Source organism: Microbacterium enclense, assembly GCF_001456955.1.
Taxonomy (GTDB): domain Bacteria; phylum Actinomycetota; class Actinomycetes; order Actinomycetales; family Microbacteriaceae; genus Microbacterium; species Microbacterium enclense.
The window spans coordinates 340139-453194 of record NZ_KQ758468.1 but is presented as its reverse complement, the minus strand read 5'-3'; the positions used below and the strand labels follow the sequence as shown (position 1 = coordinate 453194).

At 69.9% G+C, this 113056-nt stretch carries 107 protein-coding genes and 5 tRNA genes (2 of these 112 cut by a window edge); 36 read left to right on the top strand and 76 right to left on the bottom strand.

From position 1 onward, the window contains the following. On the bottom strand, window positions 1–279 hold the 5' portion of the coding sequence (locus AS029_RS05550; RefSeq protein WP_058231574.1) for a hypothetical protein. The gene continues 318 nt to the left of window position 1, outside the view; only the first 279 of its 597 coding nucleotides appear in the window; its start codon is at window positions 277–279; its stop codon lies beyond the left edge, outside the window. A 144-nt stretch (window positions 280–423) separates the two neighbouring features. On the opposite strand from AS029_RS05550, the gene AS029_RS05545 reads away from it, so the two are divergent. Together AS029_RS05545 and AS029_RS05540 are read left to right on the top strand one after the other, a co-directional pair. After that, window positions 424–1098 carry a response regulator transcription factor gene (locus tag AS029_RS05545; protein ID WP_058231573.1) on the top strand — a complete coding sequence of 225 codons (675 nt, stop codon included), beginning with the start codon at window positions 424–426 and terminating at the stop codon, window positions 1096–1098. Continuing rightward, the gene (locus AS029_RS05540) at window positions 1095–2513 is read left to right on the top strand and encodes a sensor histidine kinase (protein WP_058231572.1); all 1419 of its coding nucleotides are present in this window, start codon (window positions 1095–1097) and stop codon (window positions 2511–2513) included. The genes AS029_RS05545 and AS029_RS05540 overlap by 4 nt, the downstream gene beginning before the upstream one ends. Before the next feature lie 134 nt (window positions 2514–2647). Here AS029_RS05540 and AS029_RS05535 read toward each other — a convergent pair whose 3' ends face one another. Further along, window positions 2648–2989: a DUF7882 family protein gene (locus AS029_RS05535; protein WP_074615853.1), complete on the bottom strand. Its 342-nt coding sequence runs from the start codon at window positions 2987–2989 to the stop codon at window positions 2648–2650. Window positions 2990–3327: 338 nt separating this feature from the next. On the opposite strand from AS029_RS05535, the gene AS029_RS05530 reads away from it, so the two are divergent. Continuing rightward, a complete protein-coding gene (locus AS029_RS05530; RefSeq protein WP_058231571.1) occupies window positions 3328–4731 on the top strand; it encodes a hemolysin family protein in 1404 nt (467 codons plus the stop codon). After that, a complete protein-coding gene (locus AS029_RS05525; protein WP_058231570.1) occupies window positions 4728–5750 on the top strand; it encodes a CNNM domain-containing protein in 1023 nt (340 codons plus the stop codon). Before AS029_RS05530 ends, AS029_RS05525 begins: the two co-directional genes overlap by 4 nt. A 199-nt stretch (window positions 5751–5949) precedes the next feature. Here AS029_RS05525 and AS029_RS05520 read toward each other — a convergent pair whose 3' ends face one another. From AS029_RS05520 to AS029_RS05505, 4 genes are all read right to left on the bottom strand, one after another. Continuing rightward, the gene (locus AS029_RS05520) at window positions 5950–7302 is read right to left on the bottom strand and encodes a YncE family protein (protein ID WP_058231569.1); all 1353 of its coding nucleotides are present in this window, start codon (window positions 7300–7302) and stop codon (window positions 5950–5952) included. A 142-nt stretch (window positions 7303–7444) separates the two neighbouring features. Further along, complete coding sequence (locus tag AS029_RS05515) at window positions 7445–8782, bottom strand: beta-propeller fold lactonase family protein (RefSeq protein ID WP_058231568.1); 1338 nt, start codon at window positions 8780–8782, stop codon at window positions 7445–7447. Between the two features lie 475 nt (window positions 8783–9257). Then, window positions 9258–9331, bottom strand: a tRNA-Ile gene (locus AS029_RS05510). 274 nt (window positions 9332–9605) lie between these two features. Beyond that, window positions 9606–10571 (bottom strand): DMT family transporter, encoded by a 966-nt coding sequence (locus tag AS029_RS05505; RefSeq protein ID WP_082642159.1) that lies wholly within the window; start codon window positions 10569–10571, stop codon window positions 9606–9608. 41 nt (window positions 10572–10612) lie between these two features. Between AS029_RS05505 and def the strand changes: the two genes are divergently transcribed. Then, window positions 10613–11179 carry a peptide deformylase gene (def, locus tag AS029_RS05500; RefSeq protein ID WP_074615852.1) on the top strand — a complete coding sequence of 189 codons (567 nt, stop codon included), beginning with the start codon at window positions 10613–10615 and terminating at the stop codon, window positions 11177–11179. A gap of 124 nt (window positions 11180–11303) precedes the next feature. On the opposite strand, the gene AS029_RS05495 is transcribed toward def, so the two are convergent. The 3 genes from AS029_RS05495 to glsA are packed head-to-tail and all read right to left on the bottom strand — an operon-like array spanning window position 11304 to window position 13962. Continuing rightward, window positions 11304–12608 carry a glutathionylspermidine synthase family protein gene (locus AS029_RS05495; protein ID WP_058231567.1) on the bottom strand — a complete coding sequence of 435 codons (1305 nt, stop codon included), beginning with the start codon at window positions 12606–12608 and terminating at the stop codon, window positions 11304–11306. Beyond that, a complete protein-coding gene (locus tag AS029_RS05490) occupies window positions 12608–12982 on the bottom strand; it encodes a hypothetical protein (RefSeq protein WP_058231566.1) in 375 nt (124 codons plus the stop codon). The genes AS029_RS05495 and AS029_RS05490 overlap by 1 nt, the downstream gene beginning before the upstream one ends. Before the next feature lie 35 nt (window positions 12983–13017). Continuing rightward, entirely contained in the window at window positions 13018–13962 is a 945-nt protein-coding gene (gene glsA, locus AS029_RS05485; RefSeq protein ID WP_058231565.1) for a glutaminase A, read from the bottom strand. A 189-nt stretch (window positions 13963–14151) separates the two neighbouring features. On the opposite strand from glsA, the gene AS029_RS05480 reads away from it, so the two are divergent. From AS029_RS05480 to AS029_RS05465, 9 genes are all read left to right on the top strand, one after another. After that, complete coding sequence (locus AS029_RS05480; protein WP_058231564.1) at window positions 14152–15990, top strand: serine/threonine-protein kinase; 1839 nt, start codon at window positions 14152–14154, stop codon at window positions 15988–15990. 52 nt (window positions 15991–16042) lie between these two features. Continuing rightward, window positions 16043–16198, top strand: coding sequence for a hypothetical protein (locus AS029_RS17510; protein ID WP_167345229.1), 156 nt, complete (start codon window positions 16043–16045; stop codon window positions 16196–16198). A 1265-nt stretch (window positions 16199–17463) separates the two neighbouring features. Next, window positions 17464–17646 (top strand): hypothetical protein, encoded by a 183-nt coding sequence (locus tag AS029_RS17215; protein ID WP_139168024.1) that lies wholly within the window; start codon window positions 17464–17466, stop codon window positions 17644–17646. Window positions 17647–17779: 133 nt separating this feature from the next. Then, the gene (locus AS029_RS17210; protein ID WP_139168023.1) at window positions 17780–18031 is read left to right on the top strand and encodes a hypothetical protein; all 252 of its coding nucleotides are present in this window, start codon (window positions 17780–17782) and stop codon (window positions 18029–18031) included. Between the two features lie 215 nt (window positions 18032–18246). Continuing rightward, entirely contained in the window at window positions 18247–18702 is a 456-nt protein-coding gene (locus AS029_RS17205; RefSeq protein WP_139168022.1) for a hypothetical protein, read from the top strand. Beyond that, entirely contained in the window at window positions 18699–18926 is a 228-nt protein-coding gene (locus AS029_RS05470) for a hypothetical protein (protein WP_058231562.1), read from the top strand. Before AS029_RS17205 ends, AS029_RS05470 begins: the two co-directional genes overlap by 4 nt. After that, window positions 18923–19348, top strand: a complete 426-nt coding sequence (locus tag AS029_RS17200; RefSeq protein ID WP_139168021.1) for an endo alpha-1,4 polygalactosaminidase — start codon at window positions 18923–18925, stop codon at window positions 19346–19348. The genes AS029_RS05470 and AS029_RS17200 overlap by 4 nt, the downstream gene beginning before the upstream one ends. 2 nt (window positions 19349–19350) lie before the next feature. Next, window positions 19351–19587, top strand: a complete 237-nt coding sequence (locus AS029_RS17195) for a hypothetical protein (protein ID WP_139168020.1) — start codon at window positions 19351–19353, stop codon at window positions 19585–19587. Between the two features lie 318 nt (window positions 19588–19905). Next, on the top strand, window positions 19906–20478 hold the full coding sequence (locus AS029_RS05465) for a recombinase family protein (RefSeq protein WP_058231561.1): 573 nt from the start codon (window positions 19906–19908) through the stop codon (window positions 20476–20478). 75 nt (window positions 20479–20553) lie between these two features. Here AS029_RS05465 and AS029_RS05460 read toward each other — a convergent pair whose 3' ends face one another. Together AS029_RS05460 and AS029_RS05455 are read right to left on the bottom strand one after the other, a co-directional pair. Further along, the gene (locus AS029_RS05460; protein WP_074615851.1) at window positions 20554–21330 is read right to left on the bottom strand and encodes a toll/interleukin-1 receptor domain-containing protein; all 777 of its coding nucleotides are present in this window, start codon (window positions 21328–21330) and stop codon (window positions 20554–20556) included. 59 nt (window positions 21331–21389) lie between these two features. Then, the gene (locus tag AS029_RS05455) at window positions 21390–22274 is read right to left on the bottom strand and encodes a hypothetical protein (RefSeq protein ID WP_139168019.1); all 885 of its coding nucleotides are present in this window, start codon (window positions 22272–22274) and stop codon (window positions 21390–21392) included. 740 nt (window positions 22275–23014) lie between these two features. Between AS029_RS05455 and AS029_RS05445 the strand changes: the two genes are divergently transcribed. After that, a complete protein-coding gene (locus AS029_RS05445; protein ID WP_058231557.1) occupies window positions 23015–23872 on the top strand; it encodes a hypothetical protein in 858 nt (285 codons plus the stop codon). A gap of 296 nt (window positions 23873–24168) precedes the next feature. On the opposite strand, the gene AS029_RS05440 is transcribed toward AS029_RS05445, so the two are convergent. Further along, on the bottom strand, window positions 24169–24357 hold the full coding sequence (locus AS029_RS05440; RefSeq protein WP_058231556.1) for a helix-turn-helix transcriptional regulator: 189 nt from the start codon (window positions 24355–24357) through the stop codon (window positions 24169–24171). Between the two features lie 81 nt (window positions 24358–24438). Between AS029_RS05440 and AS029_RS05435 the strand changes: the two genes are divergently transcribed. Beyond that, window positions 24439–25665: a tyrosine-type recombinase/integrase gene (locus AS029_RS05435; RefSeq protein ID WP_058231555.1), complete on the top strand. Its 1227-nt coding sequence runs from the start codon at window positions 24439–24441 to the stop codon at window positions 25663–25665. 72 nt (window positions 25666–25737) lie between these two features. On the opposite strand, the gene AS029_RS05430 is transcribed toward AS029_RS05435, so the two are convergent. From AS029_RS05430 to recO, 8 genes are all read right to left on the bottom strand, one after another. Continuing rightward, window positions 25738–25813, bottom strand: a tRNA-Asn gene (locus tag AS029_RS05430). A gap of 62 nt (window positions 25814–25875) precedes the next feature. After that, entirely contained in the window at window positions 25876–26649 is a 774-nt protein-coding gene (locus AS029_RS05425; protein WP_058231554.1) for an ATP-binding cassette domain-containing protein, read from the bottom strand. 210 nt (window positions 26650–26859) lie between these two features. After that, complete coding sequence (dnaG, locus tag AS029_RS05420) at window positions 26860–28698, bottom strand: DNA primase (protein WP_058231553.1); 1839 nt, start codon at window positions 28696–28698, stop codon at window positions 26860–26862. Continuing rightward, window positions 28698–30020 carry a deoxyguanosinetriphosphate triphosphohydrolase gene (locus AS029_RS05415; protein ID WP_372494422.1) on the bottom strand — a complete coding sequence of 441 codons (1323 nt, stop codon included), beginning with the start codon at window positions 30018–30020 and terminating at the stop codon, window positions 28698–28700. Before AS029_RS05415 ends, dnaG begins: the two co-directional genes overlap by 1 nt. 1 nt (window position 30021) lies before the next feature. Continuing rightward, window positions 30022–31188, bottom strand: a complete 1167-nt coding sequence (gene dusB / locus AS029_RS05410; RefSeq protein ID WP_058231551.1) for a tRNA dihydrouridine synthase DusB — start codon at window positions 31186–31188, stop codon at window positions 30022–30024. Window positions 31189–31269: 81 nt separating this feature from the next. After that, entirely contained in the window at window positions 31270–31953 is a 684-nt protein-coding gene (locus AS029_RS05405; protein ID WP_058231550.1) for a DsbA family oxidoreductase, read from the bottom strand. 46 nt (window positions 31954–31999) lie between these two features. Then, a complete protein-coding gene (locus tag AS029_RS05400) occupies window positions 32000–32806 on the bottom strand; it encodes an isoprenyl transferase (protein WP_058231549.1) in 807 nt (268 codons plus the stop codon). Further along, window positions 32803–33531 carry a DNA repair protein RecO gene (recO, locus tag AS029_RS05395; RefSeq protein ID WP_058231548.1) on the bottom strand — a complete coding sequence of 243 codons (729 nt, stop codon included), beginning with the start codon at window positions 33529–33531 and terminating at the stop codon, window positions 32803–32805. The genes AS029_RS05400 and recO overlap by 4 nt, the downstream gene beginning before the upstream one ends. Before the next feature lie 82 nt (window positions 33532–33613). Between recO and AS029_RS05390 the strand changes: the two genes are divergently transcribed. After that, on the top strand, window positions 33614–34312 hold the full coding sequence (locus tag AS029_RS05390) for a trimeric intracellular cation channel family protein (protein ID WP_228375883.1): 699 nt from the start codon (window positions 33614–33616) through the stop codon (window positions 34310–34312). A 91-nt stretch (window positions 34313–34403) separates the two neighbouring features. On the opposite strand, the gene AS029_RS05385 is transcribed toward AS029_RS05390, so the two are convergent. The 16 genes from AS029_RS05385 to lepA all read right to left on the bottom strand — a co-directional run bounded on the left by AS029_RS05385 (window position 34404) and on the right by lepA (window position 51255). Beyond that, on the bottom strand, window positions 34404–35186 hold the full coding sequence (locus AS029_RS05385) for an MOSC domain-containing protein (protein ID WP_058231546.1): 783 nt from the start codon (window positions 35184–35186) through the stop codon (window positions 34404–34406). 34 nt (window positions 35187–35220) lie between these two features. Next, the gene (locus tag AS029_RS05380; protein ID WP_082642179.1) at window positions 35221–36009 is read right to left on the bottom strand and encodes a methyltransferase domain-containing protein; all 789 of its coding nucleotides are present in this window, start codon (window positions 36007–36009) and stop codon (window positions 35221–35223) included. A 10-nt stretch (window positions 36010–36019) separates the two neighbouring features. Next, window positions 36020–37780, bottom strand: coding sequence for a 2-isopropylmalate synthase (leuA, locus tag AS029_RS05375; protein ID WP_058231544.1), 1761 nt, complete (start codon window positions 37778–37780; stop codon window positions 36020–36022). A gap of 150 nt (window positions 37781–37930) precedes the next feature. Then, window positions 37931–38470, bottom strand: coding sequence for a GNAT family N-acetyltransferase (locus AS029_RS05370; protein WP_082642156.1), 540 nt, complete (start codon window positions 38468–38470; stop codon window positions 37931–37933). Window positions 38471–38514: 44 nt separating this feature from the next. Next, complete coding sequence (locus AS029_RS05365; protein ID WP_058231542.1) at window positions 38515–39456, bottom strand: quinone oxidoreductase family protein; 942 nt, start codon at window positions 39454–39456, stop codon at window positions 38515–38517. A 70-nt stretch (window positions 39457–39526) separates the two neighbouring features. After that, window positions 39527–40420, bottom strand: coding sequence for a GTPase Era (era, locus tag AS029_RS05360; protein WP_058231541.1), 894 nt, complete (start codon window positions 40418–40420; stop codon window positions 39527–39529). Then, on the bottom strand, window positions 40417–41727 hold the full coding sequence (locus AS029_RS05355; protein ID WP_058231540.1) for a hemolysin family protein: 1311 nt from the start codon (window positions 41725–41727) through the stop codon (window positions 40417–40419). The genes era and AS029_RS05355 overlap by 4 nt, the downstream gene beginning before the upstream one ends. Further along, window positions 41724–42191 carry an rRNA maturation RNase YbeY gene (ybeY, locus tag AS029_RS05350; protein ID WP_058231539.1) on the bottom strand — a complete coding sequence of 156 codons (468 nt, stop codon included), beginning with the start codon at window positions 42189–42191 and terminating at the stop codon, window positions 41724–41726. Before ybeY ends, AS029_RS05355 begins: the two co-directional genes overlap by 4 nt. Then, window positions 42188–43213, bottom strand: coding sequence for a PhoH family protein (locus AS029_RS05345; protein WP_228375890.1), 1026 nt, complete (start codon window positions 43211–43213; stop codon window positions 42188–42190). The genes ybeY and AS029_RS05345 overlap by 4 nt, the downstream gene beginning before the upstream one ends. Before the next feature lie 49 nt (window positions 43214–43262). Then, on the bottom strand, window positions 43263–43610 hold the full coding sequence (locus AS029_RS05340; protein ID WP_058231537.1) for an HIT domain-containing protein: 348 nt from the start codon (window positions 43608–43610) through the stop codon (window positions 43263–43265). 253 nt (window positions 43611–43863) lie between these two features. Continuing rightward, the gene (locus tag AS029_RS05335) at window positions 43864–44598 is read right to left on the bottom strand and encodes a 16S rRNA (uracil(1498)-N(3))-methyltransferase (protein ID WP_058231536.1); all 735 of its coding nucleotides are present in this window, start codon (window positions 44596–44598) and stop codon (window positions 43864–43866) included. Window positions 44599–44600: 2 nt separating this feature from the next. After that, a complete protein-coding gene (dnaJ, locus tag AS029_RS05330) occupies window positions 44601–45719 on the bottom strand; it encodes a molecular chaperone DnaJ (RefSeq protein WP_058231535.1) in 1119 nt (372 codons plus the stop codon). A 48-nt stretch (window positions 45720–45767) separates the two neighbouring features. Continuing rightward, complete coding sequence (gene hrcA / locus AS029_RS05325; protein WP_058231534.1) at window positions 45768–46808, bottom strand: heat-inducible transcriptional repressor HrcA; 1041 nt, start codon at window positions 46806–46808, stop codon at window positions 45768–45770. 714 nt (window positions 46809–47522) lie between these two features. Continuing rightward, window positions 47523–48740 carry a radical SAM family heme chaperone HemW gene (gene hemW, locus AS029_RS05320; RefSeq protein ID WP_058231533.1) on the bottom strand — a complete coding sequence of 406 codons (1218 nt, stop codon included), beginning with the start codon at window positions 48738–48740 and terminating at the stop codon, window positions 47523–47525. Beyond that, complete coding sequence (locus tag AS029_RS05315) at window positions 48740–49384, bottom strand: DUF1990 family protein (RefSeq protein ID WP_058231532.1); 645 nt, start codon at window positions 49382–49384, stop codon at window positions 48740–48742. The genes hemW and AS029_RS05315 overlap by 1 nt, the downstream gene beginning before the upstream one ends. A 26-nt stretch (window positions 49385–49410) precedes the next feature. Beyond that, complete coding sequence (lepA, locus tag AS029_RS05310) at window positions 49411–51255, bottom strand: translation elongation factor 4 (RefSeq protein ID WP_058231531.1); 1845 nt, start codon at window positions 51253–51255, stop codon at window positions 49411–49413. A gap of 177 nt (window positions 51256–51432) precedes the next feature. On the opposite strand from lepA, the gene AS029_RS05305 reads away from it, so the two are divergent. The 3 genes from AS029_RS05305 to AS029_RS05295 all read left to right on the top strand — a co-directional run bounded on the left by AS029_RS05305 (window position 51433) and on the right by AS029_RS05295 (window position 53223). Beyond that, window positions 51433–52155, top strand: a complete 723-nt coding sequence (locus AS029_RS05305; RefSeq protein WP_058231530.1) for an alpha/beta fold hydrolase — start codon at window positions 51433–51435, stop codon at window positions 52153–52155. 119 nt (window positions 52156–52274) lie between these two features. Then, window positions 52275–52535, top strand: coding sequence for a 30S ribosomal protein S20 (gene rpsT, locus AS029_RS05300; RefSeq protein WP_058231669.1), 261 nt, complete (start codon window positions 52275–52277; stop codon window positions 52533–52535). A gap of 442 nt (window positions 52536–52977) precedes the next feature. Next, window positions 52978–53223 (top strand): hypothetical protein, encoded by a 246-nt coding sequence (locus AS029_RS05295; protein WP_058231529.1) that lies wholly within the window; start codon window positions 52978–52980, stop codon window positions 53221–53223. Between the two features lie 58 nt (window positions 53224–53281). On the opposite strand, the gene holA is transcribed toward AS029_RS05295, so the two are convergent. The 3 genes from holA to AS029_RS05280 are packed head-to-tail and all read right to left on the bottom strand — an operon-like array spanning window position 53282 to window position 57303. After that, window positions 53282–54319, bottom strand: coding sequence for a DNA polymerase III subunit delta (holA, locus tag AS029_RS05290; protein ID WP_058231528.1), 1038 nt, complete (start codon window positions 54317–54319; stop codon window positions 53282–53284). A 9-nt stretch (window positions 54320–54328) separates the two neighbouring features. Further along, entirely contained in the window at window positions 54329–56689 is a 2361-nt protein-coding gene (locus tag AS029_RS05285) for a ComEC/Rec2 family competence protein (RefSeq protein WP_058231527.1), read from the bottom strand. After that, window positions 56686–57303 carry a ComEA family DNA-binding protein gene (locus AS029_RS05280; protein WP_058231526.1) on the bottom strand — a complete coding sequence of 206 codons (618 nt, stop codon included), beginning with the start codon at window positions 57301–57303 and terminating at the stop codon, window positions 56686–56688. The genes AS029_RS05285 and AS029_RS05280 overlap by 4 nt, the downstream gene beginning before the upstream one ends. Window positions 57304–57411: 108 nt before the next feature. On the opposite strand from AS029_RS05280, the gene AS029_RS05275 reads away from it, so the two are divergent. Beyond that, window positions 57412–57909: a DUF2087 domain-containing protein gene (locus tag AS029_RS05275; RefSeq protein ID WP_058231525.1), complete on the top strand. Its 498-nt coding sequence runs from the start codon at window positions 57412–57414 to the stop codon at window positions 57907–57909. A gap of 261 nt (window positions 57910–58170) precedes the next feature. Here the strand turns inward: AS029_RS05275 and leuS are convergent, their stop codons facing one another. Together leuS and AS029_RS05265 are read right to left on the bottom strand one after the other, a co-directional pair. Continuing rightward, on the bottom strand, window positions 58171–60744 hold the full coding sequence (gene leuS / locus AS029_RS05270; protein WP_058231524.1) for a leucine--tRNA ligase: 2574 nt from the start codon (window positions 60742–60744) through the stop codon (window positions 58171–58173). A gap of 65 nt (window positions 60745–60809) precedes the next feature. Then, the gene (locus AS029_RS05265; protein ID WP_058231523.1) at window positions 60810–62048 is read right to left on the bottom strand and encodes an anthranilate synthase component I family protein; all 1239 of its coding nucleotides are present in this window, start codon (window positions 62046–62048) and stop codon (window positions 60810–60812) included. A gap of 42 nt (window positions 62049–62090) precedes the next feature. Between AS029_RS05265 and AS029_RS05260 the strand changes: the two genes are divergently transcribed. The 5 genes from AS029_RS05260 to AS029_RS05240 all read left to right on the top strand — a co-directional run bounded on the left by AS029_RS05260 (window position 62091) and on the right by AS029_RS05240 (window position 65629). Further along, window positions 62091–62771 carry a DedA family protein gene (locus AS029_RS05260; RefSeq protein WP_058231522.1) on the top strand — a complete coding sequence of 227 codons (681 nt, stop codon included), beginning with the start codon at window positions 62091–62093 and terminating at the stop codon, window positions 62769–62771. Between the two features lie 5 nt (window positions 62772–62776). Next, window positions 62777–63817 carry an App1 family protein gene (locus AS029_RS05255; RefSeq protein ID WP_058231521.1) on the top strand — a complete coding sequence of 347 codons (1041 nt, stop codon included), beginning with the start codon at window positions 62777–62779 and terminating at the stop codon, window positions 63815–63817. Between the two features lie 81 nt (window positions 63818–63898). Continuing rightward, a complete protein-coding gene (locus AS029_RS05250) occupies window positions 63899–64609 on the top strand; it encodes an SOS response-associated peptidase (protein WP_058231520.1) in 711 nt (236 codons plus the stop codon). Continuing rightward, window positions 64606–65514, top strand: a complete 909-nt coding sequence (locus AS029_RS05245; protein ID WP_058231519.1) for a hypothetical protein — start codon at window positions 64606–64608, stop codon at window positions 65512–65514. The genes AS029_RS05250 and AS029_RS05245 overlap by 4 nt, the downstream gene beginning before the upstream one ends. A 42-nt stretch (window positions 65515–65556) precedes the next feature. Continuing rightward, window positions 65557–65629 (top strand) — tRNA-Ala (locus AS029_RS05240). Between the two features lie 378 nt (window positions 65630–66007). Here AS029_RS05240 and AS029_RS05235 read toward each other — a convergent pair. Further along, on the bottom strand, window positions 66008–67390 hold the full coding sequence (locus AS029_RS05235) for an MFS transporter (protein ID WP_058231518.1): 1383 nt from the start codon (window positions 67388–67390) through the stop codon (window positions 66008–66010). Window positions 67391–67579: 189 nt separating this feature from the next. On the opposite strand from AS029_RS05235, the gene AS029_RS05230 reads away from it, so the two are divergent. The 3 genes from AS029_RS05230 to AS029_RS05220 are packed head-to-tail and all read left to right on the top strand — an operon-like array spanning window position 67580 to window position 70553. Further along, window positions 67580–68236, top strand: a complete 657-nt coding sequence (locus AS029_RS05230; RefSeq protein WP_058231668.1) for a response regulator transcription factor — start codon at window positions 67580–67582, stop codon at window positions 68234–68236. Further along, entirely contained in the window at window positions 68233–69621 is a 1389-nt protein-coding gene (locus AS029_RS05225; RefSeq protein WP_082642154.1) for a sensor histidine kinase, read from the top strand. The genes AS029_RS05230 and AS029_RS05225 overlap by 4 nt, the downstream gene beginning before the upstream one ends. Continuing rightward, complete coding sequence (locus AS029_RS05220) at window positions 69618–70553, top strand: TAXI family TRAP transporter solute-binding subunit (RefSeq protein WP_058231516.1); 936 nt, start codon at window positions 69618–69620, stop codon at window positions 70551–70553. Before AS029_RS05225 ends, AS029_RS05220 begins: the two co-directional genes overlap by 4 nt. A gap of 120 nt (window positions 70554–70673) precedes the next feature. On the opposite strand, the gene rsfS is transcribed toward AS029_RS05220, so the two are convergent. The 9 genes from rsfS to rplU form a co-directional block, all read right to left on the bottom strand. Further along, a complete protein-coding gene (gene rsfS / locus AS029_RS05215; protein WP_058231515.1) occupies window positions 70674–71051 on the bottom strand; it encodes a ribosome silencing factor in 378 nt (125 codons plus the stop codon). Further along, on the bottom strand, window positions 71048–72145 hold the full coding sequence (locus AS029_RS05210) for a hypothetical protein (protein ID WP_058231514.1): 1098 nt from the start codon (window positions 72143–72145) through the stop codon (window positions 71048–71050). The genes rsfS and AS029_RS05210 overlap by 4 nt, the downstream gene beginning before the upstream one ends. After that, window positions 72142–72738, bottom strand: coding sequence for a nicotinate-nucleotide adenylyltransferase (gene nadD, locus AS029_RS05205; RefSeq protein WP_058231513.1), 597 nt, complete (start codon window positions 72736–72738; stop codon window positions 72142–72144). Before nadD ends, AS029_RS05210 begins: the two co-directional genes overlap by 4 nt. A 10-nt stretch (window positions 72739–72748) precedes the next feature. After that, window positions 72749–72973, bottom strand: coding sequence for a hypothetical protein (locus AS029_RS05200; protein WP_058231512.1), 225 nt, complete (start codon window positions 72971–72973; stop codon window positions 72749–72751). 50 nt (window positions 72974–73023) lie between these two features. Next, on the bottom strand, window positions 73024–74283 hold the full coding sequence (locus AS029_RS05195; RefSeq protein ID WP_058231511.1) for a glutamate-5-semialdehyde dehydrogenase: 1260 nt from the start codon (window positions 74281–74283) through the stop codon (window positions 73024–73026). Between the two features lie 4 nt (window positions 74284–74287). Further along, window positions 74288–75124: a glutamate 5-kinase gene (gene proB / locus AS029_RS05190; protein ID WP_058231510.1), complete on the bottom strand. Its 837-nt coding sequence runs from the start codon at window positions 75122–75124 to the stop codon at window positions 74288–74290. After that, window positions 75121–76665, bottom strand: coding sequence for a GTPase ObgE (obgE, locus tag AS029_RS05185; RefSeq protein ID WP_058231509.1), 1545 nt, complete (start codon window positions 76663–76665; stop codon window positions 75121–75123). The genes proB and obgE overlap by 4 nt, the downstream gene beginning before the upstream one ends. Window positions 76666–76757: 92 nt before the next feature. Next, on the bottom strand, window positions 76758–77018 hold the full coding sequence (gene rpmA, locus AS029_RS05180; protein ID WP_055836932.1) for a 50S ribosomal protein L27: 261 nt from the start codon (window positions 77016–77018) through the stop codon (window positions 76758–76760). An 18-nt stretch (window positions 77019–77036) separates the two neighbouring features. Continuing rightward, window positions 77037–77345, bottom strand: coding sequence for a 50S ribosomal protein L21 (gene rplU / locus AS029_RS05175; RefSeq protein WP_055836929.1), 309 nt, complete (start codon window positions 77343–77345; stop codon window positions 77037–77039). 212 nt (window positions 77346–77557) lie between these two features. Here rplU and AS029_RS05170 point away from each other — a divergent pair, with 212 nt between their 5' ends. Continuing rightward, window positions 77558–77833, top strand: a complete 276-nt coding sequence (locus AS029_RS05170; protein ID WP_058231508.1) for a DUF4031 domain-containing protein — start codon at window positions 77558–77560, stop codon at window positions 77831–77833. A 223-nt stretch (window positions 77834–78056) separates the two neighbouring features. Here AS029_RS05170 and AS029_RS05165 read toward each other — a convergent pair whose 3' ends face one another. Continuing rightward, on the bottom strand, window positions 78057–80846 hold the full coding sequence (locus AS029_RS05165; protein WP_228375882.1) for an Rne/Rng family ribonuclease: 2790 nt from the start codon (window positions 80844–80846) through the stop codon (window positions 78057–78059). Between the two features lie 320 nt (window positions 80847–81166). Here AS029_RS05165 and AS029_RS05160 point away from each other — a divergent pair, with 320 nt between their 5' ends. Next, entirely contained in the window at window positions 81167–81763 is a 597-nt protein-coding gene (locus tag AS029_RS05160) for a vitamin K epoxide reductase family protein (RefSeq protein ID WP_058231507.1), read from the top strand. 463 nt (window positions 81764–82226) lie between these two features. Here the strand turns inward: AS029_RS05160 and ndk are convergent, their stop codons facing one another. The 9 genes from ndk to AS029_RS05115 all read right to left on the bottom strand — a co-directional run bounded on the left by ndk (window position 82227) and on the right by AS029_RS05115 (window position 94720). Then, entirely contained in the window at window positions 82227–82643 is a 417-nt protein-coding gene (gene ndk, locus AS029_RS05155; protein WP_058231506.1) for a nucleoside-diphosphate kinase, read from the bottom strand. 3 nt (window positions 82644–82646) lie between these two features. Next, the gene (locus AS029_RS05150) at window positions 82647–83069 is read right to left on the bottom strand and encodes a DUF4233 domain-containing protein (protein WP_082642152.1); all 423 of its coding nucleotides are present in this window, start codon (window positions 83067–83069) and stop codon (window positions 82647–82649) included. Further along, window positions 83057–84409 (bottom strand): bifunctional folylpolyglutamate synthase/dihydrofolate synthase, encoded by a 1353-nt coding sequence (locus AS029_RS05145; RefSeq protein WP_058231505.1) that lies wholly within the window; start codon window positions 84407–84409, stop codon window positions 83057–83059. The genes AS029_RS05150 and AS029_RS05145 overlap by 13 nt, the downstream gene beginning before the upstream one ends. Continuing rightward, window positions 84406–87933 (bottom strand): isoleucine--tRNA ligase, encoded by a 3528-nt coding sequence (gene ileS, locus AS029_RS05140; protein WP_058231504.1) that lies wholly within the window; start codon window positions 87931–87933, stop codon window positions 84406–84408. The genes AS029_RS05145 and ileS overlap by 4 nt, the downstream gene beginning before the upstream one ends. Window positions 87934–88172: 239 nt before the next feature. Next, window positions 88173–89870 carry a dipeptide ABC transporter ATP-binding protein gene (locus AS029_RS05135; protein WP_082642151.1) on the bottom strand — a complete coding sequence of 566 codons (1698 nt, stop codon included), beginning with the start codon at window positions 89868–89870 and terminating at the stop codon, window positions 88173–88175. After that, window positions 89867–90709, bottom strand: coding sequence for an ABC transporter permease (locus tag AS029_RS05130; protein ID WP_228375881.1), 843 nt, complete (start codon window positions 90707–90709; stop codon window positions 89867–89869). Before AS029_RS05130 ends, AS029_RS05135 begins: the two co-directional genes overlap by 4 nt. Before the next feature lie 76 nt (window positions 90710–90785). Beyond that, window positions 90786–91763, bottom strand: a complete 978-nt coding sequence (locus AS029_RS05125) for an ABC transporter permease (protein WP_058231503.1) — start codon at window positions 91761–91763, stop codon at window positions 90786–90788. Window positions 91764–91777: 14 nt separating this feature from the next. Then, entirely contained in the window at window positions 91778–93391 is a 1614-nt protein-coding gene (locus AS029_RS05120; RefSeq protein ID WP_058231502.1) for an ABC transporter substrate-binding protein, read from the bottom strand. 504 nt (window positions 93392–93895) lie between these two features. Continuing rightward, window positions 93896–94720, bottom strand: coding sequence for an endonuclease domain-containing protein (locus AS029_RS05115; protein ID WP_228375880.1), 825 nt, complete (start codon window positions 94718–94720; stop codon window positions 93896–93898). A gap of 582 nt (window positions 94721–95302) precedes the next feature. Here AS029_RS05115 and valS point away from each other — a divergent pair. Both valS and AS029_RS05105 read left to right on the top strand, forming a co-directional pair. Further along, window positions 95303–97870 carry a valine--tRNA ligase gene (gene valS / locus AS029_RS05110; protein WP_058231501.1) on the top strand — a complete coding sequence of 856 codons (2568 nt, stop codon included), beginning with the start codon at window positions 95303–95305 and terminating at the stop codon, window positions 97868–97870. Continuing rightward, window positions 97870–98118 (top strand): hypothetical protein, encoded by a 249-nt coding sequence (locus AS029_RS05105; protein WP_058231500.1) that lies wholly within the window; start codon window positions 97870–97872, stop codon window positions 98116–98118. The genes valS and AS029_RS05105 overlap by 1 nt, the downstream gene beginning before the upstream one ends. 336 nt (window positions 98119–98454) lie before the next feature. Here the strand turns inward: AS029_RS05105 and AS029_RS05100 are convergent, their stop codons facing one another. Further along, entirely contained in the window at window positions 98455–98667 is a 213-nt protein-coding gene (locus AS029_RS05100) for a hypothetical protein (protein ID WP_058231499.1), read from the bottom strand. After that, entirely contained in the window at window positions 98664–99260 is a 597-nt protein-coding gene (locus AS029_RS05095) for a winged helix-turn-helix domain-containing protein (RefSeq protein WP_058231498.1), read from the bottom strand. Before AS029_RS05095 ends, AS029_RS05100 begins: the two co-directional genes overlap by 4 nt. Window positions 99261–99340: 80 nt before the next feature. On the opposite strand from AS029_RS05095, the gene AS029_RS05090 reads away from it, so the two are divergent. Next, complete coding sequence (locus tag AS029_RS05090) at window positions 99341–101392, top strand: M3 family metallopeptidase (protein WP_058231497.1); 2052 nt, start codon at window positions 99341–99343, stop codon at window positions 101390–101392. Between the two features lie 32 nt (window positions 101393–101424). Here the strand turns inward: AS029_RS05090 and AS029_RS05085 are convergent, their stop codons facing one another. The 7 genes from AS029_RS05085 to AS029_RS05055 all read right to left on the bottom strand — a co-directional run bounded on the left by AS029_RS05085 (window position 101425) and on the right by AS029_RS05055 (window position 107755). Then, window positions 101425–101934, bottom strand: coding sequence for a GNAT family N-acetyltransferase (locus tag AS029_RS05085; RefSeq protein WP_058231496.1), 510 nt, complete (start codon window positions 101932–101934; stop codon window positions 101425–101427). 212 nt (window positions 101935–102146) lie between these two features. Continuing rightward, a complete protein-coding gene (gene clpX, locus AS029_RS05080; protein ID WP_058231495.1) occupies window positions 102147–103415 on the bottom strand; it encodes an ATP-dependent Clp protease ATP-binding subunit ClpX in 1269 nt (422 codons plus the stop codon). Between the two features lie 278 nt (window positions 103416–103693). Beyond that, window positions 103694–104356 carry an ATP-dependent Clp protease proteolytic subunit gene (locus AS029_RS05075; RefSeq protein WP_058231494.1) on the bottom strand — a complete coding sequence of 221 codons (663 nt, stop codon included), beginning with the start codon at window positions 104354–104356 and terminating at the stop codon, window positions 103694–103696. A gap of 23 nt (window positions 104357–104379) precedes the next feature. Next, on the bottom strand, window positions 104380–104964 hold the full coding sequence (locus AS029_RS05070; protein WP_058231493.1) for an ATP-dependent Clp protease proteolytic subunit: 585 nt from the start codon (window positions 104962–104964) through the stop codon (window positions 104380–104382). A gap of 77 nt (window positions 104965–105041) precedes the next feature. Next, entirely contained in the window at window positions 105042–105530 is a 489-nt protein-coding gene (locus AS029_RS05065) for a tetratricopeptide repeat protein (protein ID WP_058231492.1), read from the bottom strand. Window positions 105531–106150: 620 nt separating this feature from the next. Continuing rightward, a complete protein-coding gene (gene tig / locus AS029_RS05060; protein ID WP_058231491.1) occupies window positions 106151–107608 on the bottom strand; it encodes a trigger factor in 1458 nt (485 codons plus the stop codon). 73 nt (window positions 107609–107681) lie between these two features. After that, a tRNA-Pro gene (locus AS029_RS05055) sits at window positions 107682–107755 on the bottom strand. 182 nt (window positions 107756–107937) lie between these two features. Between AS029_RS05055 and AS029_RS05050 the strand changes: the two genes are divergently transcribed. Then, window positions 107938–108011 (top strand) — tRNA-Gly (locus AS029_RS05050). Window positions 108012–108027: 16 nt separating this feature from the next. On the opposite strand, the gene AS029_RS05045 is transcribed toward AS029_RS05050, so the two are convergent. Both AS029_RS05045 and AS029_RS05040 read right to left on the bottom strand, forming a co-directional pair. Next, window positions 108028–108378: an A1S_2505 family phage non-structural protein gene (locus tag AS029_RS05045; RefSeq protein WP_058231490.1), complete on the bottom strand. Its 351-nt coding sequence runs from the start codon at window positions 108376–108378 to the stop codon at window positions 108028–108030. Between the two features lie 41 nt (window positions 108379–108419). After that, complete coding sequence (locus tag AS029_RS05040; protein WP_058231489.1) at window positions 108420–108980, bottom strand: gamma carbonic anhydrase family protein; 561 nt, start codon at window positions 108978–108980, stop codon at window positions 108420–108422. A 159-nt stretch (window positions 108981–109139) separates the two neighbouring features. Between AS029_RS05040 and AS029_RS05035 the strand changes: the two genes are divergently transcribed. Beyond that, window positions 109140–109625 (top strand): Dps family protein, encoded by a 486-nt coding sequence (locus AS029_RS05035; protein ID WP_058231488.1) that lies wholly within the window; start codon window positions 109140–109142, stop codon window positions 109623–109625. A gap of 144 nt (window positions 109626–109769) precedes the next feature. Here the strand turns inward: AS029_RS05035 and AS029_RS05030 are convergent, their stop codons facing one another. From AS029_RS05030 to AS029_RS05015, 4 genes are all read right to left on the bottom strand, one after another. Beyond that, the gene (locus AS029_RS05030) at window positions 109770–111263 is read right to left on the bottom strand and encodes an amidohydrolase (protein ID WP_058231487.1); all 1494 of its coding nucleotides are present in this window, start codon (window positions 111261–111263) and stop codon (window positions 109770–109772) included. Continuing rightward, window positions 111260–111886, bottom strand: coding sequence for an FMN-binding negative transcriptional regulator (locus tag AS029_RS05025; RefSeq protein ID WP_175456632.1), 627 nt, complete (start codon window positions 111884–111886; stop codon window positions 111260–111262). Before AS029_RS05025 ends, AS029_RS05030 begins: the two co-directional genes overlap by 4 nt. A 98-nt stretch (window positions 111887–111984) precedes the next feature. Beyond that, window positions 111985–112977 carry an Fpg/Nei family DNA glycosylase gene (locus AS029_RS05020; RefSeq protein WP_058231486.1) on the bottom strand — a complete coding sequence of 331 codons (993 nt, stop codon included), beginning with the start codon at window positions 112975–112977 and terminating at the stop codon, window positions 111985–111987. Beyond that, on the bottom strand, window positions 112977–113056 hold the final stretch of the coding sequence (locus AS029_RS05015) for a ribose-5-phosphate isomerase (RefSeq protein WP_058231485.1). The gene runs 463 nt beyond the window's last position; 80 of the gene's 543 nt are visible here — the last part of the coding sequence; its start codon lies beyond the right edge, outside the window; it ends in the stop codon at window positions 112977–112979. The genes AS029_RS05020 and AS029_RS05015 overlap by 1 nt, the downstream gene beginning before the upstream one ends.

The window sequence follows — 113056 nt, the reverse complement described above, 5'->3', positions numbered from 1 at the left end:
GGGGGCGCCGGTCGGTGCGGAGCCGGGCGTAGCTGCCGAGCCCGGGGTCGGTGCGGTGCCGGGGCCGACGGACCCGCCGTCGGCGCTCGGCGCCGAGGTGGCCGCGGTGAGGGTCGATCCGCCGTTGGTCTGCGCGGCGAGGGCGGCGCTTCCGCCCGTGAGGCCGGCGGCCACGATGACCGCACCGGCGATCAGCGCGGGGCGTCGCCACGACCGGCGGCGGGGCTCGGTGGTGTCGTCCAGTCGCGGCAGCGGCGTGGTGGGGTTGTCGTCGTTCATGTCTTCCTCTCGGCCGGTGGCGTTCACCGGCTCTGAGACCAGACTTGGAGCCGGGACTGAAGCGAACCTGAAGCCGGATGCCGACGGGCGTGCGCATACGCAAGCCATATCCGCCGTTCAGCAAGCGACCCTATCGTCGGCCGAATGTCCGCTGCCGCCCGTGTGCTCGTCGTCGACGATGACGAGACCATCCGCCTCGCCGTCTCGACGGCTCTGCGCGCCGAGGGGTTCCTCACCGACGCCGCCGCCGACGGCTCCGATCTGGCGGAGCGTCTCGCCGCTTTCCGCCCCGACCTCGTGGTGCTCGACTGGATGATGCCCGGGCCCAGTGGCATCCGGTTGCTCCCCCTCGTACGCGCCGCGGGCGACACCGCGGTCATCATGCTCACCGCACGCGACGAGGTGGACGACCGTCTGCGCGGGTTCGCCGAGGGTGCCGACGACTATGTCGTGAAGCCCTTCACGATGGCCGAGCTCGTCGCGCGGGCGGGTGCCGTGCTGCGCCGGCGGGGGCGGCTCCCCCAGACGATCTCGGTCGGCGATCTCGTGGTCGATCCGGATGCCACGACCGCCCACCGTGCCGGAGTGGCGCTGGATCTGACGGCCACCGAGTTCCGCCTGCTGCACCTGCTCGCCGACGGGCGCGGCCGGACGCTGTCGAAGGCGCAGATCCTCACGCAGGTGTGGGGGTACGAGGACTACGACCCCAATCTCGTCGAGGTGCACCTCAGCGCGCTGCGACGGAAGATGGAGCAGCACGGCCCGCGCCTCATCCACACCGTGCGCGGTCTCGGCTACCGCTTGAGTGCGGCGACATGAGCTCCACGCCTCCGCTGCGGTCGGGGTCGCTGCGTCGCCGCACGATCCTGGCCGTCCTGGCGCTCGTCGCCCTGCTGCTCGTGGTGCTGGCCGTGGTGGTCGACCTCGCGCTGGGCGCCCGGCTGCGGGGACAGATCGAGGAGCGGCTGCGCGATCGCGCCGCGGCCGCTGCGTCGCTCGTCGGCACCGTCGACGACGCCGACCTCGCCGAGCGCCTGTCGTACCAGGGACTGTCGGTGCGCATCGACGGCGCGGGCGGTGACTCCGTCGTCGCGGGGCCGAGCCCCGAGCAGTTGCGAGACTCTCCCCCGGGGCCGGGCGGCGGTCCGGGGCCTGGGGAGCGATCGGCGCCGCAGCCCTCCGCCTCCAGCGGCGTGCAGGTCGTGGCATCCGAGGTGTCGGGCGACGACCAGCTCGTGACGCTGCGCTCGACGCTCAGCGACGGGTCGACGCTGAGCCTCACCGCGTCCGCGGTCGGCGTCGGCGAGACGCTCGGGCAGGTGCGGTTGATCATGGCGGTCGCCTCCGTCGGCGTGCTCGTGCTGGCCGCGGGCGCCGTGACCGTCGTCGTGCGCCGGAGTCTGCGGCCCCTCGATCAGGTGTCGCGGGTCGCGCGCGCGATCGGCTCGGGTGAGCGGGAACGACGTCTGCGTCCGACGCGACCCGATACCGAGATCGGACGCGTCGCCACGGCCCTCGACGACATGCTCGACGACGTGGTGGGGGCGGAGCAGGCGGCGCGCGATGCGGAGGCGCGGCTGCGGGCGTTCCTCTCCGACGCCGCGCACGAGCTGCGCACGCCGGTCGCCGGCATCCGGGCCGCCGCCGACACCCTGGTGCGCGCCGATCTCGACGGACCCGAGCGCGATCGGCTCGCCACGCACGTCGCCCGTGAGGCGACGCGAGCGTCACGGCTCGTCGACGACCTGCTGACGATGGCCCGGGTGGACCGGGGTCTCGAGCTGCACCGGGTGGACGCCGACCTTCGAACCGTCGTCGAGGCGGAGGTGCGTCGCGCGCCGCTCGTGCACCCCTCCCTGCGGATCCGGGCGCAGGTCCCGGATGCCGCCGTGCCCGTGCACATCGACGTCGACCGTATCGCTCAGGTGTTGTCGAACTTGGTCGAGAACGCCGCGCGCGCGACGGCGGGGCGGGGGTCGGTCACGGTATCGGTCCAGGCGGAGGGCCGCACGGCCCGCGTGGTCGTCGACGACGACGGACCGGGGGTTCCGGCCGCCGATCGCGAGCGCATCTTCGAGCGACTCGTGCGGCTCGACGAGGGACGGGCGGCCTCCGGCGGAGTCGGCCTCGGCCTGCCCATCGCCCGCGGCATCGCCCGGGCGCACGGCGGAGACGTGCGCTGCGTTCCCGCGGCGAGCGGCGCGCGGTTCGAGGTGGCGGTGCCGCTCAGCTGATCCGCGCGACGTCGCGGCATCCGTCGTCTTCGAGAAGAGTCGGATGCCGCGTCGACGGCCACTGTGGACGACGCGCTTCGATTCGAGGCGGCCGGCGGCCTCGATCGACTACGCGCCGCGCGTCTCGAGGGCGGTCAGGGGCGCGCGCGGCCGCCGACGGGCTGGCGCGTCGGAGCCGGCTGCGGGGCGATGCCGGCGGCGGTCAGGGTGAGGCCGTCGGCGCCGCTGGCGTCGTGCATCATCTGATCGACGAGGGCACGGTCGATCGCCGGCTCGCGGCCGCCGTAGAACTGCATGACGAGCGCGTTCGAGGCGTGGATCCACAGGCTCGCCTGACGGACGCCCTCGTTGACGGGCAACTGGAGCATGAATCCCTCGTTGCGTCGGAGCTTGTTCATCACGACGATGCGGAGGTGAGCGAGGATGCGGTCGTCGATGTCGAACGATGCGCGGTCTCGGTAGATGAGGCGTCCCACGGCTGGTCCTTTTCTGGCGCGCCAAGGCGTACCGGTTGAGCAAGGGGCGGGACCACGCCGGGAAGCGAGGCAATGCGGGGACTTCAGTATCCCACCTCGACCGGCATATCGGTCGCGTCTCGCCGATATATCGGCGGGCCCGTCGAGAAGAGGCGATCCCCGGCCGAGCGAGGTGTCGAGGCGAATCCCCAGCATCGGCGGCGGCGATCTCGATATCGTCGAAGGGATCTGCGATCACCCGACCCACGAGAGAGAAAACCCGTGAGCCATCACCGCACCTCCCCCGACCAGGAGGGCCGATCTTCGAGCCCCCTCTTTCCGAGAGGGGGTGAAATCTGATGTTGGCTGCGACCCTGACGCTCCTGGTGGGCGTCATCGTGACACTCGCGATCATCGTCGCCTGCGGCTTCTTCGTCGCGCAGGAGTTCGCGTACATGTCGGTCGACCGCTCACGCATGGCGGCGCTGGCCGAGAAGGGCGACGCGCAGGCGAAGCGCGTGCTCGCCATCACCAAGCGCACGTCGTTCATGCTGTCGGGTGCCCAACTGGGCATCACCGTGACCGGACTGCTGATCGGTTATGTGGCCGAACCGCTGATCGGCGAGTCGATCGGCACGCTGCTGGGCGGCGTGGGCATCGACCCCGCCGTGTCGATCCTCATCGGCACCGTCGGCGCGCTGCTGCTGGCGACCGTGGTGACGATGATCTTCGGCGAGCTGTACCCGAAGAACCTCGCGATCGCGAGCCCCGAGCCGCTCGCCCGTGCGCTGGCCGTGCCGACCCGCATCTACCTCATGCTCTTCGGGTGGCTCATCACCGTCTTCGACGTCGCCGCCAACGCCCTGCTGCGCCTTCTGCGTATCGAGCCGCTCGAAGACGTCGACGAGAGTGCCACCGCGCGTGACCTCGAGGCGATCATCGAGGAGTCGCGCCAGAGCGGTGACCTCCCCGACGACCTGTCGATGATCATCGACCGCATCCTCGACTTCCCGCAGCGCGACGTCGAACACGCCATGGTGCCGCGCTCACAGATCGACTCCGTCACCCCCGACACGACCGTCGGCGAGGTGCGCGCGCTCATGGCCACAGGGCACACGCGCTACCCGGTGATCGGCGACGAGGACTCCCCCGTCGGCGTCGTCGAGCTCATCGACCTTCTCCGCGAGCAGCCCGCCGACGACGCGCCCGTGGCATCCGTCATGCGTGCCGCCGTCGTGATCCCCACCTCGATGCTGCTGCCTGTCGCGCTCGACCGCATGCGTCAGTCGCGCAACGAGTTGGCCTGCGTGGTCGACGAGTACGGCAACTTCGACGGCATCCTGACCATCGAGGACCTGACCGAAGAAGTGATCGGTGAACTCTCCGACGAGCACGACGTCGAGATCGCCGAGGCGGCGTCGGTCGGCGAGGACGCCTGGAGCGTTCCCGGCGACCTGCACCTCGACGAGCTCGAGCGCCTCATCGGGCACGACCTCGCCGACAGCGACGTCGAGACCGTGGCGGGCCTCGTGATCGAGACGCACGGCGACCTGCCGCCGGTCGGCGCCGTCGTTCGTATCGACCTGCCCGAGCGGGCGTCCGAGACCGTGCAGGGCCTCGACATCGAGCGCTGGCTCGCTGTGGAGGTCGCCGAGGTCGACCGCCACGTGCCGTCGCAGCTGCGCGTGCAGCTGCACGAGGTCGATCGGGATGCCGAGCTCGCCGACGAAGCGTCCGCGTCGAACGAGGAGGTGGCCCGATGAACGGCTGGGTCGTCGCCCTCGTCACGACCGCGCTCATCGTCGCGAGCGCGTTCTTCGTGATCGTCGAGTTCGCGCTGCTCGCCGCGCGCCGCCACCGCCTGGAGGAGGAGGCGGCGACCAGCGCCTCCGCCCGCGCGGCGCTGCGCGGTGTGAACGAGCTCACCGTCATGCTCGCGTTCGCGCAGCTCGGCATCACCGCCTGCACCTTCCTGCTCGGCGCGATCACCAAGCCCGCCATCGACTACGCCCTCGCGCCGGTGTTGGAGATGTGGGGCCTGCCCTACGTGCTGGCCGACATCATCGCGTTCATGCTGGCGCTGATCGTGGTGACCTTCCTCCACCTCGTCATCGGCGAGATGGCGCCGAAGTCGTGGGCGATCGCGCACCCCGAGACCGCGGCGAAGGCCACCGGCATCCTGGCCCGTGCGCTGACGTGGCCGCTGCGTCCGTTCCTGCTGTGGATCAACCACATCGCCAACCGCCTCGTGAAGGCCTCGGGCGTGGAGCCGGTCGACAAGGCCGCCGCGGGCGGGCAGGACGCCGACACGATCCGCGAGCTCGTCGCGCACTCGCGTCAGGCGGGCACGCTCGAGCAGCAGTACTCCGAGCCGATCGCGCAGGCGATCGCCCTGGGCACGCTGACCGTCGGCGACATCGTGCGCACCGATCGCTCCCCCACTGCGGTGCCGAGGGATGCCACGGTGGCCGACATCCAGGCGGTCGCCGCCTCGTCGACACACCTGCGCATTCTCGTCGGTTCGGGCGCGGCATCCCGCGTGGCGCACGTGCGCGACACCCTTGCCGTCGATCCGGCGACGCCGGCGCTCGACATCGCGCGGGAGCCCCTGCGGCTGGAGCCGGAGGCCTCGGCCTACGACGCCCTCGCGCGCATGCGCCGCGGGCGTGTGCAGCTCGCGACGGTGGTCGAGGGTGAGCGTCTCGTCGGTGTCGTGACGCTGGACGATCTGCTGCGCGAGATCCTGCCCGGGTCGGGCGAGCTGATGGCGACCGGGCGGTAGCGTCCGCATTTCCGCGCGGGCGAGTCGTGCGCGCCCGCACGGGCGCCTCGTGGTTGGGGGTGACCTTGGTTCGACCCGGAAACGCGGAGGGTCCGCGTGCACGCACGCGGACCCTCGTGAGGAATTGGTCAACCGGAGGACGCCCCAGCTCGGCCGTCGTCGCTTTCACGGCTGGCCGTTCGCCGAACGCCCGCACGCTTCATCCCGTGAAGGACGCGCGTCCGCTCACTGCTGTCGCGACGACAGCCGCGGGCACGAGCATCGTCGAAGCGGCCGACGAAGTCGGAGCGGTCGGCGACGGGGAGGGGGTGGGGATTTGCTCGCCGACCGTGATGGTGATCGTCGAGGTGGCCGCGACGCCGTATGCGTTCGTCACCGAGACGGTGAAGGAGAACGTGCCTGCCACGGTGGGCGTCCCCGACAGGATTCCCGCAGCACTCAGTGCCACACCATCAGGCAGGCTCCCCGACGACACGGCGAACGTCAGGCTGGGGCTGCCGGTCGCGTGGAACGCGTAGTCGTAGGTCGACCCCACCGAAGCTGATGTCGGCGGTGTCGCCGCCGTGAAAGCGGGGGTCGCGAACCCGCCGACGACCCAGACGCTGTTGGAGTCCATGGCCGTGACGTAGACGGCCATTCCGTCCGGAGTCGCCACCGGGGTGAAGGGGCCGGAATCGATGGTGATGGGCACGACGCGCTGAGCGAGAGTCGTGGTCGAGAGGATCGAGAGCGCGTTGTCGCCGAAGCTGGTGACGTAGATAGTGCCCCCGTCCGGGCTGACCGACAACCCCAGGGGGTTCGCGGGAACGTCGACCGTCGCCGTCACGGTGTTCGATGTCGTGGAGATGACCGAGACATCGTTCGAGTCGTAGTTGGCGACGTAGACCTTGGATCCATCGGGACTGATCGAGATGCCCAGAGGGCTCGAGCCGACGGGGATGACGGTGGACACCGTCCCCGCGGTCGCCGAGACCGCCAGTACCCTGTTCTCGTAGTACTGGCTCACGTACAACGTCGACCCGTCCGGGCTGACCACGACGTTGTGCGGGCTGGCGGGGAGCGAGATGGAGCCCGTCACGGTTCCCGACGACGCCGAGATGACCGAGATGTTGTTGGATGCGTAGTTCGTCACGTAGACCGTCGAACCATCGGGGCTGACCGCGACGCCATACGGCCCCGTGCCCGCGGTGATCGTCCTGGTGACGGAGCCCGAAGCCGTCGAGATGACGGACACCGTTCCATCGCCCTGGTTGGTGACGTACACCGTGGAGCCGTCGGGACTCGCGGCGATGCCCGTCGGCCGGGTTCCGACGGTGATGGTTCGGGTGACGCTGCCGGTCGCCGTCGAGATCACCGATACCGTGCCCGCGCGGTAGTTGCCGACGTACATGCTCGAGCCGTCCGGAGTCACGGCCATGCCCCACGGTCGTTCACCGACGGCGATAGGACGGTCGGCGACGCCCGGCGCCAGCGCGAGTGCAGCCGTGCTCGGGCTGAGGAGGATAGCGGCGCTGAGCAGTGCGGCGAGGAGGGCCGAGAGAACTCTTCTCATGAGTTTTCCTTCGTGTGAGGGAGCGTGGATAGCGCGGCGACGAATGCGGGCCTCAGACGAGACGGGCGCAGGGTCGCCACCGCGTGGGACGGTTTCGGACGCCGCGTCACGTGGCGACGGCATCCGAAACCGCTCGACCGGATCAACCGGTGAAAGTCGCCGTGGTCTTCACCGGGACTGCTGCGGGGGCGACACCCTGCGGTGAGGCCGATGCCGATGGCGAGGCCGAGGGCGTCGGAGCAGATGCCGACGTCACCGCGATCGTGATCTCCGAGGTGGTGGTGATGCCCACGCTGTTCGTCGCCGACACGACGAAGGTGTACGTGCCCGCGGTGGTGAGGGACCCCGTCAGCACACCGTCCGAATCCAGGGACAGTCCCGGCGGCAGCATGCCGGATGCCACTGCGAAGGTGGGGGCGGGATTGCCGGAGGCTTCGAACCTGTAGGAGTACGGCGCGCCGACGGTACCGGCGGACGGCGACGCCGCCAGGAACGCCGGCAGGATGTAGCCCGAGATCACCGAGACGGTGCCGTCGGCGTTGTCGGTGACGTAGACGCGGGAGCCGTCCGACGTCACCGCCAGGTCCATCGGATGCTTTCCCACCGCGATGGTCTCGATCACCGTGCCGGACGTCGTCGACACGACCGACACGCTGTTCGAGCGGTAGTTCGAGACGTAGAGTGTGCGGCCGTCCGGGCTGACCGTCGCATTCCAGGGGTTCGTTCCCACCCCGATCGTGCCGGTGACGACACCCGATGCTGTCGAGATGACGGAGACGGTGTTGTCACCGCCGTTGATCGCGTACACCGTGGACCCGTCGGGGCTGATGGCGACACCGGCGGAGCCGGCGCCGACCGTGATGGTCTTCGTGACGGCGCCGGACGCCGTGGAGATGACCGACACCGTGCCGCTGGTCTGGTTCGCGACGTAGACCGTGGACCCATCGGGCGAGATGACGATGCCATACGGGCGGGCACCCACGCTGATGGTGTTCGTCACACCGGCGGATGCGGTCGAGACGACCGAGACCGTCCGGGAGACGAGATTGGTGACGTACAGCGTCGACCCGTCAGGGCTGAGCACGGCGGCCGAGGGATCGGAGCCGACCGTGATGGTGTTCGTGACCCTCGCGGACGCCGTCGAGACGACCGATACCGTGACACCGCCTTGATTGGTGACGTACAGCGTCGAGCCATCCGCGGTGAGAGCGAGGCCGGTCGGGAAATCGCCCACGGTGATCGTGTTCGTCACGGCTCCTGACGCGGTGGAGATCACCGACACCGTGTTGGAGTTGTCATTGGCGACGTACAGCGTCGAGCCGTCGGGGCTCAGGACGACGCCCTCAGGACCGAGGGAGGCACCGACCGTGATGGTGTCCGTCACCGTGCCGGGGGTGTCGGCGTGTGCGGCGGCACCGGGGCCGGCGAGGAGCATGCCGCCGACGAGGACGGCGGCGAGAGCGGAAAGCGACTTGCGCAAAGGGTTCCCTGTCTTCCGTGGAGGAGGTCGTGTGGATGACCCGGTTCGGGTGTGCGGCATCTGCGGACAGGCACGCCGGGCTCGGTCAGGCTATGGGTCCGCTCTCGACCCGCTGTGCGCCGCTTCACCACGAGCTGCCGCGGGGGCGCGGGCGAAGCACGAGCCTCGCCGTCGGCTACCGCGATTCCTCACCGGAAACCGGCAGGGGGATGCCGGCCGGCCCCGGACGCGGCGCCACGGAGCGTCTCTTGCCCATGCCGCACGCGTCGGCTGGAAGGGCGCTGGATTCACCCGAGCGCTAACCCGATCCGCACGTGGAGCGATCCCACGTGGTGGGCTCAGTGGTGGCGAGCGGCGGCGGTTCTCCGGCCCACCCCGGTGTCGACTTCCCGCTTCCGCACCCGCTCAGGATGCGGAAGCGGGACAGGCTTGTCGTGGCACAGCCGCGCAAGATGCCCGTCGGTTCAGGGAGGAGTAGGGCGGGTGGGACTTGAACCCACGATCGTCGGGTTATGAGCCCGCTGCCTTGACCAGCTTGGCCACCGCCCCCAGCGACGACGAGCTTACCGGCATCCGTCCTGTCCTACCGACAGCGGTCGCGTCGCCGCCGCGTCGAGCCTTCGCCGCATGCACGGGGTGTGCGCGGCAGCGCTCCGCGGGCCGCCGGTCGTGTGCCTGCTTCGGGGAAGCCGTCGAGGACGCACGCGATCGGCATCCGTCGGGAGCGTCCTCGGCGAACCCATGCGGTCTCGGTGAAAGCGGCGCCCCACCCGGGCCATGCGCCCATCCGCCTCGGCGCGACGACTCGAGCCCCGCAGGCCCGTCAGTGCACGCGCGGCTTGTTGGGCTTGCCGTCGGCGGTGATCTGCGGGTGGTGCTTGGTCAGCTGGATGACGCCCCACGTGGCGATCGCGCCGGCGATGACGAAGCCGATGAGGGCCCAGGCGGGGGCGGTCGAGGCCTCGCCGAGCACGAGCAGTCCGATCAGCACGGCGACGATCGGGTCGATCACGGTGAGGCCGGCGATGACGAGATCGGGCGGGCCGACCGAGTAGGCGGTCTGCACGAAGTAGGCGCCGACGGCGACGGCGGCCAGCAGCGCCACGAGGCAGAGCAGGGTCAGCCACTCGAAGTTTCCGGCCTGGGCGCGGCTGATCACGACCTTGGCGAGCGTCGCGACGAAGCCGTAGATCACACCCGCGGCCATGATGTAGAACAGCGCCTGCGCCCGGCGGCGCACGAGCACCCAGAAGACGCCGAACACGATGACCACCACGGCCAGGATGCCGAGGATGATCAGCAGCTCCCGCTCGGTGATGAGCTTCTCGGTCGCGAAGAACGCCGCGATCGTGACGAAGATGAAGATGCCCCCCACGCACAGCGCGATGGCGATGAGCGACTGCCGCGTCGGCTTGTGCCGTGAGACACGCGCGTTGAGGACGGTGGTGATCACGAGGGCGATCGCGCCGAGGGGCTGCACGAGGATCAGCGGGGCGACCGAGAGCGCCGCGAGCTGGCACACGATCGCCAACCCCAGCATCACGGTGCCGGCCACCCACGACGGGCGGGTGAGCAGAGACGTCAGCTGCGACCGAGAGAGGCCGCCGGTGGTCTTACCGCCCGAGAGGCGCTCGACCTTCTGCACGCCGCGGTGCTGGTACTGCGCCCCGAACGACATGAACACCGCGCCGAGCAGGGCGAGCGGGATGCCGAGCAGGATGCGCGGGTCGCGGAAGACACCGACGAGCTGGTCGATTCCATCGGTGAGGGTGGTATCGAGCGGAATCACCCCTCGACAGTAGCCGCCGCTCCGCTGGTTAGGCTGGAGGCGTGGCCGTACTCCCGATTCGCATCATGGGCGACCCCGTGCTGCACGCTCCCGCCGCCCGCGTCGACGAGATCGACGACGAGGTGCGTCAGCTCGTCGCCGACATGTTCGAGACCATGGACGCCGCACCGGGCGTCGGCCTCGCCGCGCCGCAGGTGGGCGTGGGGCTTCGCATCTTCACCTACACCTACGAAGACGACGAGGGCCTGCCCTGGCGGGGTGTCGTGATCAACCCCGAGCTGTGGATCCGTCCGCTCGAGCCCGGCTATCCCGACCCCGACGAAGAGAGCGAGGGGTGCCTGTCGTTCCCCGGCGAGCGCTTCCCGCTGCGTCGCTCCGATGCGGCGCTGCTGACGGGCGTCGACCTCGACGGACAGCCCGTGCGCATCGAGGTGACGGGGTGGCGTGCCCGCATCTTGCAGCACGAGTTCGACCACCTCGACGGCGTCCTCTATATCGACCGTCTCGACGACGAAGACAGCCGGGTCGTCGCGAAGATCGCGAAGAAGCGCAAGTGGGGCAAGCCCGGGGCGCAGTGGATGCCGGGAGTCGACGACATCGACGCGTGAGCGTATACGGTGCGGGATCGGGGCATCCTGCGACGGCGCGAGAGCGCGAGCGCCGAGGCGGTCAGAACGGGTCGGCGACGCGGCTGCGTGCGTTTGCGCGGTACCGCGTCCGTGGCATCCGGGGTCAGCGTTCGATGATGTTCGGCACGAACCGGCAGAAGTAGTCGGTGATGGGGCCGTCGGATTCGCGGATGCCGACGCCGTACGCCTCGTCGTTCACGACCCACGAGCCGAGCACCGGGTGATTGCTGCCGTTGGAGCCGCGGAAGTCGGGCAGCTCGTGGTACTGCTGCCAGACCCGTTCGCGGCCGGTGCCCTCGCGGCGGTACTCCTTGCCGTTCGAGGTGACCGTGCCGTCGGCGCGGTGGACGTGGATGCCGTCGCCCTCGCGGCCGAAGACCGGCTTGACGACGTAGTCGGTCAAGCCGTTCGGGCCGTCGGCGTACGCCGGCAGCAGGTTGGGGTGGCCGGGGAAGAGTCGCCAGAGGGCGACGAGCAGCAGCTTGTTGGAGAGGAACATCTTCCACGCCGGCTCGTACCACCGGCCGAACAGTCCACGCCCGGCGATCAGCAGTGCGCCGAACTCCTGGTCGCCGACGACGCGGTCGTCGCCCGAGACGAGGTCTTCCCACGGGTACAGCTTGAAGAGGTTCCGGATGACGGGATACTGCGTGCCCGGCTCGTCGCCCGGCAGCGCGGCGATGCTGCGCGAGGATCCCCACGGTTCGGGGACGCCGACGAACTGGCGGGCGCCGTGGTGCCAGCCGATGTCCTTCATCTCGATGCCGGTGTGCTCCCACCCGGCTTCGCCCGCGAGGTCGCGCATGTAGGCGACGGTGTCCCAGTCTTCGCCGTAGATGTCGGCATCCGAGTGGGCGACGAAGAGGCGTCCGCCCTCGCCCTCGCTGAGCGAGCGGTGCAGGAGCGCGCGCCAGCGATCGACGAGCGCTTCGTGCAGGCCGTTCCACTGGTCGGTGTCGGCGGCGACGGCGCCGGACTTCAGCCGATCCTGCAGCCAGAACCACTGGGTGACCGAGGCCTCGATGAGGCCCGTGGGGGTGTCGGCGTTGTACTCCAACATCTTCGCGGGGCTGCCGTCGCCGGCGTAGGCGAGGTCGAAGCGCGCGTACACGTCGGGTTCGTCCTGCTCGAGCGACCATTGCGCGAACTCGAACGCCTTCGGGTCGAGCCCCAGATGACCGAGCTCTCCGGATGCCAGATAGCGTGCGGCCTCGCGGCTCATGCGGTGCAGCTCTTCGGTCTGCTGCTCGAGCTGCTCCACCTCGGGCAGCGTGAAGACGTAGGCGGCGCCGTCGTTCCAGTAGTCGACCTCGGAGCCGTCGTCGCGCACGGAATGCGAGTAGATGAGGCCGGACTGCTTGATCGTGCGTTCCCAGGCGGGGCGCGGGGCCAGTTCGATGCGGTGCATCAGCTGCCGTGGCTGCCGTCGGAGCCGGAACCGCCGAAGCCGCCGCGCGAGACGCTCGCTCCATCGCCGGAGATCCCGCGCGCGGCGGTCTTGCCCGCGGGCAGCGTGTCGGTGCCGCCGGTGGCCGTCTGCCCCACGGCGGGGACCGTGCGGCTGTTCGAGCCGAGCGCGTAGTAGTACCAGCCGGCGCTGCCGCCGTGGTTGTTGCAGTCGTCGTCGGGCAGGCGTTTCTCGGTGGCGTTGTCGCGGCAGATCTGGGCGTAGTCCTCCGACACGTTGCTGCCCTGTCCGCACCCGGTGAGGGAGGCGGCGAGCGCGGCGACCACGCCGACGGTGACGGTTCGCGAGGCGCGGCGGCGCGCGACGGGATGCATGCGCCGATGCTCTCACACCCGTGGGTGGCGGGGCGTCAGCGCGCGGCGAAGCTGTGCAGGTGCAGGTCTTCGCTGAGCGCTTCGCTCGCCCGTCGACCGCGGACGCTGGTGCCCTGGGCGTCGAGGGGCGGGCTCACCACCGCCGCGCCGAGGCGCCCGGGCGCGGCGAGCACGATCGCGCCCGACACGCTCGACTTCGCCGGGATGCCGACCGCCCGCATCCACCGCCCCGAGCCGTCGTACACCCCGCACGTCGCCATGACCGACACCACATCGCGGGCCACGCGCTCCGGCACCACGCGTCGACCCGTGCGCGGGTTCACGCCGCCGCACGCGAGCGTCGCGCCCATGACGGCGAGGGTCTCGGCATCCACCAGGGTCGCGCAGGCGCGCGCGTAGACGGCCACGGCGTCGTCGGCGCCGACCCGCATCGTCCCCTCGGCGCGCATGAGGTGCGCGAGGGCGTGATTGCGGTCGCCGAGCAGGTGCTCGTTGTGCGCGACGTCTTCGTCGACGGAGAGGTCGCGTCCGGCGAAGGCGGCGAGCCCCTCGGCGATGCGCGCGTCGCGCTCGGCCGTGTCGGATCCCCTGACGAGGGATGCCGTGAGCAGGGCGCCCGCGTTGACCATCGGGTTGGGCGGCCGGCCCGTGCCGCTCTCGAGCTTGATGGCGTCGAAGGACTCCCCCGTCGGTTCGATCCCGACCCGGTCGAGGGCGGCGCCGTCGGTGTCGAGCAGCGCGAGGGCGAAGAGGAACGGTTTGACGGCGGACTGCACACTGAACGCGACCTGGGCATCGATGCTGGTTCGCGTCGTGCCGTCGGGAAGCACGAGGGCGATCGCGCACAAAGCGGGGTCGGCGTCGGCGAGCTGGGGGATGCTGTCGTCGACCTCGCCTTCGCCCTTGTCGGCGTCTTCGCCGTGGTCGAGGAGGCGCGAGCGCAGCGCGTCGAGGTCGTAACGATGGGGATCGGGGGTCACTTCCCCACCTTCGTCCACCGGCGCTGCCACTCCGACCGGGTTGCACGCGTCGACGTCGTGCGGCAAGGCCGGCATTATGCGTGCCGCGTCGAACCGCCGCCAGCCCCCTCCGGCATCCCTCCGACCGCGCATAGTGTGCGTGCAGACGGCGATCCCGCGCCGTTCTCCCGCTGCCTCGCGAAGGATCCGATGAGTCACGCTCCTGACCTCTCGCTGGCGCACACGGGCGACATCCTCGGTGGGCGCTACATCCTGCGCGAGCGCCTCGGTGCCGGCGGAATGGGGCGCGTCTTCCGCGCCCGCGACGAGGTGCTGGCCCGAGACGTGGCGATCAAGATCTTCCACGCCGACGGCACCGACGGCCCCGAGCCGCTGCGGCGCATGTCGGAGGCGCGGGCGCTGGCGGCCCTCGATCACCCCTCGCTGGTCACCCTGTACGACGCGCGCCTGGTGGGCGAGGACCACGTCTATCTCGTGATGGAGCTGATCGCCGGTCCGTCGCTGCAGCGTCGGATCGAACAGCAGGCCATTCCGCCGCGGGAGCTGGCCGGCATCCTGGCCGATCTCGCCGGGGCACTCGCGGTCGTGCACGACGCGGGGATCGTCCACCGTGACGTCAAACCCTCCAACGTGCTGATGCGTCCGCTCCACGGGGCACCCCGGGACGCTGAGGCCGTGCTCGCCGACTTCGGTGTCGCCCACCTCATCGATGCCACGCGGCTGACCACCCCCGGCACCGTCATCGGCACCGCCGCGTACCTCGCGCCCGAGCAGGTGCGGGGCGAGGCGCCGCAGGCGGCGTCCGACATCTACGCTCTGGGGCTGCTCGCCATCGAGGCGCTCACGCGTCTGCACCCGTTCGGCGCCGGATCTCTGCAAGAGACCCTGCTCGCGCGCCTGGCCCGTCAGCCCGACGTCCCGGGGTCGCTGAGCCCCCAGTGGCGTGCGTTGTTGGTCGCTATGCGGGTTGCGGATGCCACGGCGCGGCCGTCGGCGGCGGAGGTCGCGCGGCGCGCGGAGGCGCTCGCGGAGGAGGAACCGACGCGCGTTCCGGATGCCACGGCGCGGCCGTCGGCGGCGGAGGTCGCGCGGCGCGCGGAGGCGCTCGCGGAGGAGGAACCGACGCTCGTTCCGGATGCCACGGCGCGGCCGTCGGCGGCGGAGGTCGCGCGGCGCGCGGAGGCGCTCGCGGAAGAAGAACCGACGCTCGTCCCGGATGCCACGCAGCAGCTCGCGGGGTGGATGACGCCGACCGCGCCGATCGCGGCGTCCACGGCGGCCGCGGCGTCTCCGGCGGCCGCGGGGACCGTGCCTGCGGGCGCGTCGACGGGCGCCGCCGGTGCCGTGTCTGCGGGCGCGTCGACGCTCGCTGCCGAGGCCCTCCTCGCGGGCGCGACGGACGGGACCGCGTCCGGGCAGAGCGGTCCTGTTCGCGACGATCAGGCTGCCGCGCTGTCCCAGGACGCCGCGACCCCGCGCCGCCCCTCCGACCGCCGGCCGCGCCGCCGCGGCTGGGCATGGGTGGCCGCGAGCGCCGGTGCGGCGCTCATCGTCGGCGGACATCTCGCGGCCTTCTCGCTCGGGGCGGCGCAGGATGTGACGACGGATCGCGCACCGGCGTCGACCCCTGCTCCGGCGCGCAACGATTCGCCGCCGGTCGCCGACGACACCGCCGTCGCCACGCCGGCCCCCGTCGCGACGTCGGCACCGGTTTCATCGCCGTCGCCCGTGGTCGAGACCGACGCCACGGCACAGCCGAGCCCCGATGCGTCGACGCCGGCGCAACCAGCGCAGCCCGCGCCCGTCGTGGTCGAGCCGGTCGTCTCCCGGGCGACCGGTCCGAGCGGTGGCGGCGAGACGACCAGCGCCGGTGGCTCTGCCGCGAACCCGGCGCCGCCCGTTCCCTCCGCGGAAGCGACCCGCTCTCCCGGCCGGGGAGCGCCGGAGGGCACAGGACGGCCCGACTCGCCGGGTAAGTCGGACGACGCCGGCCCTGGCCGCGGCGTCGGCCCTTCGGGCAAGAACTGACCGCTGTCAACGGTGCTGACCGACGCGGCGCCGGCATGGTGGCATCCCGTGCATGAGCGATCCTGACCGTCTCCCCGTGCCCGACCCCGCCGCCCAGAAGACCGACCGCGACGACACCTCGATCGTGCCCGACATGGAGGCCGATCCCGTCGAGCGCGAGCGCCAGCGAACCGAACGGGGCGACGAAGGCGACGACGTTCCCGCCTGAGGCCGTCAGCGAGGTGCGCCGCGACGGGAGTACATGCCCTGCCACCGCGGTCGTCGACGCTCAGCAGGTGAAAAGCATGGTGGCGCGTCCGCCGCGGTCCGACCGGCAGCTTCCCGTCGCGATCGGTTGACCCGCGAACGACGAAGGCCCGCCTCTGACGAGACGGGCCTTTCGCTGGCTCCCCGGCTTGGACTCGAACCAAGAACCTATCGTTCCGTCACCGGCGTAATCATGCGGAACGTCGCGATATCGTCAGTAGCGCTCACCGGCAAGTAATCCCAGTTCAAAGGCTGTTTCTGGAAAATCAACCGCTACGGACGTTCACGAGCGCATCCGTTGCCGTCCTGAATAAATCCTGACCGGCGCGCGCGTTCTACAAACTCCACGGTGCGGCGTATGAGAGACCATGCAACTCCTCCAGGCTCCTTCCGCCCCGCTCCCTCTCGCCCCACGTGCGTGGGGTGCCGACCGCGCGACGGTAGAGGGTATGAACATCCAGCACGCCGCCCGCGAACTCCGCTCCCTCATGCTCCCCGAACTCCGCCAACGGCAGCTTGTTGCAGAAGCCGCTCACAGCCCCTCAGACGCGGCAAGGGCACTCCTGGTGTCCCGCGCACGTTACGAGGCTCAGCAGGCCGTACAAGCCTCGGCGGAGGCGTTTGATGCCCTTCAGACGGCCCGGGCGGCGTGGGCGGTACGCAACCCCCACGAAGTCAGGAGGGGATGCCCAGACGACCACCCCCACGGCACCACGGGTACGTGCTTCCGCAAGCACGACTGCCGCTGTGATTCCTGCGTGGGTGCGCAGCGTGCTCGCATGGAAACCCAAAAGCGCAAACAGCGAGACGCTACTCAACGGCCAGTGCAGGTCAAGTATGTGGTGCCGACAAAGCCGGATGCCGTGCGTGTACAGAAGCGTCCCGAGAAGGTGAACTCCAAACCGGTTGCGCCGACTCGTAAATCGCCAGGCCGCCCCCTGCCCGGTAGGCCTCCGGTGACCCTCCCCCCTGGAAAGGAACACGGCCTGCCGAAAGTGTACTGGCATTTCAAATGCAGATGTGATGCTTGCACGCTCGCAGTTCGTGCCTATAACCGCGCGCTCAACGAGAGGAAGAAAGCGCAAAAAGAAGAAGACTCAAAGTAGAATAGAGTGGACACCCTCCGCGGGGTTCTTTCCTCAAATCTGCCCCGCGGAGGGTGTCTCGTTTTGCGCGACTGTAAGTAAGAGGCGTAAAAGAGATACGTCCAGACGATTTGAGGAAATCATGGCGAAGAAAATCGACCCGCAGCAGTTGTCCGCACCGGAATTTCGTAACACAGGTAAGACCCTCGCGCCTGAAGTCGCTCTCCCGCCTGACGGCGCGAGCGACGGCGCGAACAGGGTTGATGACTTGATTGACGAATCCTGGACGGATTCCGAAGTTGCCGCTCTCGTAGCCGGGATTTGACCAATGTCTCGACTTGAGGGATTTGACGATGTACTGAGCCGCATGTCGCTCCGCGACGACCGGCTGGACGAAGCAGTAAAGCAACTTGAGCTTCTTCTTGAAAATAGCTCCAAAGACACGTATAGGAATCATCATGAACACTGAGCCAGCTACACCAGGGCAAATTCGTTTGGGCCGTGGCATGGAGAAGCGCCTTGAAGTAGCACTCTCCCCCTGGGATTTCATGACACGCTCACAAGCGACAGACCGCATCAAAATGCTCAAGGCGTTGAGTTCCTGTGTGTGGGACGCCGACAAGACTGTGCTAAAGGAATGGAACCCGGGTCAATGGAGTTGGGTTTACGACCCGAATCGCGAGGTCGATATCTCAGGTCTATTGTCCTGAATTCGTCCCACAGAACACATGCGTGTCTCGCTCTGTGAGCGATAGTAGATAGAGAAGAAAAGCGGGAGGAACTGGCGGGGTCTCCTTCCTTTCCCCGAAATGTAGGTACCAGCCTCCTGCCTTTCTTCCTCTAGACACCAGGGATTACAGGGATTATGGCTTCAGGCAGAACCTCAACGGTGGTGAATCACCCACAGAGAAACCGCATCGACCAAATGTTGGACGACGGCGTTTCATACCGTGCAATCAGCACGGAAATGGGCGTGACAGTTTCCAGCATCGGCAGATACGCGATTTCTCGGAAGTCGCAGTTGGCGTGTGTCATGGACGATGAACCGAACACCGTCGATATCGGCCTGCGACTCCGGGAAGCCGCCGACAATGCACGCGACCTCCGCAGGCGCGTCGCTAGTGCAGGAACCCCTCTCGCACAGGCACGAGCTATCAAAGTGGAGACCGACAGCCTCGCCGCTCTGCGCTCACACGTGGGCGGGGATGACCTCACAGCGCTCGACATTCTCGAAGAAGCGCAGGATGTCGTGAACGCCGTTACCGACCTCGCGAAGTCCCACCCCGCAGCCGCTTCCGCCCTTGCTGACCATATGGCTGAGCGGAAAAGCCTTCGCGACCTCACCGCAAGCCTCCGAACCCGAATCGAGAAATACAAATGAGCATCAAGAACTATCCCCGACGAATCAAGGCCTTGAGCCACTTCACTGCGCCGGACGGTGGCTGGAGTGGGTTCCTTGCCAGCCCCGGTGACGTACTCGACATCAGCGAGCACATGTACAAGCAGACGGTCGGAACAGATGGGCGGTCTTGGCTCGACCTCACCCCTGAACAACAAATTTCACAGTACGGCGAGCAACGCTTCGCCGTGGAGGAGACATCATGAGCACAAGCATCTACCCCCGCGTTATTCACGCCTTGTCCACATTCACCTTGCCCGACGAGAACCTAAACTCCGCATGGGCATCATCCGGTACTCTGCTTCACCGGGGACAGACGGTGACCGTTACTGCCAACCACTACGAAGCAACCAAGGACCGCTTTGGAGAGTCGTGGTTGGACTACTCGGAGGAAGAGCAGGAAGCCCGCTGGGGTGAGGTTCGTTTCCGTGACGGTGCTGCACCCGACGACGTAAACGCCTGGGATAACGACCCCGGCCTAGCTCGACTCCTTCGTGAGACAGCCTTGAAAGACGCCCGAGGGCTACAGAACACCGCTGAGCGCGCCGACGCCGTAGCCGCCGTCTTCCGGAAGTACGGTCGTGGCCAGACCTCCCAGTCTCTCGGCTACGTTCCAGAGCACAGGTAATCATGATGTTCGCAGAAGCAGACGACGAGCGGGCCAAGAAGTTGGCTGACGCTCTCACCGCCCGCCTCACGCAGCGCAAGGTAGACGAAGAGACTGCCACGCGCGCCTGGATTGCCGATGCGCGAGCTAACGCCGGAGCGGCAGCAGCAGCACGCCGTTACGAGAACGTCGAAGCGCGATTCGGCGCTGACCGTACAGCCCGAGAAGCCGAATACATCGAGCGAATCGCGAACCTGTAACTAGAAATGCTTGGGGCTAGGCGTGAGTGGAACCCGCCGAACCTCAAACCGTCGCCCGAGACTCCTAACTGACGAGGGGCGACGAAGGGCAGACGCCGACCGGGTTCTAGTTCCCCCGGAGAGCAGACGCCAGAGACACCCCCGCCCTCGGGACAGCAATCATCAGAGGGCGGGGGTGTCTTGCTGTCTCTCAGAAACGATGCTCCAGTGAGAACCGGCGAAGTGGCCGGAACGGCCCCAGAACCGCGATTTCGGGCGCGTCAAAACCCGTTGCAAATTGAGTTGCACAAACGGTCGGATAGATGAGAGAGTTGACGCATGTCAACCTCCACAGGTACCCGTCTCGGCTATGTCCGTTACAGCACGAGCAAGCAAGACGGCTCCCTCCAGCATGAAGCGCTCGACAAAGCGGGGGTGCTCAAGCGCAATCGCTACTCCGACGAAGGTGTCAGCGGCGCGAAGACCGAGCGTGAAGGCCTGAAGGCCCTCCTTGCAGATGTCGAACCGGGAGACACAATCGTGGTCTTTAAGCTCGACCGCATCGGGCGCTCCACGGCCCACGTCGCGCAGTTGATTGCCGACCTGACAGCACGAGGCGTGTTCATCGAGTCGATTAGCGACGGCCTGAACTCCTCCACTCCGACCGGTAGGGCCATGCTCCAGATGCTCGCAATCTTCGCCGAAATGGAGCGGTCCTTCATCCAGGAGCGCACGACAGCGGGACTCGCAGCAGCGAAGGCCCAGGGCCGGTTAGGTGGCCGACCGAAGACGGAGAACGCAAAGGCCCGCAAGGCTCAAGCCCTCCGCGATTCTGGCGAGAGCGTGCCAGAGATTGCTCGTACCCTGGGAATCAGCATCGCAACCGTGTATCGCGTCACCAAGGCGGCGTGACGGCCACGCTGTACCCCCTAAAGGCCGCACCAGTGTCTACCCGTTCTCTAAATGACTGGCGCGTCCCCGTGACAGTTAGAACGGCGTTATTTCACCTTCTGATATAGCGACCCACAGTAGGCCACCAGGGCGCGCCAGGTTGTTGATGAGCACAGCCTCAGTGGCCGGGTTGTAGTCGATGACACCGTGGTAAGCATCCCCGTAGTGGAATGTCGAGCTACCGAACCTTTCTGCCAGCAGGTCTACTCGGAACAAACGTTGTGCATCCTCATCTATCGAGGCCCCTAGCGGCATCTTCGCCAAGGCTCGGACATGCTCCAACACCTCCTCCAACATGGACTCGGCGGTCCTGGTCGTCTTCGGACTAGCAGCAACGACTCCCGCACTCGCGACGGCGCTGTCCAGCTCGTCCCACTTCGCGCCAAACATGGTGTCGATGGTGGCCTCAGGTAGGCCGGGTACGAGGAGGGCGAGGTCGCGCACGAACTGACGCATGTCATCCCTCTCGGTGAGAAGCGTGCTCTGAAATTGCGCTATCGGGCCTTCCACGTCCGCCCGAGACACGTCCACAAGCAGGGGCGCCACCTTGCCCAACCCCAGCGACTTCCCCAACGCGCCCGCTTCAAAGTTCACCCACGGGGAGTTCAGGTTGTCGCGCGTGAGAACGACGATGCCGTAATCCCTATCTTGGAGCTCACCGGCTATCACCTCCATGCCACGTTCGCCGCGACGTATGTCCTGGCTCGACACGAAGCACTCGACTCGACCAGCCAGAACCGTAGGCAACCAAGTGCGGAGAGCCTCCGCCACGAGACGAGATGCGTTGCCGGACCAGCTGATGAAAATCTTCACGTTGCCAGGCTAGCGACCGGGCGCGCGCCCCGGAATTAGCCCACTCCCGGTGGCGGGTACTACTCGTTGTTGTACTCCTCGTAGTCCTCGTAGTCGGCGGGGTCACCCTCAGCTTCGAACTCCAGGGGCACGCCCTCAACGATTTGAAGCAGTTCGTAGTCGTCAATCACCAGGTGGCAGTTTGCGCACTGGAACGCCGCCGTCGCCACCGTGAGGGTGACACTGACGCTGGTCCAGAAGTCGTCGTCATCGACGTAATGCTCGGTTCGACTGTCGAGGACTTCCTCTCCACCGAACTCACCCAACTCGCTTTCGCAAGCGGGGCATTCGGTGGGTTGGGAGTACTCCCACTGTTGGAGGGTGAAGAGATTCCATTCAGCCAGCCGTCGCCCGGACATGTTGTCGGTCCGGAAGAGTCGCAATCCGACCCTCGCAGACTCAAGGGCGGCTTCGAGCCGCTTCTGCCGGTGCTCCCGGTTCGCAGCTAGGTAGGTCTCGACCGCCCCCTCTCGCGAGGGGCCGACGAAATCACCCACGGTGCGTTCCACGTGGCTCAAAAGGATTTCCGCTTGCGCCCAGTATCGCGGCCACCAGGCGGATTCCGGAATGGCGTCGAAACCAACGCGCGCGCCGTGGATGTACTCGTTCCGGCCCTCGGCGATAAGGCCGGCCTCCTTGCCGTTGAAGGGCCGGAACGCACGTGCGCACCTTGACCACACGGTTTTTGCCTGGACCGTCACGAACCGCTTGGAGGCATCGATGAGTCCGCTCGCAACAAGCAAGCTGGCACCATCGTCGTCTACCGCATTCGCGATGAGCGCCGGATTTACGCGAGACAGGGCAGACTTTCCCAGCATCTCCAAGGCGCTTGCAGCCCAAAACGCTGACTCCTCGAAGTCACGGTCCGCATCAAGCGCACGGTTTATGAACAGGCGCGCCTTCATCCAAAGCCCCTCGGTGTCCCAGGGCGTGACTGCACTCAACTCTTCTCCAATCGAAACGTCAGCCTTTCGAGCCGCCTCGTTTCGTCGCCCTCCGCTACCGCAGACCGGGCGTGGAGGCAGCGTCGGTTGTCTATGAGAAGCACCAGGTTGGGTGAGTCCCAGTGGTGCTCTTCCGCGCTAGCCCTGAGAGACGTGAAATATCCGACAGCCTCCCTCGCCATACCGTCGCTGGGACTCATGCAAACCGGGTCGTAGCGGATGCGTCCGCCGTCGACCGCAGAAGTCAGGAAGCTTCCCTGCTTCGTGCGCACCGTGAAAATTCCCGACCGCGCGTAAGCCGGGACCGTAGGGTAGGTCGAGCTTCCCGCCCACACGATGGTCGGCGTGGCGCTCGGTTCGCTGGCACACAGGGCGATGACATCGGGAGGTCTGTGGAGGTGCGCTCCGTCCGTGTGCAGGGGTTGTTCTTCCAGCCCGTAGACGGCGCTCATCGTATTCGGCGGTGCCTCTTGCTCGGTGTAGGGCCGCAAGAACGAATGGGACCGCCCCCGTTGGGTAGCAGTGGGTTGCGCACCCGCCACAGCTAACGTGCGCCGCAGGTCGCCCGCAGTCCCAGAAGCGACAACCCAACCGCGCCGGTTCAATTCTTGGAGCAACCTCGCGCCATCCATGCCAAGAGGCTATCGCGGCCCCCTCTCGTTAGAAGACGTCGCTAGAATTGGTTAGCTAAGTTGAGTGACATGGCCTTCACCGCAACCGTTCTCAGCGTCATGATTGCATCTCCCTCAGACACCGCCGACGCTCGTGACTCCGTGGAGAAGGCACTTCAGTCGTGGAACGACACCAACTCTCGGAACCGGGGTGTTGTCCTGTTGCCCTGGCGATGGGAGACTAACGCGGTTCCTGTGCTGGGTGGCCCACCGCAGGCGCTCATTAATTCTCAGGGTCTCGACAGTGCGGACATCGTGTTTGCGCTCTTCGGCAGTCGCCTTGGGTCTCCCACGACGGAATCTGTCTCCGGAACGGTCGAGGAGATTGAGGGCGCGACTAGCCGAGATGTCCCTGTGCACTTGTACTTCTCCACCGCGCCTCTCCCTCACGATGTGGAAGTGCGGCAGATTGAGGGGTTGCGTGACTTCAAGGCCGAGATTCAGGCCCGTGGCTTGTATGGGGAGTACGCGAACCCCACGGAGCTAACGGTCAAAGTTTGGCAGTCCGTGGAGCACGACTTGGCGTCGCTGCATCTCCTCTCTCCGTCCACCGAGGTTGATACTCCCGGCGGTATCACCTGGTTAGTGCAGCCACGGCGCGAGTCATATGTGAACTACAACCTCAGAGGCGTGCCCAGCAGCGGCACTCGCAATTGGCTTGAAATTACGAACCGGCATGCCACGAAGGATGCCGAGGAGGTCCGCTTCTCGATGAACGAAGAGGACGCGGGCGTTCTGCTCAGCGCCCCAGAGGAAGCAGTCACCGTTCATTCGGGTCAGACCAAGCAGCTAGGCCTCCAGTACATGCTTGGCGGGGCTGGCTCACCCAAGGTGACCATTCGATGGGTCGAGAGCGGCAAGCAGAAAGAACAGACGTTCTTCATCTAGGCCATGTCGTGTTGCCCTCCCCAGGCGGTGTTCTCTCCCGTGTCCGGGTGAACCGCGTAAGCGAAGTAGAACGGGTTGCGCGCGCCGCTCAGGCGCTTTGTCTCGACCCGGCCTATGAGCTTCCCGTAGAGCCTCACCGCATAACGCGGTAGTTCCGTTCGTCGTCTCGGGTTCGCCCGCGGAAGAAGCGAGACAGCGACTCCGGGGGCGTGCATGGCGAGGACGCTACACAGGAGGTCCGACATCGTGGCACGTGATGACTCGGGTGCTGTTAACCTCTGCGCATGCAAAAGCCGTCAGGTGGCATCACGCTCCCCCGCGAGCAACCACGCATCCACGTCGCTCTGTCTGTAACGGATGCGACTGCCCGCGTGGATGAAGCGGGGTCCAGTGCCGCGATAGCGCATCTGCGCGAGGGCGGGCACGGAGCGACCCAGGTAGGCCGCAACGGCAGAAGGAGTGAGGAGCGTGTCTGTATTCGTCATGGGCACCTATACGCCCCACTCCGCCGATTGTCGAACGGTCACAGAAGTTCACAACTGAGCACGAGAGGCGTACGAGCAATCATGGACACCCGCGTATGGATTGCCGACAGATGGATGAAGCGCAACCCCGCCGACGCCAGCAAGAAGGTGAAGAGTGCCGCCTACGGCAAGGGCGACCGCTGGCGTGTGGTGTGGACCGACCCCGACACGAAGAAGGAAACGTCTAAGAGCTTCAGTAAGCGGGCCGACGCTGACGCCTTCCGCGCGAAGACCGAGGATTCGTTACGGGGTGGCGTGTATGTAACGGCTCAGGTTGCAGCGCTCACTGTGGGCGATGCTGTCTCGGCATGGCTGGCGTCCAAGAAGCGCCCCAAAGGGTCCAGCATGGCCAGGTACAAGGAAGCGATGGAGAACTATGTCCTTCCCCGCTGGCAGGGGACACTCCTCACTGCCGTCAAGCGTCAGGACATCGACGCATGGATTTCGGCTCTTATAGACGGCTCAGCGCCCCGTAGAGACGATATGAGGGCACACCGGGGCGGCTTGTCCCCCGCGAGCGTCCAGGCGGTCTACGGGCGGCTCAACTCCGCTCTCGTCTTCGCCGTGGGGCAGGGGTGGATTCGAAAGAATCCGGCGACCGGCGTCGAGATTCCCAAGGTGAAGGGCGAGCCGGTCGTCTTCCTCACTCACGCAGAACTGGAAGCCCTCATCAGTGCCACTCGGGAGCACGGGAGCGCATCAGACGCGGCTCTCGTCGCCGTTCTCGGGAATGTCGGCATCCGTCCAGGCGAAGCCGCAGCGCTGACGGTAGATGACGTGAAGCTGACCGCACGGCGTATCGAGATTTCCAAGACGGTGACGATTGACGAGAACCGGCATCCCATCGTCGGGGACTCCCCCAAGACGTACGCCGGGATTCGGGCGGTACCCATCCCCCCGCACCTTCTCGCGGACCTCGAATCGCTTACCAAGCACAAGCAGCCGACCGCGCCCCTGTTCACGAGCAAGAACGGCGAAGCCCTCAACATGTCCAACTGGCGTAACAGGGTGTGGAGCAAGGTCACGGATGCCGCAGGAGTGCCTGAGGGGCTGACGCCGAAGGGATTGCGACACACTGCCGCATCCCTGGCCATTGGTGCAGGCGCTGACGTTCTCGTGGTTCAGCGGATGCTGGGACATGCGACAGCAACCGAGACGCTGAACACCTACGCCAAGCTCTGGCCCGACCGGCTGGACGAAGTAACCGCGGCGATGTCGAGGGCGCGGGCCGCAGCCCTGAACGGGAAGAGTGCGCAATCCCGGTCCTGACGAAATCCTGAATGGCCCCGAAAATGAGAACCGCCCCTTCCCTAGGACTTCCCAGGTGAGGGGCGGTTTTCTTGGCTCCCCGGCTTGGACTCGAACCAAGAACCTATCGGTTAACAGCCGATTGCTCTGCCAATTGAGCTACCGAGGATCATGCCCGCCTTGCGGTGGGCAACCCCACGATACTAACAGCACGCGGGGGCGACGAGAAAATCAGGGGGCCGAAAGACGTCGCTCGGGCGTGCCGTCGGGGGTCCACTGCACGGCGTGGTCGCCGTGCCCGAGGCCGACCGCGTGCCCGGCGTGCAGGACGAGCACGTCGGCATCCAATTCACGCGGGGCCTCGGCGTCGTTCGTGACGATCAGCGATGCCATCCCCCGCTCGTCACGCCGGCGGGTGATCGCCGAGCGCGCCGCGGCCCGGACTTCGAGGTCGAGATTGGCGTAGAGGTCGTCGGCGACGAACAGGCGGGGCTCGAGCACGAGGGCGCGGGCGAGGGCGACGCGCTGTCGCATCCCCGCGCTCAGTTCGTACGGGTACTTGGGCGCGGTGCCGAGCGGCAACTCCATCTCGTCGAGGAGCGTGGCGACCCGCACCGCGAGCGCGCGCGTGTTGACACGACGGTCGCGGCTCGTGATCGGCTCCGAGATGACGTCGTGCACGGTCAGGCGCGACGGGAGCGCCGCGCCCGCGCCCTGCGGCAGGTACCCCGTGTGGAAGACCCACTCGCGGCGCGCCCGCCCGGGGTGGCGTGCGGAGATTCCGTGCACCCGCGCGTCGCCGCCGACCACGCCGAGGCCGTCATCGGGGTCGCCCGACAGAAGTGACACGAGCGACGTCTTGCCGGAGCCCGTCGCTCCTCGCACAACGAGCGTCCGCCCCGGCAAGAGGGTGAAGGTGATGCCGTCGATGACCCGCACGCCGTTGCGGGCGAGGGAGAGATCGTCAGCGCGCAGAACGACGTCGGTGTCGAGAGTCCGGGGCATTCCCTCATCCTCGCCCACCCGGAGAACGGATGCCAGCGGCGCGCGCGGGCGAGCCGGTTCGGTGCGGTCGTGGACGCGGCGCCGAATCCATCCGCGCCGCCCTGACCGCGCCCCGCGTCGAGCCCCTCAGGGGCCCCGCCTTCGCGCGCGATGCCCACAAGGGTCCCGGCGAGCCGTCCCGGCGGACGCCCCGCCGAGTCCGCGTCGAGGCTACGACGCGATCAACCTCTGCCGGTCGGCATCCAACTCCCGCAGGCGCAGGCGCAGGCGCCGGCCCTCTTCCGAATCGGCGGGCACGCGCTGGATCCCTCGCAGCAGCTCGTCCTTCTCGCGCTGCAGCTCGCGCACCAGCAGGCCGCGGGCGAGGTCGTTCGCCGAGGCCACCGCGCCCTCTTCGGTGCGGGCGGGGAACTCCGCCGTGAGAAGCTCCGCCGCGAGCGACCGGAACGGCTCCCGCACCGCTTCCACCGCAGCCACCGCCCAGCCCGGCTGCGACAGATCGGTGGATGCCAGGGAGCTGCGCACGGCCTCGAGTGCGGGGTGGCCGAAGGGCAGCTGCAGCGCGCGCAAGAACACGTCGGGGTCGATCCGGTGACCGTACTGCAGGAACGCCATCATCGCGCCTCGCTCGAGCGCGACGTCGCGGGTGTTGGGCAGGGACGCCATCGTGACCGAGATCGCGATCGGGGCGGGCTCGGCGACGCGGGCGTTCTCGCGCTGCTCGGCACGGTCGGCTCCGCGGGCGGCGCGCTCCACCGCGGCCTGCACCTCGGGCATGTCGAGACCGAGACGGCGGGCGAGCACGCGCACGTAGCCGGGACGCAGCGAGGGATCCCGGATGTCGGCGACGATGGGCGCCGCCGCGCGCAACGCCCCCGCGCGGCCCTCCACACTCCCCAGGTCGAAGTCTTTCAGCCGCTGGTCGATGACGAACTCGAACATGGGGTTCTTGTTCTCCATCAACGCGCGCACGGCCCCGTCACCGCGCTGCAGCCGCAGGTCGCAGGGATCGAGTCCTTCGGGGGCGACGGCGACATACGTCTGGGCGGCGAAGCGCTTCTCATCGGCGAAGGCGCGCAGTGCCGCCTTCTGCCCCGCGGCATCCGGGTCGAAGGTGAAGACGACCTCGCCCGACGAGCTATCGTCGCCCATCACGCGGCGGAGCACGGTGATGTGGTCGCTGCCGAACGCCGTTCCGCAGGAGGCGATCGCGGTGGTGACACCGGCGAGGTGGCAGGCCATCACGTCGGTGTAGCCCTCGACGACGACCACCCGGTGCGAGCGCGAGATGTCGCGCTTGGCCAGGTCGAGGCCGTAGAGCACCTGCGCCTTCTTGTAGATCGGCGTCTCGGGGGTGTTGAGGTATTTGGGGCCCTGGTCGTCGTCGAAGAGCTTGCGCGCGCCGAACCCGATGACCTGACCGGTGACGTCGCGGATCGGCCACACCAGCCGCCCGCGGAAGCGGTCGTAGACGCCTCGCTGGCCCTGCGACACCAGCCCCGCCTGCACGAGCTCGTCGCGGCTGAACTTCTGCGCCGACAGGTGGTCGAGCAGGTTCGACCACCCCTTCGGGGCATAGCCCACGCCGAAGTGCGCCGCCGCCCCGGCGTCGAAACCGCGATCGCCGAGGAACCGGCGTCCGGTCTCGGCCTCGGGACTCATCAGCTGCGCGCGGAAGAACTCCGCCGCCGCCGCGTTGGCGGCGTACAGCCGTGAACGGCCGGTCGTCTCGGGGGCCGCTCCCCCGTCTTCGTAGTGCAGGGTGTAGCCGACGCGCGCGGCCATGCGTTCGACCGCCTCGGTGAACGACACGTGGTCCATCGCGCGCAGGAACGAGTAGACGTCGCCCGATTCGCCGCAGCCGAAGCAGTGGTAGTACCCGACCTGGGGTCGCACGTTGAAGCTCGGCGAGCGTTCGTCGTGGAAGGGGCAGAGTCCCTTCATCGACCCGACGCCGGCGGGCTTCAAGGCGACGCGTTCCCCGATGACGTCGGCGATGTTGACCCGCGCCTTCACCTCATCGACGTCGGCTTGGCGGATGCGGGCCATCAGGCATCCGCTCCCCGGGCGGCGCGAGCGCCGGGCGCCCAGACGCCGAGCTCGGCGGCATCCACTTCTCCGACGAGTCGGCCGTGCCACGCGATGGCGAGCTGGTCGGTGAGGCTCGCGACCTGGTCGACGACCACGCGGCGCCGCGCGGTGTCGTCGGTGGCCGCGGCGAAGTCGGGGGCGTGCAGGGCATCGAGCGCGCCGGGGTTCTCCCACAGGGCGGATGCCAGGCGCTTGAGCACGTTGCGCTGCTCGCGGTAGAGGACCTTGCGGCCGTCGATCGAGACCACGGTGGCGCCGATGATGCCCTTGAGCACCGCCATCTCGACCTCGACGTCGGCCGGGACGACGACGTGCGCCCGGTAGCGCGTGAGCTGGTCGGTCGGGTACGCCTCGCGGGTGGCCGAGGTCGCGGCGCGGGCGAAGCGGCCGATGAGGTCGGACGTGAGGTTCTTGAGGCGCGCGAGGGCGGGACGCGTGCCGTCGAACGAGGGGATCCACTCCGGCATCGCCATCAGCCGCTCGAGGCCGGCGTCGAGGTCGTCGCGCACGAAGTCGTAGCCCACCCAGCGCTGGATCGCGTCGAGCAGACCCTCCCGGCCGACCCGGGATGCCAGGCGCGCGGGGTCGACGTAGCGGTTGACGACCGCGTCTTCGAAGTCGTGCACCGAGTAGGCGATGTCGTCGGAGAGGTCCATGACCTCGGCCTCGATGCAGCGCCGGCGGGCCGGGGCTCCCCCGCGCATCCAGTGGAAGACCGGCTCGTCGTCGGGGTACACGCCGAACTTTAGGCGCCCGCCCGGGTCGGGGACCGGCTCGTCGGCGGTCCACGGGTACTTGCACGTGGCGTCGAGGCTCGAGCGCGTCAGGTTCAGCCCGAACGGCTCGCCCTCGGCTCCGAACACCTTCGGCTCGAGGCGGGTCAGGATGCGCAGCGTCTGCGCATTGCCCTCGAAGCCGCCGATGCCCTCGGCCCACTCGTTCAGCGCCCGCTCGCCGTTATGGCCGAACGGGGGGTGGCCCAGGTCGTGGCTGAGACACGCGGTGTCGACGACGTCGGGCGACAGCTGGAGCGCCGTCGCCAGCTCGCGCCCCACCTGCGCGACCTCGAGCGAGTGCGTCAGACGGTTGCGGGCGAAGTCGGCGGGGCTCGCCGGGCTCAGCACCTGCGTCTTGGCGGCCAGACGGCGCAGCGCCGCCGAGTGCAGCACGCGGGCGCGGTCGCGGGCGAAGTCGTCGCGCTGCGAGCGGTGCTTCTCGACGTGGAACCGCGCGGCATCCGCGTCGTCGTACCCGAGGGGGCGGGCGGCGGTCACCGCCACCTCACCCGCCACTGTGGTGCAGTTCTGCTGCGGCGAGCTCGCGGCCGGCCTCGTCGCCGATCTCGTGCGAGTCGAGCCAGCGATCGGGAAGCGCCGGACGCTTCGGCGTGCCCGCGCGACCACGTTGGCCCTCGGCCGCGGCCCCGGGGTAGGGCGCGTCGAGCTGCATCGTGGCGAGCAGCTCGTCGATCTCGTCGAGGGTCGAGGCGGTCGCGAGAGCGGCACGCAGCTCTCCGCCGACGGGGTACCCCTTGAAGTACCAGGCGACGTGCTTGCGGATGTCGCGGCATCCGCGCCCCTCGTCGTCGAAGAACTCCACGAGCAGCTCGGCGTGCCGGCGGAACGCGCGCGCCACGAAGCCGAGGGTCGCATCGACGGGTTCGCCGTGCGCGGCACCGGGCCCGCCCAGGGCCCGCGCCAGATCGCCGAAGAGCCAGGGGCGGCCGAGGCAGCCGCGACCGACGACCACGCCGTCGCAGCCCGTCTCGTGCATCATGCGCACGGCATCGTCGGCCGACCAGATGTCGCCGTTGCCGAGCACGGGCACGCTCGTGACCGTCTCTTTGAGCTTCGCGATCGCCGACCAGTCGGCGTGGCCCGAGTAGAACTCGCTCGCCGTGCGCGCGTGCAGGGCGATGGATGCCACCCCCGCCCCCTCGGCGATACGGCCGGCCTCGAGGTAGGTGAGGTGATCGGCGTCGATGCCCTTGCGCATCTTGATCGTCAGCGGCTTCTCGCCCGCAGCCCGCACCGCCCGCTCGACGATCTCGCGGAACAGCGAGGTCTTCCACGGCAGTGCCGCGCCGCCGCCGCGGCGCGTGACCTTGGGCACCGGGCAGCCGAAGTTGAGGTCGATGTGGTCGGCATGGTCTTCGTCGACGATCATCGTCACCGCGGCCTCGACCGTGGCCGGATCGACGCCGTAGAGCTGGATCGAGCGCGGCGTCTCGGACTCGTGATGGCGGATGAGGCGCATCGTGGTGTCGTTGCGTTCCACGAGCGCGCGCGTCGTGATCATCTCGCTGACGTAGAGACCGGCACCGTACTCGCGGCACAGCCGGCGGAACGCGGTGTTCGTGATGCCGGCCATGGGCGCGAGCACGACCGGAGCGTCGAGCTCGATGTTGCCGATGCGGAGCGTCCGCGCCGGAGCCGTTGCCGTGGTCATCGTTCCATTCTCCCAGACGTCGTGCGACAGCGGTGCCCGCCTCGACCGGGATCGGAGGCGGACACCGCTGTGGAGGAAGGGTCAGGCGTCGGCGGTCGCGGATGCCTCGCGACGCTCGCCCCACACCTGGCGGGCGATCTGCGTGAACGCCTCGACCGGCTGCGCGCCGCTCACGCCGTACTTGCCGTCGATGACGAAGAAGGGCACGCCCTGGATGCCGTATTCCTGCGCCTGCGCCTGGTCGGCGCGCACCGCGGCGCGGTAACGCTGCGAGGACAGCGCATCGCGCGCCGCGTCGCCGTCGAGACCCGCCTCGACGGCGAGCTGCACGAGGTCGTCGTCGCGACCGACGTGGCGCCCCTCGAGGAAGTACGCCGACATCAGCAGCTCGGCGAGCTCCAGCTGGCGGCCGTTCTCCTTGGCGAAGTGCAGCAGCTCGTGCGCCTTGACGGTGTTGGTGTGCTGAAGGATGTCGAAGCGGTAGGCGAGCCCGGCCTCGGCGGCGACGCCGGTCACGCGGTCGAGCATCTCCCGCGCCTGCTCGGGCGAGATGCCCTTGTGCTGCGAGAGGTAATCGACCTCACCGCCGTGGAAATCCTCGGGGGTGTCGGGTGAGAGCTCGAACGAGTGGTACTCGATCTCGACGACCGGGGCGTCGTCGTCGGCGGCCGTGGCGGCCAGGCCGTTCTCGAGGTTTCGCTTGCCGATGTAGCACCAGGGGCAGGCGATGTCGGTCCACACGTCGATCTTGATGGCATCCGTCATATCGCGTGCAACCTTTCGCGTGATCGATCTATTCCGCTTCCGGCATTCACTGCGCGGTGGGGGTGTCCACCGCTCCACCGAACCGCCGGTCGCGCGAGAGGTAGCGCCCGATCGCGTCCCACAGGTGCGTGCGGCGGAAGTCGGGCCACAGCGTGTCGAGGAACACCATCTCGGCGTACGCCGACTCCCACAGCAGGAAGTTCGAGGTGCGCTGCTCGCCGCTCGAGCGTACGAAGAGATCGACGTCGGGCATGTCGGGCTGGTAGAGGTTCTTGCGGATCAGCTTCTCGGTCACGGCCGACGGCTTGAGCCTTCCGGCGGCGATGTCGTCGCCGATGCGGCGCATGGCATCCACGATCTCCACGCGCCCGCCGTAGTTCACGCACATCGTCAGGGTGAGGGTGGAGTTGCCCTCGGTGAGACGCTCGGCGTGTTGCAGTTCTTTGATGACCGAGCCCCACAGGCGCGGCTTACGACCCGACCAGCGGATGCGCACGCCCCACTCGTTGAGCTGGTCGCGCCGGCGGTGCAGCACCTCGCGGTTGAAGCCCATGAGGAAGCGCACCTCGTCGGGCGAGCGCGACCAGTTCTCGGTCGAGAAGGCGTACACCGACAGATGCTTCACGCCCGCCTGGATGGCCCCCGCGACGACGTCGAGCAGTGCGGCCTCGCCCGCGCGGTGCCCCTCGACGCGAGTGAGGCCCTGGCGGTTCGCCCAGCGACCGTTGCCGTCCATGACGATCGCGACGTGCTCGGGGACCGCCCCCTTCGGGTAGGCCGGCGGGTACTCCCCCGTCCAGTCCAGCGGGCGGTACGGCACGGCGTCGCGGTGCGTGAACGGCTTCGGTGTCATCGATGCGACTCCAGGTGCGTCAGGGAACGGATGCCGCGTTCCAGGTGGAACTGCGCGTACGCGGCGACGAGGCCCGAGGCGGCCGCGACCGTGCGGCCCGGGGCGTCGTCGATGGTCTCCCACTCCCCCGCCATGAGGGCGCGGAGCATGTCGACCGTGTCGCGGGCCACCCGCGGCGAACCCGCCGGCGCGCAGGCCGAGCAGACCACGCCGCCCAGTTGGGCGAGGAAGTACGGGTGATCGCCGACCGTGCCGCACCGCGCGCACTCGGTGAGTCCCGGCGCCCAGCCCGAGAGAGCCATGGCGCGCAGCAGATACGAGTCGAGCACGCTGCGCTCGGAGTGATCACCGCGGGCCAGCGAGCGCAGCCCGCCGACGAGCAGCAGGTACTGCTGGGGCGTCGCCTCGGCCTCGTTCAGCCGATCGGCGGTCTCGACCATGGCGCTGGCGGTCGTGTACCGGTCGTAGTTCACGACGATGTCGGCGCCGTACGATCCGAGCGACTCGGCCTGCTGAACGATGTCGAGGTTGCGTCCCTTGAACAGCTGCACGTCGGCGACCATGAACGGCTCCAGCCGCGAGCCGAATTTCGACGAGGTGCGCCGCACGCCCTTCGCGACGGCGCGGATCTTGCCGTTGCGCCGGCTGAGGAGAGTGAGGATGCGGTCCGCCTCCCCGAGCTTGTGGGTACGCAGGACCACGACTTCGTCGCGGTAGGTGGGCACAGTCCATTATCGACCTCGCCCGCTGCGAGGGGCCTGCGCGGCGCACCGCACGGTACGCCGCGTGAACGGAACAATGGATGCCGTGGACACGCCGACCTTCGTCATCCCCCTGTGGGCGGATCTCACCGCCGTCGCCCTCGGCGGCGTGCAGGGCGCGCTGTTCGCCTCCGGCTTCCAGGGTCAGCGGCGCCTCGACCTGCTCGGGGTGGCGATCATCGGCATCCTGCTGGGAATGGGCGGCGGCCTCATCCGCGACCTGTTGCTGGGGCTGACCCCGGCGACGCTGCAGAGCAACTGGTACCTCATCACCGCGACCCTGGCATCCCTCGTCGGCATGCTGCTGTCGGGCATCTTCCAGCGCCTCAACCGCGCGATCGTGATGCTGGATGCCGTCGTCATCGGCCTCTTCGGCGCGTTCGGCACGTCGAAGGCCCTGGCCCTGGGCATGCCCGCGGTACCCGCCGTCTTCGTGGGCGTGCTCGCCGCAGTGGGCGGCAGCGTGCTGCGCGACGTGCTGATGGGGCTGCCGGTCGCGATCATGCACGTCGGTTCGCTCTACGCGGTGGCGGCCGGCGGCGGGTGCGCCGTGCTCGCTCTGACGGCGTCGTTCGGCGTGCCGCTTCCGATCGCGGCGGTGGTCGGGCTCGCCGTGACCACCATCGTGCGCGTGCTGGCGGTGCTGTTCGACCTGTCGCTCCCCGAGCAGCGCAAGCTCTACCGTCGCAAGGTCGCCGTCGAGACCACCGGCATCCCGATCATCCGCCCCGACGCGCCGGAGTGACCCGGCTCTTCCCGCGTGAGTCGCCAATATTCGTCGCTTGAGCGCCTGTGGAAGCGACAAACATCGGCGACTCGCGCGGGGCTATGCGGGCTCAGCCGAGCGGAGCGACCTCGTCGCCGACGCGGATCGTGCCGCCGCCGTCGGCCGGGAGGAGCAGGATGCCGAGGGTCGGCTCGTCCTGGCCGAACGCGGTCGTGAGCACGCGCAGCAGCCGCGCATCGCGGACGCCCGTATCGGGGTTGGCGGTGATCGCGGCGCATCGCTCGATGGGCTTCTGCACCTCGAACTCCACCTCGCCGATCCGCACGCGTCCGCGCCAGTCGAGCTCGGCCCACGGCGCGGTGCCGTTCACCACGATGTTCGAGCGGAAGCGGCGATCGTCGACGGGCGCGGGCACCGCGGCATCCAGTGCGTCGACCGAGGCCGCGCCGTGCAGTGAGATGAAACCGCGCGGCCGGTCCTGGAAACGCGCTGTCACGCCGTCGCCGATGAGACCGAGGGGCAGGATGCCGTCGGCGTCGAGGAGCTTCGCGTCGCTGGTCGTGCGCAGGTACGCCGTGACGGCGTCGGAGAGGCGTGCGCGGCCGGACTCGCTCAGGTCGGCGGTGACGTCGATGTCGTCGACGCGGAGGCGAAGCGTCCCCGCCGTGTCGTCGAAGGTCAGGTCGATACGCGCGAGCGTCGGAAAGGTCATCAGCGCGAGCCCGCGGCTCTTCGGGTAGGTGGCATCCTCGGGTTCGAGGGCGTCGGCGAAACGGAACACGAGCGCGCGGTCGCCCTGCACGCGACCGTCGGACTGGATGACGAGACTCTCACGCCTCTCGGGCGTGAAGCCCTTCACGGGGTAACGGAAGAGGGCGTCGACGCGGATCACGGCTTCATCCTCGCATCGACGCCCTCGCGCGCCCTTATCTACGGGCGAGCACCTCGCCGTGGGGCAACAGGATCCAGCCGTCGGGGTCTGCGGCCCACTCGCGCCATGCGTCGGAGATGCGCTGCAGCAGCGCATCGTCGGCGAGACCGAGCCGCTTCGCGTGTCCGGCGAACGCCGACGCCAACACTCGGTCGGCCCACATGCCGCCCCACCACGCCCGCTTCTCAGCGGTGTCGAAGAGCCACACGCTCGCGCTCGCCTCGATGCGCGAGAATCCCGCCTCGCGCGTCCAGGCCTTCAGCAGGCGACCCGCATTCGGCTCGCCCGAGATTCCCCGGTGCACCGCGTCGTACAAGACGATCCACTCGTCGAGCGCCGGGATCCTCGGATGCCAGATCACCCCGCCGTAGTCCACGTCGCGCACCGCGACGAGCCCCTCGGGCCCGGCGACCCGTCCGAACTCGCGCAACGCATCGACCGGACGAGCCAGGTGCTGCAGCGTCTGGTGGGCGTGCACGATGTCGAACGAGGCGTCCGGCGCGTCGAGGGCGTAGGCGTCGTCGACGCGGAACGTCACGTTGGTGCGGTCGCCGACCACGGCGCGGGCGACCTCCACGACGTCGGGGGCGGCATCCACCCCGACGACCTCCCCCGGGAAGACCCGATCGGCGAGGTCGACGGTGATGGAGCCGGGGCCGGCGCCCACATCGAGGATGCGGGCGCCGGCCGACAGCGAAGACACCAGGTACGCCGCCGAATCGGCGACGGTGCGCGCGGCGTGGGAACGCAGCACGCTTTCGTGGTGTCCGTGGGCGTAAGCCACGGCGATGTCCTCAGACGGCGGCGAAAGTGCCGGCGGTCTGACGGGTGCGGATGGCGCGGTTGACGCCCGACACGATGGCCTTCAGCGACGCCGTCGAGATGTCGTTGTCGATGCCGACGCCCCACAGGCGCTGATCGTCGACCTGCAACTCAACGTAGGCCGCGGCCTGCGCGTCGCCGCCCGAGCTGAGGGCGTGCTCGACGTAGTCGTACAGCGTCACGTCGAAGCCCTGCGACCGGACGATCTCGAGGAACGCGGCCACGGGCCCGTTGCCCACGGCCGAGGCCGGGTGCACCGACTCGCCGTCGCGCAGCGAGACGTCGAGGTGCACGTCGCCCGACATGTCGCTCGACGAACGCGTCGAGAGCAGTTCGAAGCGGCCCCAGCGCTGGTCGTCGTCTTTCGACGGCAGGTACTCGTCGGTGAAGATGTCCCAGATCTGGCTGCTCGAGACCTCGCCGCCCTCGGCGTCGGTGCGGGTCTGCACGACACCCGAGAACTCGATCTGGAGCTTGCGTGGCAGATCGATCGCGTGGTCGGCCTTCAGCAGGTAGGCGACGCCGCCCTTGCCCGACTGCGAGTTGACGCGGATGACCGCCTCGTACGAACGGCCCAGGTCTTTCGGGTCGATCGGCAGGTACGGCACCGCCCACTCGATGTCGTCGATGCTCTTGCCCTCGGCCTGCGCACGGGCCTCCATCGCCTCGAAGCCCTTCTTGATGGCATCCTGATGCGAACCGCTGAACGCGGTGAAGACCAGGTCGCCGGCCCACGGGCTGCGCTCGGGCACGGGCAGCTGGTTGCAGTACTCGACCGTGCGCTTGACCTGGTCGATGTCGCTGAAGTCGATCTGCGGGTCGATGCCCTGGGTCAGCAGGTTGATGCCCAGCGCGACGAGATCGACGTTGCCGGTGCGCTCGCCGTTGCCGAACAGGCACCCCTCGATGCGGTCGGCGCCGGCCATGTAGCCCAGCTCCGCCGCGGCCACGGCGGTGCCGCGGTCGTTGTGCGGGTGCAGCGACAAAATGACGTTCTCGCGGTGGTTCAGGTGACGCGACATCCACTCGATCGAGTCGGCGTAGACGTTGGGCGTCGCCATCTCGACGGTGGCGGGGAGGTTCAGGATGACCTTGCGCTCGGGCGTCGGCTGGAAGACCTCGAGCACCTCGTTGCAGATGCGCAGCGCGAACTCCAGCTCGGTGCCGGTGTAGCTCTCGGGCGAGTACTCGTAGTAGACCTCGGTCTGCGGGATCGTCGCCTCGTACTGCTTGCACAGGCGCGCCCCCTCGAGGGCGATGTCGACGATGCCCTGCTGGTCGGTGCGGAAGACGACCTCGCGCTGCAGCACGCTCGTCGAGTTGTAGAGGTGCACGATCGCCTGCTTCGCGCCGGCGATGGCCTCGTACGTGCGGGCGATCAGGTGCTCGCGCGCCTGCGTCAGCACCTGGATGGTGACGTCGTCGGGGATCAGGTTCTCGTCGATGAGCTGGCGGACGAAGTCGAAATCGGTCTGACTCGCGCTCGGGAACCCGACCTCGATCTCCTTGTAGCCCATCTTCACGAGCAGGTCGAACATGACGCGCTTGCGCTCGGGGCTCATCGGGTCGATGAGGGCCTGGTTGCCGTCGCGCAGGTCGACGGCGCACCAGCGCGGCGCCACCTCGATGCGCTTCGACGGCCACGTGCGGTCGGGCAGGTCGACCCGGATCTGCTCGTGGAAAGGACGGTACTTGTGCACCGGAGCGGACGTGGGCTTCTGGGTGTTCTTCATGATGTGTCGCTTCTTTTGATTCGTTCGGTGGGGCCGACGACGATCTCCGCGACGAGGAAGGCCCTTAGATCGAGGACTCGTCGCGGCAGCTAAGAAGAAGCAGGCCACCGAAGCGCATCCTGCGATCGTAGCAGTGTCGCGGCCGACGGTTCACGCCCGCGGCGTCCACTCCCGTGACAGGAGCGCGTAGACCAGCTCGTCGCTCCAGCGTCCCTTGAACCACGCGTTCTCGACGTGGTGGGCCTCGCGGCGCATGCCGACCCGCTCGGCGAGGGCGAGGGAGCGGGCGTTCTCGGCGTCGATCCGCGCCGTCAATCGGCGGAGGCCGTAGACGCCGAAGGCCGTGTCGATGAGTGCCCGTACCGCCTCGGTGGCCAGGCCCTGGCCGGCGACCGCGGGGCTGACGACCCACCCGATCTCAGCGGAGCCGGCCTGGGGGTCGAGATGGAAGAGAACGAGGTCGCCGACCACCCGCCCGTCGCTCACCCGCTCGATCACGAGGATGAGCCCCGCGCGCTCCCCCTCGAGCGACGTGCGCCCGAAGAGCTGGCCGATGCGGCCGCGGATGTCGTCCGGCGTCTGCGGCTCGAACGGCAGATAGCGGCACACCTCGGCGTCGCCGCGGTAGGCGGCCATGGCGTCGAGATCGCGCTCCTCGAACGGGCGCAAACGCAGCCGATCGCGCGTCACCTCAAGAGCCCGGGGCGCCGGTGGAAGGACGAACGGCGACTCGCTCACGGCAGCAGCGCCACTTTGCCGCCGGGGTGCCCGTCCATCACGAACCGCACGGCCGCGACCGCGTCGGCGAGCGGATAAGTGCGCGCGACCGGCACCTCGAGAGCACCGGACGCCGCGAGCTCGAGCACCCGCGCGCGGGCGATGTCGCGGAACCGTGCACTCTCGGGACGGGCGCCGGCGATCCACAGGAAGCCGTCGGCCTTCGCCCGGTCGGGGCTGACGATGGTCACGATGCGGTCGCGCTCTCCGACGAGCGCGAGCGAGACGTCGATGGCCTCGTCGGTGCCCGCCGCGTCCCACGCCGCCGCGATGGGCGCGCCCTTGGCCGCCTCTTCGACGCGCGCACGGAGCCCGTCGCCGTAGGCCACCGGGATGCCTCCATAGCGACGCACGCGCTCGGCCGAGGCCTCGGCATCCGGGCCCACCGTGCCGATCACGCGCACACCGAGCTCGCGCGCCTGCTGGAGCAGGCTCACCCCGACGGCGCCGGAGGCGGCGTGCAGCAGGACGGTCTCGCCCCTCTCGACACGCGTCACCTGGATCATCTCGGCAGCGGTCGTGCCGGCGAGCAGCAGATTCGCCGCCTCGGGGTGCGTGAGGTTCGCAGGCTTGGCGAAGACGTCGCGGGCGGCCACCGTCAGCTCGGTCGCATAAGCGCCCTGCACGCGGAACGCCACGACCTCGGCTCCGACCCGGAGGTCGCCCGAGCCGCCGACCGCATCGGGGCCGACGGCGGTGATCTCGCCCGACAGCTCGTAGCCGATCGGCACGGGGAAGTTCGCGCCGGGGCGAGCGACGTGTTTGGCGTCGGCGGGGTTGACGCCCGCCGCGCGGATGCGCACGGTCACCTCGCCCGGGCCGGGAGGCGCGACCTCGACCTCGTCGAAGCGCCAGTCCTCGATCGGGCCCGGAGCGGGGGCCGTCCACCTCATCGCCATGGTCACGCCTTTCGTTTCGGGTCGTCGGCGCCGAGCGTAGCCCCGCGTCGGGAGAGTCGGGTGGGGCTGGTCAGAAGCCGAGACGCCCCAGCTGCTTCGGGTCGCGCTGCCATTCCTTCGCCACGCGCACGTGCAGCGAGAGGTACACCCGACCGCCCACGAGCGGCTCGATACCGGCGCGCGCCCGCGCGCCCACGTCGGCCAGGCGGGAGCCCTTCTTGCCGATGATGATGGCCTTCTGGCTGTCGCGTTCGACGACGATGTTCGCCCACACATCGGTCAGGTCGCTGTCTTCGCGGGGTGCGACGTCGTCGACGGTCACGGCGATGGAGTGCGGCAGCTCGTCGCGCACGCCGTGCAGCGCGGCCTCGCGGATGATCTCGGCGATGCGATCCTCGACCGTCTCGTCGGTCACGACGTCGTCTTCGTACAGCGCGGGACCCACCGGCATGAGCGCGAGCAGTTCGTCGCTCAGCACGTCGAGCTGATCGTTGGTGACGGCCGAGAGCGGGATGACCGCCGCCCAGTCCTCGCGCAGCGCGTCGACCTCGACGAGGCGCTCGGTGACCTGGTCGCGCGTGGCGGCGTCGGTCTTGGTGACCAAAGCGACCTTCTTGGCGCGCGGATAGCCCGAGAGCGACTCGGCGATGCGGCGGTCGCCGGGACCGACCTTCTCGGTCGCCGGGGCGCAGAACGCGATCACGTCGACATCGCCCAGCACCTGCTCGACGAGGTCGTTGAGGCGCTGACCGAGCAGGGTACGCGGGCGATGGATGCCGGGGGTGTCGACGACGACGAGCTGTCCGCCGGGCCGGTTGACGATCCCGCGGATGGCCCGGCGGGTCGTCTGCGGCTTCTCGCTCGTGATGGCGACCTTCTCGCCGACGAGGGCGTTGGTCAGCGTCGACTTGCCGACGTTCGGTCGGCCCACGAAGGTCACGAAGCCGGATCGGGTGTCGCTCATCTGTCGTTCCTCTCACGCGCCGGGGCAGCGGCCTCGGCGTCTTCGTCTGCGGGGATCTCGGCGCGTTCCACGATGACCGTCGCGATGCCGCGGTTGCGACCGCGCGAGGCGCCGCCGGTGAGCACGAGACCGGAGTGCTCGGCCGTGGCCCCGGGCTGGGGGATGCGGCCGAGCGCCTTGCCGAGCAGCCCGCCGACCGAGTCGACGTCTTCGTCGTCGAGTTCGAGGCCGAACAGGTCGCCCACCTCGTCGAGGCTCAGCCGGGCATTGACCCGGTAGCGCCCGTCGCCCAGCTCGACAACCTCGGTCGAGGGCGCGTCGTACTCGTCGGCGATCTCGCCCACGAGTTCTTCGATGAGGTCCTCCATCGTGACCAGGCCCGCCACGCCGCCGTACTCGTCGACGACGAGGCATACGTGCACGGCATCCTTCTTCATCTGCTGCAGCAGGGTCTCGGCCTTCATCGACTCGGGCACGAAGACCGCCGGACGGGCGATGCGGCGGATGGGGGCATCGCGCCAGCCCGCCTCGTCGCGGAAGCCGTATTGGACGAGGTCTTTCAGGTACAGCATGCCGACGATGTCGTCGGCCTCGTCGTCGGCCAGCGGAACGCGCGAGACGCCCTTCTCGAGGAACAGCGACAGGGCCTCGCGGGAGGTGGCCGCGGCATCCACGCTCACCATGTCGGTGCGCGGCACCATGACCTCGCGCACGTACCGGTCGGTGAAGTCGAAGACGGAGTGGATCAGCTCGCGGTCGTCTTCTTCGATGAGCTCGTTCTCGGCGGCCTCGTCGATGATGCTGAGCAGCTGCTCCTCCGACGCGAACGACGTCGAGTGCGAGACGCCGGGGGTGACGCGATTGCCGACGGCGACGAGGCCGTGCGCGAGCGGGCCGAGCAGGATGCGCATGCCGCGCACGATCGGCGCACCGCCGGTGAGCAGGCCGCGCGCGTGCTGGCGGCCCACCGAGCGGGGGCTGGCGCCGACGGCGACGAACGAGATGCCGGTCATCAGCACGGCCGCGGCGACCACCGCGAGCAGGATGTTGTCGAACATCAGCATGAACGCCGCCGCCACGAGGACCGCGGCCGTCGTCTCGGAGAGCACGCGGATGAACGACACCGCCGTGATGTGCGCGTTCGTGTCGTCGGCGATGCGGTGCAGCGCCCGGGCGTTGCGGCCCGCGACGCCGAGGTCGAGCAGATCGGCTCGGGAGGTGACCCCGAGTGCTGCCTCAAACGCCGCCATCAGGCCGCCGAAGGCGACGAGCAGGAAGGCGACGACGAGGAGCAGCGCCTCGGTCATGCGCGACGCTGGCGCTCGACGGCCTGGAAGCCGGCGATCAGTTCGCGCTGCAGCCCGAACATCTCGCGCTCCTCGTCGGGCTCGGCGTGGTCGAAACCGAGCAGGTGCAGCAGACCGTGGGTCGTGAGGAGGATGAGCTCGTCTTGCGTGGAGTGCTTCGCGGCGACGGCCTGGGTCTCGGCCACGGCGGGGCAGAGCACGATGTCTCCGAGCAGGCCCGCGGGCGTCGGCGCGTCTTCGGAGCCGGGACGCAGCTCGTCCATGGGGAAGCTGAGCACATCGGTGGGACCGGGCTCGTCCATCCACTGCACGTGGAGCGACTCCATGGCGCCCTCGTCGACGAGCACGATGGCGACGTCGGCGTCGGCGCTGACGTGCAGCTCGGCCAGGTTGTACTCCATCAGACGCAGTAGCACCTGCTCGTCGATCTGGTGGTCGGATTCGTTGTTGATCTCGATCGTCATGAGCGGCTTCGTCTCGGGAGGTGATCGCGGGGACCGGCGGCGCTCTGGCCGCGTCGCTCCGCACGGGTGGCGAATTCGGAGGCTTCGTCGCGCTCGCGACGAGCGGCGAGGCGCTTCTCGTCGTACTCGCTGTAGGCGTCGACGATGCGGCCGACGAGCGAGTGGCGTACGACGTCGTCGCTGGTCAGGCGCGAGAAGTGGATGTCGTCGATGTCGCTCAGCACCCGGGTGACGAGCCGCAGGCCCGAGGCGCCCTGGGGCAGGTCGACCTGGGTGATGTCGCCGGTCACGACCATGCGCGTGCCGAACCCGAGGCGGGTGAGGAACATCTTCATCTGCTCGGGCGTCGTGTTCTGCGCTTCGTCGAGCACGACGAAGGAGTCGTTGAGCGTGCGTCCGCGCATGTACGCCAGCGGCGCGACCTCGATCGTGCCCGTGGCCATGAGCTTGGGGACGATGTCGGGGTCCATCATCTCGTTGAGCGCGTCGTAGAGCGGCCGCAGATACGGGTCGATCTTGTCGGTGAGGGTGCCGGGGAGGAACCCGAGCCGCTCGCCCGCCTCGACCGCGGGGCGCGTGAGGATGATGCGGTTGACCTCTTTGCGCTGCAGCGCCTGCACGGCCTTCGCCATGGCGAGGTAGGTCTTGCCGGTACCGGCGGGACCGATGCCGAACACGATGGTGTTCTCATCGATCGCGTCGACGTACTCTTTCTGACCCGCGGTCTTGGGGCGGATGACCTTACCGCGCGACGACAGGATCGCCTCGCCCATGACTTCGGACGGGCGGGGGCCGCCGTCGGAGCGCAGCATGCGATTGGAGCTCGACACGTCGGACGGGTCGAGACCCTGACCGGAACGGGTCATCGACAGCAGTTCGTCGACGAGGCCACGGGCCGCTCGAACGGCGTCGGGCGCTCCCGACAGGGTGATCTCGTTGCCCCGTACGTGCACGTCGACATCGGGATGCTCCTTCTCGACGACGCGGAGCAGGCGGTCCTGCGGGCCGAGCAGTTGCACCATGGCCACGCCGTCGACCTCGATGCGGTCGGAGACGGTCTCTTCGGGGGAATCAGCCACCCAGGCTCTTTTCGTTCAGGCCACCCGCGAGGACGTGGGCGTGCACGTGGAAGACGGTCTGACCGGCGCCCTCGCCGGTGTTGAAGATCAGGCGGAAGTCGCCGTCGGCATGCTCGGCCGCGACGGCGTTGGCGAGACCGATGACCTCGGTGAGCAGGTCGGGATCGCCCGCGGCCAGCTCGACGACGTTGCGGTAGTGCGACGTCTTGGGGATGACGAGCAGGTGCACCGGCGCCTGCGGTGCGATGTCGCGGATCGCGAAGGCGTTCTCGGTCTCGGCGACGATCTCGGCGGGGATCTCGCCCTGCAGGATGCGCTTGAAGATCGACGGTTCGCTCATGGCATCCAGTCTAGTGAGGGCCTCCGACACCCGGGGCGGGTGCGCACGCGCGGCGGCAGGCAGGGGCGAGGGGTGCCGGCTGCATCTCTCGGTTCGGGGCGGCTTTCGTCGTTCGGGGCAGGATTCGCCCGCCCCGAGGCGCAGATTCCGCCCCGAACCCGAAAAAGGTCTTCGCTCGGCGATCCGCAGACGCGCCGACGGGTCGCGCCGACCCCCGAGCCGCTTCCTCCCGGAGCGCGTGGAGCCGTGCGCGTTACCAGCGCCCGTACGCCGCCGACAGCACCGAGAGAGCCGCAGCGCCCGCGGTGGAGGTGCGCAGCACCGTGTCGCCGAGGCGCACGAGCCGGGCGCCCGCGTCGGCCAGCGCCGACAGCTCGTCCGGCGCGATGCCGCCTTCGGGTCCGACGACCAGCACCACGTCGCGCCCGTCCGACGGGTCGGTCGCGACGGCGGTCAGGCGAGCGGATGCCGAGGGCTCCAGCACGAGCACGAGGGCGGTCTGCGCGAGGGAGACCAGGTCTGCCGTGCGGGCGACACCCTCGACCTCGGGGATCCAGGCGCGGTGCGCTTGCTTCGCTGCCTCGCGCACGATCGTCTGCCAGCGGGCGATCCCCTTCTCGGCCTTGGCATCCCAGCGCGAGACGCTGCGCGCCGCCTGCCACGGCACGATCGCGTCGACGCCGAGCTCGGTCGCCGCTTGCACGGCGAGCTCGTCGCGATCGCCCTTCGCCAGGGCCTGCACGAGCACGAAGCGCGGCGACGGGGTCGGGCGCTCGTCGCGCGCCGTCACGACGACCTCGACCTGCTTCGGGCCGGCCGCGCTCACCGTACCGTCGAGCCAGACGCCGCGACCGTCGCCGAGCGTCACCGCCTCGTCGACTCGCACGCGCCGCACGGCCGCGGCGTGATGCGCCTCGGAGCCGGTGAGCACGACGACGTCGCCCGGCTGCGCGGTGCCGGCGTCGTCGGTGACGAAGTGCAGCGCCACGGTCAGTGCCGGAAGCGGTCGCGGAACTTGCTGAACATGCCCTGCTGGTGTTCGGCGAGACGCGGCTTGGGCGCCTTCGTGCGCTTGGCGAACTCCTCGATGAGGGCGCGCTCCTTGTGATCGAGACGCGTGGGCGTGACCACGTGTACACCGACCTTCAGGTCGCCGCGCTGGCTGCCGCGCAGCGGCGTGATACCGCGGCCCTTGATGGTCAGCACGTCGCCGGACTGCACGCCGGGACGCACCTCGAGGTCGACGCTGCCGTCGAGCGACTGGATGGTCGTGGTGGCGCCGAGGATGGCATCCGGCATCGAGACCTCGAGGGTCGCGACGAGGTCGTCTCCCTCGCGGCTGAACGCGTCGTGCGCCTCGACGGTGATCTCGAGGTACAGGTCGCCGTTGGGGCCGCCGGCGGGTCCGACCTCACCCGAGCCGGGCAGCTGCAGGCGCAGCCCCGACTCGACGCCGGCGGGGATGTCGACCGACACCGTGCGGCGGGCGCGTACGCGGCCCTGCCCCTGGCAGGTGCCGCAGGGGTACGGGATGGTCGTGCCGTGACCCTGGCAGACGGTGCAGGGGGCGCTGGTGACGACGTTGCCGAGGAGGCTGCGCACGGTGCGCTGCACGTGACCGGAGCCGTGGCAGATGTCGCAGGTGACCTCGCTCGTGCCGGGCTGGGTGCACGCCCCCTGGCAGGTCTCGCACAGCACGGCCGTGTCGACCTCGAGATCGCGGTGCGTGCCGAACACGACGTCACCGAGCTGCAGGGTGACGCGCACGAGGGCGTCCTGTCCGCGCTCCCGACGCGACCGCGGACGCGGGCCGCGACCTCCGCCGCCCTGGGCGCCGCCGAAGAACGTCTCGAAGATGTCGCTGAAGCCGCCGAAGCCGCCCGCTCCCCCGCCGAAGGGGCTCTGATCGCCACCCATGTCGTAGCGGCGTCGCTGCTCGGGATCGCTGAGCACGTCGTAGGCGTGCGTGACGAGCTTGAAGCGCTCGGACGCGTCGTCGCCGGGGTTCACGTCGGGGTGCAGTTGGCGCGCCAGGCGTCGGTACGCCTTCTTGATGTCTTCCGGGCTGGCGTCGCGTTCGACGCCCAGGACCTCGTAGTGGTCAGCCACAATCGCCTTCCTGCCCGCTCGCGCGGGGTCGTTCGGGTGTGATGCTCGTCAGCGTGCGCTGTCGTCGTCTTCGAGCATGCGGGTCAGATAGTGCGCGACGGCGCGGACCGCCGCGAGATTCGAGGAGTAGTCCATGCGCATCGGGCCGAGCAGGCCCACGCGGGCACCGCCGGTCGACCCGTCGTACCGGCTGGCGAGCACGGAGGCTTCGACCAGACCGAAAGGTTCGTTCTCGCGGCCGATGCTCGCCGACAATCCCTTCTCGTCGGCCACCATCTCGCTCATGAGCCGCAGCAGGGTGACCTGCTCTTCGATGGCCTCGAGCAGGGGATAGATGCTGCCGCGGAAGTCTTGCTCGCGCTTGGCGAGCGTCGCCGCCCCCGCCATGACGAGGCGGTCTTGACGGAACTCTTCGAGCTCCTCGCCCACGATGCGCAGCACGGCGTCGGCGATGGCGTCGAGCGCGACGCCCGGCCGCGGTCCGTCGGCGAGCGCGTCGGCCACCCGCTGCACGCAGTCGGCGACGCTGCGCCCCACCAGCACGGCGCCCACGCGGGCGCGGAGCTGGACGATATCGGCTTCGGTCGGCTCGGCGGGCACGAGGGCGATGCGCTGCGAGACCCGGCCGGTATCGGTGACCAGGATGACGAGCACACGGGGCCCACCGAGGGCGACGAGCTCGACGTGGGTGAGGTTGGCGCGTGCGAACGACGGGTACTGCACGATCGCGACCTGGCCGGTCAGCTGCGTGAGGGCGCGGACGGTGCGGGCGAGGAGGTCGTCGAGATCGCCGGCTTCGTCGAGGAACGAGGTGATGGCGCTGCGCTGCGCGCTCGAGAGAGGGCGGAGCTCGGCGAGGTGGTCGACGAAGACGCGATAGCCCTTGTCGGTGGGCACGCGCCCCGACGAGGTGTGCGGGGCGACGATGAGCTCTTCGTCTTCGAGCAGCGCCATGTCGTTGCGGATGGTCGCGGCAGACACCCCGAAGGCGTGCCGGTCGACGATGGCCTTGCTGCCGACGGGCTCGCGCGTGTCGACGTAGTCCTGCACGATCGCGCGGAGCACCTGAAGGCCGCGTTCCGACACCATGCGCTGCTCCTCCCGTTTGGCACTCGGCTCGATTGAGTGCCAATTCTACGCGATGGGTGCGACACCGCGTCGGGGGCTCGCTGTGCGCTCTCTCCCCCTCGGCGGCGGGCGGGCGCGGGTTCTGGGTGCGGCCGCGGGGCGGGGGCTTCGCGAGGGACGCCGCGCTCGGCGTGGCGCGTGCGCGAAACGCCTCGACGCGGAGGAAACGCCGCGCTCGGCGCGGCGCTTCCACGAGAAACGCCCTGCCGCGGAGGAAACGGCGCGACGAGGCGTTTCGTCCGCGCGATGCCGTTTCTCGGCGTCCGTCTGAGCGTGTTGCCGCCGGCGACTGCACGCGCGGCCGCCCCGCCTGAAGAAGCCGCACCCCGGACATGTGCTCTCGCGAGAAACGCCCTGCCGAGCGCGGCGCTTCCGCGAGAAACGCCTTGCCGCGGAGGAAACGGCGCGACGAGGCGTTTCGTCCGCGCGATGCCGTTTCTCGGCGTCCGTCTGAGCGTGTTGCCGCCGGCGACTGCGCGCGCGGCCGCCCCGCCTGAAGAAGCCGCACCCCGGACATGTGCTCTCGCGAGAAACGCCCTGCCGAGCGCGGCGCTTCCGCGAGAAACGCCTTGACGCGGAGGAAACGGCGCGACGAGGCGTTTCATCCGCGCGATGCCGTTTCTCGGCGACCCGCCGGCGCCCGCGACGCCGACGCCACCGGACCGCGCGAACGTTCTACTCCGTGAGCGCCCGCACCACGGCATCCGCCAGCAGGCGTCCGCGGCGCGTGAGCACGATGCGCCCGCGCACGGCATCCGCCCCATCTACGAGCCCGTCGGCGATGAGGGATGCCACGGCCTTGCGCCCCTCGCCCAGGATCTCCGACACCGCCAGGCCTTCGCGGATCCGGCTGCGCAACAGCACCGACTCGAGGCGACGCGCCGTCTCGTCGGGCCGTTCGCGCGCGGCGGCGGGCGATTCACCCGCCGCGAGTCGCTGGGCGTATGCGGCGGGGTGCTTGACGTTCCACCAGCGGAGCCCTGCGACGTGGCTGTGGGCGCCGGGGCCGAAGCCCCACCAGTCGGTTCCCCGCCAGTACGCGAGGTTGTGTCGCGAGCGGTGCGTCGCGCCCCGCGACCAGTTCGACACCTCGTACCAGTCGTACCCGGCGGCGGCTAGCAGATCGTCGGCCAGCTCGTACATGTCGGCCTGCAGGTCGTCGGAGGGCTGCGCCACGGCACCCGAGCGGATCTGCCGGGCGAGCTTCGTGCCGTCTTCGACGATCAGCGCGTACGCCGAGATGTGGTCGGGATCGAGCTGGGTCGCCGCCTCGAGCGACGCGCGCCAGTCGTCGAGGGACTCCCCCGGTGCGCCGTAGATGAGGTCGAGCGAGACGTCGAGGCCCGCCCGGCGCGCGGCGGCGACGGCGGTCGCGACATTGGCGGGGTCGTGCGTGCGATCCAGCGCGGCGAGCACGTGCGGCCGGGCCGACTGCATGCCGATCGACACGCGGGTCACCCCGGCCGCGGCGAGCGTCGCCATGACCGCGTCGTCGACGGTGTCGGGGTTGGCCTCGACCGTGACCTCCGCGCCGTCGGTAATGCCGAACTCGGTACGCACGGCATCCAGCATCTTCGCCAGGTCACCGGGCGGCAGCAGCGTGGGCGTCCCACCCCCGAAGAAGACGGTGGATGCCGAGCGCCGACCGCCCGCGGCATCCATGACCGCGCCCGCCATGCGCACCTCGGCGACAAGCGTGTCGGCGAAGTCGTCTTGCCGCGCGCCGCGCAGTTCGCTCGCGGTGTAGGTGTTGAAGTCGCAGTAGCCGCACCGCACCCGGCAGAACGGGACGTGCAGGTAGACACCGAAATCGGCGGCGACGTCGATCGGCAGGTCGCCCGGGAGGCGGCCGTCGGCGGGGGCGGGATCCCCGAGGGGAAGGGGCCCGCCCATCAGGAGGTGTACAGCGGCGAGATCGCGCGCAAATACCGCGCGAACAGCGCCTTGCGGCGTCGGCGCACGCGGCTGGTGAAGAGCTTGTACGTGGGCGCGGTCGGACGATCGAACGCGCGCACGACGAACCAGACCTCGTCGGTGTCGCGCCATTCGAGCGAGAACAGCTCTTCGCCGCTGACGATCGAGTGACCGACGGTACCGAGGATGAAGCCCACGCGGCGGGGCTCTTCGAAGACGGAGATGACCCGCAGCTCGGCGTCGGCGCGGTGACCGTCGACCTTGCCGTGCAGCCGCACGCCCGTGCCGGGGCTGACGAACGGGGTGCCGTCGGCGGCGAAGCGCTGCTCGGCCTCGAGGCGGCTCGGGGCGACGGGTGCGCCCTCGGCGTCGAAACCGACGCCCGCGTAGCCCTCGCCGGACGCCGGACGCACGTCGGTGATGCTGAGCTCCTCGACGCGCAGCGGCGCCCACGACAGCAACAGTTCGCTGGCCGCGGCGAAGCGGTCCTCGCCGCTGCCGATGCGCCAGGCGTCTTCGGCGGGCACGGAATGCTCCGGCGGATACTGCATCAGGTCGGGCGCCTGTGTCGCACCGACCGCCGCATAGTCGACCGTGTCATCGGTGAAGTTCTGCCGTCGCATGGTCCACCCCTCTCGGTTCTCGTGCGTTACTTCTTGGCCTCGACGTCGCCCGACAGCGCCGCGATGAACGCCTCTTGCGGCACCTCGACGCGACCCACCATCTTCATGCGCTTCTTGCCCTCTTTCTGCTTCTCGAGCAGCTTGCGCTTGCGGGTGATGTCACCGCCGTAGCACTTGGCGAGCACGTCTTTGCGGATCGCACGGATGGTCTCGCGCGCGATGATGCGGGCGCCGATGGCGGCCTGGATGGGCACCTCGAACTGCTGACGCGGTATGAGCTTGCGCAGGCGCTCGGCCATGAGCGTGCCGTACGCGTAGGCCTTCTCGCGGTGCACGATCGAGCTGAACGCGTCGACCTTCTCGCCCTGCAGCAGGATGTCGACCTTGACCAGGTCGGCGGTCTGCGATCCGGCCGGTTCGTAGTCGAGGCTCGCGTAGCCCTGGGTGCGGCTCTTGAGGTGGTCGAAGAAGTCGAACACGATCTCGCCGAGGGGCATGTGGTAGCGAAGCTCGACACGGTCTTCGCTGAGGTATTCCATGCCGAGCAGCGTGCCGCGGCGCGACTGGCAGAGCTCCATGACGGTGCCGACGTAGTCCTTCGGGAGAAGGATGCCGACCTTGACGATCGGCTCCGACACCGAGGCCACGCGCCCGTCGGGGTATTCGCTGGGGTTCGTGACCGACACCGTCTCGCCGGTGTCGGTGGTGACCTCGTACGTCACCGACGGGGCGGTCGTGATGAGGTCGAGTCCGAACTCGCGCGAGAGCCGCTCGGTGATGATCTCGAGGTGCAGCAGGCCGAGGAAGCCGGCGCGAAAGCCGAAGCCGAGCGCGACGGAGGTCTCGGGCTCGTACTGCAGCGACGCGTCGGAGAGCTTGAGCTTGTCGAGCGCCTCGCGCAGTTCGGCGTAGTCGCTGCCGTCGATCGGGTAGATGCCCGAGAAGACCATGGGCTTCGGGTCGGTGTACCCGGCGAGGGCCTCGGTGGCGGGCTTGCGCTGGTTGGTGATCGTGTCGCCGACCTTGGACTGGCGCACGTCTTTCACGCCGGTGATGAGGTAGCCCACCTCGCCGACGCCGAGACCCTTGGTGGGGATCGGCTCGGGGCTCGAGACGCCGATCTCGAGCAGCTCGTGCGTGGCGGTCGTCGACATCATCTGAATGCGCTCGCGCGGCGACAGGGAGCCGTCGACCATGCGGACGTAGGTGACGACGCCGCGGTAGGCGTCGTAGACGGAGTCGAAGATCATCGCGCGCGCCGGGGCGTCGGCCGCGCCGACGGGGGCGGGGATCTTGTCGACGATGAGGTCGAGCAGGTCTTCGACGCCCATGCCCGTCTTGCCGCTGACGCGCAGCACATCGGCGGGGTCTCCGCCGATGAGACCGGCGAGCTCGGCCGCGTACTTCTCGGGGTCGGCCGCGGGCAGGTCGATCTTGTTGAGCACGGGGATGATCGTCAGATCGTTCTCGAGCGCGAGATAGAGGTTGGCCAGCGTCTGGGCCTCGATGCCCTGAGCCGCGTCGACCAGAAGGATCGCGCCCTCGCACGCGGCGAGCGATCGGCTGACCTCGTAGGTGAAGTCGACGTGGCCGGGCGTGTCGATCATGTTGAGGGCGAACGTGCCGTCGGCGGTGGACCACGGCATCCGCACCGCCTGCGACTTGATCGTGATGCCGCGCTCGCGCTCGATGTCCATGCGGTCGAGGTACTGCGCGCGCATGTCGCGGTCGGCGACGACGCCGGTGATCTGCAGCATGCGGTCGGCCAACGTCGACTTGCCGTGGTCGATGTGAGCGATGATGCAGAAGTTGCGGATCTGCTCCGGCGGAGTGGCAGACGGCTCGAGGGGCTTCAGGGCGCGCGGTGACATGTTCCGTCGATTCTACGGTGGTGCGCCGACATCGCCGTCCGCGGATGCTCAGGAAGCTCGCGTCCGAAACTGATCTGGAAAGCCGTGAGCGCGCGCGACGTTGCGAGACCCCGCGCTCGTGCCTCCCCGCGTGATCTCGAGCCCGCCGCCCGCGCCACGGCTTCTACAGTGGATGCCATGGCGGTTCAGGTCGTGTTCGTGCACGGCATCCGCACCTCCGCCACCATGTGGCGCGCGCAACTCGCCTTCCTCGCCGAGCGCGGAACGGCGGCGGTCGCGGTGGACCTTCCGGGACACGGGACGCGCCGCGGCGAGGAGTTCACCCTCGACGAGGCGTTCGCCACGATCGACCGAGCGGTCCAGGATGCCGCGACCCGCGGTCCCGTCCTCCTCGTCGGGCACTCGATGGGCGGGCTGCTGTGCATCGAGTACGTCGGCCGGGAGGAGGCGCCGCCGGTGGCTGCCCTCGTGGCGGCGTCGTGCACGTCGATCCCGCGCGGTGCGGGGCTTGCGGCCTACCGGTTCTTCACGCGGCGCTTCGACAGCCTCCCCGACCGCGGTCTGGGGCTCACCAACCGTGTGCTGGATCGCACGCTGCCGCCGGAGACGCGTCCCGACTTCGGAGCCGGCGGGTACGCCTTCGACGCGCAGGACACGGCGCTCGCCTCGCTCTCGGTGCTCGACCTGCTGGCATCCCTTCGCCGGATCGAGATCCCGCTGTGGTTCGTCAACGGCCAGTGGGATCAGCTGCGGATGAACGAGAAGCTGTTCCTGTCTGTGGCCCGCCACGCGGAGCTCGTCGTGGTGCCGCGCACCACCCATCTCGTGACTGCGATGCGGCCCGGGGTGTTCAACGCGGTGCTGAACGTGGCGCTCGCCACGGTGGAAGCGTCTAACTGATAGACTCGGCTCTTGGCTTGCGTGTGGGGTTTTTCCCGACCTCCACGATCGCCGGTGCAGCGCCCCTCTACCGCTCGCCCGGCACATCCAACACCCATTTCAAACGAAAGACCGTCGACGTGGCGAACATCAAGTCGCAGATCAAGCGCAACAAGACCAACGAGAAGGCGCACGAGCGCAACAAGGCCGTCAAGAGCGAGCTGAAGACGCACGTGCGTCGCACCCGCGAGGCCATCCTGGCCGGTGACAAGGAGGCCGCCGAGAAGGCCCTTCTGTCGGCGACCCGCAAGCTCGACAAGGCCGTGAGCAAGGGTGTCATCCACCAGAACCAGGCCGCGAACCGCAAGTCGGCCATCGCGAAGGCGGTCGCCGCTCTCTGAGCCGTCTCCCTTCTTCGACAGCCCGTCCCGCCTCGGCGGGGCGGGCTTCGTCGTTTCTGCGGCGATGGTGCGTGATCGTCGAAGGCGGAGGCACTCCGCCTGTTGCGCGACGCGCCGCGGCTGAGCGGGACGGCGGTGGCGCGACGCGCCCTCAGCGCGCACCGAGTGTCCGGGGGCGCTCAGCGGGCGCTGTGCGGCGGAGCGGAGGAGATGGGGCGAGCGGAGGATGCTCGGGCGCCTCTTGGTCCTCCCGTGACCGAATCTCCTCCCTTGGGCACCATCGGTCCTCTCGCGGTGCGGTGCCACCATCGATCCCGTTCGTCAGCGCAGGCGGGGGGACGACCCGACGTATGCGGATGCGTCTGGGGTCGCATCGACTCATCCCTCAGGCGGATGCGTTCCACCCAACGGCGTTCGTAGCGTGGATGCCAGGAGGTGCGACATGCAGAGCGAACGCGCGGCGAAGATGTTCGGTGACCGGGAAGACCCCCGTCACCGACTCGTGGAGCTGTTCGGCGGTCAGGTTCCGGAGGGTGGGCAGCCGCCCGAGCCGGCCATGCGGTGGGCGGCCGCGGTATCGACGCCCGAGCACGGCGAGGTCGCTGTCGTGAGAGACCTTCGGCGGGCGGAGCCGCGGCTGACGTTGATGGCGGCGACGTTCCTCGCGCGGCACCTCGCGCGGCCCTGACGACCGGCGAGGGTGCCCGGCGGCCTGCCGGGCAGAGCTCTCTCCGCCCCGTCGCCTGTCAGTCGCCGTAGGGCGCGCGGGTGGCGATGATCGTGATCATGCGTTCGAGCGCGAACACGGGGTCGCGCGATGCGCCCTTGACCTCGGCGTCGGCGCGGGCGGTGGCGTGGATGGCCATGCCGAGCGTGTTGCCCGTCCAGCCGACCAGGTCGCGGCGGGCGCGATCGACCTGCCAGTCCTTCATGCCAAGCCGCTGGGCGAGCATCGAAGACGACTCACGGGTGCCGGCGACGCGTGCCATCGTGCGCAGCTTCATGGCGACGGCGGCGACGAGGGGCACGGGGTCGGCTCCGGATGCCAGGGCGTGCCGCAACGCGAGCAGCGCGGGCCCGTACTGACCGGCGATGGCGGTGTCGGCCACGGTGAAGGCGGACGTCTCGACGCGACCGCCGTAGTACCGCTCGACCGTACGCTCGTCGATGTCGCCGGGCACATCGGCGATGAGCTGCTGGCAGGCGGCGGCGAGCTCGGTGAGGTCATCGGCGAAGGCGGAGACGAGCGACCGCAGGGCGACGGGCGCGATGCGCTTCTGCGCCGCCTTGAACTCGCCGACGGCGAAGTCGAACCGGTCGGAGTCGCGCTTGACGGCGGGACAGGCGATCTCGATGCCGCCACCCTGGCCGGATCGGATGCCGTCGAGCAGCTTCTTGCCGCGCACGCTCGCTCCGGTGTGCCGCAGAACGACGGTCGCGCCGTCTTGCGGGTGGGCCAGGTACGACACCGCCTCGGTGAGGAAGGTGTCGCTGCACTTCTCGACCCCGGTCACCCGGACGAGCCGGGGCTCGCCGAACAATGACGGCGAGGTGACGCTCAGCAGGGTGCCGGCGGCGTAGTCGTCGGCGCGGATGTCGGTGACCTCGAGGCTCGGGTCTTCGCTCTTCAGCATGGCCCGGATGCCGGCCGTCGCGCGCTCGGCGCAGACTTCTTCAGGACCCGAGACGAGCACGATCGGCGCCGGCTGCGGGCTGCGCCACGACACCTGCGGGATGGCCGACTTCGCCTTCGCAGGGGCTGCGCGTCGAGGGGCCGGAGTCACTCCCCCAGCCTACCGACCGGCTCCGACATCCCGTCTCGGAGGCTCACGAGCGGGCGAGGCGGCGACAGCTCCGACGCTTGCCCGTTCCCGCCACAGCGCGAGGCCGCCGTCGCCGTCGACCCACACGGCCAGCGCGCCGTCCTGGTCCGTCCGGCCGACCGTCGCGCCGAGGGCGGTCACCATCGCCAGCAGCTTCTCCGTCGGGTGCCCGTACCGGTTGTCGGCGCCGACACCGATCAGGCTGACCGCGGGGTGCAGCGCCCGGTACAGTGCGGCATCCTGATCCGCGCTGCCGTGGTGCGAGACCTTGACGACCTGCACGCGGGGGACGTCGACGCGCGTGCGCAACGCCGCTTGCGAACGTTCGCCGAGGTCTCCGAGCATCACGGTGCGGGGGAAGCCCATACCGGCGATGTCGATCGCGACGCTCGCATCGTTGCCGGGCGCTGCACGGGGAGGCGGTCCGAGAGCCTGCCAGCGGGTCGCGCCGAGCGTTCCGCTCGTGCCGGTCGTCGCCTCCTGCAGCCGTGCGCCCGCGGCCTCGAAGCGATCGAGCAACCGCCGGTCGGCGTCGCCGTCGGTGGGACCGTGCACGACGAGCGCAGCGTACCCGATCACGGCGGGCGAACCGCCGACGTGGTCGAGGTCGAAGTGGGTCAGCACGAGGAGGTCGAGTCGCTCGATGCCGAACTGCGTCAGACAGCGAGCGAGAGCCTCGGGCGCGGGACCCGTGTCGACCAGGGCGACAGCGGTCCCGGAGCGCCAGAGCGTCGCGTCTCCTTGCCCGACGTCGCACATCGCGACCTGCCAGGCCGACGGCACCGTCAGCGGGCCCGCCACCGTGCGCACGGCGGCGCCGCCCAGCACGAGACCCACGACGACCGCCATCGCCGCGGTGGCGACGCCCACCAGGCGGGGCAGACGTCTCGGCCGGACGATCACGAGACAGACGGCCACCCCGACGAGGGCGAGCAACGCCGCACCGATGAGCCCGTCCGGCCATGGCAGGTTCTGCGCGGCGACCGATGCGCTCGTGTGCGCCACCGCGGCGATCCACGCCGCCGGGACCCACGCCAGCGCGGTCAGCCCGTCGCGCAGCCACGGGAAGGGGGCGATGCAGGCCAGCGCTCCGGCGATGGTGGCCGGAGCGGCCGCCGGATCGGCGACGAGGTTCGCCGCAATGCCGAGGAGCGGCACGTGCGGGTCGATCAGCACGATCAGGGGCCCGCAGACGAGCTGCGCCGACGTCGGCACGGCGATCGCGAGAGCGAGGGCGCGTGGCATCCATCGCTCGAGTCCGCCGGCCAGCGGGCGAGCGAGCAGGAGCAGAGCGCCCGTCGCCGCGGCGGAGAGCGCGAAGCCGAGGGATCGCGCCAGCCACGGGTCGATCACCAGCAGAACGGTGACCGCGAGCGACAGCACCGCGATTCCGATGGCGGGGCGCCCCAGGGCGAGCGCGAGCATGGCGACGGATGCCATGGCCGCGGCCCGCACCACGCTCGGCTCCGGCGTGACGAGGGCGACGAAGGCGGCGAGCACGGTGAACGCTCCGACGACGCGGAGCCCCCGTGACGCGCCGCACAGTGCGAGGAGCGCGAAGGCCGCGCCGACGACGATCGCGCAGTTGGCACCCGAGACGGCGGTCAGGTGCGAGAGCGACGAGGCGTTCATGGCGCTCTCGGTCGCCGCATCCAGACCCGACGTATCGCCGACGGCGAGCCCCGGGACGAGCCCGGCGCCGGGCTGCGGCAGTCCTCTCGTCGAGGCGACGAGTTCGTCGCGCAGGTTCTCGAACCACGCCCAGACGCCGGCCGGCTCCGTGGCCGAGACGACGGCGCCCGCGCGCACGACCAGCGCCGCCCGCTCACCCGGCTCGGCCGGGATCGCTCTGCCGGTCACGGCCACGACGCTTCCCATGCTGGCCCGTGTCAGGGCGGATCTGCCCTCGGCGTCGACGAGCACGCGGGCGGGGATGGCGCCGGCCACGGCCGCGTCGCCCGCGCGCACCGTCGAGGCCACCGCGTCGAACCACGCTCCCCCGTCCGCCGACCCGTCGATGCGCCCGGTGACCGTCACCTCGAGCTCGAGGTGGCGACCGCCCTCAGCCTGCAGCGCAGCGATCTGCGGCCGGACGGGAGCGAGGGATGCCACCGTCCCCGCCGTAGCGGCGGCGCACGCCAACGCGACGGCGGCGACCACGACCGCCGGATGACGCCAGCGCACGAGGACGGCGGTGATCAGGCAGGACAGGACAGCGCAGGAGACAGCGAGGAGGATGGCATCCGGAATCGACGTCGCCACGCCCGCGCCGACCCACGTCGCCGCCGCGACCGAGACCGCGCGGAGCGTCCGGCGTCGCAGCGCCTTCACACCCGCACCAGGTCGCGGAGAGCCGCGAGCATCTTGTCACCGAAGCCCGGCACGGACTGCAGATCGTCCACATTCGTGAAGCGGCCGTTCGCCTCGCGCCACGCGATGATGCGGTCGGCCATCGCGGGACCCACGCGGGGCAGGGTGTCGAGCTGCTCACGGGTCGCCGTGTTCAGATCGATCAATCCATCGCCGGCGCCACCGTCCGGCGTGCTGCCGGACGGCTCCGCGCCGACCACCGGCACGACGATCTGCTCACCGTCGGCAACCTGTCGCGCCAGGTTCACGGCATCGCGGGCCGCGTCGTCGGCGAAGCCGCCCGCCCGCGCGATGGCGTCTGCCACGCGATCGCCGGCGTCGAGGCGGTAAAGTCCCGCGTCCCGCACGGCCCCCGCGACGTGGACGTAAAGGCCGACCTGGGCGGGGAGCTGCGGCGTCGACGAGGTCGTCGACACGGGCTCGACGACCTGCGTCCCCGTCGTACCGCGCAGCATCCCGATGCCGATCGTGACCGCGAACGCCAGCAGCACCAACACGATGACCGCACCGATGCCGAGCCGCGTGCGCGGCGGCAGGCGCTCGCTCGCTCCGTCGGTCGGGGGTGTCTCGGTCACGGCACGAAGCTAGACAGCCGAGCCCGCGCGCCGTCGTCGACATCGCCCGATCCGTGGATGCGCCCGGGAATCCGTGACCCGGGGAGAAGCCGCGCCTAGCCTGGACGGATGTCCGAGAACTCCTGGCGCGGCATCGTCGCAGCCCTCGCCGATGACCGGGCGCGCGAGGTCTACGCGCACCTCGTGCTCGGCGACTCCATCGACATGGCCCTGGCCCCGCTGTCTCCCGGCCGGCGCCGCCGCGTGCTCGACACTCTGCAGTCGGCGCGTCTCGTCGCGCCGATCGACGGTGGCTGGCGCGTGGAAGCGGAGGTCTTCCGCAGCGCTCTCGCGGCGGTGCCGTCGGCGGTGCGACCCGCCGGCGTCGACCGCTTCTTCGCGAACGGACGGTTGACGGTCTATCCATCGCGCGCGGCTGACCGCGAGGCGGTGCTCGCGCATATCGCCGAGCGCCTGATGACGCCCGGTCGGACGGTCACCGAGACCGAGGTGACGGAGAAGCTCGCTGTCATGGTCGACGACCCCGTGTCGATGCGCCGCCACCTCGTCGACGCCGGACTCCTCGTGCGCAGCCGCGACGGCCGCGTCTATCGGCTCGCGCCATGAGCACGCCGCGTTCTGCACGCGGGGAGCGGCACGACGCCGGTTGCCACGACCCCGTGAACCGCACAGCGCCGGGGGACGTGGCATTCGTCACACCGGATTCCGCGACCCCGCGAGACGCACAGCGCCGGGGGACGTGGCATTCGTGTGAGAAGCCCGTGAGGCTCCGACAGCCCCCTCATGGCACCGTCACACAAACACCGGATGCCACGCCGCCCGACCCTCCGCAGAGAGCCGGCCGACGTGGCATCCGGCTATCGACGCTTACTTCGTCGAGAAGCTGACCACCTTCGGCGGGCGCACCACCGCGCGCACGATCTCGCGCTCGCCCAGCGCCCGGCGCACCTTCTCGTCGGCGCGGGCGAGCTTCTCCAGCTCGTCGGCGCCGATCTTGGCCGAGACCTCGAGCGTGCCGCGCACCTTGCCGTCGATCTGCACGACGGCCACGACGTTGTCTTCGACGAGCAGGGTCGGGTCGGCCTGACGCCAGGTCGTAAGACCCACGAAGCCGTCGTAGCCGAGCGTCTGCCACATCTCTTCGGCCGTGTGCGGCGCGAACAGGTCGAGGGTCATCGCGATGACCTCGGCGGCCTCGCGCACGGCGGGGTCGCTCGCGCCGGCCGCGCCGTCGATGGTCTTGCGGGTGACGTTGACCAGCTCCATCAGGCGCGCAACGACGACGTTGAACTTCGTCTGCTCGACGAGGTTCGACGCCTCGGCCAGCAGACGGTGCGTCGCGCGGCGGAGCGCCTTGTCGCCCTCGGCCCACACGACGTCGGTCTCGCTGTCGACGTCGTGCGCGATGCGCAGGGCGCGGGCGAGGAACTTCGCCGCCCCCGTGGTCGAGACGTCGTTCCAGTCTTTATCGTCTTCCACCGGGCCCGCGAAGGCGAGGGCGACGCGCAGGGCGTCGGCGCCGTGGGCGTCGAGCTCCTCCTGGAACAGCACGAGGTTGCCCTTGCTCTTCGACATCTTGGCGCCGTCGAGGATGACCATGCCCTGGTTGATGAGGCTCGAGAACGGCTCGGTGAACTCCACCAGGCCCATGTCGAACAGCGCCTTGGTGATGAAGCGCGCGTACAGCAGGTGCAGGATCGCGTGCTCGACACCGCCGATGTAGAAGTCGACCGGACCCCACTTCGCCGCCTCGCGACCCGAGAACGCCTCGGTCTCGCTGTTCGGCGACAGGAAGCGCAGGTAGTACCACGAGCTGTCGACGAAGGTGTCCATCGTGTCGGGGTCGCGCAGCAGCGTCTGACCCGTCTCGGGGTCGGTGACCTGCACCCACTCGGTCGCAGCTCCCAGCGGCGAGGTGCCCTTGGGCTTCAGGTCGAGACCCTCGACAGAGGGCAGCACGACCGGCAGCTGGTCGGCCGGCACGGGCGTGATCGACCCGTCTTCGCCGTGCAGCATCGGAATGGGCGTGCCCCAGTAGCGCTGGCGCGAGATCAGCCAGTCGCGCAAGCGGTAGGTCTTGGCCGCACGGCCGACGCCCTTGGCCTCGAGCTCCTCGATCATGCGGGCGATCGCGTGACGCTTGGACAGTCCGTTCAGCGAGCCCGAGTTCATCATGCGACCGTCACCGGTCAGCGCGATGCCGGTCTTCACCGGGTCGAGGTCGTCGATGTCGCCCAGCGGGTCGATCGGCACGCCGTCGTCGTTCAGCTCGATGACCGGGATCGCCCCCGTGATCGGGGCGTTCGTGTCGACGACCACCTTGACGGGCAGGTCGAACGCGCGGGCGAAGTCGAGGTCGCGCTGGTCGTGCGCGGGCACGGCCATGACGGCGCCGTGACCGTAGTCGGCCAGCACGTAGTCCGCAGCCCAGATCGGCAGCTTCTCGCCGTTGACGGGGTTGATCGCGTAGTGGCCGAGGAACACGCCGGTCTTGGGGCGGTCGGTGGCCTGACGCTCGATGTCTGTCGCTCGTTGCACCTGCGCCAGGTACGCCTCGAACGTCTCGCGCACGCCCTGATCAGCGGATGCCGCGAGCTCGGCCGCGAGGTCGGACTCGGGCGCCACGACGAAGAACGTCGCGCCGTGCAGCGTGTCGGGGCGCGTGGAGAAGACCGTGATCTTCTCGTCGCGGCCCTCGATCTCGAACTCGATGTCGGCGCCGACCGAGCGGCCGATCCAGTTGCGCTGCATCTGGATGACCTTGCTCGGCCAGAAGCCCTCGAGCTGGTTCAGGTCGTCGAGCAGGCGGTCGGCGTAGTCGGTGATGCGCAGGAACCACTGCGTCAGCTTCTTCTTGACCACGACGGCGCCGCTGCGCTCCGAGGTGCCGTCGGGCAGCACCTGCTCGTTGGCGAGCACGGTCTGGTCTACCGGGTCCCAGTTGACCAGTGCGTCCTTGCGGTACGCCAGGCCCTTCTCGTACAGCTTCTGGAACAGCCACTGATTCCAGCGGTAGTACTCGGGGTCGCTGGTGTGCAGCACCCGGCTCCAGTCGAACGAGACGCCGTAGTCCTTCAGGCTCGCCTTCTGCTGGGCGATGTTGGCGTAGGTCCACTCGACGGGGTCGGCGCCGCGCTTGATGGCGGCGTTCTCGGCGGGCAGGCCGAACGAGTCCCACCCGATCGGGTTGAGCACGTTGTAGCCGCGGTGACGCCAGAACCGGGCCACGATGTCGGAGTAGAGGTAGTTCTCGGCGTGCCCCATGTGCAGGTCGCCCGAGGGGTACGGGAACATCGCGAGCACGTACTTGCGGGGACGGGTGTCGTCGTCGCCGCCGGCGCGGAACGGGTCTTTCTCGGCCCACGCCTGCTGCCACTTCGCCTGGATGGCGTGGGTGTCGAAGCCACCGTCGCGGGCGTCGGGTGCGGAGTTCTGAGACACGGGGAAAGCCAATCGTGTGAGTCGGGAGGCCGCGAGGCCAGCGTCCAGGCTATCGGAACCGCGCGTCACCACCCGGGCGGCACCTCGGCCCCGAGGGCCGCGAGCGGGGCGCGCGCCTTGATCCCGACCTCGGCGACCTCGGATGCCGCGACCGACCGCCACGTGATCCCTCCCCCGGCGCCGACCCAGGCGGCATCCGGGTGTACGACGATGCTGCGGATCACCATGGCGAGATCCGCGGCACCGTCGTCGCCGATCCACCCGAACGCCCCCGAGTACAGTCCCCGCGGGGCGGCCTCGAGGTCGGCGAGGATGTGCATCGCCGACTCCTTCGGCGCACCGGTCATGCTGCCGGCCGGAAACGTGGCGTCGAGCAGCGCGCCGATCGTCGTGCCGACCGTCAGCCGGCCCGACACCTCGCTGACGAGCTGGTGCACGTGCGGGTAGCTCTCGACCTCGAGCAGCCGGTCGACGCCCACCGTCGACGGCTCGCACACGCGCGAGAGGTCGTTGCGCATCAGGTCGACGATCATGACGTTCTCGGCGCGCTCCTTGGCATCCGTCCGCAGGTCGTCGGCGAGGGCCGCATCGCGCGCCGGATCGGCCGCGCGAGGACGGGTGCCCTTGATCGGGTGCGTGTGCACGGCGCCGCCGCGCACCTCGAGGAAGCGCTCGGGCGACGCGCTCACCAACGTCGTCTCCGCGATGCGCACGAAGCCGGCGTGGTGCGAGGTCGACGCGCGGCGGAGCCGCCGGAATACGGCGAGCGCATCCGTGGGCCCGGCGACGGTGAAGCGCGTGGTGAGGCACAGCTGGTAGGCGTCGCCCTCGCGGATGCGGTCGCGGCACGCGGCGATGAGCTCGGCGTAGCGTTCGGGGGTGACGCGGGCGGATGCCACGCCGCGATCGTCGGCGGGGGCGACGTCTCGGGGCGCCGGGGCGTCGGCGGTGCGCTCGGCGAGCGCCGGGTCGCCGATGGCGAACACCTGCCGCGACGCGTGGTCGAAGGCGAGCATCGCGTCGACGCGCAGCCACGCCCCCTCGCCCTCGTACGTGCGCCAGCCGACCCATCCGCCGCGGAACGGACCGGCTTCGCCGGCGAGGGCACCGGATGCCGCGGCATCCTGCTCCATCGGGTGGGACGACGCGTCGAGGTGCCCCGTGCCCATCCAGCTCCATCCGGCGGTGGCGGCCGGACCCGCGTCGAGCCAGAAGGCGTGCGGGGCGTCGGCGAACAGGTGCAGGAATGCCGCCTCGGGGTCGACCCACGCGGCGCGGGCGAACGAGGGGGCGGAGTGCGGCACGCTCCCAGGCTAGGGGTGAGCGACGGCTCTAGGCTGACGGGGGTGAACGAGATCCTCACGTGGCTGCTCGACGTCGTCCAGAACGTCGACCCCGTGCTGCGCACCGTCATCGCCGGCATCGCGGTCATGCTCGAGACGAGCGTGCTGGTCGGTCTCATCGTCCCCGGCGACACGATGGTGATCGTCGCGGGCACGGCCGTCGGGTCGCCGCTCGAAGGAGTCGTGCTGGCGGCGGCCGTGGTGGTGGGCGCGCTTCTCGGCGAGAGCTTCGGGTTCTGGCTCGGACGCTACTTCGGTCCGCGCATCCGGGCGTCGCGGCTCGGTCGCAAGCTGGGCGAGCGCAATTGGAACCGCGCCGATCGGTACCTCCGCCGCCGCGGCGGGCTGGCGATCTTCCTGTCGCGGTTCCTGCCCGTCCTGCACTCGCTCGTGCCGCTCACGGTGGGCATGAGCGGTTACAGCTACCGGCGCTTCCTCGCCTGGACGACCCCGGCGTGCGTGATCTGGGCGGGGCTGTACATTTCGGTGGCGGCGACCGCGGCCGGCACCTACCGCGAACTCGCGGACCAGCTGCACTACGCCGGGTACATCTTCGTCGGCATCCTGGTCGTCTTCCTCGTGCTCGTCTTCGTGGGCAAGAAGCTCATCGAGCGCGCGGAGCGCCGACACCTCGCTGATGACGATCAGATCCTCGAACAGGCGGACGGCGACGTGAAAGACTGAGGCCGATGCCTCGATCTCCACGCTCCACCCGCGTCAAGGTGCTCTGGTTCGCCCGCCTCGAGCGCCGCTTCCACCGATGGCGCGAGAAGCGGGCCCGCGCCCGCGGCCTGCGGCCCTCCGTTGTGGGCTTCCCCGGCTACGGCACCGAGGAATGGGTCCGCGTCCTCGGGCGGGTGCTCATCGCCCCGCCGCAGAAGCGCACGTCCACCGGCGAGTTCGCCAGCCTCCGCGGGTGGCGCAGTTTCGCTGCCGTGCCGGTCGGCATGGCCAAGGTCGACGTGGTCATCGACGGTGTCACCCATCGCCTTGCGGCCGACCGCGGCGGCGTCATCGACGCGAAGCTCCCCGCGACGCTTGCGCCCGGGTGGCAGACCGTGACGATGTCGGTGGAGGGCAGCGAGCCGACCGAGACGCGCGTGTTCATCGTGGGCGCCGACGTGCGCTTCGGCGTCGTCAGCGACATCGACGACACCGTCATGGTCACCGCCCTCCCCCGCCCGCTGCTCGCGGCCTGGAACTCGTTCGTCGTCGACGAGCACGCGCGTCAGCCCGTGCCCGGCATGGCCGTGATGCTCGAGCGCCTCACGCGCGAGCATCCGGGGACGCCGGTCATCTACCTCTCCACCGGAGCCTGGAACGTCGCGCCGACGCTGACGCGCTTCATGCGCCGGCACCTGTTCCCCTCGGGGTCGTTCCTGCTCACCGACTGGGGACCGACGCACGACCGCTGGTTCCGCAGCGGCCGCGACCACAAAGAAGTGAGCCTCCGCCGCATCGCGCAGGAGTTCCCGCACGTGAAGTGGCTGCTCGTCGGCGACGACGGCCAGCACGACGATGCGATCTACACCGGTTTCGCGATCGAACGGCCGCAGAGCGTCGCGGCCGTCGCCATCCGCCGCCTGCTGCCCGCCGAGGCCGTGCTCGCCGGTGGGCGCACGGTGGTCGACGACCACTCCGCCGCAGAGGTGCCGTGGGTGACCGGCTCCGACGGCGCGGCGCTGCTCGACCGCCTGCAGGACGTCGGGGTCATTTCGCGCGACGCCTGACCCGCCCGCGGTCGGCGTTGCCGGATGCCGCCGGCGCACCCGGCCGGACGCGATGTCGGAGGGTGCGCGTACGGTGGAAGCATGTGCGGTCGATTCGTCGTGGCCAATGTGGCATCCGAGCTCGTGGGGGTGCTGCGCGTCGACGTCGAGGCCGACGAGCTGCCCCCGCCGTCGTACAACATCGCACCGACCTCGCGCGTCGGCATCGTGCTCGACTCGATCAAGAGCGAGCCGCCCGTGCGGCGGCTCGAGGTCGCGCGGTGGGGTCTCGTACCCGGATGGGCGAAAGACGTCAAGATCGGCGCGCGGGCGTTCAACGCCCGGTCCGAAGAGGTCGAAGAAAAGCCGATGTTCCGCAACGCCCTCATCAAGCGCCGCGCGGTGATCCCGGCGTCCGGGTACTACGAGTGGAAGACCACCGACGCGGGCAAGACGCCCCACTACATCCACCCGGCCGACGGCTCGCCGCTGTTCTTCGCCGGGCTCTACGAGTGGTGGAAAGACCCCGCGCTCGCCGACGACGACCCGGCCCGATGGGTGCTGAGCTGCACGATCCTCACGCGCGACTCCATCGGACGGCTCGGGTCGATCCACGACCGCATGCCCCTGTTCATGGATCCCGACTTCGCCGACGCGTGGCTCGATCCCACCACCGAGAACGTCGGCGACATCTTGGATGCCGCGATCGACGCCGCCCCCGATGTCGCCGAGACCCTCGACGACCATGTCGTCTCGCCCGCGGTCGGCAACGTGCGCAACGATTCCCCCGACCTCATCGAAGCGGTCGAGTGAGCACGCTGGTCGACACCCCCACGCTGACCCGCGCGGAGTGGACCGCCGCCGCGGCCGCGCACGCGGAGCGCGCCGACGCGCTCACGGCCGACCATCGTGCGCGCGCGAGCCGCGCCGAGAAGCATCCGGTCGAGGACTTCCTGTTCACGTACTACTCGTACAAGCCCGCCGTCCTCCGGCGCTGGCATCCCGGGCCCGGCGTCGTGCTCGCCGACGCGCCGGAGCGCGCCGGGTGGCGGTGGTACCTCTCGCACGGTGACGGCGTCGAGGTGGATGCCGCGCGCTTCCGCGTCGAACGCGGGTCGCTGTACCGCGGGGTCGTGAACCTGCTGCGGGCGACGCGCGACCGTCCGGCGCAGTTCGGCTGCTTCGGTCTGCACGAGTGGGCGATGGCCTACCGTGCCGACGAGGTGCGGCACGCCGTTCCCCTGCGTCTGGGCCGTGACGGCACCGACGCGGTCGTCGAGACGCACGACCTCAAGTGCACGCACTTCGACGCGTTCCGCTTCTTCACCCCTGACGCGGTGCCGCGCAACCGCCGGCTCCTTTCGCGCGACGGCCAGGCCGAGCACGAGCAGCCCGGGTGCCTCCACGCCGGCATGGACGTGTACAAGTGGGCGGTCAAACTCGGACCGCTCGTCCCGGGCACGCTGCTGCTCGACGCGTTCGCCCTCGCACGCGACATCCGCACGCTCGACATGGAGGCGTCGCCCTACGATCTGACCGTCTGGGGGTACCGCCCCGTGGCCATCGAGACCGCCGACGGCAAGGCCGAGTACGTCATCCGTCAGCGGGCTCTGAGCGAGCGCGGGCAGCTGCTCCGCCGGGCCGTCATCGACGCCGTCACGGGCATCGGCGACACGCCCGGCGGCGCGGATTTCTTGCCGTCGCGAACTGTGTTGTAAGCTCATGGAGTTGCCTCGAACGGGGCGGAAAACAAAAAACACGGGCCTGTGGCGCAGCTGGTAGCGCACCTGCATGGCATGCAGGGGGTCAGGGGTTCGAGTCCCCTCAGGTCCACCCAGAGAGAAAGCCCCCGCTTCGGCGGGGGCTTTCCTCGTTTCGGGATCGCGGCGGTCCGCTCCCTTCCCTTCGACGGGCTCCCGGTCCCTTCGACAGGCTCAGGGACCTCACGGCGCGGCGCGTCGGGGACCTCGCGGCGCGACGAGAACGTCGAGCCGCACGCCATCCTCACCCTTACGGAACGCCCGTGGCTGCCGGTCCCTTCGACAGGCTCAGGGACCTCACGGCGCGGCGCGTCGGGGTCCCGGCGCACCGAGAGATCGAGCCGCCGGGGCGTTGGACGCCGCGTGGGCGTGGGTGACATGGCATCCCTCCCCCGTCTCGCGCGGACGCGCGGACGCCCCTCGACGGAAGAGGGACGCCCGCGCGGTCGGGTCAGCGCGACGAGACCGGCACGCGGGTCTTCGTCTGCTGCGCCTCGCGCATGACGAGTTCGTCGTCGAGCCAGTTGGGCGCCTTGTTGCGCAGCGCGAAGACGTACACCGCGAGCGAGGCGGCGATGATGACCGTCACGTACACGATGAACAACGGCACCTGCTCGGTGGTCTGCGCTCCGGCGTACAGCAGCGGCGCCGTGCCGCCGAACAGCGAATTGGCCAGCGCGTACCCGAGGCCGACGCCGAGCGCCCGCACGTGGGTCGGGAACAGCTGCGCCTTCACGAGCGCGTTGATCGACGTGTATCCGGTGAGGATGACGAAACCGCCCAGCAGGATCGCGAACGCCGCGAACTCGTTGGTCTGCTGCGGGAGCATCGTGATGAGGAACCAGGTGTAGAGCACTCCGCCGACGCCGAAGAAGACCAGCAGCGACTTGCGGCCGACCTTGTCGCTCAGCCACCCGCCGAGCGGCTGCATGAGCATGAGCGCCGTGAGGGCGATGAGGTTGATGACGGTGCCGGTGACGACGTCGCCGCCCGAGAAGGCCGTCTTGACGATGTTCGGGCCCGTGACCGAGTAGGTGTAGAACGCGACCGTGCCGCCCGCGGTGACCGCGAAGCACAGCAGCAGCGGACGCCAGTTGTTCACGAGCAGGTCGCGCATCGAGCCCGAGTCCTTCGACCGGCCCGACTTCGTGTCGGCGATGACGCTCTTCTCCAGCGACTCGTCCATGGTGCGCCGCATCCAGAAGACCGCGACCGCCGCGACGCCGCCGATGGCGAAGGCGACGCGCCAGCCCCATGACGTGATCGCCTCCTCGTCGAGGGTCAGCACCATGATCAGCAGCGTCGTCTGCGCCAGCACGTGCCCGCCGACGAGGGTGACGTAGTGGAACGACGAGAGGAAGCCGCGACGGCCCGGCATGGCGGCCTCGGACATGTAGGTCGCGCTCGTGCCGTACTCGCCGCCGGTCGCGAATCCCTGCACGAGTCGGGCGAAGACGAGGATGACGACCGCCCCGACGCCGATCATCTCCGCCGTGGGAGCGAAAGCGATCACCAGCGAGCAGAACGCCATCAGCGAGACCGACACGGTGAGCGAGAGGCGGCGGCCGTATCGGTCGGCGAAGCGTCCGAAGAACCACGAGCCGATCGGACGCATGAGGAAGGTCACGGCGAAGATCGCCCACACGTAGATCGTGGAGTTCTTGTCGTCGGAGCTGAAGAACTGCGACTCGAAGTAGACCGCGAACACCGAGTAGACGTACACGTCGTACCACTCGACGAGATTGCCCGCCGAGCCCTTCAGGGTGTTCGAGATCGAGCGTCGCAGGCTCGTCGGAATCGTGGTCGTGGTGGCCGGTGTCGTCGTCGTTGACATGGAGGATCCGATCGGTCGATGGACTCGTTCTCGTCTCGCGCACCGCTGCACGATCCCGGCGGCGACGACGAGACGTATGCAGACATCCTGGTGCGGCTGCTCCGGTTCCGCCCGGATCCTTACATGCGCCTTACATTCGCATCCGGCCGGGCGCCCGGCTCGACGCACCGGCATGCCTACGATGAAGGCATGCACGTACTCGTCGCAGAGGACGACGGCTCCGTCGCCGCAGCCCTCGTGTCGGCGCTGCAGCGCGCCGGGCACAGCTGCACGCGCGTCGCCCGTGGCAGCGACGTACTGCTGCGCCATCGCGACGCGCAGGTCGTGCTGCTCGACCTGGGCCTGGAAGACATGGACGGCCTCGACGCCCTGCGCCGGCTGCGGGCGGTGAGTGAGGTGCCCGTGATCGTCGTCACCGCCCGGGGCGACGAGCACTCCACCGTGAAAGCCCTGTCCCTCGGCGCCGACGACTACCTCGTCAAGCCCGTGCGCCTGCACGAGCTGCTGGCGCGTCTGGTGGCCGTCACCCGGCGGTACACCCCGCCCGAGGAGCCGACCCATGTGCGCGTGGGCACGGTCGACATCGACATCGAGGCCCGGCGCGTGAGCACGGGCGAGCGCGACGTCTCGCTCACCCCCAACGAGTTCGGCATCCTGGTCTCGCTCGCCCGTCGCGCGGGGCAGATCGTCACGCGCCGACAGGTGCTCGACGAGGTGTGGGGAGACGCCTACGCCACCTCATCGCGGTCGTTCGACGTGCACCTGGGTCAGCTGCGCCAGAAGCTTCCCGAGATCACGATCACGACGGTGCGGGGCGTCGGGTATCGCTGCGAGGGCGCCGGATGAGATTGCGCGTGCTGCTGCCGCTGCTCGTGTTCGGGTTGATCGCGGTGGTCGCGGTCCTCATTCCGGTCGCGCAATCGATCGCCGACTCGCGCACGCAGCAACTCGCCCTGCAACGCACCGCCGCCCTCGACCAGGTGGTGCAGCGCGCCCGCACCGCGCTGGTCCAGGGCGACGCCGACGGACTGCAGTCCTACCTCGAGCGTTTCCACGCCGTGTACGCCGAATCCGTGCTGGTGCTCGATGAGAGCGCGGATGCCGTGGCCTCGGCCGGCGACCTGGTTCGCGACGCGGAGGTCGATGAGCTCGTCACCGCGGCATCCCGAGCCCTTCCGCAGCTCTCGCTCCCCCGCGTCGTCCCCTGGGGACCGAGCACGGCCCTCGTGGCCGTACCGGTGATCGCCGCGGGCGACCTGTCGACCGGCGTCGTCGTGCTGCGCGTCGACCTCCGGGGCGCGCAGACGGATGTGGCCCGCGCCTGGGCTCTCATCGTCGTCATCGGCCTGCTGCTGCTCAGCGCGCTGATGGGGGCGTCATTGCTGTGGACGCGCTGGATCCTCCGCCCCGTGCGCGCGCTGGACGCCGCCGTCGCCGCCGTCACGGCTCATCGCGACCCCGCTCCGCTGCGGCCCACGGGTCCGCCGGAGCTGCGGCGACTGAGCCGCGCGTTCGTCACCATGGCCGCCGAGGTCGAGAACAGCCTCGAGCAGCAACGCGGTTTCGTCGCCGACGCGTCGCATCAGCTGCGAACGCCCCTGGCCGCCATCCGGCTCCGCATCGACGGTCTGCCGCGTGAGGGCGAAGCCGCCGACGATCTCGCGGCGGTCGACGACGACCTCGACCGCCTCGAGTACACGGTGGAGCGGATGCTGACGCTCGCCAACGCCGAGCACCGGGCATCGGCGCAGTCGCAGGGCCGTGACGTCGCCCGCGACGAGGGGGCGCTCCGCGAGTGCACCCTCACCGCCCGGGAGCTGGTCTCGCGGCATCTCGATCGTCTGACAGCGGCGGGCCTTCGACTCGTAATCGATGCCGGAACGGCGGTGACGATTCCCTGCGGACGCGCCGACCTCGACGAGATGATCGATGTGCTGCTCGACAACGCGGCGAAGTACGCCGGCGCCGGGGCCAGCGTGCAGGTGAGCCTCACACAGGATGCCGATGGCATCCGCCTCATCGTCGAGGACTCCGGGACGCGGCTCGCCGACGACGACCTCGCGCGCATGGGCACCCGGTTCTGGCGGGCGGGGCGCGACGCGACGCAGACCGGCTCGGGCCTCGGATTGGCGATCGTCGCTCAGCTGATGCGTGCGGCGGGCGGGCGGCTCGAACTCGACCGCGCCCTTCGCGGGGGCCTTGCGGCGCGACTCGTCTGGGATCGACCGTGACGGGGCTCACCCGACGCGGGTTCCTGCACGTCGGTCTGGTCGCGGCCGCGCTCGGTCTGGCGGGCTGCGCTCCCGTCCGGCCTCGCGACCTCGTTCTCGGCTGCGGCGAGCCCGGCGGCAGCTACTTGCAGTTTGGCGAGCTGCTGAGCGCCGTCGCCGCCGATGACGGCGGCGTGGGCATCACCGCACTGGCCACCGAGGGCAGCGTCGAGAACCTCGCACTGCTCGATGCCGGACGAGTCGACCTGGCGCTCTCGCTCGCCGACTCGGCTGCGGCGGCGAGCACGCGCGCCGACCTCGTCGCCATCGGTCGCGTGTACCAGAACTACCTGCAGTGCATCGTGCGTTCAGCCGATGGGATGACCTCGCTCAGCGATCTGGCGGGCCGGACCGTCTCGCTGGGCGCGTCCGGATCGGGGGCCGCGGCCACCGCCCGACGGCTCCTGGATGCCGCGGGCCTGACCTCGGGGCAGGGGGTCCCCCTCACCATCGAACGGCCCTTCCGCGACGCGATCGACGACCTCGAGCGGGGGCGGATCGACGCCGTCTTCTGGTCGGGCGGGGTGCCGACGCCCCAGATCGCCGAGCTCGCCGGCCGTGCCGCGATCCGCGTGCTCGACACGACGCCGGCGCTGCCGGAGCTCCTGCGCCGCTACCCCGATGCCTACGTCGCGACCACCATTCCCGCGGGCGTGTACGGCGCGGACGCCCCCGTTCCCGCGATCGGCGTCGCCAACCTGCTGCTCGCCCACCCCGACCTCGACGACGACCTCGCCCGGCGGTTGGTCGACGTGCTCATCGACGACGCCTCGCGTCTCGTGCCGCCCGGCTCCCTCGGCATCCAATATCTGACGCCGGCGAGTCTGATCGACACCCTTCCGGTGGCGCTGCACCCCGCCGCCGAGCGACGCTACCGCGAGCGGTACGGCTGACGGCGCGGGCTCATCCCGCGTGCCCGCGCGGGTGCCCCCGCGAGAGACCGCCCTCGCCGGGGCGGCCGGGACGACGAACGCCCCCGGTTGAAAGAGCCGAGGGCGTGCGCAGCGGAGGGGTCAGTCGGCCGTCGCCGGCGTCGGGATCTCGAGGGGCACGACGGGGCAGTCCTTCCACAGCCGCTCCAGGCCGTAGTAGACGCGCTCCTCCTCGTGGAACACGTGCACCACGAGGTCGCCGAAGTCGAGCAGCACCCAGCGGGACTCCTGACGGCCCTCGCGGCGCAGACGCTTGTGGCCCGCCTCCAGCAGCTTCTCTTCGACCTCGTCGGCGATCGCGGCGACGTTGCGCTCGTTGCGGCCGGTGACGAGGAGGAAGACGTCGACGAGGGGAAGCGGCTCCGACACGTCGAGGGCGACGAGGTCGTCGCCACCCTTCGCGTCGGCGGCGAGAGCGGCGATCTGCGCCATCTCTTTGCCGTTGGTGGTGGCGGTCATCGGAAGACTCCTGTCGTGAAGGCGAGGCCGAGGGTGACGGCCACCCCCAGTGCGAGAACGCCCGTCGTGATGATGAGGGCGATGAGGAGCTTGCTCCCCTTCTCGGGTGCCGGGGGGCGAATGATCTCGCCGGGTTGCTTGACGGTGCTGATCGCGGCGCTGGCGGCGATCGGGGTGGGCGACGAGGCGGCGGGGAGTTCGCCGTCGAGGAGGACGGCGTCGGCATCGCGTCCGTCGGTGGTGCCGGGGGCGTGCCCGACCGAGCCGAGTCCGGCGGGCAGATCGAACGTGCCCGTGATCATGATCTCGCCGGTCGCGTTGACCGGGCCGACGAGAGGGACCCCCGCCGGCGTCTGCGAAAGGATCAGCGAGTTCGGAGTCGAGACGGTTCCCGTCGCCCCCGTGGTGCGGGACAGGAGCTGATCGAACGACGCGGGCAGAGTGACGTCGGGCGTCTCACCCTGCAGCAGCTCGGAACCGAGGGCCGGGTTCACGACCGACGGAGCGGGCGTCTCGGCGGGCGCGGCTTCATCGGCCGCCGCCGGACGGAAGATGGCGGGCCGAGCCGACTCGTCCGGCGTCGGCGCGGCGCCGACGAGCGGGCGCGACGGCTCGAGGTCGGGGCTGATGACGGGGACGGACGCGGTGCGGATCTTCTCCTGGGCGCGCGCCTGCCGGCGCGTGAGACCGGCGACACCGAGATCGGCGGAGGCATCGGAGTACGCGCCGAAGGCGGCGGCCGGCGCGGACTCGTCGATCGGGGCCGGGCGATCGGCGGAAGCGGCGCTGTCGGGGCGCTTCTCGGCGACCGGCGTCTCGGCGGCCGCGCTCTCGGCGTCGCCTCCCGGCACCGCCTCGATGACGGACGGCGCCTCGGGCTCGGAGGCGGGCGCCGCCTGAGGCTCTGATGCGGGCGCCGCGTCGGGCTCGAACGCGGGCGCCGCCTCGGGCTCGACGGTCGGGGCCTCAAGCTCGACGGGCGCCTCGGCTGCCTGCATCTGCGGCGTGATGATCGGCGTCGCGCCGGTCTGACGCAACTCGCGCAGCTGACGGCGGGTCAGGGCGGGCGTCTCGGGGGTGTCGGGAGTGCTCATGCTTTACTCCGGTAGAGATGGTGCTTCGCGATGTACTGCACGACGCCGTCGGGCACGAGGTACCACACCGGGTGTCCTCGGCGCACGCGGGCGCGGCAGTCTGTGGACGAGATCGACAGGGCGGGGATCTCCAGCTGGCTCACGTTCTCGGAGGGAAGGCCCTCGGTGTTCAAGACGTGCCCGGGGCGGGACACGGCGACGAAGTGCGCCAGATCCCACAACTGCTGGTGGTTGCGCCAGCTGAGGATCTGCGCGACGGCGTCGGCCCCGGTGATGAAGAACAGCTCGGCGCCCGGACGTTGCTGCTTGAGGTCGCGCAGCGTGTCGATCGTGTAGGTCGGGCCGGCGCGGTCCACGTCGACCCTGCTGACGGTGAACTGCGGATTGGATGCCGTCGCGATCACCGTCATGAGGTAGCGGTGCTCGCTCTCGGTGACGTCGTCTTTCTGCCACGGGCGGCCCGTGGGGACGAACACCACCTCGTCGAGGTCGAACGACTGCGCGACCTCGGACGCGGCGACGAGGTGACCGTGATGGATGGGATCGAACGTCCCACCCATGACCCCGATGCGAGGGGCGCGCGTCACCGACATACGGTGGGCCTCAGTGGCCGTGCGCCTCGGGGACGGGCGTGCCGTGCTTCTGCGTGTAGGCCTCGGCCTTGTGCGCGTGACGGTTGGCCACGTTGCGATACGACAGCGTGACCAGGCTCAGGCACACGAAGACCACGAACGCCACGGCACCGATCCAGAAGGTCTCGGCCTGCACGTTGCCGCCGTGGTGACCGCCCTCTTCGGCTGCGTGGGCGAGAAGCGTGGCGAAAGTCATCAGTACTCCGTTCGAGTGGTCTGCGCAGCGCGCAAAGCCATTTTAGGCGGTCAGGCGCGGACCTGGCCGTCGCCGCGCCCGAGCCACTTGGTGCTCGTGAGCTCGGCGAGACCCATGGGGCCGCGGGCGTGCAGTTTCTGGGTCGAGATGCCGACCTCGGCGCCGAAGCCGAACTCGCCCCCGTCGGTGAAGCGCGTCGACGCGTTGACGAGTACCACGGCCGAGTCGACCTCGGCGAGGAAGCGGTCGGCCGCGGCCTGGTCGGCGGTGACGATCGACTCGGTGTGGTGGGTCGAGAAGCGGCGGATGTGGGCGAGGGCGTCGTCGAGGTCGTCGACGACGCGTACGGCGAGGTCGAGCGTGCCGTACTCGCGGGCCCAGTCGTCGTCGGTGGCGGCGACGACGCGCTCGTCGTGCGCGCGGGTGGCCTCATCGCCGTGCACGGTGACGCCGGCGTCCGACAGGGATGCCAGCAGCTCCGGCAGCAGACGGTCGGCGGCCCCGCGGTGCACGAGGACGGTCTCGACGGCGTTGCATACGCTCGGGCGCTGCGTCTTGGCGTTCAGGACGATGTCGCGGGCCCAGTCGTCGCGGGCTGTCGCGTCGAGGAAGACGTGCACGACGCCCGCGCCCGTCTCGATGACCGGAACCGAGGACTCGGTGACGACGGTCTCGATGAGTCCGGCGCTGCCGCGGGGAACGAGCACGTCGACGAGTCCGCGGGCGTTCATGAGGGCGCGGGCGCCGTCGCGACCGAAGTCGTCGACGCTCTGCACGGCCTCGGGCGAGACCCCCTGGGTCTGCAGCGCGTCGCGCATGACGGCGACGAGCACCGCGTTGGTGCTCTGCGCCGCGGATCCCCCACGCAGCACCACGGCGTTGCCGGAGCGCAGTGCGAGCGAGGCGATGTCGACCGTGACGTTGGGTCGCGCCTCGTAGATCGAGCCCACCACGCCGAAGGGCACCGCGACCTTCTGCAGGCGCAGCCCATTCGGCAGGGTGCGCTCATCGAGCACGCGCCCGACCGGGTCGGGCAGCACGGCGACGTCGCGCACGGCGGCGGCCAGTGCAGCCACGCGCTTGTCGTCGAGACGAAGACGGTCGAGCAGCGCCTCGCCGATGGCATCCGCCCGCCCGCGCGCGAGATCGTCGGAGTTGGCAGCGACGATGTCGTCGGAGGCGGCGATCAGCGCGTCGGCGACGGCGATCAGCAGCGCGCTCTTCTGCGCGGAATCGAGCAGGGCGATCTCGCGCGCCGCGTCTTTCGCCAGACGCAGGCGCTCGTCGACGGAGGCGGCGATGACGGTCATGCGCTCAGTGTACCGGCGCGCTCACGGCACCCACGGGACCGGTGGCGAGGGTGACGGGATCGGGGTTGGGGGCGAACCACGTGCCGACGGACTCGCCGGCGAGGGCGGATGCCACCAGATCGGCGCTCGTGACGAGTACGCCCACACCGGCGGTGGAGGCGAGCTTCGCGGCGGAGGCCTTGGTGGCCGCTCCCCCGGTGCCCACGCCGTTGACGACACCCGCGCCGAACTCGAACTCCGAGAGGTCGTGGCCCCACTCCACGTCGGTGATGGGGCGGGCGCCCGGCTCGCTCGGAGGGCGCGTGAAGAGCGTCTCGATGTCGCTCAGGAGCACCAGGGCGTCGGCGCCGATGAGCTGGGCGACGAGGGCCGCGAGGCGGTCGTTGTCGCCGAAGCGGATCTCGTGGGTCGCGACGGTGTCGTTCTCGTTGACGATCGGGAGGATGCCGAGACCCAGCAGTCGCTCCATGGCGCGTCGGGCGTTGGAGCGGTGCGTGGCGTTCTCGAGGTCGCCGGCGGTCAGCAGCACTTGACCCGCGAGCAGACCGAAGCGGTCGAGCGAGGTTTGATACCGCCACATGAGCACGTTCTGGCCCACGGCGGCCGCGGCCTGCTGCGTGGCCAGGTCGTTCGGGCGTCCCCCGAGATCGAGCAGCGGCAGGGCGGTCGCGATCGCACCCGACGACACCAGCACCACCTCGGTGCCGGCACCGTGCGCGCGCGAGAGCGCCTCGACGATGGTGTCGATGCGGTGCGCGCCGTCGCCGCTGATCGACGACGAGCCCACCTTGACCACGACGCGGGCCGCGCCGGGGATGTCGGCGCGGGTCTCGGCGGTCACCGGGCGTCGTCCTCGTCGGCGAGCACCGTCGAGTCGCCGTCGGGGGTGATGCCGGCAGCGCGCGCGGCCCGGCGCTCGGCCTCGAGCTCGGCGCGGGCCTCCGCCTTGGCATCCATCCGCTCGTGGTACTGCTCGCGGCGCTCCGACGAGGTGCGGCGAGAGTTCTGCACGAGGCGCGGGTCGGTGCCGCGCGGGGCGGTCATGAGCTCGGCCGCCGAGGTGAGCGTGGGTTCCCAGTCGAAGACGATGCCGTCGCCCGGGCCGATGACCACGGTGGCGCCGGCGACCGCACCGGCCTTGAACAGGCCGTCCTCGACGCCGAGACGTGCGAGACGGTCGGCGAGGTAGCCCACCGCCTCCTCGTTCTGGAAGTCGGTCTGCTGCACCCACTTGACGGGCTTCTCGCCGAGGATCCGATAGACCGGGCCGTACGTGCCGCCCTCGACCTTGATCTCGAAGTCCTTCTCTGCACCCTTCGGGCGGATGACGATGCGCTCGGTCGGAGCGTCGTCGATCGTCGCGGTGCGGTGCTGCTCGACCACGTCGGCCAGCGCGAACGTCAGCTCGCGCAGACCGGAACGGCTGACCGTGGAGATCTCGAACACGCGGAAGCCGCGCGCCTCGAGATCGGGGCGCACGAAGTCGGCGAGCTCGCGCGCCTCGGGGACGTCGACCTTGTTGAGCGCGACGATCTGCGGGCGCTCGAGCAGCGGCGTCTGCCCCTCGGGCACCGGGTAGGCGCCGAGTTCGGCGAGGATGACGTCGAGGTCGCTCAGCGGGTCGCGTCCCGGGTCGAGGGTGGCGCAGTCGAGAACGTGCACGAGGGCCGTGCAGCGCTCGACGTGGCGCAGGAACTCCAGGCCCAGACCCTTGCCCTCGCTCGCGCCCTCGATCAGGCCGGGCACGTCGGCGATGGTGAAGCGCACGTCGCCGGACTGGACGACGCCCAGGTTGGGGTGCAGCGTTGTGAAGGGGTAGTCGGCGATCTTGGGACGCGCCGCCGACACGGCGGCGATGAGGCTCGACTTGCCCGCCGAGGGGAAGCCCACCAGCGCGACATCGGCGACGGTCTTGAGCTCGAGGACGACGTCGCCCTCCCAGCCGGGGGTGCCCAGCAGCGCAAAGCCGGGGGCCTTGCGCTTGGGTGACGCCAGCGACGCGTTGCCCAGGCCGCCGAGGCCGCCCTGCGCGGCGACGAAGCGCATGCCGGGGGTGAGCATGTCGACGAGCACGGTGCCGTCGGGGTCTTTCACGACGGTGCCGAGCGGGACGGGCAGCTCCTGGTCTTCACCGAGGGCGCCCGAGCGGTGGTCGCCCATGCCGAAGCCGCCGTTGCCCGCCGAGCGGTGCGGCGAGTGGTGGTACGACAGCAGCGTTGTGACCTGCGGGTCGGCGACGAGCACGACGTCGCCGCCGCTGCCGCCGTTGCCGCCGTCGGGACCGGCCAGCGGCTTGAACTTCTCGCGGCGCACCGAGACGCAGCCGTTGCCGCCCTTGCCCGCACGCAGGTGCAGGGTGACGCGGTCGACGAAGGTGACCATGGCGGGTCCTTCCGGGTGGGGCCGGCGAGGCCGACGAGAAAAAGAAGAGGGGGTGGGCAGCGCCCACCCCCTCGTGCGCCGAAGCGCGGGAATTACTCCGCTGCGGCGGTGACGATGTTGACGACCTTGCGGCCGCCCTTCGCGCCGAACTGGACCGCACCGGGGGCCAGGGCGAACAGCGTGTCGTCGCCACCACGGCCGACGTTGGCGCCGGGGTGGAAGTGCGTGCCGCGCTGGCGGACGATGATCTCGCCGGCGAGGACGACCTGACCGCCGAAGCGCTTCACGCCGAGGCGCTGTGCGTTGGAGTCACGACCGTTACGGGTGGAGCTTGCGCCCTTTTTGTGTGCCATCTCTGCGTCTCCTGGCTCTTACTTGATGCCGGTGATCTTGACGCGCGTGAGGTCCTGGCGGTGGCCCTGGCGCTTCTTGTAGCCGGTCTTGTTCTTGAACTTCTGGATCACGATCTTCGGACCGCGCTCCTCGCCGAGCACCTCGGCCGTGACCGAGACCTTCGCGAGCTTGTCGGCGTCGGTCGTGACCGCGTCGCCGTCGACGAACAGAACGGCGGGCAGCTGGATGCTCTCGCCGATCTTCGCCTTCTGGCGGTCGAGCACGACGACCGTGCCGACCTGGACCTTCTCCTGGCGGCCGCCGGCGCGCACAACTGCGTAAACCACTTCACACCTGTTTCATTCGGGAGCGCGGGGCTCCGGTTGTCTGATGACGTTGGGAGGGTCTGATGACCCAAGTCTCGGTGCGATCCGGCCGACGAAAGTCAGCGGGGTCACGCTCCCGTAGGGCGGACGCGACGCACCAAGGGTCAAGTTTAGCTCACCGGACGGCATCCGGCAAAAGCATCCGACCCGCGTGTCGACCGTAGGATCGCGGGATGGCGATCCTCATCGACGACCCGCAGTGGCCCGCGCACGGACGCCTGTGGGCGCACCTCGTGAGCGACAGCGACCTCGATGAACTGCACGCCTTCGCCGCCGCGGCGGGAATCCCTCGCCGCGCGTTCGACCGCGACCACTACGACGTCCCCGACGAGCGCCACGCCGATCTGGTCGCGGCCGGCGCCGAGCACATCGGCGGCAAGGAGCTCGTGCGCCGCCTGCGCGCCTCCGGCCTCCGCATCACCGCGCGCGAGCGGCGGTACGGCGCCTGAGGGGATGCCGCGGTGGTTGCTCGCCGGGCACGGTGTCGCCGCCGACTGCGAGAAACGCGATCCGCACGGGGAAACGCCCAGACAATGCGTTTCAGCGTGCAGATGGCGTTTCTCGGCAGACGGAAGCCGCGCTGCGGCATCCGACTCCACCCGGAACGGCTGAGGTGCCGGCATCCGGCGTCCCATCGGAGGGGACGCCGGACCCCGGCACCTCGAGCGACTCCTACGCCTCGGCGGGCGGCTGCGCGCTGACGGGGGTGCCGGTGAGGGCGGCCGTCGTCACGCGGCGGCGGGAGCGCCCCTGACCGGGGGCTTTCGGCTCGGGAAGCGCCTCGAGCACCGACTCCAGCAGCGCGTCCTTCTCGGTGCGCGGCGCCTTCGGCTCGCGCTTCTTGCGCGGACGCTTCTCGCGCGCCGGGGCCGGCGCCTCGTTCTCGGTCTTGGCTTCGAGCACGGCCTCGACGGATGCCACGACGGCCGCCTCGACGACGGCGGGGTCGTCGATGCTCGGCTTGACGGTGGATGCCGCGATCTGCGCGAGCGCGGACTTCACGCCCTCGGTGATGACGTGGGTGCCACCGTTCGCGGCCGCCGCGGCACCGTTCTGGCCGCCGTTCGCGGTGGACGCCGGTGTGCTGTTGGACGAGCCGCCGTTGCCTCCGCGTCCACGACGGTTCGAGGAGCCGTTGCCGTTTCCGCCGCTGTTCGGGGAGCCCGCGGGCCGGTGCTTGACCACCGGGTCATGGTGCACGATGACGCCGCGACCGGCGCACACCTCGCACGCCTCGCTGAAGGTCTCGAGCAGACCGAGACCGAGCTTCTTGCGGGTCATCTGCACGAGACCCAGCGAGGTCACCTCGGCGACCTGGTGCTTCGTGCGGTCGCGGCTGAGGCACTCGATGAGGCGGCGCAGCACGAGGTCGCGGTTGGACTCGAGGACCATGTCGATGAAGTCGACGACGATGATGCCGCCGATGTCGCGCAGGCGCAGCTGGCGCACGATCTCTTCAGCCGCCTCGAGGTTGTTCTTGGTGACCGTCTCTTCGAGGTTGCCGCCCGAGCCGACGAACTTGCCGGTGTTGACGTCGACGACGGTCATGGCCTCGGTGCGGTCGATGACGAGCGATCCGCCGGAGGGCAGCCAGACCTTGCGGTCGAGGGCCTTCTCGATCTGCTCGGTCACGCGGAAGGCGTCGAACGGGTCCTGCTCGCCCTCGTACTTCTCGACCCGCTCGAGCAGGTCGGGCGCGACGCCCTGGAGGTAGCTCGAGATCGTCTGCAGCGCTTCGTCGCCCTGGATGAGCATGCGCGTGAAGTCCTCGTTGAAGACGTCGCGCACGATCTTGACCAGCAGATCGGGCTCGGAGTGCAGCAGCGACGGGGCCTGGATCGTCTTGACCTGGCTGGAGACGTGCTCCCACTGCGAGGTGAGGCGCTGCACGTCGAGCGTCAGTTGCTCCTCTGTCGCGCCCTCTGCCGCCGTGCGGACGATGACGCCCGACGACTCGGGCAGCACCTCTTTGAGGATCTTCTTCAGGCGGGCGCGCTCGGTGTCGGGGAGCTTGCGCGAGATGCCGTTCATCGTGCCGTTGGGCACGTAGACGAGGTAGCGGCCGGGCAGCGAGATCTGGCTCGTCAGACGAGCGCCCTTGTGGCCCACGGGGTCTTTCGTGACCTGCACGAGCACGCGGTCGCCCGACTTGAGCGCGAGCTCGATGCGTCGCGGCTGGTTGTTGGTCTCGACGCCGTCCCAGTCGACCTCGCCGGAGTAGAGCACCGCGTTACGACCGCGGCCGATGTCGACGAACGCCGCCTCCATGCTGGGCAGCACGTTCTGCACACGGCCGAGGTAGACGTTGCCGATGAGCGAGGCGTCCTGGTTGCGGGCGACGTAGTGCTCGACAAGCACGTTGTCTTCGAGCACGGCGATCTGGATGCGACCGGCCTTGGAGCGTACGACCATGACGCGGTCGACGGCCTCGCGGCGTGCGAGGAACTCGGCCTCGGTGACGACGGGGCGACGGCGTCCGGCTTCGCGGCCGTCACGGCGACGCTGCTTCTTGGCCTCGAGACGCGTCGAGCCTTTGATGCGCTGCGGCTCGGTGATGACCTCGACGGCGCGCTGGCGCACGGGCGCGGCGGGCGCGTCGTTCTGCTCGACGGGGGTCGCATCGCTGCCGCCGCGGCGGCGGTTGCGGCGGCGGGCATTGGCGGACCCGCGCTCGGCGGGGCCGTCGTCGTCGCGGTCGTCGCGGTCGAAGAACGTCTCGCGCGCGGGCAGGGGCGGCAGCTCGGGCGCGTAGAAGTGAAGCGCGGTCGTCACGGCCGAGACGAAGTTCTCCGGCAGCAGTCCGAGCGACACCGCCGTGGGGCGCGCCGGCTTCTGCGGCTCGGCGGGGGTTTCGGGCTCGGCGGGCGCCGCGGGCTCGGCGGGGGTTCCGGGCTCGGCGGGCGCCGCGGGCTCGGAGGGAGCCTCGGTTGCGGCGGGAGCATTCGTGTCAGTGGTCGACGCCGGCTCGGCCGAGGCCTCGGTGTCTGACGCCGCGGCGGCCGTCGACTCGCTCGCCGCCGCGTCGTCGGCACCGGATGCCGCAGGGGTGGCCTCGCTGTCGACGGCGGTCGCGGAGTCGGCGGCGTCGCCCGCGGGCAGGTCATCGGCCTCGGCCGCCGGTGCGCCAGCGGCTTCGGACGCCGCGTCGGACGACGGAGCATCCGTCGCCGCCTCGGCGTCAGGGGATGCGGGGGCGTCACTCTCTGCGGGCGTCGTCGCGTCGTCGGCGGCGGGCGTCTCGTCGCCGCCGGCCGGTGCGGCATCGGCCGCGAGCACCGCGGGTTCCTGGGTGTCGTCGGCAGCGGCCTCGACGGCATCCTGAACCGCCGCCTCTTCCTCGTCGACGGAGCCGGCATCGTTGGCCGGAGCCTCCGTGGGAGCCGTGGTGTCGGGCGACTGTGCGTCGGGGGTGTCGGGCGTCGTCTCGTCGGCGGGGGTCTGATCGTCGGTCACATCGGCCATATCGGGGTTTCTCCCTGGCGGGCGACACCGCGCGTCGCCCGACGAAATCTCATGCGGCGCCGCACCCGGCGGGGCCGCGAACTCATTCGGTCTGCAGCAGGCCTGTGGCGCGTGCTGCGAAGGGCGGTCATCGCCCGAAGTCTTCTGGTGATGTTCCTGCAGCGCGGCCGCGGTCACATCAGCCTTCATTATCGCACGGACCGGCGTCACGACCAGCGGACGCGTCCGTTCGCCGTCCGCGGAACGCCCTCGGCGCTGCCGTACGGTGCGGATGCCGCGCCCTCAGCGACCCCGAAACTGCGCGGTGGCAGGATTGCGGCATGAGCGAAATCGTCACCCCTCGTCGCCCGATCGTCGTCGCGGTCTGGCTGATCTTCGCCGGCGTGATCGGCTGGTGGGCGGCGTTCTCCCTGACGATGGAGCGCTTCCACCAGCTGCAGAACCCGGGCGAGGCGGCATCCTGCGACTTCAGTGTGCTCGTGCAGTGCTCCACCAACCTGCAGTCCGCGCAAGGAGCGGTCTTCGGTTTCCCCAACCCGATAATCGGCCTCGGCGCGTGGATCGCGCCGATCGTCGTCGGAGCCGCGCTCCTGGCCGGCGCCCGATTCGCGCGGTGGTTCTGGGCCCTGTTCTGGTTCGGCTTCGCCTTCGCCCTGACCTTCGTGATCTGGCTCATCGCGCAGAGCCTGTTCGTGCTGTCGACGCTGTGCCCATGGTGCATGGTGACCTGGTCGGTGGTGATCCCGTCGTTCTTCGTCGTGACGCTGCACGTTCTGCGCGAAGGCGTCATCCCCTCGGTGCGGGTCCGAGAGGTGGCGGACCGCCTCTTCGTGTGGGTGCCGCTGATGACGATCGTCGCGTTCGCCGTCGTCGCGATGCTGGCGCAGGTGCGCCTGAACGTGCTCGCGCAGTTCTGATCCCGCGGGTTCGACGGCCGAGGTCCCTGAGCCTGTCGAAGGGACCGGTCTCACGCGCCGGGCCCGAATCCGGCGGTCTGCGCGAGCGCCGCCCGCCCCGGATGCGACTGCCCTGACACCGACTTCGTACCCTCAGCGCCCCCGCGACATCGGAGGCCGTGCACAACCTCAGCGATGTGCACAAACTCCGCCCGACGGCCCCGGATGCCACTGACGTGACGCGCATCACTGACTCTGTGCCCTCAGCCCCCGCGACGTCCGGCGCCGTGCATAACCTCAGCGATGTGCACAAACTCCGCCCGACGGCCCCGGATGCCACTGACGTGACGCACATCACTGACTTTGTGCACGGACTCCTGGAGCGTCGGCCTCCGCTCACGGCCTCAGCGATTCCCGCCGGCCACCCTGCGCATCGACGAAGGCCGCCACCCTCACGGGGTGACGGCCTTCGTGGCATCCGGGATCAGGCGAACCAGATCGCGAGCTCGCGCTCGGCGGACTCGACGCTGTCGCTGCCGTGGACGAGGTTCTGCTGCACCTTCAGGCCCCAGTCGCGGCCGAAGTCGCCGCGGATCGTGCCGGGGGCGGCGGTGGTCGGGTCGGTGGTGCCCGCCAGCGAGCGGAAGCCCTCGATGACGCGGTTGCCGGCGAGGCGGATCGCGACGGAGGGGCCGGAGAGCATGAACTCCAGCAGCGGCTCGTAGAAGGGCTTCCCCTCGTGTTCGGCGTAGTGCCGGGCGAGGGTCTCGCGGTCGGGCTCGACGAGGCGGATGTCGACGAGGGCGTAGCCCTTCGCCTCGATGCGCGCCAGGATCGCGCCGGTCAGTCCGCGGGCGACGCCGTCGGGCTTGACCAGGACGAGGGTCTCTTCGGTGGCCATGGGTCATTCTCCGTTCGAGAGGTCGGGGTCGGCGGCGAACCGGGCGTTGCGTCGGTCGAGCGCCGCTCCCTTGATCGTCGCATACGCCCACATGCCGCCGAAAATGACGGCGACGACCGCGAGTGCCGGCACGAGCAGGCCGCCCAGGAGGAGAAGGATCTGCAGGCCCCACCCGGCGAACAGCGCCCAGCGGTGCTGAAGCATGCCCGAGACCGCGACCATCGCCACGGCCATCACGACACCGCCGACGATCCCCCACCACGGCTCGATGCCGAACGGCAGCACTTTCAGCCCGTAGACCACCAGGCCGCCGAGGAAGACGACGACCGACTCGAAGCCGAGCACGACGGCACCGAGCGACTCCTGCGCGCCGCGCCGGCGGCGCGGTCGGGGGGTGCGGGGCTCCCGCGGGCTCACGGCTGCCACCCCGCCTTCCAGTCCTCGAGTTCCGACAGGCGCAGCGCCTCCCCGGCGAGCACGACGCTGCCGGCGATGACCACGGCGCGGCGGTCCGACTCCGCGGCCCACGAGCGCGCGGCGTCCGCGGCGTCTTCGAGGGTGGGGTGCACGGTGACGGGCAGATCCGCGGCCTCGGCGACGTCGGCGATCGCGTCGGGATCGGTCGCGCGGTCGCTGTCGGGCGCGGTGGCGAAGACGCGCGCGACGGCCGGGACGAGCGCCGACACGATGCCGGTGGCATCCTTACCGTCGAGGATGCCGAGCACGGCGCCCCACTCGTCGATGTCGAACGACTCGTCGAGGGCGGCGACCAGCGCGCGAGCACCGTGCGGGTTGTGGGCGGCGTCGACGAGCACCGTCGGTGCGGTGCCGACGAGCTGCAGGCGACCGGGCGAGGTGGCGTTGCCGAGACCGTCGGCGACCACGTCGGCGGCGAGGGGCTGCGTGCCACCGCCGACGAGCGACTCGACCGCGGCGACGGCGAGGGCGGCGTTGTGTCCCTGGTGGGCGCCGTACTGCGGCAGGTAGACCTCGGGGTAGCTTCCGGCCACACCGCGGACGGTGAGCTGCTGCCCGCCCACGGCGAGGGTCTGTGCCTCGAGACCGAACGCGGAACCCTCGACGGCGAGCGTCGCGCCCTCCTTCTCGGCCCGGGTACGGATGACGCGAAGCGCCTCGTCAGGCTGCTCGGCGGATACGACTGCGGCGCCCGGCTTGATGATCCCGGCCTTGACGGTGGCGATCTCGGTGACGGTCGAGCCGAGCCGGTCGACGTGGTCGATGTCGATGGGGGTGAACACCGCGACGTCGCCGTCGGCGGTGTTCGTGGAGTCCCACTCCCCGCCCATGCCGACCTCGAGCACGAGCACGTCGATCGGCGCGTCCGCGCACGCGACGAAGGCCAGCACGGTGAGCAGCTCGAAGAAGGTCAGCGGAGCGTCTCCGGATGCCGCGAGCTCGGCATCCACCATGTCGACGAACGGCTGGATCTCGTCCCATGCGTCGGCGACCGCGGCGTCCGACACGGGCTCGCCGTCGATGAGGATGCGCTCGGTGAAACGCTCGAGGTGCGGGCTGGTGAACAGCCCGGTGCGCAGGCCCATCGCGCGCAGCAGGCTCTCGATCATGCGGCTGGTCGAGGTCTTGCCGTTCGTGCCGGTCACGTGGATGACGCGGTACGTGCGTTGCGGGTCGGCGAGAAGTTCGAGCACGCGGCGTGTGCGCTCGACGCGCGGCTGCACCCACTGCTCGCCCTGGCGTTCGAGCAGAGCGCTGTAGACGGCGTCGGCCCGGGAGCGGTCGCTCATGCGAAGGCTCCGATCCGGGCGACGGCGACGGTGACGGCGCCGACGTTCGCGTAGGTCTTGGCGGCGATGACGGTCTCGTACTCCGCGGGGACCGGGGCGCCGCGTTCGATGAGCCGGTCAGTGCGGCTGGCGAGCACGACCGCCTCGGCGAGGGTCTCGGATGCCACGCCGGCCACCTCGAACGCCTGAGCGACGGCCTGCGCGTCGGCGTGCTCGACGAACGTCAGCGACAAGAAGATGCGGTCGCTCACGTCGAAGCCGGCGGCCTTGCGGGTGTCCTGGATGCCGCGGATCATGTCGCGGGCCAGGCCCTCGGCCTCGAGCTCGGGCGTGGTGACCGTGTCGAGCAGCACGAACCCCCCCGACGACAGCACCGCCAGCGCCTCGCCGTCGGGGCGCCCCGCGGTCTCGACGACGAGGTCGTACTCGGCGGGCTCGAGCGGGATGCCGCCCGCGACGACCTGCCCGTCGACCTCGCTCCAGTCGCCCTCGCGAGCGGCCTTGATGGCCTGCTGCACCTGCTTGCCCAGTCGCGGGCCCGCGGCGCGCGCGTTGACCGAGAGGCGGTGCGTGATGCCGTAATCCCCCGCCGTGCCCTCCCGCAGAGCGACCTGCTCGACGGTCTTCACGTTGAGCTCCTCGCGCAGGATGTCGTCGAATTGCGCCAGGCCCGCGGCATCCGGGGTCACCACCGTCAGACGCGGCAGGGGCAGGCGCACGCGCTTGCCCTCGCGCTTGCGCAGCGCGTTGGCGACGCTCGAGACGTCGCGGACCGTGTCCATCGCGGTGCGGATGTCCTCTGCCGCGGGGAACGCCGAGGCGTCGGGCCAGTCCTCCAGGTGCACGCTGCGGCCGCCCGTGAGGCCCTGCCACACGCGCTCGGAGACGAGCGGGATGAGCGGGGCGGCCACCCGGGTCAGCGTCTCGAGCACCGTGTACAGGGTGTCGAAGGCCTCGCGGCTGCGCGGGTCGTCGGTCACGCCCACCCAGAACCGGTCGCGCGAGCGCCGGATGTACCAGTTGGTCAGCACCTCGGCGAAGTCGCGCAGGCGCTCGGCCGCGGTCGTGGAGTCGAGGCCCTCGAGGTCGGCGGCGACATCGCGCACCAGGTCGCTGGTCAGCGCGAGGATGTACCGGTCGAGCACGTCGGTCGAGTCGGTGCGCCACTGAGCTTCGTACCCGCCAACCGAGGTCTCTGAGCCTGTCGAAGGGTCTGGGACCCCCTCGGGCCGGGGGCCGGAGGCTTCGACGGGCTCAGCCACCGGCGCGGGCTCAGCCACCGGCGCCGAAGCGTTGGCGTAGGTCGCGAAGAAGTACCACGCGTTCCACAGCGGCAGCAGGAACTCGCGCACGCCCGAGCGGATGCCCTCCTCGGTCACGACGAGGTTGCCGCCGCGCAGCACGCTCGACGACATGAGGAACCAGCGCATGGCATCCGACCCGTCGCGGTCGAAGACCTCGCGCACGTCGGGGTAGTTGCGCAGCGACTTCGACATCTTCTGTCCGTCGTTGCCGAGCACGATGCCGTGGCACGAGACGCCGGTGTACGCCGGGCGGTCGAAGAGCGCGGTCGAGAGCACGTGCATCACGTAGAACCAGCCGCGGGTCTGCCCGATGTACTCGACGATGAAGTCGGCCGGGGCGTGCTCGTCGAACCACTCGTGGTTCTCGAACGGGTAGTGCACCTGCGCGAAGGGCATCGAGCCCGAGTCGAACCACACGTCGAGCACGTCGTCGATGCGGCGCATCGTCGACTGCCCCGTCGGATCGTCGGGGTTCGGGCGCGTGAGGTCGTCGATGTACGGACGGTGCAGGTCGACCTCGCCGTCGGCGTTCATCGGGAGCCGGCCGAAATCCGCCTCCATCTCGGCGAGCGAGCCGTACACGTCAACGCGCGGGTGGTTCGGGTCGTCGCTCTTCCACACCGGGATCGGCGAGCCCCAGTAGCGGTTGCGGCTGATCGACCAGTCGCGCGCGCCCTCGAGCCACTTGCCGAACTGGCCCTCCTTGACGTTCTCGGGCACCCAGGTGATCTGCTGGTTGTTCGCCAGCAGGTCGTCCTTGATGTCGGTCACGCGCACGAACCAGCTCGACACGGCCTTGTAGATGAGGGGGTTCCGGCAGCGCCAGCAGTGCGGGTACGAGTGCTCGTACGACGCTTCACGCAGCAGCCGGCCCTCCTGCTTGAGCAGGCGGATGAGCGGGCGGTTGGCATCCAGCCACAGCTCCCCCGCGACGTCGGTCACGGCCGAGAGGAACCGGCCGCCGTCGTCGAGCGAGATGATCGTCGGCAGGCCCGCGGCATCCGCGAGGCGCTTGTCGTCCTCACCGTAGGCGGGAGCCTGGTGCACGATGCCCGTGCCGTCCGAGACGGTGACGTAGTCGTCGACGAGGATCTTCCAGGCGTCCTGCGTGCCCCACACGGAGGCATCGGCGTAGTAGTCGAAGAGGCGGTCGTACGAGACGCCCTCGAGCTCGGCGCCCGAGATGGTCGTCTGCACGGCCGCGCGGGCGGCATCCGCGCTCTCGTACCCGAGATCCTTGGCGTAGTTCGCCAGCAGATCTTCGGCGAGCAGGTAGCGGTGCGCGACGGCTTCGAACGCCTCGTCGGGCGTGCCGTCGGGGGTCGTGTGCACGTCGGCGGCGCCGTTCGGCCCGCCCTCGATGACGGCATAACGGATGCCGGGACCCACCGCGAGAGCGAGGTTCGTCGGCAGGGTCCACGGCGTCGTCGTCCACGCCAGCGCCCGCACGCCGGTGAGGCCGAGCGCCTCGGCCTTGGCGCCGACGAGCGGGAAGGTGACCGTGACCGAGGGGTCCTGCCGCATCTTGTAGACGTCGTCGTCCATGCGCAACTCGTGCGTCGACAGCGGCGTCTCGTCGCGCCAGCAGTACGGCAGCACGCGGTACCCCTCGTAGGCGAGGCCCTTGTCGTGCAGGGTCTTGAACGCCCAGAGGACGCTTTCCATGTAGGTCGTGTCGAGCGTCTTGTAGCCGCGCTCGAAGTCGACCCAGCGTGCCTGACGGGTGACGTAGTCCTGCCACTCGCGCGTGTACTCGAGCACCGACTCGCGGGCCTTGGCGTTGAAGGTCGCCACGCCCATGGCCTCGATCTCGTCTTTCTCGGTGATCCCGAGCTGCTTCATCGCCTCGAGCTCGGCCGGCAGGCCGTGCGTGTCCCACCCGAAGACGCGGTCGACCTTCTTGCCGCGCATCGTCTGGAAGCGCGGGAAGACGTCCTTGGCGTACCCGGTCAGCAGGTGCCCGTAGTGCGGCAGGCCGTTGGCGAACGGCGGGCCGTCGTAGAAGACCCACTCCTCGGCGCCCTCGCGGTTCGCGATCGAGGCCCGGAAGGTGTCGTCGCTCTTCCAGAACGCGAGTGTGTCGTTCTCGATCTGGGGGAAGCGGGGGCTGGGGACGACGGATGCCGTCGCGGCGGCGCCCTGCGCGGTCGCCGGGGCCGTGGCATCCGAGGAAGACGCGTCGGCGGCGGGGCCGAAGGATGAGGGGCGTGGGTAGGTCATGTCACTCCGCGGGTCGAGGTCTGCTCGCCGGGACGATCCATGCGGACCGCGGTACCACCCTGCATTGCACCGGACCCTTCGACGAGCTCAGGGGCCGATGCCGCTCTCACTGCGGCTGTGACGGGCCTGCCCCGCGCGGTTCTAGTGATTCGGTCCTCGAGCGTGTCGAAGGGCCGGACGTTCTTCCGCGAGCTCCCCGGTGATGGCCGGATCGGTGCTGATCACTCCAGTCTACGCGGTCAGGGCGACGCGCCGGGGCCGAGGCCGGCGGCGTCCAGCAGCTCACGGGTGAACGGATGCCGCGGCGCGGAGAACACGGATGCAACCGGGCCCGCGTCGACGACCCGCCCGTCCTTCATCACCAGCACGTCGTCGGCGATCGCGGCCACCACGTCGAGGTCGTGCGTGACGAAGACCATCGCGAGGTCGCGCTCGGCCTGCAGCGCCCGCAGCCGCTCGAGGATCCGCGCGCGCACGGTCGCATCCAGCGCCGACACCGGCTCGTCGAGCACGAGCAGGTCGGGCGAGACGGCGAGGGCGCGCGCGATGGCGACGCGCTGGCGCTGACCGCCGGACAGCTGGGCGGGGCGCCGTCCGGCGAAGGCGGCTGCGAGCCCCACCTCGTCGAGCAGCGCCAAGACGGTCTGCCGCCGGTCGAAGCGTGCCACCCCCGCCGCGGCCACGGCCTCGGTGAGGGTGCGGCCGACGCTCCATCGCGGGTCGAGCGCGCCCCACGGGTTCTGCTGTACGAGCTGCACACGGCGCCGGTCGGCCCCGCGGGCGATCGACACGCCCCACCGGCGTCCGTCGAAGACGAGCTGCCCCGCGTCGGCCGGGGTCACCCCCACCACCATGCGCGCGAGGGTCGTCTTGCCCGACCCCGACTCCCCGACGACGGCGAGCGTGCGACCGCGACGCACCTCGAACGACACGTCGTCGACGGCGACCCGATCGCCGAACCGCTTGCTCACCCGCGTGGCGGTGAACAGCGCCGCATCGGTGCGCGGGGCCCGAGCGAGCGGCTCGTGCGACACGGCCGTGACGAGTTCGCGGGTCACCGGATGCCGGGGGGATGCCAGCACCTCGGCCGTGACGCCCGTCTCGACCACACGCCCGTCATGCATGACCACGATGCGATCGGCCACCCGCGCGACGGCGCCGAGGTCGTGACTGATGAAGACCACGGCCACGCCGTCGTCGGCGATGCGGCGCACGAGGTCGAGCACGCGAGCCTGCACCGTGGCATCCAGGGCCGTCGTCGGTTCGTCGGCTACGAGCACCGACGGCGTCGCCGCGAGCGCCGAGGCGATGAGCGCGCGCTGGCGCAGTCCCCCGGAGAGCTCGTGCGGGTACTGCCGGGCGCGCAGGTCGGGCTCGGGCAGCGAGACGCGTTCGAGGTTCTCGCGCACGCGTGCGGCGAGGGCTGCGCCGCGGACGGCGGGGTCGTGGATGCGGATGGGCTCGGCGACCTCGGCGCCGATGCGGCGCAGCGGGTCGAGCGAGACGAGCGCGTCCTGCGAGACCAGGGCGATGCGGCGGCCGCGCAGAGCACGCCACTGCCTCTCGGTGGCCGCGCGGGCGTCGACCCCGTCGACCGAGAGGGCGTCGACGGCGCTCGTGAGGCCGTCGGGCACGATGCCGAGCAGAGCCCGTGCGCTGAGCGACTTGCCGGCGCCGGACTCGCCCACGATGGCCACGCACTCCCCCGGCGCGACGTCGAGGTCGAGGCCGTCGACGATGGCACCTGCGGGGCTGGCGATCCGCAGGCCGCGGAGGTGAAGACCCGACGCGGGCGGTGCGTTACGGCGGGCGGCAGCGGCTCCCCCGGCGCGCGGCGGGGTGGCATCCGCGGCCCCCGCCGTCGCACCGGCATCCCTTCCGCTCACGCGCCGTGCGGCGTCGCCGCCGTCGGGCACCCCGGCATCCCGCCCGCTCATGCCCCGCGCTCCTCGGTCCGCGCGCGCAAGGTCCGCCCGACCACGCTCACGCTGACCACCGTCGCGGTGATCGCCAGCCCCGGGAATACGGCGACCCAGGGCGCCTGCAGCAGCAGGTTGCGCCCGGCCGACAGCATGAGCCCCCACTCGGGCGTGGGCTCGGTGGGGCCGAGGCCGAGGAAGCTGAGACCGGCGGCGGCCAGGATGCTGGTGCCCACCCCGATCGTCGCGAGCACGCTCACGGCCCCGAGAACGCCGGGCAGCACATGCCGCACGTGCACGAGTGCCGCGGGCACGCCGCTGATGCGCGCGGCCTCGACGTACTCGGCGGCGGCGAGCGTGCGGGTCTGCGCCCGCGCCAGGCGGATGTACACGGGCACGGCGGCGATCGTCACCGCGAGGGCGACGTTCGTCGGCCCCGGTCCGAGCACCGCCACGACGAGCAGCGCGACGAGGAACTCGGGGAACGCCAGCAGCACGTCGACGATGCGCATCGCGACGGTGTCGACAAGACGGGGGGCGACAGCGGTGAGCGAGCCGGCGACGACCCCGATGACGAGGGCGAGTCCGGTGGCCAGCAGGCCGATCCCGACCGAGCGCCCGGCGCCGAAGACGACGCGCGAGTACACGTCGCGTCCGCTCTGGTCGGTGCCGAACCAGTGCGCCGCGCTCGGCGGCTGCAGCGCCGCGCGCACGTCGGTGAGAAGCGGATCGTGCGTCGCCACCAGCCCCGGAGCGACAGCGGCGAGGGCGATGATCGCGAGCACCGCGCCGGCGACAGAGAGGGCGACCGTGCGGCCGCGTCGGCGCGTCAGGCTGCGCCCGGGGGCGACGCTCACGAGGCCACCGCCGACCGCACCGCAACGTCGTCGACGTCGCCGCAGCCCCGCGTCGCCGCACCCGCCCCGACGACGCTCACGCCGGCACCCCCGCGCGCACGCGCAGCGCCGCCGACGTGCTGCGCAATCGCGGATCGATGAGCGGCACGACGAGGTCGACCAGCGTGTTGACGAGCACGAAGACGAGTGCGCTCAGCATGATCACGCCCGTGATGACCGGCAGGTCGCGGTCGGTGATCGCCGTCAGAGTCACGCGCCCGATCCCGGGTCGCGCGAAGACCGTCTCCACCAGCACTGCGCCGCCCAGCAACGACCCCACCAGGTATGCCGCCAGGGTCACTCCCCCCACGCTGGCGTGGCGCAGCGAGTGGTGCAGGCTCTCGCGCAGCGGTCCCGCCCCGCGGGCGCGCACCGTCAGCAGGAACGGCTCGCGCTCCGCCGCCTCGACCCCGTCGCGCAGCACCTGCGACAGCAGCGCCGCGACCGGCAGGGCGAGGGTCACCGCCGGCAGCACGATCGCGGCGGCATCCCGTGCCCCCGACACCGGGAACCACCCGAGCTGGAACGAGAACACGCTCAGCAGCACCAGGCCCGTCCAGAACACCGGCGACGACAGCACGACGAGTTCGACCCCGGATGCCGCGGCCCGCCCGGTGCGCCCCCGCACGAGCAGAGCGGACGCCAGGGCCAGCAGCACCGCGATCACCAGCGCGAGGGCCGAGAGCTGCAGCGTCGGTCCGAGCTGACGGCCGATGACCTCGGCCACAGGAAGCCGCAGCTGATACGACTCCCCCAGGTCGCCACGTAGCAGCCGCCCGAGGAACGCGCCGTACTGCTCGATCACCGGTCGGTCGAGCCCGAGGTCGGCCCGCATCCCGTCCTTGACCGCGTCGCTCACCTGGGCCTGCGGTCCGAGCATCACCTCGACCGGATCGCCCGGGATGATCCGGAACGCCACGAACGCCAGCGTCGCCGCCCCCCACAGCACCAGGACGACGGATGCCACGACCTGGCCGAGGCGACTCAGCAGAGCGCGAGGGCGGGGTCGTGGCATCCGAGGGTCCGTGCTCAGCCGACCGAGGCGGTGGCGAACAGCGGGCGACCGTACAGGTCGAACGTCAGGCCGGTGACATCGGGGCGCACGGCGCTGATGAGCGAGGGGCTGTACAGCGGCACGATGGCGGCGTGCTCGGCGTTCCACTGCTGCACCTGGGCGTACACGGCGTTGCGCGCGGCCTGGTCGGTGGTCGACGCGCCCTCTTCGAGCAGCGCGTCGACGGCGGGGTCGCTCACCTGCGAGGCGTTCTGGAAGCCGTCGGTCTCGAGGTGACTGCGCAGCAGGTCGGCGTCGACGCCCGAGAAGCCCCAATCGGTGACGTCGAACGTCTTCGGACCGTACTGCTCGTTGTATGCACCGGGCTCGAGCACCTCGCGCTGCAGGTCGAAGCCGACCGCCTTCAGGTCGCTCTGCACGGCGTTGGCGAGGGCGGCGCGGTCGTCGGGCACCGGGGTCCAGGCGATCCAGCGAGCCGTGAGGCGCTGGCCGTCCTTGGTGCGGATGCCGTCGGCATCCCGTCCCGTCCAGCCGGCCTCGTCGAGCAGGGCGTTGGCGGCGGCCGGGTCGACGGGCCACGAGTTCTCGAGGCTCGCGTCGTAGCCGGGGGTGGTGGAACCGAGGATGCTCCACGCGCGGGGGTACTGGCCGAAGAAGATCTCCTGCACCGCGGTGTCGACGTCGATTGCGCGGGTGAACGCCTGGCGCACCTTCTCGTCGGCGAAGACGCCGTACTTCTCGTTGAGGAAGAGCGAGTAGGGCAGGCCCGGGTACTCGAGCGACTCGACCGTGGCGTCGGCGGGCACCTGGCTGACGAGGTTCGGCGGGAGGTTCGTCACGACGTCGGCCTGGCCGCTCGACAGCGCGCCCACGCGCACTGACGCCTCGGGCAGGATGTCGACGCGCAGCGTCTGGAAGCTCGGCTTGCCGGTGCCGTCGGGGCCCCAGGTGTAGTCGTCGTTGCGGGTGTAGACGATGTCCTGGTCGGGCGTGTACTCGGTCAGCTCGAACGGGCCGGTGCCCACGGTGACGCCGGGTCCGCCCGCGGCGAGCTGGTCGGGCGACGACGACAGCACGGCGGGTGAGTAGAAGCCGAGCAGCGCCGTGCTGGCCGCCTGCAGGAACGGTGCGTACGGCTGCGTGAAACGCACGCGCACGGTGTGGTCGTCGACCACGTCGGTGCCGGCGTAGAGCTCGCCGCCGAGCATGGATGCCGCCTGCGCCGACGCCGTCTCGGGGTCGGCGATGCGGTCGAAGTTCGCCTTCACGGCCGCCGCGTTGAACGGCATGTCGTCGTGGAAGGTGACGTCGTCACGAAGCGTGAACAGGTAGCTCGCCCCGCCGTCCTCGACCTCCCACGAGCTCGCGAGCCAGGGCGAGAACGAGCCGTCGGCCTCCTGGAAGACGAGCGAGTCGAGCACGGCGCGCTGCACCATCGCGGTGACGTCGAGCTGACTGGTCTGGGGGTCCATCTTGCCGGCCGAGAGGTTCGCGCCCTCGATCGCCCAGACGATCTCGCCGTCGCCCGCGGCTTCGGGGTCGGAGCCGGCGCACGCCGACAGCGACAGGGCGGCGACCGCGGCGACGGCCACCGTGGAGAGCACGCGGCGGGAAAGCTGTGAAGGCATGACGAAACCTCGAAGTGTTCGGTGGGGAAGCTTCAGCCTACCCGCGTTCCTGGACCGCGTGCGGAAAGTCGGGATTCCCGCGCGCACACGAGCGCCGCCCACCCGTGCACAACCTCCGCGATGTGCACGAACTCCGTTGACATCCGCACCCTGCCGCTGACTTTGTGCACACCACCGACCTTGCGCACGGCGCGGGCTGTGCGCGCCGCAAGCGCCGCACCACCCGTGCACAACCTCCGCGATGTGCACGAACTCCGTTGGCATCCGCACTCTGCCGCTGATTTTGTGCACATCTCTGAACTTGCGCACAGCGCGGTGTGCGCGCGCCGCGAGCGCCGCCCCACCCGTGCACAATCTCCGCGATGTGCACGAACTCCGTCGCCATCCCGCGCCTCCCGCTGACTTCGCGCACACCACCGACCTTGCGCACACCACCGACCTTGCGCGCACCACCGACCTTGCGCACGTCGCCGCACCTCGAAACCCCCGGCTCACCCGTGCGGTTCACGCGCGATGAAGACCTTGCGCCACCGCCTGCATGATCTGCTCCTGCACCTCTGGCCACCGATGCATCACCTGCTCGTAACTCACGCGCATGACGCGGAAACCCAGCAGCATGAGCGCTGCATCGTGTCGGTTGTCCTCCGACCGCTGTCGGCCGACATGGTGACCGCCGTCGATCTGCACCACGAGTCGTTCCCCGATAAGAAAGTCCACGCGGTGCCCCTCGATCCATATCTGCGTCCGAATCGGCAGGCGGAGCCAGCCCAGGCGCGTCACGAAATAGGTCTCCAGCCCGGAGTCCGCCCAGGGCGTCACCTCCTGCGCGAGGCGTCGCGCGACGCCGACCCAGGGAAGTCGCTCCAGCCCGGGCAGGTCGACGAGTCGCTTGTTGAGCGCCGATTCCCACACCGCGCGGGCTTGTTCGTAGGGGCGGCACGCGGCGACGGTCATCAGCACGTTCTCGATGCCGTCTTCGAGAAGATCAGGATGCCGAGGAACGATCGCGCGCTGCCAATGCACGACCGCGGCCGTCGCGGCGATCTTTCCCCGCCCGGGATGGGCGACGTGCGGCTGGGGTGGACGCTCGTGCACCCAGAGTCCGAGTCGTTCCGCGGCCGTGACGCAGGACAGAACGGTTCCGGTCCTCGCCGCCGCGACCAGGTACTCGTCGGCGCCGGGGCTCGCGATCCAGTCGCGCCGCACCCGTGTCACCAGACCGCGTGAAACGGCCTCCGAGACCTGGCGACGCCCGTGGCCTTCCCGTACGAGTCGGGTGGGTCGGGCCACGCCGCCCAGGTCGGCGACACGGTCGGCGACGGCGCGCACGCGATCGATCTGCATGACCACATGCTCCGCGACGGCCGCGCGCGCGAGGACGCATCCCGTCACTTTCGGGGACAAGGTCGGCCTGTGGAGGACGGGTGAGGTCGTGGGCGCACCCGCGCACAACCTCCGCGATGTGCACAGACTCCGTCGGCATCCTGTCCCTCCGGCTGACTTTGTGCACATCACTGACCTTGCGCACGCTCCTCGCCGTGCTCACCGTCCACGCCTTGCGCACGCGGCCCGCTCGCGCCGGCACACAACCTCCGCGATGTCACCGACCTTGCGCACGCTCCTCGTCGTGCTCTCCCTCCACGCCGTGCGCACGCTGCCCGTGCGCGCCCCTGCACCCGCGCACAACCTCCGCGATGTGCACGAACTCCGTCGGCATCCCGCCCCTCCGACTGACTTTGTGCACATCACCGACCTTGCGCACACCCGGGACGCGCCGAACACGACACGCGCGGCGCCCCGCACACACACCCCCCGTGCCCCGGACGCGACGAGCCCGGCCCGATACGATGGATGCCATACCCATCAGGCACGCTCACACAGTGCCGCCCATATCGCTCGAGGAGTACCCCCATGGCCACGATCCCTGACAAGCCCGCCCTGGAAGGCCTCGAGCAGAAGTGGGATGCCGCGTGGAACGAGCGCGGCACGTACGTGTTCGACCGTCTCCGCGCCGCCGAGGCCGGTCGTCAGGGCGTCTACTCGGTCGACACGCCGCCGCCGACGGCATCCGGGAGCCTGCACATCGGACACGTGTTCTCGTTCACGCACACCGACGTGAAGGTGCGCTTCGAGCGCATGCGCGGCAAGACGGTGTTCTACCCGATGGGGTGGGACGACAACGGCCTGCCCACCGAGCGCCGCGTGCAGAACTACTACGGCGTGCGCTGCGACCCCTCGCTCCCGTACGACGCCGACTTCACCCCGCCGTTCGCGGGCGGCGATAACAAGAGCAGCAAGGCCGCCGACCAGGTGCCCATCAGCCGCCGCAACTTCATCGAGCTGTGTGAGCAGCTGACGATCGAAGACGAGAAGCAGTTCGAGGAGCTCTTCCGTGAGCTGGGCCTCAGCGTCGATTGGACGCAGACCTACCGCACGATCTCCGACGACTCGATCCGCACGAGCCAGCTGGCATTCCTGCGCAACATCGAGCGTGGCGAGGCGTACCAGGCGCTCGCGCCGACCCTGTGGGACGTCGACTTCCGCTCGGCGATCGCCCAGGCCGAGCTCGAGGACCGCGACCAGCCCGCCGCGTACCACCGCGTGGGCTTCGCGAAGACCGACGGCTCGGGCGATGTGTTCATCGAGACCACCCGCCCCGAGCTGCTGCCCGCGTGCGTGGCGCTGGTGGCGAACCCCGACGACGAGCGCTATCAGCCGTTGTTCGGCACGACCGTGCGCACCCCGCTGTTCGACGTCGAGGTGCCCGTGCTGGCGCACCCCCTCGCGCAGAAGGACAAGGGCTCGGGCATCGCCATGATCTGCACCTTCGGCGATGTGACCGACATCATCTGGTGGCGCGAGCTGGATCTCCCCAACCGCACGATCATCGGCAAGGACGGGCGGATCGTCACCGACGCCCCCGACGTGATCGTGACGGATGCCGCGAAGGCGGCGTACGCGGAGCTCGCGGGCAAAACCGTCTTCAGCGCCAAGAAGCGCATCGTCGAACTGCTGCAGGAGTCCGGCGCCATGGAGGGCGCGCCCAAGCCCTTCACCCACCCCGTGAAGTTCTTCGAGAAGGGCGACCGGCCGCTCGAGATCGTGTCGACGCGCCAGTGGTACATCCGCAACGGCGCGCGGGATGCCGAACTGCGCGATCGCCTGATCGCGCTGGGTCGCGAGATGTCGTGGCATCCGGACTTCATGCGCGTGCGCTTCGAGAACTGGACCAGCGGCCTCACCGGCGACTGGCTCGTGTCGCGCCAGCGCTTCTTCGGCGTACCGATCCCGGTCTGGTACGCCCTCGATGAGAACGGCGAACGCGACTATGACCGCGTGCTGACGCCCGAGCTCGCTTCGCTCCCCGTCGACCCGACCACCGACGTCCCCCCGGGCTATACCGAGGACCAGCGGGGCGTTCCCGGCGGCTTCGACCCCGAGCGCGACATCCTCGACACGTGGGCGACCTCGTCGCTCACGCCGCAGCTGGCGGGTGGCTGGCAGCGCGACGAGGAGCTGTGGAACCTCGTGTCGCCGTTCGATCTGCGCCCGCAGGGCCAGGACATCATCCGCACCTGGCTCTTCTCGACCATGCTGCGCAGCACCCTCGAAGACGACCGCAGCCCCTGGTCGGATGCCGCGATCTCGGGCTTCATCGTCGACCCCGATCGCAAGAAGATGTCGAAGTCCAAGGGCAACGTGGTCACGCCCGCCGACATCCTCAAGCAGCACGGCTCCGACGCCGTGCGCTACTGGTCGGCGTCCAGCCGGCTCGGCACCGATGCGGCGTTCGACCCGCAGAACCCGACGCAGGTGAAGATCGGCCGGCGCCTGGCGATCAAGCTGCTGAACGCCGCGAAATTCGTGCTGTCGTTCCCCGTGCCCGAGGGCGCCGAGGTCACGCACGCGCTCGATGCGTCGATGCTCGCGACCCTGGATGCCGTCGTGCGCGACGCCACGGCCGCGTTCGAGGCGTACGACCACGCGCGGGCGCTCGAGATCACCGAGTCGTTCTTCTGGACGTTCTGCGACGACTACCTCGAGCTCGTGAAGGAGCGCGCGTACGACCAGACCGATGTCGGCCAGGCGTCGGCGGCCCTCGCGCTGCGCACCGCCCTGTCGACGCTCGTGCGCCTGTTCGCCCCCGTGCTGGCGTTCGCGGCCGAGGAGACCTGGTCGTGGTTTGAAGAGGGATCCGTGCACACCGCCGCGTGGCCCGAGCCGAGCGGTTCCGGGGGCGACCCGGCCGTGCTCACCGCCGTGAGCGCCGCGCTCATCGGCATCCGTCGTGCCAAGACCGAGGCGAAGGCCTCGCAGAAGACGCCCGTGACCTCGCTCACCGTGTCGGGTCCGAACGTCGAGGCGCTGCGCCTCGCCGAGGGCGACCTGCGCGCGGTGGGACGCATCGAGACCATTTCGTTCGTCGAGGCCGACACCGCGGCCGTCACCGACATCGTGTTCGCACCCCAGGAGGACTGATGCAACTCGGAACCCGTTGGACCGCCCGCGAGCAGCCGCCGAAGGCTGTTCCCGAGGCGCTGCACGCCCAGATCGCCGCGGTCGAGGCCGCGCTCACGCCCGACGGCCTGAGCGCGCCCGCACCGCGGTGGACGCTGACCTTCCTCGAGGGTCGCCCCGTCGCCGAACTCGACACCGGGGTCATCGTGACCCAGGATGCCGCCGGCGAGGTCGTCGTGCGATACGACGACGACGCCGAGTTCGCCTGAGCCTCCGCGCTCACGTCCCGAGCCCGTCGACGCCTTCGGGCATCGGCGGGCTCGGTGCGTTTCGGATCCGAGGTGGCTGAGCCTGTCGAAGCCACCGGGCGTCCGCGGGTGGCATGGCGAGGGGGCTGAGCCTGTCGAAGCCACCGGGCGTCGGCGGGTGGCATGGCGAGGGGGCTGAGCCTGTCGAAGCCACCGGGCGTCCGCGGGTGGCATGGCGAGGTGGCTGAGCCTGTTCAAGCCACCGGGTGGATGCGGGTCCCGGGCCCTTCGACAGGCTCAGCGACCTGAGTCAGCGCACGGGTCCCGGTGCCCCGACTCGCTCAGAGACCGCGGCGATCAGCGCGGCGACAGGTAGCGCGCGGCATCCGCTGACATCGCGTGAGACGCGGCGCGACCGGCTCGACGCGCCGGCTCCGCCTCGATGGCCCACGCACGTCGCCGCATACGCTCCTCGGCGAGCCGCGTGATGGTCCGTGACAGCGCCAGCAGCGCCGTTTCGGCACGGGTCGGTCGGACAGGCAGAGCGATGGCCCTCGTCACGGCGCTCATGCGGAGCCCCTCTCGGTCGGAAGCGGGAAGACGTCGTTGCGGATGGTGACCGGACGCACGCCCTCTCCCGTCTGGTCGCGGTAGCGCTGGACGGTCTCGTCGATGAGGGCACCGATGCGGTGTACGAGCTCGCGTGACTGCTCGGCGGTCAGACGCGCGGTCGCGGTGGAGATGACGGACCCCTCGCGCCACTCTCCGTCCTCGTCCCAGCCGTGCGTGGCGAAATGCATGAGCTGCTGGTGACGCAGTGTCAGGGTCTCGGAGTGCACGGCCTCCAGCACGGCGCGTCCCGACGGTGTGTGCTCGAGCTCGGGATTGGTCAGCGTGACGCTGCCGGCCGGACGCTCCCACCAGCGTTCGCGAGCGGTACCGCGACCGGCGACCTCGCGGATGAGGTCGTGACGGGCGAGCGCCCGCAGATGGTAGCTCGTCGCTCCGGTCGACTCCCCCGTCAGATCCGCGAGGCTGCTCGCCGTCTGAGGGCCGTACTGGCTCAGGATGTCGTAGAGCCGCACGCGCAGCGGGTGCGCCAGGGCGCGAAGCGCACCGGCATCCAGAACACGCTCTTCGCGGGGTTTCGACTGTTCGGCCATGAATGCAAAGATACCTTTGCACGACTTTATTTGCAACAACTTCTCTGCACTCCGCGGCCGACTGCGCCTAGGCTGGATGGATGACGGATGCCGTGACCAATCCCCTCCTCGCGCCGCCCTCGCTCCCCTACGACCTGCCGCCCTACGGCAGCATCGCGGTCGAGCACTACCTCCCCGCGTTCCACGAAGCCTTCGCCCGGCAACGCGACGAGATCGACGCCATCACGGCGCAGACGGAGCCCGCGACGTTCGAGAACACGCTCGTCGCGCTCGAGCGCAGCGGAGAGCTGCTGGGGCGTGTGTCGCGCGCGTTCTACACGGTGACGGGTGCCGACGGCACTCCCGAGATCCAGGCGGTCGAAGAGCGACTGGCGCCTCTCATGTCGGCGCACCGCGACGCGATCCAGCTGGACGCCCTGCTCTTCGCCCGCATCGCCGCCGTGCGCGATCAGCTCGACGAGCTGGGCCTGGATGCCGAGAGCCGCTACCTCGTCGAGCGCCATCACCGCGAGATGTCGCTCGCCGGGGCCGGGCTCGACGACGCCCAGAAGCAGCGCCTCACCGACCTCAATCAGCGGCTGTCGGTGTTGACCACCACGTTCGAGAAGAACCTCCTCGCCGATACGAACGACCTCGCCGTGGTCTTCGACACCTCGGCCGAGCTCGACGGCCTCAGCGACGGCGAACTGTCGGCCGCCGCACAAGCCGCCACGACTCGGGGGCTCGACGGCCGCTACGTCGTCTCGTTGACCCTGTACACCGGCCACCCGTATCTCGCCTCGCTCACGAACCGCGAGAGCCGTCGCAGGCTGCTCGAGGCGTCCCGCTCGCGGGCCGCACGCGGCAACGCCCACGACAACCGCGCGGTGCTGCGCGACATCGTGCGCCTGCGTGCCGAGCGCGCCGCCCTTCTCGGCTACCCCTCTCACGCCGCCGCCGTCTTGGCCGACCAGACGGCGGGATCCCCGGATGCCGTGCACGACCTGCTCCGCCGCCTTGCCGCCCCCGCGGCCGCCAACGCCCGCTCCGAGCAGGCGGAACTGCAAAGGATCGCCGATGCCGACGGCATCCGGATCGAGCCGTACGACTGGGCGTTCTACACCGAGAAGGTGCGCGCTGAGCGGTACGACCTCGACCGGGCCGCCCTCCGGCCGTGGTTCGAGGCGGAGCGCGTGCTGCGCGACGGCGTGTTCTTCGCCGCCGAGCAGCTCTACGGCATCACCATCGCCGAGCGCCACGATCTGCAGGGCTATCACCCCGACGTCCGTGTCTTCGAGGTGCACAACGCCGACGGCAGCGAGCTCGGGCTGTTCCTGCTCGACCTGTACACGCGCGACACCAAGCGCGGTGGTGCGTGGATGAACTCGATCGTGACGCAGTCGGCTCTGCGCGGCACCGCGCCCGTCGTGGTCAACAACCTCAACGTGAACAAGCCGGCCCCCGGAACCCCGACGCTGCTGACGCTGGACGAGGTCACCACCCTCTTCCACGAGTTCGGACATGCCCTGCACGGCCTGTTCGCCACCGTGACGTACCCCCACTTCGCCGGGACAGCGGTGTACCGCGACTTCGTCGAGTTCCCGAGCCAGGTGAACGAGATGTGGATCCTCTGGCCCGAGATCCTCTCGCACTACGCCCGCCACATCGACACCGGTGAGCCGCTCCCGGCCGACGTCGTCGAGCGGCTGCACGCGTCCGAGGCGTTCAACCAGGGCTTCGCCACGAGCGAGTACCTCGCGGCATCCTGGATCGACCAGGCGTGGCACGGTCTCACCGTGGACGAGGCATCGACCGACATCGACGTCGCGGCCTTCGAGGCGGCGGCCCTGGCAGACATCGGACTCGACAACCCGGCTGTCCCCACCCGCTACGCGTCGACGTACTTCGCGCACGTGTTCTCGGGCGGCTACAGCGCCGGGTACTACTCCTACATCTGGAGCGAGGTGCTCGACGCCGACACCGTGGAGTGGTTCCGCGAGAACGGCGGCCTCACGCGCGAGAACGGCGATCGATTCCGCCAGCGCCTTCTGGGTGTCGGCGGTTCCGGCGACCCTCTCACCGCCTACCGGGACTTCCGAGGCCGGGATGCCGAGATCCAGCCGCTGCTGAAACGCCGCGGACTCGCGGGTTGAGGCGTCGGGCGCCGGCCGCGCCCCGGCCGGCCTCACAGCGCGTACTTGAATCCGATGTGGGAGGCGGCGAAGCCGAGCCGCGTGTAGAACCGGTGGGCGTCGACGCGCGCGGCGTCCGAGGTCAGCTGCACGAGAGTCGCGCCGGTGGCCGGGGCCGCGACGTGCATCAACCAGCGCATGACGGCGGTGCCGATGCCCCCGGAGCGCACGCTCGACGACACCCGGACCGCCTCGACGAGCAGCCGCGTGGCTCCCTGACGCGCCATACCGGGGATGACGGTCAGCTGCAGCGTGCCGACCAGGGCGCCTTCGGCATCGTCGACGACGAGGAGATCGTTCAGGGGGGCCTGCAGCACGCGACGCAGCGCGCCGGCATAGGCGCCCTCGTCGGCGTCGTCGGCCCGGTCGCCCCGGGCGGCACTGATCGGATCGTCGGAGAGCAGAGCCATCAGGCCCGGCAGATCGTCCGCAACCGCACGCCGCAGCCGAACCTCCCCTGCTCGGCTCGACAGACTGACCGGCAGGGAGAGTTCAGACAACATCCCTCCATCCTGCCCGCTCGGGTGGCTCCCGCGCGGCCGGCTCCCGCGGGTGCGAGCCCGGGGTCAGCGCTCGACACAAGACGCTACGACGAGCGTCGCGAGTGCGGCACCCGGTCCCTCTCGCACGATGAGCCGTGCGCCGCGGAACACGCCCCACAGAAGAGGCGATTCACGCGCAGGTGCTCGCCGCGTCCGTGGAACGGCGGGAACGCCTAGGCGCTCCGGCGCTTCTGCGCGAGAACGATGGTCGGCTGGGCACCGTCTTCGACCGCCGCCCGGGTGATGACGACCTTCGCGATGTCGTCCGACGAGGGCACGTCGAACATGATGGGACCGAGCACGTCTTCGAGGATCGCGCGGAGGCCCCGCGCGCCGGTCTTGCGGGCCACGGCGAGGTCGGCGATGGCGCGCAGGGCGTCTTCATCGAACTCCAGCTGCACGCCGTCGAGTTCGAACATGCGCTGGTACTGCTTGACGAGCGCGTTGCGCGGTGCCGTGAGGATCTCCATCAGCGCGTCCTGGTCGAGGGGCGAGACGGATGCCACGACGGGCAGACGACCGATGAACTCGGGGATCAGACCGAACTTGTGCAGGTCTTCGGGAAGCGCCTCGCTGAACAGGTCGGGCGCGTCCTCTTTGCGGTGCAGCGGCGCACCGAAACCGACGCCGTGCTTGCCGACGCGGGCCGAGATGATCTCTTCGAGCCCGGCGAAGGCGCCGGCCACGATGAACAGGACGTTCGTCGTGTCGATCTGGATGAACTCCTGGTGCGGGTGCTTGCGTCCGCCCTGCGGGGGCACCGAGGCGACCGTGCCCTCGAGGATCTTCAGCAGCGCCTGCTGCACGCCCTCGCCCGACACGTCACGCGTGATCGAGGGGTTCTCGGCCTTGCGGGCGATCTTGTCGACCTCGTCGATGTAGATGATGCCGGTCTCGGCGCGCTTGACGTCGAAGTCGGCGGCCTGCAGAAGCTTGAGCAGGATGTTCTCGACGTCTTCGCCGACGTAGCCGGCCTCGGTGAGCGCCGTGGCATCCGCCACCGCGAACGGCACGTTGAGGCGCTTCGCGAGGGTCTGCGCGAGATACGTCTTGCCGCACCCGGTCGGACCGAGCAGCAGGATGTTGCTCTTGGCGATGTCGATCTCTTCGGCCCGGGCCTCGGCCGGCTGCAGGGTGCCGTGGGCGCGCACGCGCTTGTAGTGGTTGTAGACCGCGACGGCGAGGGCGCGCTTGGCGGGCTCCTGGCCGACGACGTACTCCTCGAGGAACGAGAAGATCTCGCGGGGCTTGGGCAGATCGAACTCGGCGACCTCGCCGGCCGACGATTCGGCCATGCGCTCTTCGATGATCTCGTTGCAGAGCTCGACGCACTCGTCGCAGATGTACACGCCGGGACCGGCGATCAGCTGCTGGACCTGCTTCTGGCTCTTGCCGCAGAAGGAGCACTTGAACAGGTCGGCGCTCTCACCGATGCGTGCCATGCCGGTTCCTCCCGTCACCCGGCCCCCGCCGGTGTGTAGACGAGCCTAACCCGAGCCCACGACATACAAGGGCATTTGCGCGCGTCGCGGCGTCATGATCGCCCAGGGCGAAGCTCGGCATCCCGTCCGCCCCCGTTCGCCCGCGCGAGTCGCCAGGAATCGTCGCTTCGGTGGGCCCACGAGCGACAAACACAGGCGATTCACGGGCTTCGGCCCCGTGCACGACGAAGCCCCGCAGACCGAAACGGGTCTGCGGGGCTGGTCGGGGCGCTAACGCGTCAGGCGGTGAGAGCCGCCGGCACACGCTTGCGGGTGGTGAGCACCTGGTCGACGATGCCGTACTCCATCGCCTCGGCGGCGGAGAGGATCTTGTCGCGGTCGATGTCCTTGTTGATCTTCGCGACGTCCTGACCGGTGTGGCGAGCCATCGTCTCTTCGAGCCAGGTGCGCATGCGGAGGATCTCCTGCGCCTGGATCTCGATGTCGGAGGCCTGGCCGTGACCGGCCTCGCCCATGGCGGGCTGATGGATCAGGATGCGGGCGTTCGGCAGAGCGAGTCGCTTGCCGGGGGCGCCGGCGGCGAGCAGGACGGATGCCGCGGAGGCGGCCTGTCCGAGCACGACCGTCTGGATCTGCGGCGAGACGTACTGCATCGTGTCGTAGATCGCCGTCATGGCCGTGAACGAGCCGCCGGGCGAGTTGATGTACATGATGATGTCGCGGTCGGGGTCCTGCGACTCGAGCACGAGCAGCTGGGCCATGACGTCGTCGGCCGAGGCGTCGTCGACCTGTACGCCGAGGAAGATCACGCGATCTTCGAACAGCTTGTTGTACGGGTCCTGGCGTTTGTAGCCGTAGGCCGTGCGCTCCTCGAACTGGGGCAGGACGTAACGGCTGCTCGGCATGTGGGCTGCGGCGCCGCCGAAGGTGGGGATGTTCATGTCGGTGTCCTATTCCTCTCGGCTCAGGCCGCGGTTCCGCCGCCGCCGGTGACGTCGGTGGCGTGCTCGCGCATGTGGTCGACGAAGCCGTACTCGAGGGCTTCTTGAGCGGTGAACCAGCGGTCGCGGTCGCCGTCGGCGTTGATCTGCTCGACGCTCTTGCCGGTCTGGTTCGCGGTGATCTCGGCGAGACGGCGCTTCATGTCGAGGATGAGCTGCGCCTGGGTCTGGATATCGCTCGAGGTGCCGCCGAAGCCGCCGTGCGGCTGGTGCAGGAGCACGCGGGCGTTGGGCGTGATGTACCGCTTGCCCTTGGTGCCGCTGGTCAGCAGCAGCTGCCCCATCGACGCCGCCATGCCGATGCCGACGGTGACGATGTCGTTGGGCACGAACTGCATGGTGTCGTAGATCGCCATGCCGGCCGTGATCGAGCCGCCGGGCGAGTTGATGTAGAGGTAGATGTCCTTCTGCGGGTCTTCGGCTGCGAGCAGCAGGATCTTCGCGCAGATCTCGTTGGCGTTCTCGTCGCGCACCTCGGAACCGAGCCAGATGATGCGGTCCTTCAGCAGCCTGTCGAAGACGCTCGTTGCCATAAGGGGTTCGGGCATTGGTGCTCCTCTTCCGTGATCTGCAATGAATCTACCGGCGCGTTCCGGGGCGGGATGCCGTGTTCGCCGCGGGCGGATCAGCGCGGTTCCTCGGCGATTTCTCGCGCGTATCCGGTCACCGACCGGGTATAGCGCGGCAGATGCGGAGCGAGTGCCTGCAGAGCGATGGATGCCGCCCGCTCCGGCTCTCCGCTCGACACGAGCGCGAGGGCGTAGAAGGCGGCCGTGGCGTCGTGCAGCGCGCCGCGCGGCTCGCGCTCGTACTCCTCGCGGAGGAGCGCGAGGGCCTCGTCGGTCTTGCCGAGGTTGCGGATGGTGCTGGCCAACTGAATCGTCGCCTGCGTGCGGCGGTCCTCGTCGAGGCCGAGAGTCAGCGCGCGGCGGTAAAGCGGTTCCGCCTCGCGCTCGAGCCCGGCCGAGTCGCGGGCGCCGGCGCGCTCGAACAGCGCCACCGCGTCATCCGCGGTCCGCTCCCCCGCCAGCTCGTCGATGCGCCGGATCACCTCGGCCGCATCGAGGTCGCTGTCCGCCCACACGGCATCCACCCTGTCCTGCCAGTCACCCATGGCCCGTCTCCCCTCTTCCTTCCTTCTTCTCTGCTTCGCCTCTGTGCTTCTTCGCCGGCCCCGCCGACGCCCGCCCGGCCTCACACACCTCGCTGACTTGCGGCCTGTGCACGCTCCGTACCCTCTCGCGCGAACACTCGGCGCAAGTCAAGCGCCCGGCGGCGCCGACACCCCGGGACGCCGTCACGCTGACATCTCGACACGCCGCCGTCCCGCTGACTTGCGGCCTGTGCACGCCGAGACCCCCTCCGGGCGAACGCCCGCCGCAAGTCACCGCCCCGGAGGCGCCGACGCCCACACGCCGTCGCGCTGACATCTCGACACGCCGCCGTCCCGCTGACTTGCGGCCTGTGCACGCCGAGACCCCCTCCGGGCGAACACTCGGCGCAAGTCAAGCGCCCGGCGGGTCAACCGCCTGGCGGCGCCGCGACGCCGGCTCGGCGACGCGTCTTCATGCCGCTGAGTTGCGGCCTGTGCGCGCGGGGAACCTCGCCGCGTGAACATTCGCCGCAAGTCAACGCCCCGGAGGCGCCGACGACCCGAGCTGAGTGCCCTGCGACCACAGAACCCGGGAACGACGAAGGGGGCGAATGCCGCAGCATCCGCCCCCTTCTCACGCCTTACTCGCTGTCAGCGGCCTTCTTCTTCGCCGGGGCGCGCTTCTTGGCGGGGGCCTTCTTGGGGGCCTCCGCAGCGGGGGCCTCTTCGGCCTCGACGACGGCGTCGGCGTCGGCCGCGGCGTCGGCGATCTCCTGCGCCTCCTCGACGACCTCGTCTTCTGCTTCGGCGGGCTCTTCGCCCTCGACGGCGACGAAGCCGGTCAGGTCGACGGGCTTGCCGTCGGTGTCGACGACGGTGACCTTGCCGAGCGCGATCGCCAGGGCCTTGTTGCGGGCGACCTCACCGACGAGCTGAGGCAGCTGGTTGCCCTGCTGCAGCGCGTTGACGAAGTCCTGCGGCGCCATGTTGTACTGCGCGGCCGACTGGATGAGGTACTGGGTCAGCTCGTCCTGCGACACCTGCACGTTGGCGTCTTCGGCGATCTTGTCGAGGATCATCTGGGTGCGGAACTGCTTCTCGCTGGCCTCGGTCACCTCGGCGCGGTGCTCGTCGTCTTCGAGACGGTTCTCGCCCTCGAGGTGGTTGTGCACCTCGTCTTCGATGAGCTGCGGCGGAACGGGGATCTCGACGGCGTCGAGGAGAGCCTCGATGAACTTGTCGCGCGCGGCCGAGCCCTGCGTGAAGACCGACTGCTGCGACACGCGCTCGCTCAGCGACTCGCGGAGCTCGCCGATGGTGTCGAATTCGGATGCCATCTGGGCGAAGTCGTCGTCGGCGTCGGGGAGATCGCGCTCCTTGACGGCCTTGATGGTCACGGCCACCTCGGCCTCTTCGCCGGCGTGCTCGCCGCCGACGAGCTTCGAGCGGAACGTGGTCTCTTCGTCGGCCGTGAGCGACTCGATGGCCTCGTCGATGCCCTCGAGCAGCTCGCCGGAACCGATCTCGTACGACACGCCCTCGGCGCGGTCGATCTCGTTGCCGTCGATGGTGGCGACCAGGTCGAGCTCGACGAAGTCACCCGTCTTCGCGGGGCGGTCGACGGTGACGAGCGTGCCGAAGCGGGCGCGCAGACGGTCGAGCTCGGCGTCGATGCCGGCCTCGTCGACCTCGGCGGCGTCCACGGTCACGGTGATCGTGTCGTAGGCGGGAAGCTCGAACTCGGGGCGCACGTCGACCTCGACGTCGACGACCAGGTCGCCGGAGAAGTCCTTGAGCTCGGGGAGCTCGACGATCTCGGCGCTCGGGCGGCCGATCACACGGAGCTCCTGAGCCTCGACGGCCTGGCGGTAGAACCCGTCGAGACCCTCGTTGACGGCATGCTCGATGACCGCGCCGCGGCCCATGCGCTGGTCGATGATGGGCGCGGGCACCTTGCCCTTGCGGAAGCCGGGGATCTGCACGTCTTTCGCGATGTGCTCGTAGGCGTGGGCGATGCTCGGCTTGAGCTCGTCGGGCGAGACCGTGATGTGGAGCTTGACCCGGGTGGGGCTGAGCTTCTCGACGGTGCTGTTGACCATGCGGTTCGTTCTCCTCGTGTGGCCCGCGCGCACGCGGGGGCCGGCTAGGCCTGTGGTCTGTGGGGCCGTGACGTCGGGGCGACAGGATTTGAACCTGCGGCCTCCCGCTCCCAAAGCGGGCGCTCTACCAAGCTGAGCTACGCCCCGGGGCGGCGCGCGGCACGCGCCGACGAAACGACCGCTGAAAGTCTAGTCGATCGGCCTGAGCGCGCAGGTCTCGGCACACAGGATCGGATGCCGACCGGCGCGGGTCGCGTTCGCACCACCCCTGCGCGTGTCGTAGAGTGGTCGAGTTCGAGTTCGTCGTCCGCCTCAGGATGCCGAAATTCGGGGCTGTAGCTTAGTGGTAAAGCCTCTGTCTTCCAAACAGATGATGCGAGTTCGATTCTCGTCAGCCCCTCCACACGCCGCGTGACGGCTCATCCTCTCCGGAAGGACTCCGGCAGCACGACGTTGTCGCCGACATCCGCGAAGAATCGCGCGACCTGTTCGGGGCGATAGCCGGCGATGCCGCAGCCCACCTCGGTCACGAGGAACCGCAGCTCCGGGCGGTCGGCCGCGAAGGCGACGAACCGGCGCGCCTGCTCCTCGAACACATCGAGGCCCGACATCGTGTCGATGCCGTACGACTGACCCTGCAGCCCCTCGCCCTGTCCCCAGACGGCGCCGAAGCGGTCGTACGCGAACCGCGCCGCGCCGCCTCCGTGCGCGCCGGAAGCGTTCGATCCGAAGACGAAGATCTCGCCGGGCTGGAGCGTCGTGATGTGCATGGCGGGAGCCTATGGACGCCGACGACGCCCGAGAAGGGGGTTCACGCGCCGTCCCCGAGAAGCTCCTGAACCGGCGCCGCGGCCCCGTGCCGCTCGGTGTGCGCGAGATACGTCTGGGCGTTGCGCAGGATCTTCTCCCGCTCCTCGTCGGTGAGTGCCCGCCGCACCTTGGCGGGCACGCCGGCGACGAGCGAGCCGGCCGGCACCACGGTGCCCTCGAGCACGACCGCTCCCCCGGCCACGAGGCATCCTGGTCCGATCTCGGCACCCGAGAGCACGACGCTGCCCATGCCGATCAGCGACCCGTCGCCGATGGTGCACCCGTGCACGACGGCGTTGTGACCCACCGACACGTCGGCCCCGATGCGCACCGGACGCCCGGCGTCGACGTGCACCGACACGTTGTCTTGCAGGTTGCTGCGCGCACCGACCGTGATCGACGCGCTGTCACCGCGGAGCACGGCGTTGTACCAGACGCTGGCTCCCTCGCCGAGGTGCACCTCGCCCACGATCCGGGCACCGGATGCCACGAACGCCGAGGCGGCGACGACAGGGATCGCGTCGGGGAGGGTTAGCACGGCGGCATCCGGGGCGATCGTCATGCGCCGACCCTATCGGGGTGCACCGATATGAGCCCTCAAGGAAGGTGAGGATTGCCTATTCACCAGGTATTTAGCCGAGCCTCATCTTGCTTGCGGAATGCTCCCACGTGAGTAGCGTTGCATCCATCGAGACTTCGAACGTCGCCTAAGGAGCAGAAAATGAGCACCGTTCAGACCCCCGCCGCCACCACCGTCGACCCCACGATGGCCGCCGGCACCGCCCAGTTCCTCTCCCCCGTCGTGATCGGCCTCGAGGCCCTCGTCGTCAACGGCAAGCAGGCCCACTGGCACGTGCGCGGCTCGAACTTCATCGGCGTGCACGAGCTGCTCGACTCGGTCGTCGCTCACGCACAGGACTGGGCCGACCTGGCCGCCGAGCGCATCGTCGCCCTGGGTCTGCCGATCGACTCGCGCCTGTCGACGGTCGCCGCCAAGGCCAAGGCCACCGAGGTGCCCGCCGGGTTCGCGCAGTCCGACGTCGTCATCCGCGCCGTCATCGCCGACATCGACGCCGTGCTCGTCGACCTCGAGGCCGCCATCGAGGGCCTCAACGAGGTCGACATGTCGAGCCAGGACGTCGCGATCGAGATCAAGCGCGGCCTCGACAAGGACCGCTGGTTCCTCTTCGCGCACCTCGCCGCGTAAGCGTTCTTCACACGACGGGGGCGGTGCTTCGGCACCGCCCCCGTCGTCGTTCGGCCTCGCGAGAGTCGCCAAGAATCGTCGCTCTTCGCGGGTCGGAAGCGACAATTCCTGGCGACTCACGCCTCGAGGCAGGCGCGCACGGACTCACGCGCTGTGGGTCACGCGACCGGCGAGCAGCGTCGTGCGGACGGGCATGGCGCGAAGGCCCCGCTCGTCAGCGGTCAGCGGATCGGCGTCGACGATGACGAGGTCGGCCAGGGCACCGGGCGAGATCTCGGCCGGAGCCGTCGACCCGCCCGACGTGGATGCCGCGATGGCCGTGCCGATGTCGACCCGCTGATGCGGCTGCCAGGCGTCGCGTCCGTCGCGCGTGCGGAACACCGCCGAGGCGATCGCCGCCCAGGGGTCGAGAGGGGCCACCGGGGCGTCGGACCCGAAGCGGACGTTGGCGCCGCTGTCGACCAGGGCCCGCAGAGGGTAGGGCTGCGCGGACTGCTCTGCCCAGATGGCATCCGTCATGTCGCGGTCGTCGAGCGCATGCTCGGGCTGCACGCTCGCAGCGACCCCGAGGCGGGCGAAGCGCGGGATGTCGGCGTGAGCGACGAGCTGCGCGTGCTCGATGGTGCCCACGGCACCGCTCAGGGCGTAGGCGTCGAGGGCGTGCGCGTTCGCGACGTCGCCGATCGCGTGGATCGCGCACTCGATGCCCGCGGCCGTGGCGCGCGTCATCATCTCGACGAGCTCGTCGGGCGCGACCGTCAACAGACCGTGGTTGCCGACATCGCCCGGGTAGTGGTGCGCGCAGGCGGCGGTGCGTGTGCCGAGCGACCCGTCGGTGATGGCCTTCAGCGGTCCGACGCAGATGAGATCGTTCACCGCTCCGCGCACGAGGTCGCCCGTGCGCAGCCCTTCGGCGATCGCCCGGTCGAGGTCCTGCGGGTAGGTGCCGTACGAGACGCGCAGCGCATCGAAGCCGCGCGCGGCCCGGCGCTGCCACGGCTCGTCGTTCCAGGTCATGTCGAGATCGACCATTCCCACGACGCCGCGGGCGGCCGCTGCGCGCGCCATGCGCTCCACGGCCCCGTCGGCGATCTCGGGTGCGACGGCGTTGAGTCGCCGCGAAATCTCGAACGCGTCCTCCTCGCGCAGCACACCGGATGCCACCGGGTCGGAGCCCTCACGCCGGAAGGCGGCGCTGTTCATCCACACGCTGTGCACGTCGGCGTTGATCAGGTACGTCGGCACGTCGCCCGTCGCCGCATCCAGGATCGCCAACGCGGTCTCGTCGGGCCAGAGGCCGTCGCGGAACCCCGTCCCGACGCGGCATCCGTCGCGCACTGGCGCCGCACCCATGACTGCGGCGGCCTCACGGGCGGACGACACGTCGCCGAGGGGCACACGATCGGCGACCAGCGCCCACTGGAGGGCATGCACGTGATGGTCCCAGAGCCCCGGGAGCAGCCACCCGCCCTGGCCGTCGACCACGACCCCCGTCGGGCGGAGGTTGCCGGTGGGGGCGATGTCGGCGATGCGGCCGCCGGCGATGACGATGTCGACGGGTTCGTCGGTCGGCAGGAACTCACGGCCCGGGCCCGCGACACGCACCGCGCGGATGAAACCCGCGCTCTCGCCGATCACGGGCGCACCCGCGCGTCGGCGGCCCGGCGCATCTCGGCGGCGAGGTCGTCGCGCCCCTCGGCGGTCAGACCGTCGATGATGGTCTCGACCACCTCGGGCGAGCGGTTCTGGCTCAGCTTGCGCTTGGCGGTGACGCGCATCGGCGTCAGCCGGAACCCGACCGTCCCCCGTTCGAGGCGCTCCACGAAGGCCGCGTCGTTCGGCAGGGTGTACAGGCCGCGGGCGTCGTCGCCGTCGCCCTCGAACCGGTCGACCAGGCGCTCGAGCACCCGCAGGTTCTCGTCGGGCGTGAGAAGTTCCGGGATGCCGCTCAGGTGCGCCGACACGAAGTTCCACGTCGGCACCGCGGCGACGTCGCCGTACCACCGCGGCGTGATGTACCCGTGCGGCCCCTGCACGATCACGAGCAGCTCGCGATCGCCGAGACCGAGGATGAGGTCGTCAGGCTTGCCGACGTGTCCGACGATGGTGAGGTCGTCGCGGTCGTCGTCGAGCATGACGGCGTAGTGAGAGGCGACGAGGCCGTCGTCGGTCTGGCTGACGAGGGTGACCCACGGGTGGAGGTCGATGAGACGGCGGATCTCGCCGACGTCGGTCATCGCGAAGCTCGGGTTCTGACGCACCGGATCAGCCTAGATCGCCGGTCCCGGTGGCTTCGACAGGCTCAGCCACCTTCCCACCCAGGTCCCTGAGCCTGTCGAAGGGACCGGGACTGACATGGTCACGCCTGACAGTTCGGGCACCAATAGAGCTTGCGCCCCGCCGCCTCTTCCATCAGCACCGTCGTCCCGCAGACGCGGCAGGGCAGACCCGCACGGTGATAGACCCAGTGCCGGTCGTCGCGATGGGCCATGGCGCGGCGATACGCCTCGGGGTCGAGGTCGTCCATCGTCATCATCTGCCCGGTCTCGACGCCGATCGGCAGCAGCCGCGCCCAGTCGCGCCAGACGCCGCGGACGACCTCCTCGGGCACGTCACGGCCCGGCGTGTGCGGATTCTGCCGCGCGCGGAACAGCAGCTCGGCGCGGTACACGTTGCCGATGCCGCTGACCACGGCCTGGTCCATCAACAGCAGCCCGATGGCCGTGGGCTTCTTCTTCACCGTCGCGGTGAAGCGCTCCTCACCCTCGTCGACGTCGTCGACGAGCGGGTCGGGCCCGAGCTTCGCGATCGTCGCCACGACCTCGTCGGGCGTCTGCAGCACGCACGCCGTCGGTCCACGGAGGTCGGCACAGGTCGTCTCGGTGAGCAGGCGCAGGCGCACGGCACCGACGACCGGCGGCGGCCACTCTGTCTGCTCCTCGAGTCCGGTGGTCTGCTCCGACATGCGCACGCGCGCCCGCCGCGGGGCCCCGATCGAGCTGAGGGAGTTCTCGCCGGCGGCATCCATGATCGGCGCGTCGTCGAGGACGGTACCTCGCTGGTTCGTCTGTCCCATGCGTCCGTTGGAGGACGCGATCGTCGCGTCGACCGAGACGTCGCCCGCGAAGTCCCATGCGCCGTACATGCCGAGGTGCACCCGCAGCCAGACGTCGCCGTCGAAGCGCAGGAACATCTGCTTCGCCACGGCGCGCACCTCGAGCGCCTCGCGTCCGTCGATGACGGCGGCGCCCTCGACGAATCGGCCCTGAGGACTGGATGCCGCGACCGTGCGGCCCACGATGTTGCGCTCGAACTGCCGCGCGATGCGGTGGACGGAATGCCCTTCGGGCATCAGCCTGCCTCGGGGTCGAACGAGTCGCTCGCGTCGGTCATGGTGTTCTCGGAGTGGCCGGCGCGCGGGTCGGGCAGCA

What these genes read in the sequence shown, in the direction of transcription:
- AS029_RS05545 (WP_058231573.1), top strand. Translation starts at nt 424, where the DNA reads ATGTCCGCTGCCGCCCGTGTGCTCGTCGTCGACGATGACGAGACCATC.
- AS029_RS05540 (WP_058231572.1), top strand. Translation starts at nt 1,095, where the DNA reads ATGAGCTCCACGCCTCCGCTGCGGTCGGGGTCGCTGCGTCGCCGCACG.
- AS029_RS05530 (WP_058231571.1), top strand. Translation starts at nt 3,328, where the DNA reads ATGTTGGCTGCGACCCTGACGCTCCTGGTGGGCGTCATCGTGACACTC.
- AS029_RS05525 (WP_058231570.1), top strand. Translation starts at nt 4,728, where the DNA reads ATGAACGGCTGGGTCGTCGCCCTCGTCACGACCGCGCTCATCGTCGCG.
- AS029_RS05520 (WP_058231569.1), bottom strand. Translation starts at nt 7,302, where the DNA reads ATGAGAAGAGTTCTCTCGGCCCTCCTCGCCGCACTGCTCAGCGCCGCT.
- AS029_RS05495 (WP_058231567.1), bottom strand. Translation starts at nt 12,608, where the DNA reads ATGCACCGCATCGAACTGGCCCCGCGCCCCGCCTGGGAACGCACGATC.
- AS029_RS05490 (WP_058231566.1), bottom strand. Translation starts at nt 12,982, where the DNA reads ATGCATCCCGTCGCGCGCCGCCGCGCCTCGCGAACCGTCACCGTCGGC.
- AS029_RS05480 (WP_058231564.1), top strand. Translation starts at nt 14,152, where the DNA reads ATGAGTCACGCTCCTGACCTCTCGCTGGCGCACACGGGCGACATCCTC.
- AS029_RS17510 (WP_167345229.1), top strand. Translation starts at nt 16,043, where the DNA reads ATGAGCGATCCTGACCGTCTCCCCGTGCCCGACCCCGCCGCCCAGAAG.
- AS029_RS17215 (WP_139168024.1), top strand. Translation starts at nt 17,464, where the DNA reads ATGGCGAAGAAAATCGACCCGCAGCAGTTGTCCGCACCGGAATTTCGT.
- AS029_RS17210 (WP_139168023.1), top strand. Translation starts at nt 17,780, where the DNA reads ATGAACACTGAGCCAGCTACACCAGGGCAAATTCGTTTGGGCCGTGGC.
- AS029_RS17205 (WP_139168022.1), top strand. Translation starts at nt 18,247, where the DNA reads ATGTTGGACGACGGCGTTTCATACCGTGCAATCAGCACGGAAATGGGC.
- AS029_RS05470 (WP_058231562.1), top strand. Translation starts at nt 18,699, where the DNA reads ATGAGCATCAAGAACTATCCCCGACGAATCAAGGCCTTGAGCCACTTC.
- AS029_RS17200 (WP_139168021.1), top strand. Translation starts at nt 18,923, where the DNA reads ATGAGCACAAGCATCTACCCCCGCGTTATTCACGCCTTGTCCACATTC.
- AS029_RS17195 (WP_139168020.1), top strand. Translation starts at nt 19,351, where the DNA reads ATGATGTTCGCAGAAGCAGACGACGAGCGGGCCAAGAAGTTGGCTGAC.
- AS029_RS05465 (WP_058231561.1), top strand. Translation starts at nt 19,906, where the DNA reads ATGTCAACCTCCACAGGTACCCGTCTCGGCTATGTCCGTTACAGCACG.
- AS029_RS05455 (WP_139168019.1), bottom strand. Translation starts at nt 22,274, where the DNA reads ATGAAGGCGCGCCTGTTCATAAACCGTGCGCTTGATGCGGACCGTGAC.
- AS029_RS05445 (WP_058231557.1), top strand. Translation starts at nt 23,015, where the DNA reads ATGGCCTTCACCGCAACCGTTCTCAGCGTCATGATTGCATCTCCCTCA.
- AS029_RS05440 (WP_058231556.1), bottom strand. Translation starts at nt 24,357, where the DNA reads ATGACGAATACAGACACGCTCCTCACTCCTTCTGCCGTTGCGGCCTAC.
- AS029_RS05435 (WP_058231555.1), top strand. Translation starts at nt 24,439, where the DNA reads ATGGACACCCGCGTATGGATTGCCGACAGATGGATGAAGCGCAACCCC.
- AS029_RS05425 (WP_058231554.1), bottom strand. Translation starts at nt 26,649, where the DNA reads ATGCCCCGGACTCTCGACACCGACGTCGTTCTGCGCGCTGACGATCTC.
- dnaG (WP_058231553.1), bottom strand. Translation starts at nt 28,698, where the DNA reads ATGGCCCGCATCCGCCAAGCCGACGTCGATGAGGTGAAGGCGCGGGTC.
- dusB (WP_058231551.1), bottom strand. Translation starts at nt 31,188, where the DNA reads ATGACCACGGCAACGGCTCCGGCGCGGACGCTCCGCATCGGCAACATC.
- AS029_RS05405 (WP_058231550.1), bottom strand. Translation starts at nt 31,953, where the DNA reads ATGACGGATGCCATCAAGATCGACGTGTGGACCGACATCGCCTGCCCC.
- AS029_RS05400 (WP_058231549.1), bottom strand. Translation starts at nt 32,806, where the DNA reads ATGACACCGAAGCCGTTCACGCACCGCGACGCCGTGCCGTACCGCCCG.
- leuA (WP_058231544.1), bottom strand. Translation starts at nt 37,780, where the DNA reads ATGAAGAACACCCAGAAGCCCACGTCCGCTCCGGTGCACAAGTACCGT.
- AS029_RS05365 (WP_058231542.1), bottom strand. Translation starts at nt 39,456, where the DNA reads ATGGCGATGAGGTGGACGGCCCCCGCTCCGGGCCCGATCGAGGACTGG.
- era (WP_058231541.1), bottom strand. Translation starts at nt 40,420, where the DNA reads ATGAGCGACACCCGATCCGGCTTCGTGACCTTCGTGGGCCGACCGAAC.
- AS029_RS05355 (WP_058231540.1), bottom strand. Translation starts at nt 41,727, where the DNA reads ATGACCGAGGCGCTGCTCCTCGTCGTCGCCTTCCTGCTCGTCGCCTTC.
- ybeY (WP_058231539.1), bottom strand. Translation starts at nt 42,191, where the DNA reads ATGACGATCGAGATCAACAACGAATCCGACCACCAGATCGACGAGCAG.
- AS029_RS05345 (WP_228375890.1), bottom strand. Translation starts at nt 43,213, where the DNA reads ATGGTGCAACTGCTCGGCCCGCAGGACCGCCTGCTCCGCGTCGTCGAG.
- AS029_RS05340 (WP_058231537.1), bottom strand. Translation starts at nt 43,610, where the DNA reads ATGAGCGAACCGTCGATCTTCAAGCGCATCCTGCAGGGCGAGATCCCC.
- hrcA (WP_058231534.1), bottom strand. Translation starts at nt 46,808, where the DNA reads ATGGTGTCGGAACGCGGCCTTCAGGTGCTCCGCGCGATCGTGCAGGAC.
- hemW (WP_058231533.1), bottom strand. Translation starts at nt 48,740, where the DNA reads ATGGGCGGGCCCCTTCCCCTCGGGGATCCCGCCCCCGCCGACGGCCGC.
- AS029_RS05315 (WP_058231532.1), bottom strand. Translation starts at nt 49,384, where the DNA reads ATGCGACGGCAGAACTTCACCGATGACACGGTCGACTATGCGGCGGTC.
- lepA (WP_058231531.1), bottom strand. Translation starts at nt 51,255, where the DNA reads ATGTCACCGCGCGCCCTGAAGCCCCTCGAGCCGTCTGCCACTCCGCCG.
- AS029_RS05305 (WP_058231530.1), top strand. Translation starts at nt 51,433, where the DNA reads ATGGCGGTTCAGGTCGTGTTCGTGCACGGCATCCGCACCTCCGCCACC.
- AS029_RS05295 (WP_058231529.1), top strand. Translation starts at nt 52,978, where the DNA reads ATGCAGAGCGAACGCGCGGCGAAGATGTTCGGTGACCGGGAAGACCCC.
- AS029_RS05275 (WP_058231525.1), top strand. Translation starts at nt 57,412, where the DNA reads ATGTCCGAGAACTCCTGGCGCGGCATCGTCGCAGCCCTCGCCGATGAC.
- AS029_RS05255 (WP_058231521.1), top strand. Translation starts at nt 62,777, where the DNA reads ATGCCTCGATCTCCACGCTCCACCCGCGTCAAGGTGCTCTGGTTCGCC.
- AS029_RS05250 (WP_058231520.1), top strand. Translation starts at nt 63,899, where the DNA reads ATGTGCGGTCGATTCGTCGTGGCCAATGTGGCATCCGAGCTCGTGGGG.
- AS029_RS05235 (WP_058231518.1), bottom strand. Translation starts at nt 67,390, where the DNA reads ATGTCAACGACGACGACACCGGCCACCACGACCACGATTCCGACGAGC.
- AS029_RS05230 (WP_058231668.1), top strand. Translation starts at nt 67,580, where the DNA reads ATGCACGTACTCGTCGCAGAGGACGACGGCTCCGTCGCCGCAGCCCTC.
- AS029_RS05225 (WP_082642154.1), top strand. Translation starts at nt 68,233, where the DNA reads ATGAGATTGCGCGTGCTGCTGCCGCTGCTCGTGTTCGGGTTGATCGCG.
- rsfS (WP_058231515.1), bottom strand. Translation starts at nt 71,051, where the DNA reads ATGACCGCCACCACCAACGGCAAAGAGATGGCGCAGATCGCCGCTCTC.
- AS029_RS05210 (WP_058231514.1), bottom strand. Translation starts at nt 72,145, where the DNA reads ATGAGCACTCCCGACACCCCCGAGACGCCCGCCCTGACCCGCCGTCAG.
- nadD (WP_058231513.1), bottom strand. Translation starts at nt 72,738, where the DNA reads ATGTCGGTGACGCGCGCCCCTCGCATCGGGGTCATGGGTGGGACGTTC.
- AS029_RS05200 (WP_058231512.1), bottom strand. Translation starts at nt 72,973, where the DNA reads ATGACTTTCGCCACGCTTCTCGCCCACGCAGCCGAAGAGGGCGGTCAC.
- AS029_RS05195 (WP_058231511.1), bottom strand. Translation starts at nt 74,283, where the DNA reads ATGACCGTCATCGCCGCCTCCGTCGACGAGCGCCTGCGTCTGGCGAAA.
- obgE (WP_058231509.1), bottom strand. Translation starts at nt 76,665, where the DNA reads ATGGTCACCTTCGTCGACCGCGTCACCCTGCACCTGCGTGCGGGCAAG.
- rpmA (WP_055836932.1), bottom strand. Translation starts at nt 77,018, where the DNA reads ATGGCACACAAAAAGGGCGCAAGCTCCACCCGTAACGGTCGTGACTCC.
- AS029_RS05170 (WP_058231508.1), top strand. Translation starts at nt 77,558, where the DNA reads ATGGCGATCCTCATCGACGACCCGCAGTGGCCCGCGCACGGACGCCTG.
- AS029_RS05165 (WP_228375882.1), bottom strand. Translation starts at nt 80,846, where the DNA reads ATGGCCGATGTGACCGACGATCAGACCCCCGCCGACGAGACGACGCCC.
- AS029_RS05160 (WP_058231507.1), top strand. Translation starts at nt 81,167, where the DNA reads ATGAGCGAAATCGTCACCCCTCGTCGCCCGATCGTCGTCGCGGTCTGG.
- ndk (WP_058231506.1), bottom strand. Translation starts at nt 82,643, where the DNA reads ATGGCCACCGAAGAGACCCTCGTCCTGGTCAAGCCCGACGGCGTCGCC.
- AS029_RS05145 (WP_058231505.1), bottom strand. Translation starts at nt 84,409, where the DNA reads ATGAGCGACCGCTCCCGGGCCGACGCCGTCTACAGCGCTCTGCTCGAA.
- ileS (WP_058231504.1), bottom strand. Translation starts at nt 87,933, where the DNA reads ATGACCTACCCACGCCCCTCATCCTTCGGCCCCGCCGCCGACGCGTCT.
- AS029_RS05135 (WP_082642151.1), bottom strand. Translation starts at nt 89,870, where the DNA reads ATGAGCGGGCGGGATGCCGGGGTGCCCGACGGCGGCGACGCCGCACGG.
- AS029_RS05125 (WP_058231503.1), bottom strand. Translation starts at nt 91,763, where the DNA reads ATGCCACGACCCCGCCCTCGCGCTCTGCTGAGTCGCCTCGGCCAGGTC.
- AS029_RS05120 (WP_058231502.1), bottom strand. Translation starts at nt 93,391, where the DNA reads ATGCCTTCACAGCTTTCCCGCCGCGTGCTCTCCACGGTGGCCGTCGCC.
- valS (WP_058231501.1), top strand. Translation starts at nt 95,303, where the DNA reads ATGGCCACGATCCCTGACAAGCCCGCCCTGGAAGGCCTCGAGCAGAAG.
- AS029_RS05105 (WP_058231500.1), top strand. Translation starts at nt 97,870, where the DNA reads ATGCAACTCGGAACCCGTTGGACCGCCCGCGAGCAGCCGCCGAAGGCT.
- AS029_RS05100 (WP_058231499.1), bottom strand. Translation starts at nt 98,667, where the DNA reads ATGAGCGCCGTGACGAGGGCCATCGCTCTGCCTGTCCGACCGACCCGT.
- AS029_RS05095 (WP_058231498.1), bottom strand. Translation starts at nt 99,260, where the DNA reads ATGGCCGAACAGTCGAAACCCCGCGAAGAGCGTGTTCTGGATGCCGGT.
- AS029_RS05090 (WP_058231497.1), top strand. Translation starts at nt 99,341, where the DNA reads ATGACGGATGCCGTGACCAATCCCCTCCTCGCGCCGCCCTCGCTCCCC.
- AS029_RS05085 (WP_058231496.1), bottom strand. Translation starts at nt 101,934, where the DNA reads ATGTTGTCTGAACTCTCCCTGCCGGTCAGTCTGTCGAGCCGAGCAGGG.
- clpX (WP_058231495.1), bottom strand. Translation starts at nt 103,415, where the DNA reads ATGGCACGCATCGGTGAGAGCGCCGACCTGTTCAAGTGCTCCTTCTGC.
- AS029_RS05075 (WP_058231494.1), bottom strand. Translation starts at nt 104,356, where the DNA reads ATGAACATCCCCACCTTCGGCGGCGCCGCAGCCCACATGCCGAGCAGC.
- AS029_RS05070 (WP_058231493.1), bottom strand. Translation starts at nt 104,964, where the DNA reads ATGCCCGAACCCCTTATGGCAACGAGCGTCTTCGACAGGCTGCTGAAG.
- AS029_RS05065 (WP_058231492.1), bottom strand. Translation starts at nt 105,530, where the DNA reads ATGGGTGACTGGCAGGACAGGGTGGATGCCGTGTGGGCGGACAGCGAC.
- tig (WP_058231491.1), bottom strand. Translation starts at nt 107,608, where the DNA reads ATGGTCAACAGCACCGTCGAGAAGCTCAGCCCCACCCGGGTCAAGCTC.
- AS029_RS05045 (WP_058231490.1), bottom strand. Translation starts at nt 108,378, where the DNA reads ATGCACATCACGACGCTCCAGCCCGGCGAGATCTTCGTCTTCGGATCG.
- AS029_RS05040 (WP_058231489.1), bottom strand. Translation starts at nt 108,980, where the DNA reads ATGACGATCGCCCCGGATGCCGCCGTGCTAACCCTCCCCGACGCGATC.
- AS029_RS05035 (WP_058231488.1), top strand. Translation starts at nt 109,140, where the DNA reads ATGAGCACCGTTCAGACCCCCGCCGCCACCACCGTCGACCCCACGATG.
- AS029_RS05020 (WP_058231486.1), bottom strand. Translation starts at nt 112,977, where the DNA reads ATGCCCGAAGGGCATTCCGTCCACCGCATCGCGCGGCAGTTCGAGCGC.